At 67.8% G+C, this 93,796-nt stretch carries 92 protein-coding genes and 1 pseudogene; 35 read left to right on the top strand and 58 right to left on the bottom strand.

What is annotated here, in order from left to right:
* The first annotated feature begins 210 nt into the window (after positions 1 to 210).
* Entirely contained in the window at positions 211 to 981 is a 771-nt protein-coding gene (locus AVKW3434_RS16165; RefSeq protein WP_284406670.1) for a DUF6402 family protein, read from the top strand.
* 37 nt (positions 982 to 1,018) lie between these two features.
* Positions 1,019 to 1,348, top strand: coding sequence for a hypothetical protein (locus tag AVKW3434_RS16170; protein WP_284406671.1), 330 nt, complete (start codon positions 1,019 to 1,021; stop codon positions 1,346 to 1,348).
* 151 nt (positions 1,349 to 1,499) lie between these two features.
* On the opposite strand, the gene AVKW3434_RS16175 is transcribed toward AVKW3434_RS16170, so the two are convergent.
* The 3 genes from AVKW3434_RS16175 to AVKW3434_RS16185 all read right to left on the bottom strand — a co-directional run bounded on the left by AVKW3434_RS16175 (position 1,500) and on the right by AVKW3434_RS16185 (position 3,623).
* Complete coding sequence (locus tag AVKW3434_RS16175) at positions 1,500 to 2,024, bottom strand: DUF2946 family protein (protein WP_284406672.1); 525 nt, start codon at positions 2,022 to 2,024, stop codon at positions 1,500 to 1,502.
* Entirely contained in the window at positions 2,017 to 3,093 is a 1,077-nt protein-coding gene (locus AVKW3434_RS16180) for a YheT family hydrolase (RefSeq protein WP_284406673.1), read from the bottom strand. The genes AVKW3434_RS16175 and AVKW3434_RS16180 overlap by 8 nt, the downstream gene beginning before the upstream one ends.
* 80 nt (positions 3,094 to 3,173) lie before the next feature.
* Positions 3,174 to 3,623: a YybH family protein gene (locus AVKW3434_RS16185; RefSeq protein WP_272565757.1), complete on the bottom strand. Its 450-nt coding sequence runs from the start codon at positions 3,621 to 3,623 to the stop codon at positions 3,174 to 3,176.
* A gap of 193 nt (positions 3,624 to 3,816) precedes the next feature.
* Here AVKW3434_RS16185 and AVKW3434_RS16190 point away from each other — a divergent pair, with 193 nt between their 5' ends.
* The 5 genes from AVKW3434_RS16190 to AVKW3434_RS16210 all read left to right on the top strand — a co-directional run bounded on the left by AVKW3434_RS16190 (position 3,817) and on the right by AVKW3434_RS16210 (position 9,961).
* Positions 3,817 to 4,416: a LemA family protein gene (locus AVKW3434_RS16190; RefSeq protein WP_272565758.1), complete on the top strand. Its 600-nt coding sequence runs from the start codon at positions 3,817 to 3,819 to the stop codon at positions 4,414 to 4,416.
* Positions 4,417 to 4,438: 22 nt separating this feature from the next.
* Positions 4,439 to 5,386 (top strand): TPM domain-containing protein, encoded by a 948-nt coding sequence (locus AVKW3434_RS16195; RefSeq protein ID WP_284406674.1) that lies wholly within the window; start codon positions 4,439 to 4,441, stop codon positions 5,384 to 5,386.
* 2 nt (positions 5,387 to 5,388) lie between these two features.
* Positions 5,389 to 5,970, top strand: a complete 582-nt coding sequence (locus tag AVKW3434_RS16200; RefSeq protein WP_284406675.1) for a TPM domain-containing protein — start codon at positions 5,389 to 5,391, stop codon at positions 5,968 to 5,970.
* A gap of 600 nt (positions 5,971 to 6,570) precedes the next feature.
* On the top strand, positions 6,571 to 8,175 hold the full coding sequence (locus AVKW3434_RS16205) for an NEL-type E3 ubiquitin ligase domain-containing protein (protein ID WP_284406676.1): 1,605 nt from the start codon (positions 6,571 to 6,573) through the stop codon (positions 8,173 to 8,175).
* A 355-nt stretch (positions 8,176 to 8,530) separates the two neighbouring features.
* Complete coding sequence (locus tag AVKW3434_RS16210) at positions 8,531 to 9,961, top strand: NEL-type E3 ubiquitin ligase domain-containing protein (protein WP_284406677.1); 1,431 nt, start codon at positions 8,531 to 8,533, stop codon at positions 9,959 to 9,961.
* A 28-nt stretch (positions 9,962 to 9,989) separates the two neighbouring features.
* On the opposite strand, the gene pdeM is transcribed toward AVKW3434_RS16210, so the two are convergent.
* The 13 genes and pseudogenes from pdeM to AVKW3434_RS16275 all read right to left on the bottom strand — a co-directional run bounded on the left by pdeM (position 9,990) and on the right by AVKW3434_RS16275 (position 24,765).
* Entirely contained in the window at positions 9,990 to 10,694 is a 705-nt protein-coding gene (gene pdeM / locus AVKW3434_RS16215; protein WP_284406678.1) for a ligase-associated DNA damage response endonuclease PdeM, read from the bottom strand.
* 14 nt (positions 10,695 to 10,708) lie between these two features.
* The gene (locus tag AVKW3434_RS16220) at positions 10,709 to 13,750 is read right to left on the bottom strand and encodes a ligase-associated DNA damage response DEXH box helicase (protein ID WP_502869104.1); all 3,042 of its coding nucleotides are present in this window, start codon (positions 13,748 to 13,750) and stop codon (positions 10,709 to 10,711) included.
* Between the two features lie 394 nt (positions 13,751 to 14,144).
* Positions 14,145 to 15,854: an ATP-dependent DNA ligase gene (locus AVKW3434_RS16225; RefSeq protein ID WP_284406680.1), complete on the bottom strand. Its 1,710-nt coding sequence runs from the start codon at positions 15,852 to 15,854 to the stop codon at positions 14,145 to 14,147.
* Positions 15,855 to 16,228: 374 nt separating this feature from the next.
* A pseudogene (locus AVKW3434_RS16230) lies at positions 16,229 to 17,272 on the bottom strand (ligase-associated DNA damage response exonuclease); the annotation flags it as partial.
* Positions 17,273 to 17,575: 303 nt separating this feature from the next.
* Positions 17,576 to 17,992 carry a F0F1 ATP synthase subunit epsilon gene (locus AVKW3434_RS16235; RefSeq protein ID WP_092745245.1) on the bottom strand — a complete coding sequence of 139 codons (417 nt, stop codon included), beginning with the start codon at positions 17,990 to 17,992 and terminating at the stop codon, positions 17,576 to 17,578.
* 121 nt (positions 17,993 to 18,113) lie between these two features.
* Positions 18,114 to 19,520 carry a F0F1 ATP synthase subunit beta gene (gene atpD, locus AVKW3434_RS16240; RefSeq protein ID WP_272565773.1) on the bottom strand — a complete coding sequence of 469 codons (1,407 nt, stop codon included), beginning with the start codon at positions 19,518 to 19,520 and terminating at the stop codon, positions 18,114 to 18,116.
* Between the two features lie 36 nt (positions 19,521 to 19,556).
* Positions 19,557 to 20,423 carry a F0F1 ATP synthase subunit gamma gene (gene atpG / locus AVKW3434_RS16245; RefSeq protein WP_272549600.1) on the bottom strand — a complete coding sequence of 289 codons (867 nt, stop codon included), beginning with the start codon at positions 20,421 to 20,423 and terminating at the stop codon, positions 19,557 to 19,559.
* Positions 20,424 to 20,441: 18 nt separating this feature from the next.
* The gene (atpA, locus tag AVKW3434_RS16250; RefSeq protein WP_272565775.1) at positions 20,442 to 21,995 is read right to left on the bottom strand and encodes a F0F1 ATP synthase subunit alpha; all 1,554 of its coding nucleotides are present in this window, start codon (positions 21,993 to 21,995) and stop codon (positions 20,442 to 20,444) included.
* Between the two features lie 43 nt (positions 21,996 to 22,038).
* Entirely contained in the window at positions 22,039 to 22,581 is a 543-nt protein-coding gene (locus AVKW3434_RS16255; protein ID WP_272565778.1) for a F0F1 ATP synthase subunit delta, read from the bottom strand.
* 11 nt (positions 22,582 to 22,592) lie between these two features.
* Positions 22,593 to 23,063, bottom strand: a complete 471-nt coding sequence (locus AVKW3434_RS16260; RefSeq protein ID WP_272565779.1) for a F0F1 ATP synthase subunit B — start codon at positions 23,061 to 23,063, stop codon at positions 22,593 to 22,595.
* Positions 23,064 to 23,097: 34 nt separating this feature from the next.
* Positions 23,098 to 23,346 carry a F0F1 ATP synthase subunit C gene (atpE, locus tag AVKW3434_RS16265; RefSeq protein ID WP_092745139.1) on the bottom strand — a complete coding sequence of 83 codons (249 nt, stop codon included), beginning with the start codon at positions 23,344 to 23,346 and terminating at the stop codon, positions 23,098 to 23,100.
* A 51-nt stretch (positions 23,347 to 23,397) separates the two neighbouring features.
* Positions 23,398 to 24,276, bottom strand: coding sequence for a F0F1 ATP synthase subunit A (gene atpB / locus AVKW3434_RS16270; RefSeq protein ID WP_092745138.1), 879 nt, complete (start codon positions 24,274 to 24,276; stop codon positions 23,398 to 23,400).
* Between the two features lie 21 nt (positions 24,277 to 24,297).
* Positions 24,298 to 24,765: an ATP synthase subunit I gene (locus tag AVKW3434_RS16275; RefSeq protein ID WP_272565781.1), complete on the bottom strand. Its 468-nt coding sequence runs from the start codon at positions 24,763 to 24,765 to the stop codon at positions 24,298 to 24,300.
* 236 nt (positions 24,766 to 25,001) lie between these two features.
* On the opposite strand from AVKW3434_RS16275, the gene AVKW3434_RS16280 reads away from it, so the two are divergent.
* From AVKW3434_RS16280 to lipA, 3 genes are read left to right on the top strand one after another with little or no spacing between them, the layout of a single operon-like run.
* Positions 25,002 to 25,316 (top strand): YbeD family protein, encoded by a 315-nt coding sequence (locus AVKW3434_RS16280; protein ID WP_272565783.1) that lies wholly within the window; start codon positions 25,002 to 25,004, stop codon positions 25,314 to 25,316.
* 6 nt (positions 25,317 to 25,322) lie between these two features.
* Positions 25,323 to 26,024, top strand: coding sequence for a lipoyl(octanoyl) transferase LipB (gene lipB / locus AVKW3434_RS16285; RefSeq protein WP_284406681.1), 702 nt, complete (start codon positions 25,323 to 25,325; stop codon positions 26,022 to 26,024).
* Between the two features lie 13 nt (positions 26,025 to 26,037).
* The gene (gene lipA, locus AVKW3434_RS16290; protein ID WP_284406682.1) at positions 26,038 to 27,018 is read left to right on the top strand and encodes a lipoyl synthase; all 981 of its coding nucleotides are present in this window, start codon (positions 26,038 to 26,040) and stop codon (positions 27,016 to 27,018) included.
* A 45-nt stretch (positions 27,019 to 27,063) separates the two neighbouring features.
* Here lipA and AVKW3434_RS16295 read toward each other — a convergent pair whose 3' ends face one another.
* Positions 27,064 to 28,389, bottom strand: a complete 1,326-nt coding sequence (locus AVKW3434_RS16295; protein WP_284406683.1) for a heavy metal sensor histidine kinase — start codon at positions 28,387 to 28,389, stop codon at positions 27,064 to 27,066.
* Positions 28,386 to 29,063, bottom strand: coding sequence for a heavy metal response regulator transcription factor (locus tag AVKW3434_RS16300; RefSeq protein WP_284406684.1), 678 nt, complete (start codon positions 29,061 to 29,063; stop codon positions 28,386 to 28,388). The genes AVKW3434_RS16295 and AVKW3434_RS16300 overlap by 4 nt, the downstream gene beginning before the upstream one ends.
* A 165-nt stretch (positions 29,064 to 29,228) precedes the next feature.
* Between AVKW3434_RS16300 and AVKW3434_RS16305 the strand changes: the two genes are divergently transcribed.
* From AVKW3434_RS16305 to AVKW3434_RS16325, 5 genes are all read left to right on the top strand, one after another.
* Positions 29,229 to 29,558, top strand: a complete 330-nt coding sequence (locus AVKW3434_RS16305; protein ID WP_284406685.1) for a DUF4148 domain-containing protein — start codon at positions 29,229 to 29,231, stop codon at positions 29,556 to 29,558.
* A gap of 114 nt (positions 29,559 to 29,672) precedes the next feature.
* The gene (czcI, locus tag AVKW3434_RS16310; RefSeq protein WP_284413292.1) at positions 29,673 to 30,038 is read left to right on the top strand and encodes a cation efflux protein, CzcI family; all 366 of its coding nucleotides are present in this window, start codon (positions 29,673 to 29,675) and stop codon (positions 30,036 to 30,038) included.
* Positions 30,039 to 30,143: 105 nt separating this feature from the next.
* Positions 30,144 to 31,445 (top strand): TolC family protein, encoded by a 1,302-nt coding sequence (locus tag AVKW3434_RS16315; protein ID WP_284406687.1) that lies wholly within the window; start codon positions 30,144 to 30,146, stop codon positions 31,443 to 31,445.
* 9 nt (positions 31,446 to 31,454) lie between these two features.
* On the top strand, positions 31,455 to 33,029 hold the full coding sequence (locus AVKW3434_RS16320) for an efflux RND transporter periplasmic adaptor subunit (protein ID WP_284406688.1): 1,575 nt from the start codon (positions 31,455 to 31,457) through the stop codon (positions 33,027 to 33,029).
* Between the two features lie 9 nt (positions 33,030 to 33,038).
* A complete protein-coding gene (locus AVKW3434_RS16325; RefSeq protein ID WP_284406689.1) occupies positions 33,039 to 36,212 on the top strand; it encodes a CusA/CzcA family heavy metal efflux RND transporter in 3,174 nt (1,057 codons plus the stop codon).
* A 41-nt stretch (positions 36,213 to 36,253) separates the two neighbouring features.
* Here AVKW3434_RS16325 and AVKW3434_RS16330 read toward each other — a convergent pair whose 3' ends face one another.
* From AVKW3434_RS16330 to kdpF, 7 genes are all read right to left on the bottom strand, one after another.
* Complete coding sequence (locus AVKW3434_RS16330; protein ID WP_284406690.1) at positions 36,254 to 37,405, bottom strand: pectate lyase family protein; 1,152 nt, start codon at positions 37,403 to 37,405, stop codon at positions 36,254 to 36,256.
* Between the two features lie 163 nt (positions 37,406 to 37,568).
* A complete protein-coding gene (gene kdpE, locus AVKW3434_RS16335; RefSeq protein WP_272565805.1) occupies positions 37,569 to 38,279 on the bottom strand; it encodes a two-component system response regulator KdpE in 711 nt (236 codons plus the stop codon).
* Positions 38,276 to 41,038, bottom strand: coding sequence for a DUF4118 domain-containing protein (locus AVKW3434_RS16340; protein WP_284406691.1), 2,763 nt, complete (start codon positions 41,036 to 41,038; stop codon positions 38,276 to 38,278). The genes kdpE and AVKW3434_RS16340 overlap by 4 nt, the downstream gene beginning before the upstream one ends.
* A gap of 68 nt (positions 41,039 to 41,106) precedes the next feature.
* On the bottom strand, positions 41,107 to 41,679 hold the full coding sequence (gene kdpC / locus AVKW3434_RS16345) for a potassium-transporting ATPase subunit KdpC (RefSeq protein WP_272565807.1): 573 nt from the start codon (positions 41,677 to 41,679) through the stop codon (positions 41,107 to 41,109).
* Positions 41,680 to 41,700: 21 nt separating this feature from the next.
* A complete protein-coding gene (gene kdpB, locus AVKW3434_RS16350; RefSeq protein WP_284406692.1) occupies positions 41,701 to 43,797 on the bottom strand; it encodes a potassium-transporting ATPase subunit KdpB in 2,097 nt (698 codons plus the stop codon).
* Between the two features lies 1 nt (position 43,798).
* Positions 43,799 to 45,613, bottom strand: coding sequence for a potassium-transporting ATPase subunit KdpA (kdpA, locus tag AVKW3434_RS16355; RefSeq protein WP_284406693.1), 1,815 nt, complete (start codon positions 45,611 to 45,613; stop codon positions 43,799 to 43,801).
* A gap of 1 nt (position 45,614) precedes the next feature.
* Positions 45,615 to 45,713: a K(+)-transporting ATPase subunit F gene (gene kdpF, locus AVKW3434_RS16360; protein ID WP_272565812.1), complete on the bottom strand. Its 99-nt coding sequence runs from the start codon at positions 45,711 to 45,713 to the stop codon at positions 45,615 to 45,617.
* Positions 45,714 to 46,025: 312 nt separating this feature from the next.
* Here kdpF and AVKW3434_RS16365 point away from each other — a divergent pair, with 312 nt between their 5' ends.
* Positions 46,026 to 46,835: a TorF family putative porin gene (locus AVKW3434_RS16365; RefSeq protein WP_284406694.1), complete on the top strand. Its 810-nt coding sequence runs from the start codon at positions 46,026 to 46,028 to the stop codon at positions 46,833 to 46,835.
* Between the two features lie 98 nt (positions 46,836 to 46,933).
* Here the strand turns inward: AVKW3434_RS16365 and ptsP are convergent, their stop codons facing one another.
* From ptsP to AVKW3434_RS16385, 4 genes are all read right to left on the bottom strand, one after another.
* Complete coding sequence (ptsP, locus tag AVKW3434_RS16370; protein ID WP_284406695.1) at positions 46,934 to 48,688, bottom strand: phosphoenolpyruvate--protein phosphotransferase; 1,755 nt, start codon at positions 48,686 to 48,688, stop codon at positions 46,934 to 46,936.
* 78 nt (positions 48,689 to 48,766) lie between these two features.
* Positions 48,767 to 49,036 (bottom strand): HPr family phosphocarrier protein, encoded by a 270-nt coding sequence (locus AVKW3434_RS16375; RefSeq protein WP_272549631.1) that lies wholly within the window; start codon positions 49,034 to 49,036, stop codon positions 48,767 to 48,769.
* The gene (locus tag AVKW3434_RS16380) at positions 49,005 to 49,460 is read right to left on the bottom strand and encodes a PTS sugar transporter subunit IIA (RefSeq protein ID WP_272565817.1); all 456 of its coding nucleotides are present in this window, start codon (positions 49,458 to 49,460) and stop codon (positions 49,005 to 49,007) included. The genes AVKW3434_RS16375 and AVKW3434_RS16380 overlap by 32 nt, the downstream gene beginning before the upstream one ends.
* 97 nt (positions 49,461 to 49,557) lie before the next feature.
* A complete protein-coding gene (locus tag AVKW3434_RS16385) occupies positions 49,558 to 50,103 on the bottom strand; it encodes a hypothetical protein (RefSeq protein WP_284406696.1) in 546 nt (181 codons plus the stop codon).
* A gap of 250 nt (positions 50,104 to 50,353) precedes the next feature.
* On the opposite strand from AVKW3434_RS16385, the gene AVKW3434_RS16390 reads away from it, so the two are divergent.
* Together AVKW3434_RS16390 and AVKW3434_RS16395 are read left to right on the top strand one after the other, a co-directional pair.
* Positions 50,354 to 50,857, top strand: a complete 504-nt coding sequence (locus AVKW3434_RS16390) for a TlpA disulfide reductase family protein (protein ID WP_272565820.1) — start codon at positions 50,354 to 50,356, stop codon at positions 50,855 to 50,857.
* Between the two features lie 102 nt (positions 50,858 to 50,959).
* Positions 50,960 to 51,451, top strand: coding sequence for a GNAT family N-acetyltransferase (locus tag AVKW3434_RS16395; RefSeq protein ID WP_284394511.1), 492 nt, complete (start codon positions 50,960 to 50,962; stop codon positions 51,449 to 51,451).
* Positions 51,452 to 51,660: 209 nt separating this feature from the next.
* Here the strand turns inward: AVKW3434_RS16395 and AVKW3434_RS16400 are convergent, their stop codons facing one another.
* From AVKW3434_RS16400 to AVKW3434_RS16500, 21 genes are all read right to left on the bottom strand, one after another.
* Positions 51,661 to 52,167 (bottom strand): peroxiredoxin, encoded by a 507-nt coding sequence (locus tag AVKW3434_RS16400; RefSeq protein ID WP_272565822.1) that lies wholly within the window; start codon positions 52,165 to 52,167, stop codon positions 51,661 to 51,663.
* 131 nt (positions 52,168 to 52,298) lie between these two features.
* Positions 52,299 to 52,568: a 30S ribosomal protein S17 gene (rpsQ, locus tag AVKW3434_RS16405; RefSeq protein WP_092745113.1), complete on the bottom strand. Its 270-nt coding sequence runs from the start codon at positions 52,566 to 52,568 to the stop codon at positions 52,299 to 52,301.
* Between the two features lie 9 nt (positions 52,569 to 52,577).
* The gene (gene rpmC / locus AVKW3434_RS16410; RefSeq protein WP_272549639.1) at positions 52,578 to 52,775 is read right to left on the bottom strand and encodes a 50S ribosomal protein L29; all 198 of its coding nucleotides are present in this window, start codon (positions 52,773 to 52,775) and stop codon (positions 52,578 to 52,580) included.
* 16 nt (positions 52,776 to 52,791) lie between these two features.
* The gene (gene rplP, locus AVKW3434_RS16415) at positions 52,792 to 53,208 is read right to left on the bottom strand and encodes a 50S ribosomal protein L16 (RefSeq protein WP_056662458.1); all 417 of its coding nucleotides are present in this window, start codon (positions 53,206 to 53,208) and stop codon (positions 52,792 to 52,794) included.
* 2 nt (positions 53,209 to 53,210) lie between these two features.
* Entirely contained in the window at positions 53,211 to 54,095 is an 885-nt protein-coding gene (gene rpsC / locus AVKW3434_RS16420) for a 30S ribosomal protein S3 (protein ID WP_272565825.1), read from the bottom strand.
* Between the two features lie 16 nt (positions 54,096 to 54,111).
* Positions 54,112 to 54,444, bottom strand: a complete 333-nt coding sequence (rplV, locus tag AVKW3434_RS16425) for a 50S ribosomal protein L22 (protein ID WP_005796970.1) — start codon at positions 54,442 to 54,444, stop codon at positions 54,112 to 54,114.
* Positions 54,445 to 54,453: 9 nt separating this feature from the next.
* Positions 54,454 to 54,732 (bottom strand): 30S ribosomal protein S19, encoded by a 279-nt coding sequence (gene rpsS, locus AVKW3434_RS16430; protein WP_272565826.1) that lies wholly within the window; start codon positions 54,730 to 54,732, stop codon positions 54,454 to 54,456.
* Between the two features lie 10 nt (positions 54,733 to 54,742).
* Positions 54,743 to 55,567, bottom strand: coding sequence for a 50S ribosomal protein L2 (gene rplB / locus AVKW3434_RS16435; RefSeq protein WP_092745109.1), 825 nt, complete (start codon positions 55,565 to 55,567; stop codon positions 54,743 to 54,745).
* Positions 55,568 to 55,569: 2 nt separating this feature from the next.
* Positions 55,570 to 55,884: a 50S ribosomal protein L23 gene (rplW, locus tag AVKW3434_RS16440; RefSeq protein ID WP_272549645.1), complete on the bottom strand. Its 315-nt coding sequence runs from the start codon at positions 55,882 to 55,884 to the stop codon at positions 55,570 to 55,572.
* On the bottom strand, positions 55,881 to 56,501 hold the full coding sequence (rplD, locus tag AVKW3434_RS16445) for a 50S ribosomal protein L4 (RefSeq protein ID WP_092745107.1): 621 nt from the start codon (positions 56,499 to 56,501) through the stop codon (positions 55,881 to 55,883). The genes rplW and rplD overlap by 4 nt, the downstream gene beginning before the upstream one ends.
* Positions 56,501 to 57,172, bottom strand: a complete 672-nt coding sequence (gene rplC, locus AVKW3434_RS16450; protein WP_272549647.1) for a 50S ribosomal protein L3 — start codon at positions 57,170 to 57,172, stop codon at positions 56,501 to 56,503. Before rplC ends, rplD begins: the two co-directional genes overlap by 1 nt.
* Before the next feature lie 218 nt (positions 57,173 to 57,390).
* Entirely contained in the window at positions 57,391 to 57,702 is a 312-nt protein-coding gene (gene rpsJ / locus AVKW3434_RS16455) for a 30S ribosomal protein S10 (protein ID WP_005796953.1), read from the bottom strand.
* Between the two features lie 24 nt (positions 57,703 to 57,726).
* Positions 57,727 to 58,917, bottom strand: coding sequence for an elongation factor Tu (gene tuf / locus AVKW3434_RS16460; protein WP_272549654.1), 1,191 nt, complete (start codon positions 58,915 to 58,917; stop codon positions 57,727 to 57,729).
* A 219-nt stretch (positions 58,918 to 59,136) separates the two neighbouring features.
* Positions 59,137 to 61,239, bottom strand: coding sequence for an elongation factor G (fusA, locus tag AVKW3434_RS16465; protein WP_272565827.1), 2,103 nt, complete (start codon positions 61,237 to 61,239; stop codon positions 59,137 to 59,139).
* A gap of 151 nt (positions 61,240 to 61,390) precedes the next feature.
* The gene (gene rpsG / locus AVKW3434_RS16470; protein ID WP_056668881.1) at positions 61,391 to 61,864 is read right to left on the bottom strand and encodes a 30S ribosomal protein S7; all 474 of its coding nucleotides are present in this window, start codon (positions 61,862 to 61,864) and stop codon (positions 61,391 to 61,393) included.
* 170 nt (positions 61,865 to 62,034) lie between these two features.
* A complete protein-coding gene (gene rpsL, locus AVKW3434_RS16475; protein WP_010104110.1) occupies positions 62,035 to 62,412 on the bottom strand; it encodes a 30S ribosomal protein S12 in 378 nt (125 codons plus the stop codon).
* 135 nt (positions 62,413 to 62,547) lie between these two features.
* On the bottom strand, positions 62,548 to 63,717 hold the full coding sequence (locus AVKW3434_RS16480; RefSeq protein ID WP_284406697.1) for a D-alanyl-D-alanine carboxypeptidase family protein: 1,170 nt from the start codon (positions 63,715 to 63,717) through the stop codon (positions 62,548 to 62,550).
* Positions 63,718 to 63,817: 100 nt separating this feature from the next.
* Positions 63,818 to 64,459: an alpha/beta hydrolase gene (locus AVKW3434_RS16485; RefSeq protein WP_284406698.1), complete on the bottom strand. Its 642-nt coding sequence runs from the start codon at positions 64,457 to 64,459 to the stop codon at positions 63,818 to 63,820.
* Between the two features lie 87 nt (positions 64,460 to 64,546).
* A complete protein-coding gene (locus AVKW3434_RS16490) occupies positions 64,547 to 64,906 on the bottom strand; it encodes a (2Fe-2S) ferredoxin domain-containing protein (protein WP_284406699.1) in 360 nt (119 codons plus the stop codon).
* Positions 64,907 to 64,915: 9 nt separating this feature from the next.
* On the bottom strand, positions 64,916 to 66,052 hold the full coding sequence (locus AVKW3434_RS16495) for a VanZ family protein (RefSeq protein ID WP_272565830.1): 1,137 nt from the start codon (positions 66,050 to 66,052) through the stop codon (positions 64,916 to 64,918).
* A 23-nt stretch (positions 66,053 to 66,075) separates the two neighbouring features.
* Entirely contained in the window at positions 66,076 to 66,504 is a 429-nt protein-coding gene (locus AVKW3434_RS16500; protein WP_272565831.1) for a CopD family protein, read from the bottom strand.
* Positions 66,505 to 66,630: 126 nt separating this feature from the next.
* On the opposite strand from AVKW3434_RS16500, the gene hemB reads away from it, so the two are divergent.
* The 10 genes from hemB to AVKW3434_RS16550 all read left to right on the top strand — a co-directional run bounded on the left by hemB (position 66,631) and on the right by AVKW3434_RS16550 (position 78,678).
* Positions 66,631 to 67,638, top strand: a complete 1,008-nt coding sequence (gene hemB, locus AVKW3434_RS16505; RefSeq protein WP_284394575.1) for a porphobilinogen synthase — start codon at positions 66,631 to 66,633, stop codon at positions 67,636 to 67,638.
* 69 nt (positions 67,639 to 67,707) lie between these two features.
* Positions 67,708 to 68,886 (top strand): magnesium transporter CorA family protein, encoded by a 1,179-nt coding sequence (locus tag AVKW3434_RS16510; RefSeq protein WP_284406700.1) that lies wholly within the window; start codon positions 67,708 to 67,710, stop codon positions 68,884 to 68,886.
* A 105-nt stretch (positions 68,887 to 68,991) separates the two neighbouring features.
* The gene (locus AVKW3434_RS16515; RefSeq protein WP_284394579.1) at positions 68,992 to 69,987 is read left to right on the top strand and encodes an ABC transporter ATP-binding protein; all 996 of its coding nucleotides are present in this window, start codon (positions 68,992 to 68,994) and stop codon (positions 69,985 to 69,987) included.
* Positions 69,984 to 70,820 carry an ABC transporter permease gene (locus tag AVKW3434_RS16520; RefSeq protein ID WP_284406701.1) on the top strand — a complete coding sequence of 279 codons (837 nt, stop codon included), beginning with the start codon at positions 69,984 to 69,986 and terminating at the stop codon, positions 70,818 to 70,820. The genes AVKW3434_RS16515 and AVKW3434_RS16520 overlap by 4 nt, the downstream gene beginning before the upstream one ends.
* Position 70,821: 1 nt before the next feature.
* Entirely contained in the window at positions 70,822 to 71,625 is an 804-nt protein-coding gene (locus AVKW3434_RS16525; RefSeq protein WP_284394583.1) for an ABC transporter permease, read from the top strand.
* A gap of 67 nt (positions 71,626 to 71,692) precedes the next feature.
* The gene (locus AVKW3434_RS16530; protein ID WP_284406702.1) at positions 71,693 to 72,223 is read left to right on the top strand and encodes a MarR family winged helix-turn-helix transcriptional regulator; all 531 of its coding nucleotides are present in this window, start codon (positions 71,693 to 71,695) and stop codon (positions 72,221 to 72,223) included.
* 13 nt (positions 72,224 to 72,236) lie between these two features.
* Positions 72,237 to 73,829, top strand: a complete 1,593-nt coding sequence (locus AVKW3434_RS16535; RefSeq protein WP_284406703.1) for an efflux transporter outer membrane subunit — start codon at positions 72,237 to 72,239, stop codon at positions 73,827 to 73,829.
* Between the two features lie 61 nt (positions 73,830 to 73,890).
* The gene (locus AVKW3434_RS16540; protein ID WP_284406704.1) at positions 73,891 to 75,192 is read left to right on the top strand and encodes an HlyD family secretion protein; all 1,302 of its coding nucleotides are present in this window, start codon (positions 73,891 to 73,893) and stop codon (positions 75,190 to 75,192) included.
* Between the two features lie 102 nt (positions 75,193 to 75,294).
* The gene (locus AVKW3434_RS16545) at positions 75,295 to 76,863 is read left to right on the top strand and encodes a DHA2 family efflux MFS transporter permease subunit (protein ID WP_284406705.1); all 1,569 of its coding nucleotides are present in this window, start codon (positions 75,295 to 75,297) and stop codon (positions 76,861 to 76,863) included.
* Positions 76,864 to 77,037: 174 nt separating this feature from the next.
* Positions 77,038 to 78,678, top strand: a complete 1,641-nt coding sequence (locus AVKW3434_RS16550) for a CehA/McbA family metallohydrolase domain-containing protein (protein WP_284406706.1) — start codon at positions 77,038 to 77,040, stop codon at positions 78,676 to 78,678.
* A 141-nt stretch (positions 78,679 to 78,819) separates the two neighbouring features.
* Here the strand turns inward: AVKW3434_RS16550 and AVKW3434_RS16555 are convergent, their stop codons facing one another.
* The 5 genes from AVKW3434_RS16555 to AVKW3434_RS16575 all read right to left on the bottom strand — a co-directional run bounded on the left by AVKW3434_RS16555 (position 78,820) and on the right by AVKW3434_RS16575 (position 82,806).
* Positions 78,820 to 79,497 carry a glycosyltransferase family 2 protein gene (locus AVKW3434_RS16555; protein ID WP_284406707.1) on the bottom strand — a complete coding sequence of 226 codons (678 nt, stop codon included), beginning with the start codon at positions 79,495 to 79,497 and terminating at the stop codon, positions 78,820 to 78,822.
* A complete protein-coding gene (locus tag AVKW3434_RS16560) occupies positions 79,494 to 80,138 on the bottom strand; it encodes an SAM-dependent methyltransferase (RefSeq protein WP_284406708.1) in 645 nt (214 codons plus the stop codon). Before AVKW3434_RS16560 ends, AVKW3434_RS16555 begins: the two co-directional genes overlap by 4 nt.
* Before the next feature lies 1 nt (position 80,139).
* Positions 80,140 to 80,898: a PIG-L deacetylase family protein gene (locus AVKW3434_RS16565; RefSeq protein WP_284406709.1), complete on the bottom strand. Its 759-nt coding sequence runs from the start codon at positions 80,896 to 80,898 to the stop codon at positions 80,140 to 80,142.
* Positions 80,886 to 81,887, bottom strand: coding sequence for an acyl-CoA dehydrogenase family protein (locus AVKW3434_RS16570; RefSeq protein WP_284406710.1), 1,002 nt, complete (start codon positions 81,885 to 81,887; stop codon positions 80,886 to 80,888). Before AVKW3434_RS16570 ends, AVKW3434_RS16565 begins: the two co-directional genes overlap by 13 nt.
* 229 nt (positions 81,888 to 82,116) lie before the next feature.
* A complete protein-coding gene (locus AVKW3434_RS16575; protein ID WP_272565844.1) occupies positions 82,117 to 82,806 on the bottom strand; it encodes a dienelactone hydrolase family protein in 690 nt (229 codons plus the stop codon).
* 157 nt (positions 82,807 to 82,963) lie between these two features.
* Between AVKW3434_RS16575 and AVKW3434_RS16580 the strand changes: the two genes are divergently transcribed.
* The 6 genes from AVKW3434_RS16580 to AVKW3434_RS16605 all read left to right on the top strand — a co-directional run bounded on the left by AVKW3434_RS16580 (position 82,964) and on the right by AVKW3434_RS16605 (position 88,421).
* A complete protein-coding gene (locus AVKW3434_RS16580; protein ID WP_284406711.1) occupies positions 82,964 to 83,710 on the top strand; it encodes an SDR family oxidoreductase in 747 nt (248 codons plus the stop codon).
* Complete coding sequence (locus AVKW3434_RS16585; RefSeq protein WP_272565846.1) at positions 83,710 to 84,345, top strand: MarC family protein; 636 nt, start codon at positions 83,710 to 83,712, stop codon at positions 84,343 to 84,345. The genes AVKW3434_RS16580 and AVKW3434_RS16585 overlap by 1 nt, the downstream gene beginning before the upstream one ends.
* Positions 84,346 to 84,354: 9 nt before the next feature.
* Positions 84,355 to 85,056 carry a response regulator gene (locus AVKW3434_RS16590; protein WP_284406712.1) on the top strand — a complete coding sequence of 234 codons (702 nt, stop codon included), beginning with the start codon at positions 84,355 to 84,357 and terminating at the stop codon, positions 85,054 to 85,056.
* 50 nt (positions 85,057 to 85,106) lie between these two features.
* Complete coding sequence (gene creC, locus AVKW3434_RS16595; RefSeq protein WP_284406713.1) at positions 85,107 to 86,570, top strand: two-component system sensor histidine kinase CreC; 1,464 nt, start codon at positions 85,107 to 85,109, stop codon at positions 86,568 to 86,570.
* Positions 86,571 to 86,694: 124 nt separating this feature from the next.
* A complete protein-coding gene (creD, locus tag AVKW3434_RS16600; protein WP_284406714.1) occupies positions 86,695 to 88,110 on the top strand; it encodes a cell envelope integrity protein CreD in 1,416 nt (471 codons plus the stop codon).
* On the top strand, positions 88,107 to 88,421 hold the full coding sequence (locus tag AVKW3434_RS16605) for a hypothetical protein (protein WP_284406715.1): 315 nt from the start codon (positions 88,107 to 88,109) through the stop codon (positions 88,419 to 88,421). Before creD ends, AVKW3434_RS16605 begins: the two co-directional genes overlap by 4 nt.
* Before the next feature lie 23 nt (positions 88,422 to 88,444).
* Here AVKW3434_RS16605 and AVKW3434_RS16610 read toward each other — a convergent pair whose 3' ends face one another.
* Positions 88,445 to 88,981, bottom strand: a complete 537-nt coding sequence (locus AVKW3434_RS16610; RefSeq protein WP_284406716.1) for a hemerythrin domain-containing protein — start codon at positions 88,979 to 88,981, stop codon at positions 88,445 to 88,447.
* Positions 88,982 to 89,130: 149 nt separating this feature from the next.
* Here AVKW3434_RS16610 and AVKW3434_RS16615 point away from each other — a divergent pair, with 149 nt between their 5' ends.
* Complete coding sequence (locus AVKW3434_RS16615; RefSeq protein ID WP_284406717.1) at positions 89,131 to 92,499, top strand: sensor domain-containing diguanylate cyclase; 3,369 nt, start codon at positions 89,131 to 89,133, stop codon at positions 92,497 to 92,499.
* 116 nt (positions 92,500 to 92,615) lie between these two features.
* On the opposite strand, the gene AVKW3434_RS16620 is transcribed toward AVKW3434_RS16615, so the two are convergent.
* Complete coding sequence (locus tag AVKW3434_RS16620) at positions 92,616 to 93,194, bottom strand: hypothetical protein (RefSeq protein ID WP_284406718.1); 579 nt, start codon at positions 93,192 to 93,194, stop codon at positions 92,616 to 92,618.
* A gap of 100 nt (positions 93,195 to 93,294) precedes the next feature.
* Entirely contained in the window at positions 93,295 to 93,513 is a 219-nt protein-coding gene (locus tag AVKW3434_RS16625; protein WP_272565861.1) for a CsbD family protein, read from the bottom strand.
* Between the last annotated feature and the right edge of the window lie 283 nt (positions 93,514 to 93,796).

The following is a 93,796-nucleotide window of genomic DNA, read 5'->3' on the forward strand; positions in this document are numbered from 1 at the left end:
TTTTTATGCATTAACCAAATGAGCCTGCATCCGGCAGGAATTCTCTACGAGGCGGACATTTCACCTCGGTTAAAACGATCGAAAATTCCCTTTCAAACTGAAATCATTGAAACATCAGTTCAATCAAAAGGCAAAAATCACTGCTTGACTTTTAAATCCAGTGAGAGCCATGTTATTATCAATTGAATCTTTCAATGACTTGATAATAATATGTCCAAGCTTGATATCACAAAGCTGCCCACAGTGATGCGATCAAACAATTGGGAGCGTGGGGCCCAATTGATGGAAAAGTGGTTTTCAGACCCATCAAACTCATCCCCCTCGAATGGTATAGCGTCTACAGACATCATTACCATGGATTGGGTTCTTGGCTTTTCCCGAGCGCGCCAAGTCTACGACACGCTGATCGCGGAACGCATTTGGCTGAATGAAGCTGCCCGCAGGGAGATTGTGAAGCTCCTCAAACGAAAGAACGCACTGGGCAGCGGCAAACAACGCTTTTTGCTACCCAGGATGCTGCAGTCCATGGAGAATGAAGCCATTCAATTCCGCGTGATTGGCGGAAACATGGACATGTTAGTAGGCCCCATGGACGACTTGAGGGCCGCATTGGGCAACTTCACGTTTCGCCTGGTGGTGGCCGGAACCGTAGAAGCTGAAATGACCGAGAAAAAAGTTGCCGCAGGCCCGGCACCGAAGGTTCCGACCGGCAATTATCTGGTGACCATCGAGGAGGTAGGCATCTATGTCAAGGACTCCTATGACTTCAATGATGCAGCGGGCGAGGACCAGGATCTTGGAAACTGGAACTTCGAATCCAATAGCGTCGGGCGAACCGGTTTGAATGGCGGCTTCAACGTCCGCAATTCTGATTTCAGGAAATGGCGCTCGGCCAATGGGAAAGGCGGTGATTTTCTGATCTATTCCGATATGCGGGTGCTCAAGCAGACCACGAACAATACGTTCTTGTTCAAGCCTTAGAACCATGGCCCATCCAAGCGCATCGCGCTCCAAATTCTTGGCCTTGCTCGTCGCCGTGGCGCTGGGGGTCTGTGGCTGGCTGTCGTTCACGCCCAGCGGACGCAAGCTGTGTTGTTCCAGCGTGTACAAAACCTTCCCCAGTCCGGACCAACGCTTTCAAGTAGCCGTGTTCCGGATCGGCTGGCCGTGGCGAATGTCGCCCGGCTCTTCCGCAGACGCCCCTGGCTTTGTGCAGCTCCAGACCCAGGACGGCACCGTCTTGCAAGAGCAGAACATCGAAGCCGTGCAACTGGTAGATCAGGTCCACTGGGAACCACGGAGCGTGGAGATCAAGCTGATCGCCGAATGGGCGCTTCCCGGGTCGTGACTAACTTTCACGGGCATCTTCGGTGAAGACGAGGTCAAATCCGAAATGAAGCGCCCGGCCGCTCAGGACAACGCCAGCGCATGAAGTTTTGAGAAAGTGCGTGGGCCGGCACTGCCCCACCGTGCAGAACCGCCCAGGGCGCGGGGGCAGCTCAGACCCGGAACACCGACGGCTGCAGCACGTAGCCATAGCGCACCGGCAGATCGGCTGCCTGCACTGGCTGCGGGTCCCACTGCCCGGCCTCGACCGCCTGCGCGGCGGTTTCCATGTCCAGCGTGTGCGCCAGCCCCAGCACGGTGCCGTCGAACAGGTACAGGCGCCCGGCCTCGTCCAGCAGGCATTCGCGGGCGGTGGCGGCGCGGCCGGTGTGGGCGACCAGGGTGAAATCCGGCTCGATGCGCCAGACCACCGGGGTGATCTCCAGTTCCACGTACACGCGCTGCGGGCCGTTCTGGAAGAACCAGCGCCCCTGGGCGTCGGCCTCGTAGTTGCGCTGGATGAAGTCGATGAGCTTGCCATGCGCCAGCAGCGAGCCTTTGGCCTGCGGGAACGGCCCCTGGGCCTGGGTGGCGTCGTCGCGCATATACCAGCGGCCTCGCGCGTCGAGCCCCAGCCAGCCGTAGCAGTCGGGAACGTTGGGCCACTTGGCGATGGCCTGTTTGACGATGTCATCCATGGCGCGATGGTATCGAGGGGGTTCCGCCGGCCGCGTAGTCCGGTGCCCCGTGGGCCGCCAGCCAGCCGGCCACCTCGGCCGGCATGGCGCGCACGTGGCCCGGCAGGCGCCCCTGGGCGAAGCCGACGTGCCCGCCGTGCGCGGGCTGCCACAGCGTGACGTGGGGCCCGGCCTGCCCCGCGCGCGGCAGGCTGGACGCCGGCACGAACGGATCGTTGCGCGCATTGACGGCCAGCGCCGGGATGCGGATGCGCGCCAGCAGCGGCTGGGCCGAGGCGCGGCGCCAGTAGTCGTCGGTGTCGCGAAAGCCGTGCAGCGGCGCAGTGAACACGTTGTCGAAGTCGTACAGGTCGCGCGCGGCCAGCAGGGCCTGCCGGTCGAACAGGCCCGGGTGCTGGCGCAGCTTGGCCAGCGCCTTGGGCACCATGGTGCGCAGGAACATGCGCATGTACACCTGCCGGTTGAAGCCCCGGCCGATGGCCGCCCCGCCCGCGGCCAAGTCGAGCGGCGAGCACACGGCCGCCACCGCATCGGCGCTGCGCGAGGCGCTGGCGCCGGCCTCGGCGGCCCAGCGCAGCAACGCATTGCCGCCGAGCGACACGCCCACCGCCAGCAGCGGCGCGCGCGGGCCGGGCGTGCCGTCGGCCCCGAGGGCGCCGTCGGCCTGCCGCTGCGCCAGCCGTGCCAGGAGCCAGGCGATCTCCTCGTGGTCGCCCGAGTGGTAGGCGCGCGGGGCCAGGTTGAGCTCGCCGCTGCAGCCCCGGAAATGCGGTACGGCGTAGGCCCAGCCAAGCTCGCGCGCTACATCGGCGAAGGCCTCGGCATAGTGGCTGCGCGACGAGCCCTCCAACCCGTGGAACAGCACCAGCAGCGGCTGGCCAGGATCGGCCTGCGTCCCGGCCCCTGCGGCCGGCTCCAGGAAGTCCACGTCCACGAAATCGCCGTCCGGCGCCGTCCAGCGCTCGCGCCGATAGGCCGGTGGCGCGGCCAGCACCCGGCGCGAGGCCAGCGCCGGCCAGATGGTCTGCAGGTGGCCGCCGGGCAGCCAGCGAGGCGCTACATATTTCATAGCAACATGCCCTAGTACTTATTGTGCTGGAGGGCTAAAAGGCTTGAAGCCCGTGGGCCGACAACATGGCGGGCAGCGCCTCAATGCAGCACCGGCGGCGGGTGGCCCGGCGCCTGGGCTTCGTGCACGGTGCCCGGGCTGGCGTGGTGGGCCACCAGGCGCCAGCCCTGCGGGGTCTTGTGGTAGACGTTGGTGGACTGCACGATGGCCTCGCGCACCCCGCCGTCCAGCACCACCTCGACGTGCTCGACCACGCTGTGCACCGCGCTGGCCATGGCCTGCACCCGGTGCACCTGGGCCGGCCGGGCGCGCAGGGTGCCGTGCTCGAACATGGCGCTGAAGGCGGCGCGGATGGCCGCGGCGCCCAGAAGGCGCGGGCCGCCGGGGTTGACGCAGACGATGTCGTCCTCCTCGGCCCAGCACGCCATCAGGCGTTCCAGGTTGCCCGTCTGCAGGGCTTCGTAGAAGGCGGCTTCGGTCTCGTCGGCGGAGCCGCCCAGGGTGGCGGCGCGGTAGGGGGATCGGGTCATGGCGCTTCGGTGGGCTGTCATGCGGTGGCGCTATTGTCGGGGCTGGCGGGCCGCAACGCCCGGCCCGCGGCCGCCGGACCGGCCGGGCGGTCGGCCCGGCGGACTACGCGGTGCCCGATCGGGCTGGGGCAGAATGCGCGGGCGCTGCCAGCCTTTCGGCACTGTCGCCTGCACCCGGCCCAGCGCACGCGCCATGAAACGTCTTCTTGCCACCCTGGCCGCCGTCCTGGCCCTTTCGGGCTGCGGCTACAACGACTTCCAGCGCCTGGACGAGCAGTCCAAGGCCGCCTGGAGCGAGGTGCTCAACCAGTACCAGCGCCGCGCCGACCTGGTGCCCAACATCGTCGCCACCGTCAAGGGCGAGGCCGCCTTCGAGCAGGACACGCTGACCAAGGTGGTCGAGGCCCGCGCCAAGGCCACCTCCATCCAGGTGACGCCCGAGACGCTGAACAACCCCGAGGCGTTCAACAAATTCCAGGCCGCGCAGGGCGAGCTGTCCGGCGCCCTCTCGCGCCTGATGGTGGTGGCCGAGCGCTACCCGCAGCTGCAGGCCAACCAGGCGTTCCGCGACCTGCGCGTGACGCTGGAGGGCACCGAAAACCGCATCACCGTGGCGCGCAACCGCTACATCCAGACGGTGCAGGAGTACAACGTGCTCGCGCGCAGCTTCCCCACCAACGTCACGGCCAAGGTGTTCAGCTACGACCCGAAGCCCAGCTTCACCGTGCAGAACGAGGCGCAGATCTCCACCCCGCCGGCGGTGGACTTCTCCAAGCCGGCGTCCAAGCCCTGACACCACCACCGGAGTGCCCGACATGGCCCTGGCGCACGTCCGCCTCGCGCTGACAGCTCTCTTTTTGATGGCCATCGGCTGTTTCGGCACGCCAGCGCAGGCGCAGCGCGCCGTGCCGGCACTGAGCGCGCGCGTGATCGACCAGACCGGCACGCTCAGCGCGGCCGACCGGCAGGCGCTGGACACGCGCCTGGCCGCCATCGAAAAATCCCACGGCTCGCAGGTCGTGGTGCTGATGGTGCCCACCACCGCGCCCGAGGAACTGGCCGCGTTCGCCAACCGGGTCGGCAACGCCTGGAAGATCGGCCGCAAGGACGTGGGCGACGGCGTGCTGGTGCTGGTGGCCAAGGACGACCGCAAGATGCGCATCGAGGTGGCCAAGGCGCTGGAAGGGGCCATCCCCGACATCGCCGCCGCGCGCATCATCGACGGCGCCATGAAGCCGCGCTTTCGCGAGGGCGACTACGCGGGCGGCCTGTCCGCCGCGGTGAACCAGATCGGCGCGCGCATCGCCGGCGAATCGCTGCCCCTTCCCAGTGACACCAGCGAACGCGCGGCCCGGTCCGCGCCGGGCGTGGACTGGACCGACCTCGCCATCTTCCTGTTCTTCGGCGTGATGGTGGGCGGCCCGGTGGCGCGTGGCATTTTCGGCAACCGCCTGGGCGGCCTGCTGTTGGGCGGCGGCGTGGGCGGGCTGGCGTTTCTGTTCACTACCAGCGTGCTGCTGGCCGGCGGCGCCGGACTGATCGCGCTGCTCTACACCTGGCTTTTCAGCGGCACCGGCCTGTCCCTGGGCGGGCGGCGCGGCGGCGGCTTCGGGCCGGCCGGAGGCGGCGGGATCGGCACGTCCACCGGGGGCTTCGGCGGCTGGAGCGGTGGCAGTGGCGGCAGCAGCAGCAGCGATGGCGGCGGCTTCAGTTCGGGCGGCGGCGGCGACTTTGGCGGCGGCGGCGCCTCGGGAGACTGGTGACCATGGCAAAGACCTCGCTGGCCCCCGCGGGCACCCCTTCGGCCCTGTCGCGCATCGCGCGGCTCGTTCGGCACCGCTGGGTGGAAGGCCGCCTGCATCAGGCGCTGCCGCCCGACGTGCTGGAGCGCATCACGCGCCGCGTGGCCGCCAGCGAGCGCCGCCACACCGGGCAGATCCGCATCTGCGCCGAAGGCGGCCTGCCCACCAGCTACCTATGGCGCGGCGCCAGCGCCCGCGAGCGGGCCGTCACGCTGTTCGGCAAGCTGCGCGTGTGGGACACCGAGCACAACAACGGCGTGCTCATCTACCTGCTGGTGGCCGAGCAGGCCATCGAGATCGTGGCCGACCGGGGCCTGGCCCGCGCCGTGCCGCCCGAGACCTGGCGCACCCTGGTCGCTCACATGGGCGAGGCCTTTCGCGCCGAGCGTTACGAGGACGGTTTGACGCAGGCGCTGGCGGAGGTGTCCGCCCTGCTGGCCGAGCACTTCCCCACAGGAATGGGCGAAGAGGGGGCGGTGGCGAGCGGGCGCAACGAACTGCCCGATGCGCCGGTGCTGGCGGGCGATGCGCTGCTGAAAGAATAGCCCCGGCCCTTGGCGCGCAAGCGTGCCCTGCGAGGCTTGGCTCAAGGCTTCGCAAAACCGGGCATCCCTGCGCGCGGAACATGGAACGTTTTCGCTGACGCACAGACGATCGCCGGTACCGCCAGCGCATGAGCGCGGCAGGAAAGGCGCCCCAAATGGACCCCCTTCGGCCTCCGAGCCGCACCCGACTGCGCGAGCACCGCCCAGAGATGGCCAGCCACATCGGTACGCCTCGGCGGAGCCAAGCTTCGTCAAAGCCGCAATTGCCTGCTTCCGGGCTGGCGGCACCGGACATTCATGGCGCGCTTTACCGTCTGCCGTTCGGCCTCGGGCACCGGTCCATCGTCTGCCCGCTAAACCCGCAGCGCGGCAGCCACCCATTCACAGCCCCCAACTGGAAAATCACCCATGTCAGGCATTGAACGCATTGGTACCGTGAGGCCGCGTGAGCAAAGTGTTGGGTCACCGTCCGTCGCAGACCGCCAGGTCCGCGCACGCAGAACCAGTCCAGCGCACCCTGCCGGCCCTTTGGCTGCGCGCAATCCATTGTCGGGAAACGCCGCCGAAGCCGCTGCCTACCTTCGAGCGCCGCGTGCCCACTTGCCTCTGCCAGACCTGAACACCGCACTGCCCCAACCGCCGAACCTGCCGGATCTGAACACCGCACTGCCCCAACCGCCGAACCTGCCGGATCTGAACGCCGCGCTGCCCCAACCGCCGGACCTGCCGGACCTGAACGCCGCGCTGCCCCAACCGCCGGACCTGCCGGACCTGAACGCCGCACTGCCCGCATCGTCAGAGGAGTACGCTGCACAGCCTCATCCACTCGATTTGAACAACACGCCACCGCCATCACCAGACGCGTGGTCAGAGACCTCGGACTCGGAAGAAGAAAGCTGGCAAAGCGAGAACGAAGCGGCGCCGGACCCGCTCACGCTTCCGTTTGCGAACCATGCCGCATTGGGGGTTCACGGAACGCCCCATTCGTCCCAGGTCTTTGCGTTGCTGGACCAGTTGAATGCCCAGCCGGAGTTGGCGCCCCAGGTGCTGCGCGTATCAGCCGACCTGCTCGTGGAACTCGGCGCCCTGCCGGAACTGCGCGACGGGTTGGAAGCGCGGGCCCGGGACAGCACCTTGCACCCCGTCACGACCGAGGCCATCCGGCAGTTGATGGGCATCCTGATCGACTTTGAAAACGAAGATGTCGAGTCGGAGGACGAAGGGGAGGAGAACGAGCAAGACGAACTCGCCCGGGACCTGAAGCGCCAAACGAGGCCTCTCGGCTGGGAAGCCGCCCAATGGCTGGGCCCGGACCATCCCGAAGCCGCTGCATTGAGCGCTTTCGATGACGAGCCACAGGCGCCCGCTTTTGCCCGCCTGCTCGCCCGACTGCGCGATGCCGGCCGCGAGGGCCCGGAGGGCGGCTCCTCGACGGTAGCAGCGCAACGGGGCGAGCAGGTCGCGGCCGTCATCCATGCGATAGCAGGCGATCCCGATCTGCGCGCGCAGGTCTATCTGATAGCGCAAACGGCTTTGGGCAGTTGCCAGGACAACGTGCTCGAAGGTTTTTCCAAAGCGCTGTTGGCGGTGCGCAACCACCAGATGGTGGCGGACATCCGCAGCGGCCGGGTGGACGCCACGCAGTTCCAGCGCTGGGCAAGGCAGCAGTTCCGGCTGGCTTTGCTGGAAAGCGAGGTCACCCGGTTCATTCATCAGGAACTGCAGCGCCCGGACCTTGGCCCCTGGCCCAAGCGACAACTCACGCGGGAGCCGCTGGAAACGCTGATGCACGCCAAGCAGGCGCTGCGGGACCGACTGGATCTGCCGGAGGGCACCGTCACCGGCGTACAGGCCTTGCAATTGAGCGTGCTTCGCCAAAACAACGTGGCCGATCTGGCCCGCGCCGTGGAGCAACAGGCGAGCGATCCTACCGCTTATGGCGAATTTCGCTTTAACCACCCGACATGGCGTGAAGGAATGAAAGCGCTGCACCCGCGCGAATTCGGCCAGCTCACCACGGCACGCGACGACGATCCGTTCTTCGATGAAGACCTGCCGCAGGGCCTGGAAGCGGAGGTCGAGTACGCCATCCGCAGCCGGGCGGTCGAGGCGAAATGGCTGCACGAGGAAAATCTGCTGCTGAGGCATTTGGGGAAAATCGGGGCGCCTGACCCGTCCATGAAACCCGAACCGGACATGGCGTAAGCCGCATTGGGCCGGTGTTGCTCCGGCTTCGCAAAACGATGCACCCGTGCGCACGGGGCAGGACGCCACCGCGTTCCCGCACGAACATCGCCGGTACCGCCCGCGCTCGAATGCGGCGGGAAAGGCGACCATGGACCCCCTACGACATTCCGGCCGCATCCGGCCACGAGAACACAGCCCCGAGGCCAGCGGCGCAGCGCCCACCCGGCCCGTTCGCGCCCGAACGACCGGCCCAGGTGCAGATGCAGCCCTGCCCCTGTCGCCACGCCGCACTTCCGCCAGCGCGCCGACGGCAGAACCCTCCTTGCCGCCACGCTCGGCCATGCCGCTGCGCCCGCCGCTGCCCGCCACCGCCGTGGCCAGCCCGCGCGGGGAGGTGCCGTCATCCCCTGGATCGCCACAGTCCGATGATGGCGCGCTGGACCTCGAAACGCCCGAGCACCTGCAGCACGCTTTGGGCGAACTGGGTATCCATGGCCCGCTGGCCTCTTCGCAGCTCTTCGATCTGGTGGCGCTGACCGTGCAGCGCCCTGATCTGGAAAAACATATCCAGCAAATGGCGGCGGCCCTTTCGACACTCCAGGGCGTTCGGGCCGAAATCAAAACGGGGCTGGAAGCGTTATGGCAACAGCACCGCCACAGCCACCCCGCCGCGGCGCGCGTGATCGAACTCGTCATGAACCCGGTGGGCACGTTCGTGACCACCGCCCCCTCACTGGAGGAGGGCGATGACGCATCGGACCTCGAAGCCTACCTCGAGACCCAGCGCGACGAAGAACTCGACGAGGGCGATGTCGAAGGCGACCTCGAACGCCTGAAAGCGCCACTGGGTCACCAGATCCGGACATGGATGAGCAGCGGCATGGCGCAGGCCGCCACCGCAGACCCCCATGCCTTCGACGACGAGCCCCAGGCACCTGCCTTCGCCCGGGTGCTGGAGCGCCTGCACGACGAGGCTTACCCGGGTTTTTCGCCTGCGGCACAACAGCAACTGGCCAGCCAGGTGCGCACGACCATCCTGGCGATCGCGCGCGATCCCGATCTGCGCAGCGAGGTGTACCTGATCTCGCAGACCGCCCTCGGCGATTGCAGGGACAACCTGCTCGATGGCTTTTCCAAGGTGATGCTGGCCGTGCGCAACCGGCAGATGGTGCTGGACGTGCGAGCGGGCAAGATCAACGAAGCGCAGTTGAACGGCCTGATGGGCCAGCAGTTCCGGCTGTCGCTGCTGGAGACCGCCACGAACCGGTTGATACACCAGATGAAGCAGCGCACCGATTTACCGCCATGGAAAACGAAATGGCTGCAGGCAGATCCGCTGGAAACCCTGGCGCATGCCAAGGCGGCGCTGAAAAGGCCCCTTCAACTGCCGCAGGACACGGCGCAGGACCTCACCAACCTCGACTTCAGCGCACTGAACCCGGACGACATCGCAGCCCTGCATTCCGAGGTCCTGGCGCAAGCGTCCGATCCGCAGGTCTATCCAGCATTTCTGATGCACCACGAGACATGGCGTGTCGGCATGCAGGAACTGCACAAAGCGACGTTCGAGCCATTGAAGGACGCCCGGGACAACCATCCGTTCCTTCAATTGCCCTGGCCGGACGATCATGAAAGCCCCGCCGCTTTCGAATACTCGCGACAGGCCCGTGAGATCTACAGCGAGTGGGAGGCCTCGGTGAATACGCACCTTCAGGCCTTGGCGGCTCAGGCGGGCGGAGCGATGCCGCCGAACCATCCGAGACCGCCCGAGGTCGGGCCGTCGCGCAGAACCGGCCCCGGATAACCGCCAGGACTTTCACCCACGGGCCAGGTCACTCCGGCGTGGCCCCCATGCCCGGCACCGCCCACACCCGCCCGCCGCCGGCGGCGAAAAAGCGGCGCTCCGGGCCGGAGGTCATCGTCTGGCCGCCGGTGAACTCGCCGAACGCCGGCAGCACGGTGAGTTGCGGCTCCACCGCGAAGCACGGCAGGCGCAGGGCGTCGCGCCCCCGCCCCCGCAGCACCACGGCGGGATGGACGTGGCCGGCGAGCACGTGCAGCGTGCCGTGCGCCTGCGGGTAATGGCAGCACGCGAACGGCCCGATCGGCCAGGGCTCGTCCACGATGGCGAACCCCAGGCCGGCCGGCGGATCGCCGGCGTGGCTGTCGTGGTTGCCGCGCACCAGCACCACCTCCAGCGCCGCATGCGCGGCGCGCCATGCCGACAGGGCGGCCAGCACGGCAGGCGACTGCGCTTCGGCCGCATGCAGGAAGTCGCCCAGCACCACCAGCCGCTGCGCGCCTTGCCGGGCGATCGGGGCCGACAGCCGATCGAGGTTGTCGCGCGTGGTACCCGAGGGCACGGGCAGCCCGCGCGCGCGGAAGGTGTCGGACTTGCCCAGGTGCACGTCGGCCACGAACAGCGTGCGGCCGGCCGGCCACCACAGGGAGCGGTCGGGCAGCAGGTGGACTTCGGTGCCGGCCAGGTGGCAGATGGCGGCGCCCTCGGCCGCGGGATGGGTGTCCGTTGCGCTCATGCCTTGATGGTTCTTCACAGCCGGGGCAAGGGCCGCGAGGGCTTGCGCTCGCGGCGCCGCTTCGCGCCGCCGCCCGGTGCGGATTCGTCGGCCGCGGTCAGCGAGAAGTCGAGCGTGCGGCGCACCTCGGCCGCCGCGGACTGCAGGGGATCGTGCGGCACCACCGGGGCCTCGTCGACGGCCGGCGGTTCGCTGGCCGCGGCCTTCGGAAGCCGCCGCGCGCGCAGCGGCGGGTCGGGCGGCACCACGTCCTGCATGCGCGGCGCGGCCTCGGCCGCCGGGCCGCGGGCGTCGGCGGCACTGTCCAGTTGCGCGAGCATGCGCGCGATGCGGTCGGCCAGGTGCTCGTTGGTGAGCTTTTCGCGAAAGCGCTCCACCATGAGCGGAAAGGCGAACGGGCTCGGCCGCAGCAGCGCCCGCACCACGCGCTGCTGGCCCTGCATGCGGCGCAATGCGGCCAGCAGTTGGGCCACGTCCAGCTCCTGGCTCAGCACCTCTTCGTCGGCCTGGCGCAGCAGCATGTTGGTGGTGTCGTATTTGCGAAAGACCTCGAAGAACAGTTGCGACGACGCCTGCAGCTGGCGGGCGCTGCGGCGCTCGCCGGGGTGGCTCTGGAAGATCAGCCCCGACACGCGCGCGATCTCGCGAAAGCGCCGCCGCGCCATCTCGGTGGCGTTCAGGCTGGCCAGCACTTCGTGCAGCAGGGCCTGGCGCTCGGGGTCGCCGTGCGGCGCCTCGGGCAGGGGGTGGCCCGCGGCATCGTCGGCTTCGGCCCGGGCGGCATTGGCCGTGTTGCGGATGGCCAGGGCTTCGCTGGCGGGCACGCGCAGGTCGGAAGCGACCGCGCCGGGGGCCGGGTCCGTCGTGGGCGCGGCGAGGGCACCGGGCGCGGGGCGGGCCTGCGTGCTGAGCAGCTCGGGCAGCAGGGCCGCCCAGTCGCGCTCGGTGGCGCTGAGCAGCTCCAGGCCGTAGTCGTTGACCGCGATCGAGAAGGTGCCCGCCTCGCCCTGCGCCGCGCGCCAGGCGAACAGGCTGGCCAGGCCGGTGTGTGCATGCCGCCCAGCGAAAGGGTAGAGAAACAGGTGCCAGCCTTCGCGCGTGCGCAGGGTTTCGGCCAGCAGCGTGCCGGGCGTGGGCAGGGCCGACCAGCGCTGCTGCACCTCCAGCAGCGGGCGCACGCTTTTCAGCTCGGGCGAGCGGTAGTCGCCGTCCGCCGCCAATGCGAGCTGGCGCACCACGAAATCGGCCAGCACGGTGGACAGCGGCATGCGCGATCCCGCCCAGCGCGGCACGGTGGGGCGGCCGCGCGCGGCGCGGCGCACGTAGGCGGTCATGTCCTCGATGCGGACCATCTCCAGCACCTGGCCCGCGAACACGAAGCAATCGCCGGCCGACAGGCGCGACAGAAAGCTCTCTTCCATGGTGCCCAGGCGCGCGCCGTGCAGCACCTGCACCACCATGCTGGCATCGCTCACGATGGTGCCGATGTTGGCGCGGTGGCGCCGCGCCAGGCGCGCATCGGGCATGCGCCACACGCCGCCCTCGTCAGGCACCACGCGCTGGTAGTCCGGGTACACGGCCAGCGACGGCCCGCCCCGGTGCACGAAGTCCAGGCACCACTGCCACACGGCGCGCGGCAGGTCGGCATAGGCGGCCGTGCGGCGCACCTCGGCATAGAGCGCCTCGGGCTCGAAGCCGCCGCCCAGGGCGACGGTGACCAGGTGCTGCACCAGCACGTCCACGGGGCGGCGCGGGCTGGCGCGCATCTCCACCTGGCCCGCCTGCACCGCGGCGCGGGCGGCGGCGGCCTCGACCAGCTCCAGGCTGTGGGTGGGCACCAGCGTGATGCGCGACGGCCGCCCGGGCGCGTGGCCCGATCGCCCCGCGCGCTGCAGCAGCCGCGCGATGCCCTTGGCCGAGCCGATCTGCAGCACGCGCTCCACAGGCAAAAAGTCCACGCCCAGGTCCAGGCTGGAGGTGCACACCACCGCCCGCAGCCGCCCGGCCTTGAGCCCGGCCTCGACCCATTCGCGCACGCCGCGGTCCAGCGAGCCATGGTGGATGGCCAGCTCGCCCGCCCAGTCGGGCCGCGCATCGAGAATGGCCTTGTACCAGACCTCGGCCTGCGAGCGCACGTTAACGAAGACCAGCGTGGTGCGCGTGCCGGCCAGCTCGCGCACCACGGCGGGCAGCATCGACAGGCCCAGGTGGCCGGCCCACGAAAAGCGCTCGGGGTGGTCGGGCAGCAGCGTGTCCACCACCAGGCGCTTGTCCACCCGGCCCTGCACCAGCACGCCCTCTGTGGAGCCGCCGCCCTGCCGACCGGGCGCCTGGCCCAGCAGCGTGTGCATGGCTTCCTCCAGGTTGCCGAGCGTGGCCGACATGCCCCACACGCGCAGCGCCGGGTTCCAGCCCTGCAGCCGGGCGATGGCCAGCTGCACCTGCACCCCGCGCTTGTTGCCCAGCAGTTCGTGCCATTCGTCGGCCACCACCAGTTGCACGGACGACAGTACCTCGCGCGCATCGCCCCGCGCCAGCAGCAGCGACAGGCTCTCGGGGGTGGTCACCAGCACCGTGGGCAGGCGCCGCGACTGCGCGCTGCGCTCGCCGCTGGCGGTATCGCCCGTGCGCGCGCCGGCCGTCCAGCGCGCCACGCCGCCGTGCACCGGCGCCAGCGCATCGAGCGGCGCCTGCAGCGCCTTGAGCGTGTCGGCCGCCAGCGCCCGCATGGGCGTGAGCCACAGGACGGTGAGCGGTGCGGCGGTGCTCTGGCGTCCCCGCGAAGGGATTGCTACATTTTTTATAGCATCATGCCCTAGTACTCTTTGTGCCGGAGCCCGATTCGACTCAGATCCTTCCGGATCACCGGCCAGCGCCTGAAGGGCCCCCAGCCACACCGCATAGGTCTTGCCCGCCCCGGTCGTCGCGTGCAGCAGCCCCGAGCGGCCCTCCGCCATGGCCTTCCACACCTGCTTCTGGAACGGGAACGGCTTCCAGTCCCGCTGCGCGAACCAGTCGGCCACCGCGCGCTGGACCGTGGACCGGGTCACTGCCAGCCCCCCTGCCGTGGCGACCGGCTCCGCAACGACGTTCGCGCCTCGCCGGCCCGTACCCAGCGGCGTGACAAAGGAAGCGGCATGGCTTGCGCCCCCCGCTCCGCTTGCGCTGCGCTGCGCAGCGGCTGGCGCACGAACGGCCGCACCGGACGGAACGACGACCACCCGCCCGGCCGCGCCGCCGCGGAGCGAGCAGGCACGGCCCCCGCTCGCCGCGCGCACCGCAGGCAGCCCGCCGAAAAGCGCAGGCAAGCCGGGTGCGCCGCCTTGGCCCGTAGCGTTTTCTTGGGATGCGTCACCGCAGGGTGCGCCGGCCGCCGGCCCACCGCCCGGCCCAGGAACGCCGCGCGCTCACGGCCATCGTCAATGCGCGGCATGGACGGGCCTCCGGCGATCACGCATCCGACCTCGGCAACAACGCCGCCAGGGTGTCCACCGAATCCGCTTCATCCACGGGCTTGTCCTCGCGCCAGCGCAGCATGCGCGGAAAGCGCACGGCGATCCCGCTCTTGTGGCGGCTGCTGCGGGCGATGCCCTCGAACCCCAGTTCGAACACCAGCGTGGGCCGCACGCTGCGCACCGGGCCGAAGGTCTCGACGGTGGTCTTGCGGATGACCGCATCCACCCGCGCCATCTCCGCATCGGTCAGGCCGGAATAGGCCTTGGCGAACGGCACCAGCGCGCGCCCCTCCGTGCCTGGCGGGCCGTCCCACACCGCGAAGGTGTAGTCGCTGTAGAGGCTGGCGCGCCGGCCGTGGCCGCGCTGGGCGTAGATCAGCACCGCATCGATGCTCAAGGGGTCGATCTTCCACTTCCACCACGTGCCCACGTCCTTGGTACGGCCCACGCCGTACTCGGCATCGCGGGCCTTGAGCATCATGCCCTCCACACCCAGCGAACGGGCCTGCTCGCGCTGGACCGCCAGATCCTGCCAGCTGTCGCCCTGCAGCACCGGGCTGGCCACCAACGCCGGGTGCGCCACGCGCGCCAGAAGCGCATCGAGCCGCGCCCGCCGTTCGTGCTGGGGCCGCTGGCGCAGGTCCTGGCCGCCCTCCTCCAGCAGGTCGTAGGCGAGCAGCACCACGGGCAGCTCGCGCAGCAGCTTCGGTGTGAGGGTCTTGCGGCCGATGCGCTTTTGCAAGTCGGCAAACGGGCGCACGTGGGCCGCGGCATCGCCCTCGGCGGCGCGCCAGACGACGATCTCGCCATCGAGCACCGTGCCGTCGGGCAGCGCTTCCCCGAGCCCCTGCAGCTCGGGGAAGCGGTCGCTCACCAGCTCCTCGCCGCGCGACCAGACCCAGGTGCCGGCGCCGTCGCTGGCGCCCTCGGCGCGGGTGCTGCGCCGCACGATCTGGGCGCGGATGCCGTCCCACTTCCACTCCACGATCCATTGCGCGGGCGGGCCGAGCACCGTGTCGAACTGGGACACCGGCAGTTGCAGCGGGTGCGCCAGGAAGAAGGGATAGGGATGGCCCCGGGCTTCGCCCTGCGCCGCGTCATCGCCGCCTTCGCCCTCGGCTGCGACCAGGCGCAGGTAGTCGCCCTCACCCGGACGCGCCCCGATGTGCGTGTAGCCCATGAGCCGCTGCGCGACACGCTTGGCATCCACGCCGCTCACCGCCGCCAGTGCCTGCGTGACCTGCAGGCGCGACACGCCCACGCGGAACGCCCCCGTGATGAGCTTGAAATACACCAGCCGCTCTTCGGGCGCGAGGCCTGCCCACTGGGCCCGCAGCGTGGTCTCCAGCGCCTCGGGCGGCATGCCGCGCAGGGGCAGCAGGTGGTGCTCCATCCACTCGGCCAGCCCCAGCGCCTGCACGGCGGTGGGCGAGGGCAGCAGCAGCGAGATGGTCTCGGCCAGGTCGCCCACGGCCTCGTAGCTCTCGTCGAACAGCCATTCGGGCAACCGGGCCGCATCGCGCGCCAGGGTGCGCAGCAGCTTGATCGGCACCAGCTGCCTTGGCTTGCCGCCGGCCAGGAAATACACCGCCCACGCCGCATCCGCCGGCGCCGCGGCGCGCAGGTAGGCTTGCAGCGCGGCCTGCTTGGCCAGGCTGGAGGTGCTGGCGTCGAGCGCGCGATAGAGCGCGGCGAAGTCCTTCATGGCGCAGACGAAGGGGGTCGGCGGGGTGGAGCGGAGGACAGGGAGGATGACTCGGCCTCGGAAGGGACCGAGCCCCCGGAGGCCGGCTCCGTGAGGCGGCCTTGATCGGGATCGGTGGCAGCGGCGGCGTGTGTCGATCGGCCCTTGGGGCGGGGCCTGGGAGCACCGGGTGCTCCGCCCAGCGCTGCGGCCTGGGCGGCTGCGGCCACATCGCCCGGGCCTTCGCCGGCCTGCGCAGTGGGGGCGCTGGCATCGGACGGTGGCGGGGCAGACGGCGCACCGTCGATCACCGGGGATGCGTCTCCACCGGGCTGGGCGATCGCGGGCGTGGCCGCCTGCGCGGCACGGGCCGCGTCCACGGCCTCATCGCCCTGCGCAGGTACCGGCACGGCCGATGCCGGAGCGGCCTCCTGGTCATCCTCATCGCCGTATTCCGTGTGGAACGACTGCGCATCCAGCCCCTGTTCGCACAGCCAGCGCACCAGCACCGCCACGCTGCCATGGGTCACGAAAACGCGTTCGGCCCCGGTGGCCCCGATCGCCCGCTGCAGGCCGGGCCAGTCCGCGTGGTCCGACATCACGAACCCGCGGTCCACGCCCCGGCGGCGGCGCGTGCCGCGCAGCTGCATCCAGCCGCTGGCGAATGCATCGGCATGGCGGGCGAAGCGGCGCATCCAGGGCGTGCCCTGGGCGGACGGCGGGGCCAGGACCAGCGCGGTCTTGAGCATTTGCGCATCCACCCCCGGGTCGGTCACGCGAAAGGTGGGCGGCAGATCCACGCCGGCCGCGCGGTACACCGCATTGAGCGGCTCCACGGCCCCATGCACCACGATCGGACCGATGCTGCGGTCCACGCCGTGCAGGATGCGCTGCGCCTTGCCGAAGGCATAGCACAGCAGCACCGAAGGCCGGCCCTGCGCGGCATTGGCGCGCCACCAGGCATCGATGTCGGCGAACAGCACCGGCTGCGTGGGCCAGCGGTAGATGGGCAGGCCGAAAGTGGATTCGGTGATGAAGGTGTCGCAGCGCACCGGCTCGAACGGGGTGCAGGTGCCGTCGGCCTCGGTCTTGTAGTCGCCCGATGCGACCCACACCCGCCCGCCGTGCTCCAGCCGCACCTGGGCGGACCCCAGCACATGGCCGGCGGGGTGCAGCGACAGGCGCACGCCGTGGTGTTCGATGGCTTCGCCATAAGACAGCGTCTGCAAGGCGATATCGGCACCCAGCCGGGCCCGCAGGACGCCCTCGCTGTCGGTATGGGCGAGGTAATGGGCGTGGCCCATGCGCGCATGGTCAGAATGGCCGTGCGTGATGACCGCCCGATCCACCGGCCGCCAGGGGTCGATGTAGAAATCGCCCGCGGTGCAGTACAGGCCTTCGGGGCGAGCGACGATCAGATCGACGTCACCGCGCGCCATGTCCGGTGTCTTTCGCGAAAGGGGAGAAGCGCCTACGGGCGACCTGTCTGACCCCGTCGCCCAATGCGCCGTGCGTAGAAGGAAGTGCTGTGTGCGCTTGCATGCCGAATGCTATCGCCCACCCCTCTTTCGCCCGGGTGCGGAACGCCGCATGCCCGTGTCAGCCGGCGCCTACCGTGCTCGTGACGCCATGGCCGCTCGCCCCGAGCCCGCCTGCATGGCCCTCGCCTCATTCATCGCGGCCATGAAAAAAGCCGCCCGAGGGCGGCTTTGTCGTGGACGGCAGGCAGGCCGTTCGTTCGGTCAGCGCTTTTGGCGGAACTTGCGCAGCGCAGCGATCTGCGCGGCCATCACGGCCAGTTCCGATTGCGCCTTGGCCAGGTCGAGTTCGCTCTTGGCGTTCTTGACGGCTTCTTCGGCCGCGGCCTTGGCCTGGTTGGCCTTCTCGTCATCCAGGTCCTTGCCGCGCACCGCGGTATCGGACAGCACCGTCACGCGGTGGGGCTGCACTTCCAGAATGCCACCGGCCACGAAGACGAACTCTTCGCCGCCATCGGCCATCTCGATGCGCACCGAGCCGGGCTTGATGCGCGTGATCAGCGGGGTGTGGCGGGGGTAGATGCCCAGTTCACCGGCTTCGCCGGGCAGAGCGACGAACCGCGCTTCGCCGGAGAAGATGGACTCTTCGGCGCTGACGACATCGACGTGAATGGTGTTCATGGGGTTCCTTCCAAAAGTCGGGAAAGCTGGAAATCGGCAGTCTGCTCGGTCGGCGCTCCGCAGGTGCCTGGAAGCACCCGCATGGCACGCTCACCCGTGGCAGGCCGCCGACCGCGCCGCCTTACGCGACCTTCTTGGCCTTTTCGAAGGCTTCGTCGATCGTGCCGACCATGTAGAACGCCTGCTCGGGCAGGTGATCGCACTCGCCGGCCACGATCATCTTGAAACCACGGATGGTTTCGGACAGCGGTACGTACTTGCCTGGCGAGCCCGTGAACACTTCGGCCACGTGGAACGGCTGCGACAGGAAACGCTGAATCTTCCGGGCGCGGGCCACGGCCAGCTTGTCCTCGGGAGCCAGTTCGTCCATGCCCAGAATGGCGATGATGTCGCGCAGTTCCTTGTAGCGCTGCAGCGTGCCTTGCACACCGCGGGCCACCGCATAGTGCTCTTCGCCCACGACTTGCGGGTCGAGCTGGCGGCTGGTGGAGTCCAGCGGGTCCACGGCAGGGTAGATCCCCAGGGAAGCGATGTCACGCGACAGCACCACGGTGGAGTCCAAGTGGGCGAACGTCGTGGCGGGCGATGGGTCGGTCAAGTCATCCGCTGGCACGTACACGGCCTGGATGGAGGTGATCGAGCCCACCTTGGTGGACGTGATGCGCTCTTGCAGGCGGCCCATTTCTTCTGCCAGCGTGGGCTGGTAGCCCACGGCGGAAGGCATGCGGCCCAGCAGTGCGGACACTTCGGTACCGGCCAGCGTGTAGCGGTAGATGTTGTCCACGAAGAACAGCACGTCGCGGCCTTCGTCGCGGAACGACTCGGCGATCGTCAGACCGGTCAGCGCAACGCGCAGGCGGTTGCCTGGGGGCTCGTTCATCTGGCCGTAGACCATGGCCACCTTGGACTCTTCGAGCTTCTCGAGATTCACCACGCCGGAATCGGCCATCTCGTGATAGAAGTCGTTCCCTTCACGGGTCCGCTCGCCCACCCCTGCGAACACCGACAGACCGCTGTGGGCCTTGGCGATGTTGTTGATGAGTTCCATCATGTTCACGGTCTTGCCCACGCCGGCGCCGCCGAACAGACCCACCTTGCCGCCCTTGGCGAACGGGCACACCAGGTCGATCACCTTGATGCCGGTTTCCAGCAGTTCCTGCGAAGGCGACAGTTCGTCGTACGCAGGGGCCTTGCGGTGGATGGACGCCGTGAGGTCCTGGCTGACCGGACCGCGCTCGTCGATGGGCGCGCCCAGCACGTCCATGATGCGGCCCAGGGTCGCCTTGCCCACGGGCACGGTGATGGGGTTACCGGTGTTGGTCACCACGATGCCGCGGCGCAGGCCGTCGGACGAGCCCAGGGCGATGGTGCGCACAATGCCGTCGCCCAGCTGCTGCTGCACTTCCAGCGTCAGGGTGGAACCGTCGAGCTTCAGGGCGTCGTAAATCTTGGGCATTTGGTCGCGCGGGAACTCCACGTCCACCACGGCGCCGATACATTGAACAATCTTGCCTTGCACTTGAGCCATTTTTTGCTCCAAATAAATGTGGGTTGAGCTGTCTGTTTACACAGCAGCAGCGCCGGACACGATTTCCGAAAGCTCTTTCGTGATCGCTGCCTGGCGCGTTTTGTTGTAGACCAGCTTCAACTCGCCGATGACGCTGCCTGCGTTGTCGGTGGCAGCCTTCATAGCCACCATGCGCGCGGACTGCTCGGAGGCCATGTTTTCTGCCACGGCCTGGTAGATCAGGGATTCGACATAGCGCAGCAGCAGCTCGTCGATGACGCTCTGCGCATCGGGCTCATAGATGTAGTCCCAGCCGTGCTCCGTCTTCTCCGCTTCCATCTGCGAGGAAGACAGGGGGAGCAGACGCTCCACCACCGACTCCTGCCGCATGGTGTTGATGAACTTGGTGTACCCCAGGTACACCGCGTTGATCTTGCCTTCGGCATAAGCGTCGAGCAGCACCTTCACGGGGCCGATCAGCTTGTCCAGATGCGGGGTGTCGCCCAGACCGGTGACATGCGAAACCACCTTGGCACCGACGCGGTTCAGGAAACCCAGGCCCTTGTTGCCAATGGCCACGGCCTCGGTGGACACGCCAGCAGACTGCAACTCGCGCAGCTTGGTGGTCACGGCACGCAACACGTTGGTGTTCATGCCGCCACACAGGCCCTTGTCGGTCGTCACCACGATGACACCGGCCACCTTGGCATCGTTTTCCTTCATGAAAGGATGAACGTACTCCGGATTGGCCTTGCCGAGGTTGGCGGCGATGTTGCGGATCTTCTCGCTGTAAGGACGGGCCGAGCGCATCCGCTCTTGCGCCTTGCGCATCTTGGACGCGGCCACCATTTCCATGGCCTTGGTGATCTTCTTGGTGTTTTCCACCGATTTGATCTTGCCGCGTATTTCCTTGCCTGCTGCCATGATGATTCCTCGTTCGGTTTAGGCGAACGACTTCTTGAACGCGCCGATGGCGGCGGTCAATTCGGCTTCAGCGTCCTTGTCCATGGCCTTCGCCTGTTCCAGCTTGGCCAGCAGAGGGCCGTGGCTGGACTTCAGGAACTGGTGCAGGCCGTGTTCGAACTCGAGCACCTTCTTGACTTCGATGTCGTCCATGAAGCCCTTGTTCACTGCGAACAGCGTCGCACCCATCAACGAGATGGGCAGCGGGCTGTACTGGGCTTGCTTGAGCAGTTCGGTCACGCGGGCACCGCGGTCCAGCTGCTTGCGGGTGGCTTCGTCCAGGTCGGAAGCGAACTGCGCGAATGCAGCCAGTTCCCGGTACTGGGCCAGGTCGGTACGGATACCGCCGGACAGGCTCTTGATGATCTTGGTCTGGGCAGCACCACCTACGCGCGACACCGAGATACCGGCGTTGATGGCGGGGCGGATACCGGCGTTGAACAGGCTGGTTTCCAGGAAGATCTGGCCGTCCGTGATCGAGATCACGTTGGTCGGAACGAAGGCGGACACGTCGCCGGCCTGCGTTTCGATGATCGGCAGCGCGGTCAGCGAACCGGTCTTGCCCTTGACTTCACCCTTGGTGAAGGCTTCGACGTAGTCGGCGTTCACGCGGGCGGCACGCTCCAGCAGGCGGCTGTGGAGATAGAACACGTCGCCGGGGTAGGCTTCGCGGCCTGGCGGGCGGCGCAGCAGCAGCGAAACCTGGCGGTAGGCCACGGCCTGCTTGGACAGGTCGTCATAGACGATCAGCGCGTCTTCGCCGCGGTCGCGGAAGTACTCGCCCATCGTGCAGCCGGAGTAGGCCGACACGTATTGCATGGCTGCGGACTCGGAAGCCGAAGCGGCCACCACGATCGTGTATTCCATCGCGCCGGCTTGCTCCAGCGAGCGCACGACGTTCTTGATGGACGATGCCTTCTGGCCGATGGCGACGTAGATACACGTCACGCCCTGGCCCTTCTGGGCAATGATGGCGTCGATGGCGACGGCCGTCTTGCCGGTCTGGCGGTCACCGATGATCAGCTCGCGCTGACCACGGCCCACGGGCACCATGGAGTCGATGGACTTCAGGCCGGTCTGCAGGGGCTGGTCCACCGATTTACGGGCGATCACGCCCGGAGCGACCTTTTCGATCACGTCGGTGAGCTTGGCGTTGATGGGACCCTTGCCGTCGATCGGCTGGCCCAGCGCGTTCACCACGCGGCCCACGAGTTCGGGGCCCACGGGCACTTCCAGAATGCGGCCCGTGCACTTGACGGTGTCGCCTTCGGAGATGTGCTCGTACTCGCCCAGAATCACGGCGCCGACGGAGTCGCGCTCGAGGTTCAGTGCCAGGCCGTAGGAGGGGGCACCGTCCTTGTTGGCGGGGAACTCCAGCATTTCGCCCTGCATCACGTCGGACAGGCCGTGCACGCGCACGATACCGTCGGACACGGACACCACGGTGCCCTGATTGCGGATATCACTGCTGGCTGCCAGACCTTCGATGCGGCTCTTGATCAGTTCAGAAATTTCTGCGGGATTGAGTTGCATGACTCTTTCCTTCTTTCTTTGGTTAGCCGAGACCTCAAGCCGCTTACGCAGTGAGGGCCGCTTTCATTTGTTCCAGACGGGCTTTGACGGAGGTGTCGAGCACCTCGTCTCCCACGACTACGCGAACGCCGCCGATCAGGGATTCGTCCACCTGTACCGAGACATTCAGCTTGCGGCCGAAGCGCTTTTCGAGCACCGCGTCCAGGCCGGCCAACGCGGCGGCGTCCAGCGCAAAAGCGCTGAACACCACGGCATCGGAAGAGCCGTTGCGCCGATTCACCAGCGCGCGGAACTGGGCCGCCACCTCGGGAAGCGCGTCCACACGGCCGTTCTCGATGATGACGCGCAGGAAGTTGCGGGCTGCCTCGGGCAGCGCGCCACGAACCACGCCCGTGATGACGTCGAACACCTGTTCGGAGGTCACCTTGGGGTTGTCCGCCAGCTGGCGCAGTTGGGGATTGGCGGCAATCGCCGCCACTTCTTCCACCCAGGCCACGGTGCCGTTCAGGTCGGCACCCGGCTGGGACGTGCTGGCCTTGAACAGGGCTTCCGCGTAAGGGCGGGCAATGGTGGCGAGTTCTGCCATGTGCGCGCTCCTTACAGCTCGGTCTTCAGGCGGTTCAGCAGGTCGGCGTGGACGCCAGCATTGACTTCCTTGCGGAGAATCTGCTCGGCGCCCTTGACGGCCAGCGCAGCGACCTGCTCGCGCAGGGCTTCACGGGCCTGGATCGACTGCTGCTCGGCATCGGCACGGGCAGCGGCTACGATCTTGTTGCCTTCCTCGGTCGCACGGGCCTTGGCCTCGTCGATGATGGCCTGAGCGCGGCGCTCGGCGTCCGCAATACGCGATGCCGTTTCGTTGCGCGTCTGGGCCAGTTCCTTCTCGACGCGCTGGTTCACAGCGGTCAATTCGGATTTGGCACGGTCGGCGGCAGCGAGGCCATCGGCGATTTTCTGGGCTCGCTCGTCCAGTGCCTTCGCGATCGGGGGCCACACGAACTTCATCGTGAACAGCACCAGGATCAGAAAGACGATGGCCTGAACGAACAGGGTCGCGTTGATACTCACGGCAACACCTTTCTAGTTGGGCGTTGAACGGAGCTTAGGCCAGGACGAAGGGGTTGGCGAAAGCGAACAGCAGAGCGATGGCCACGCCGATCAGGAAGGCGGCGTCGATCAGACCGGCCAAGATGAACATCTTGGTTTGCAGTTCGTTGATCAGCTCAGGCTGGCGAGCGGACGCTTCGAGGTACTTGCCACCCATCAGTGCGATGCCGATCGAAGCGCCGATAGCGCCGAGACCCACGATCAGACCACAAGCCAGAGCGACGAGACCGAGAACGTTTTCCATGATGACTCCTAGGATGAAAAGAAAGGAAGGTTGAAAAAGAAAGGGAAAGGATCAGTGAGCTTCATGCGCCTGGCCGAGATAGATCAGCGCAAGCATCATGAAAATGAAGGCCTGCAGGGTGATCACCAGGATGTGGAAGATCGCCCAGATCGAGCCTGCAATGATGTGCCCCAGAGGGAGCAACACACCGGAAAGCGACATGGCAGCAGCACCGCCCATCAGGGCAATCAGCATGAACACCAACTCACCAGCGTACATGTTGCCGAACAGCCGCATGCCATGCGACACGGTCTTGGCAATGTATTCAATGATCTGCATGAGCAGATTGACCACGCCCAGAATCAGGGCGAAGACGGGATTCTTGCTGGTGCCGAACGGTGCGGTGACCAGTTCATGCGCCCAGCCGCCCAGGCCCTTGATCTTCACGCTGTAGTACAGGCAAAGCACCAGCACGGCAAACGACAGACCGAGGGTGGTGGACAGATCGGCAGTGGGCACCACACGCAGGTAGGCATGGTGCGGATCATGGCCGGCGGCACCGTAGATCTGGGCCCAGATTGCGGGCAGCAGATCGACCGGCAACATGTCCATGGCATTCATCAGGAAGATCCAGACGAACACGGTCAGCGCCAGGGGAGCGATGAACTTGCGGCTTTCAGCGTTGTGGATGTTGGCCTTGGCCTGGTTGTCCACCATCTCGACCAGGATCTCCACCGCAGCCTGGAAACGGCCCGGCACGCCGGAGGTGGCCGTGCGGGCGGCACGCCAGAAGACAAAAAGTGCGATGAAACCGAGAACCAAACCCACGATCACGGAATCGAAGTTCACCACGGAGAAATCGACAATGGACTTCTGCTTGATGTTCTGGAGATGCTGCAAGTGGTGAACGATGTATTCACTGGCAGTCGGTGCATGCGCTTCTGCGGCCATCGGACAACTCTTCTATCAATATCAATCGGTTTTTCGGACACCGGGCCGCACCATGAGGGCGATCCAGTACGTTTTCATCGTCACTACCATGCCGGCCAGCAAGGCCAGCCAACTCAGCCCCGGAACCAGCCGGGGCGCCGCCGCCAGCATGGCAACGGTCATTGCAATCTTGACCAACTCCCAACCGAACAGGCCTGCCATCGCACCTCCCGCGGAAGTTTGATGCCGGGCCATGCCCCGCGCGAACAAGGCCGCAGGAATCACCACCGCCAGTGCGCCATACCCCGTGGACCAAGCCACAGAGGGCCTGCCGGAAACCAGCCATGCCACCAGGGCAGCCAGTGCTCCGACGAATGCCTGCCCCCAGACGATTCGCCACACGGAGATCCGCGGATGCCGGAGGCGCCACTGCGCAGCCTCTTCGGCTGACAGGGGCTTGAAGTCGGAATCTTCAGCCTCAGTTTCGTGGTCGGGAGCGTTTGTTTTCATTGAGGAATGACGCCCACTTTACAGACCGAAACTTTCACAAAGCCCCTGATTATAAGTAAAAACCACTTTCATCCGGCAATGACCTCTCAGGCCGGTATGAAAGTGTGCGCACGCGCGCTCCGTTGTGGTGACCGGCCAACGTGAACCGCCCTATCGCGATGCGGACTTCGGCCGAAAGATTGCCGCCCCGAACCCGTTCAAAATGGCGCAAAGCACGCCGTTTATAGACCATCGCCATGACACAGCCCCCTTCCACGCTCCCATCAGACGCCCCGTCCGCGACCGATCCCCGCAAGGATTCGCTCATCGAGTACCCCTCGTCGTTCCCCATCAAGGTCATGGGGCAGAAAGTGGATGGATTCGTCCACGCGGTGACGGAGCTGGCGCACCGCTTCGACCCGACCTTCGACGCGTCGACCATCGAACTGCGCGACAGCCGCGCTGGCAACTACCTGGGCGTCACGATCACGATCACGGCCACCAGCCGCGAGCAGCTTGACGACCTGTACCGGGCGCTGTCCTCGCACCCGATGGTCAAGGTGGTGCTCTAAGCCGCCATGGAGATTCGCCACCTGGGCCTCGTGGACTATCGGGAGACGCTGCAGGGCATGCAGGCGTTCACGCAGGAGCGTACGTCCCAGACTCCCGATGCGCTGTGGATCTGCCAGCACCCGCCGCTCTACACGCAAGGGCTGGCCGGCAAGGCCGACCATGTGCTGGCCCCTGGCGACATTCCCATCGTCGCCACCAACCGGGGCGGGCAGGTGACTTTCCATGGCCCGGGGCAGGTCGTGGCCTACCCGTTGCTGGATCTGCAGCGCGCCGGCTATTTCGTCAAGGAATACGTCTACCGCATCGAAGAATCGGTGATCCGGACGCTGGCCCATTTCGGCGTTACCGGCCACCGTGTGGGCGGGGCACCGGGCATCTACGTGCGCCTGGACGACCCGGGAGGCCATGCCCGGCTGCCGCAGCGGCCGCGCAAGGCCGAGGGCCTGCCAGCCACGCAAGCCCATGGAGCCCCTGACTTCAACGGGCTGGGCAAGATCGCCGCACTGGGCATCAAGGTGTCGCGCCATTGCACCTACCACGGCGTGGCACTCAACGTGGACATGGACCTGGAACCCTTCTCGCGCATCAACCCTTGTGGCTACGCAGGGTTGCAAACGGTGGACCTTTCTACAATCGGGGTCCACACCACCTGGGAAGAAGCCGCCGAAGTGCTGAGCCAGCAGCTCGCCATTCGCCTGGCCCCCTGACCACTACCCTGCCATGAGCACTCCTGAAGTCGTGCGCGAAGCGCAAACCACCGCTGCCTACAACCCGCTGGCCAAGCAGAAGGCAGCCGCCAAGCTGTCACGCATTCCGATCAAGGTCGAGCAAGGCGAAGTGCTCAAGAAGCCCGAGTGGATCCGGGTGAAGGCGGGCAGTCCCACCACGCGCTTCTACGAGATCAAGGACATCCTGCGCGAGAACAAGCTGCACACGGTGTGCGAGGAAGCCAGTTGCCCCAACATCGGCGAATGCTTCGGCAAGGGAACGGCCACGTTCATGATCATGGGCGACAAGTGCACGCGCCGCTGCCCGTTCTGCGACGTGGGGCATGGCCGCCCCGACCCGCTGGACAAGGACGAGCCACTGAACCTGGCCAAGACCATCGCGCAGCTGCGGCTGAAGTACGTGGTGATCACCAGCGTGGACCGCGATGATCTGCGCGATGGCGGCAGCGGGCACTTCGTGGAGTGCATCCAGCACATCCGCACCCTCTCTCCCTCCACCCAGATCGAGATCCTCGTGCCAGACTTCCGAGGGCGGGATGACCGCGCGCTGGAAATCCTCAAGGCCGCGCCGCCCGACGTGATGAACCACAATCTGGAGACGGCGCCACGCCTGTACAAGGAAGCCCGGCCCGGCAGCGACTACCAGTTCAGCCTGAACCTGCTCAAGAAATTCAAGGCATTGCATCCTGGCGTGCCGACCAAGAGCGGCATCATGGTGGGCCTGGGCGAGACGGACGAGGAGATCCTTCAGGTCATGTCCGACATGCGTGCGCATGACATCGACATGCTGACCATCGGCCAGTACCTCTCGCCCTCCAACAGCCATCTGCCGGTGCGCCGATACGTGCACCCGGACACGTTCAAGATGTTCGAGGAAAAAGCCTACGAAATGGGCTTCAGCCACGCGGCGGTGGGTGCGATGGTTCGCTCCAGCTACCACGCAGACCAGCAGGCGCACGCGGCCGGCGTGTAACACCCGGATCGGAGGAACGGAAGGCCTCCGGTTGAAGCCCGCAGCTCAGGACGTCGCGGGCGATGCGTTGACGGTGAAGCCGATGCGCGTGACCTGCGCCGTGCTGCTGGCAAAGGTTTTTCCCCCATGCATTCGCGCGATGGCGTCCACGATGGCCAAGCCGAGGCCGTGGTGCTGGTCCGAACCATCGCGGGCCGATGTCGCCCGGTAAAAGCGCTCGAACAGCCTGTCGAGCGCCTCCGGTGCGATGCGGGGGCCCTCATTTTCAACGGTGATCTCGGCGCCGTCGCCCCACGGGCGGATGGCCACGACGATGGTGGAGTCCTTCGCTGCATAGCGGATGGCATTGCCCAACAGGTTGGACAGGGCCCGGCGCACTAGCGGCACGTCCACCGCTGCGGTGGCATCCCCCACGACCGTGCCCCGTAATCCAGCCTCCTCCATCAAGGCTTCATGGAACTCCAGCACGGCGCAGGCCTGCTCTGCAAGGCGGGTCGGCTGCCGTGAGCGCAAGGACTCTCCGCGATCGGCCCGCGACAGAAACAACATGTCGGCCACGATGCCTGAGAGCCGCCGGATCTCTTCCAGGTTCGACACCAGCAGCAACTGCATGTCCTGGGCGGAGCGAGGGCGGGCCAGCTCGACCTCCGCCGAGGCAATGAGGTTCGCCAGGGGCGTGCGCAACTCGTGGGCCACATCGGCATTGAACGCCTTGGACTGCGAATAGGCCTGTTCGACCCGGGCCATGAGCGCATTGAATTGCACGATCCAGGGACGAAGCTCCTGGGCGAATTCAAGAGGATCAATGGGCACACTGGCAGCGTCCGGCGTGATGCGGGCGGTTCGCTCCGCCAACTTGCGCAGCGGCCGAAGGCCATGGCGCACGAGCAGCGCCCCCGTCAGCGAGACCAGCAGCGTGCCCAGCACCACGGCCAAGGCCAACGTCCCGCCCAGCCGGCGCAGAAGGCGCGCGTCCTGCGTGGTGTCGATGCCGATGCGCACGTTGAAGGAGGAGCCGCTGTCGTGCGGTGCCACCCGGTGATCGGCCCAGACCCATTCGCCCGAAGTGGCCGGGGTAGAACTGAACAACTGCGCGCCATCGCGGCCGATGGACACGCTCACGTTGCCATGGGAGGAAAAGTAATCTTCCAGCTTGTGCTGCAAGGACAGCGCGCCGCCCCCTTGGCTGCGCTCGTTCAGCAGATGGGATACCAGTCGCGCCTGCTGGTCCAGCTCTTCCTGCGCCTTCTGTCGAAAATTCCACGCTGTGACGACATAGACGGAGACGCAGAGCACGCTGAGGCCAATCAGCGTCTGCAGGGCCAGCCAGAGGGACAACCGACGCTGTATCGATGACGGGAAAGGACTCATGGCGGTCCCCGATCCTCCAAGACGTAACCCATTCCGCGCACCGTGTGCAAGAGCCGTCGCGCAAACGGATCGTCCAGCTTGCTGCGCAGGCGTCGCACGGCCACCTCCACCACATTGGTTTCGCTGTCGAAGTGCATGTCCCACACTTGTTCGGCGAGCGTCGTTCGAGAGAGCACGCGCCCCTGGCGGCGCATCAGCAAGGCGAGCAAGGCGAACTCCTTGGCGGTCAGGTCGATCCGCACGCCTTCACGGTGGCATTTGCGTGCAACCAGATCAAGCTCCAGGTCGGCCAGTTTCAAGACGGTGTGCTCCTGCAGCGGCCCCCTGCGCTGCAGGGCCTGCACCCGCGCCAGCAGTTCGGAGAACGCGAAGGGCTTGACCAGATAGTCGTCAGCGCCCTGCTGCAAACCTCTGACGCGATCCTCGACCTGATCGCGGGCCGTGACCATCAATACGGGCACGTCCTTGCCCTGCCGAATGGCGGCCAGCACGCCGAAACCATCCACCCCGGGCAGCATCACGTCGAGCAGGATGACCGAGTAATCGCCCTGCGTGGCGAGGTACCGACCCTGGATGCCGTCCCTGGCAATATCGACTACGTAGCCGTTTTCTTCCAAGCCTTTTTTGACGTAATCGCCCAGCTTGGGCTCGTCTTCGATGACCAGTATGCGCATCGGGCCATCGTATCGCCCGGGGACCGATTGAAAGATGACGAATTCGTCATCTTGCCGTCGGTGAATCGGCCGACTGGGTTTTTACAGTGACTTCACGCCGGCACAACGTTCGGCTGCATCCCGGTCCGGCGGTTCGGGCCGGATGCCCAACCCAGGAGATTGACCATGACCCGTTCCCCCGCCGTTTTTCTGTTCGCCGCCATGTCGGCTGCATGGGTGCCCTTGAGCGCTTCGGCGGCCAGCACCTTGCACAGCGCGCCCACCGAAGCCGGCTACACCGTGCATCCGCAGCATGCCGCCCAGGCAAAGTCGCGGGCGCAGGTCCTGTCGGAGCTGGCCACTGCCCGCACCGACGGCACCCTGGTGGCCATGCAGTGGGGCCTGGAGGTGCCTCGCAAGGAGGCCAATGCCCCGAGCGCGCTGACACGCGAGCAAGTGCGCCTGGAGGCCGAGCGCGCCGCCAAGGGCAACCTGCTGCGCTATGGCGACCATTGAGCCCGCCTCCGCACCCATGCCAATGCCAATGCAGGGCGCCTGACCACCCGGAGGCTTCGGGCAATGCCCAGCCCCGTGTCAGGCCCTTGCGGCCCACCGATATACTGCCGCCCGATGCGCCGCTGGCTGATGATTCTTTTGCTTTTCGCGATGCCGTTCCAGCTGAGCTGGGCGGCCGCCGCAGGCTATTGCCAGCACGAAAGCAATGCCAGCGCCTCGCATTTCGGGCACCACGAACACCACCACGTCGCGGCCACCAGTGCGTCGGCACAAGACACCGATACGCCCTCGGACCCCTTGCCGGGAGGTCCGGACAATGATTGCCTGACCTGCCACACCTGCACGGTGCAGCCCCTGGCCCATACCGCCAACGTAGCGGCCACGACCGGGCCCGCCGCCCGGCCCCCGTCCTTCACCGAGTCCTATCGCTCCCACGTGGGAGGCATTCCCACGCGCCCTGCCTGGCCCGCGCTCGCCTGATTCGGCGAGAGACACGGCACGGCCTTCCCTCTTTGATCACAGCCCTTCGCTGAGAACTCTCGCCGAATTCATCCGCCCGTTGTTGTTGCAACCCAGGAGAATTCGATGCACAGGCATTTCGTGTCGCTGGCCGCCATGGCTTTCGCGGCATTTCCGGTCTTTTCGCACAGCCAGACCACCCCGCTTCCTCCCCCGTCCACGGTGCAGCCACGCACCGTGGAATTGTCCGAGCCCTTGAGCCTTGCCACCGCGGTGACACTGGCATGGCAGAACAATCCCGACCTGTCCGCCGTGGCGCGTGCGCGCGACGCGGCGGATGCTGCCATCCGTCAGGCGGGCGCACGGCCCAATCCCGTGCTGGAGACCACAGTGGAGGACCTGCGGCAGGAGCGCCGCACGACGACCGTGCAGATCAGCCAGCCGATCGAGCTGGGCGGCAAGCGAGCCGCCCGCATCACAGCCGCCGAGCGGGCGCGGGACCAGGCCGCCGCCGCGGCCCTGGCGCGCAGATCGGAGCTTCGCGCGGGCGTGATCACCGCCTTCTTCGAAGTCCTGGCCGCGCAGGAGCGCGTCCGCATGGCCCAGGACTCGGTCACGCTGGCACAGCGGGCGGTGCATGCCGCGGCCAACCGGGTGGCGGCCGGCAAGGTCTCGCCCCTGGAGGAAACGAAGGCCAAGGTGGCCGAGTCCGGTGTGCAGGTGGAGCGTTTGCAGGCCGAGGGCGCCCTGCGAACCGCAAGGCAGCAATTGGCCGCGCTGTGGGGCAATCCGAAGCCCGCCTTCGCCCATGCCGTGGGACAGCTCGATGCCTTGCCCACCCCACCGTCCAGCCTGGAGATCGAGCAGCGGATGCATGGTGCACCCGCGTTGGTTCAGGCACGGCTGGAAGTCGATCGGCGCAGCGCGCTAACGGCCCTGGAGCAGGCCAAGCGGGTGCCTGACATCGCAGTGACGCTGGGCAGCAAGCGAAGCCCCGACGTGGGCGGAAACCAGTGGGTGGTGGGCGTGTCCATTCCCCTGCCCATTTTCGACACCAACCAGGGCAACCTGGCCGAAGCGTTGAGCCGCGAGGAGCAGGCGCGCGACGAACTGCTGTCCACCGAACTGCGCACGGCCTCCGAAGCGGCAGCGGCATTGGAGACCCTCCACGCATCGCGTCTCGAGGCCGAAACACTGCAGCGCGACGCCCTTCCCGGCGCAGAGAGCGCCTACCAGGCCGCGACCAAAGGGTTCGAATTGGGCAAGTTCAGTTTTCTGGAAGCCCTTGATGCACAGCGCACGCTGCTGCAGGTGCGCACGCAAACGCTGCGCGCCCTGGCCGCCGCGCATCGCGCCGCCAGCGAACTGGACCGCTTGCTGGGGCATGCCGGCGACGACCTGCCCTCCCCCATTCACTTCGCCCGCTGAAAGTCCTCCATGAACAAACGACTGAACCCATCGACCGGCAAAGCCGGCAAGCGCCAATGGTGGGTGGTGGCCGCCATTCTGGTGGTCACGCTGATCGCCGGCGCCCTGATCCTGCGGGGCAGCCCCGCCTCCTCCCAGGGTGGCCACGCCGAAGCAGATGGCCATGCGCCCCACGCGGAGGAAGCGTCCCATGGCTCCCCCGGTGAGAAAAGCGCCAGCCGGGACACCCATGCAGAGGAGGAAGCGGCCAAGGGCCCGCATGGCGGCCAGCGATTCACTGAAGACGGCTTCAGCCTCGAGGCGAAAGTGCCGGAAGACGGCGGCACCCCGCATCTCGCAGTCTGGCTTTCCGAGCAAGGCAAGCCGGTGAAAGCGGATGCCGCCCAGTTGTCCGCCACGCTGACGCGACCGGGAGGAGAGCGGGAAACGCTGTCGTTCACCGCCGATGGCGAGGGATTGAAGAGCGTGCAGGCCATCGAGGAGCCGCATGTGTTCGAGATCGTCCTCTCCATCCAGAAGGATGGCCGTGCACACACCTTCACGCTGCAGCAGGCAGAAGGAAAAATTCCCCTGACAGAAGCGCAGGCCAAGGCCGCCGGCATTGCGATCGACACCGCGGGCCCCGCGCGCATCCGTGCCACGCTGCAGTTGCCGGGCGAAATCAAATTCAACGAGGATCGCACCGCCCACGTGGTGCCGCGGCTGGCGGGCGTGGTGGAAAGCGTCTCGGCCCAGCTCGGCCAACAGGTCCGCAAGGGGCAGGTACTGGCCGTGCTGTCGAGCCCGGCGCTGTCAGAGCAGCGCAGCGAGCTGCAGACCGCACAGCGCCGGGCCGAACTGGCCCGGACCACGTACGAGCGCGAGAAGAAGCTGTGGGAGGAAAAAATCGCGCCGGAGCAGGACTACCTGCAGGCGCAGCAGTCCCTGCGCGAAGCGCAGATCGCGGTCGCCAATGCACAGCAGAAGCTCTCTGCCATCGGTGCCACGCCTGCCGCATCGGCCCTGGGCCGCTATGAACTGCGCGCACCTTTCGACGGCATGGTGGTCGAAAAGCACCTGTCGCTGGGCGAGTCCGTGAAGGAGGACGCGAATGTCTTCACCCTCTCCGACCTGTCCACCGTGTGGGCCGAAATCAGCGTGGCCGCGCAACACTTGCCGTTGGTGCGCGTGGGCGAACGGGTGACCGTGCGCTCCACCGCGTTCGATGCGAAGGCGGAGGGCGAGGTCTCCTATGTCGGCGCCCTGATCGGCGCGCAGACGCGCATGGCCACGGCCCGCGTGGCGGTGGCGAATCCGCAGAAGGTCTGGCGGCCCGGACTGTTCGTGGAGGTCGAACTGGTGTCGTCCGAAGCGACACCGCCGGTCACCGTGCGGACCGATGCGGTGCAGACCGTCGATGACAAAACCGTGGTCTTCGTCCGGGCCGAGGGCGGCTTCATTGCCCAGGCGGTTCAACTGGGTCGCACGGATGGCCAGCGGGTCGAGGTCGTCAAAGGGTTGGCAGCCGGCACGGCCTATGCCGCGGCAGGCAGCTTCGTCGTGAAATCCCAGCAGGGCAAGAGCTCGGCGTCGCACTCGCACTGAAGGTGGCCCATGTTTGAACGTGTCATTCAGTTTTCCATCGCGCAGCGCTGGCTCGTGATGCTGGCCGTGCTCGGCATGGCGGCCCTGGGCCTCTACAGTTACCAGAAGCTGCCCATCGATGCCGTGCCGGACATCACCAACGTCCAGGTGCAGATCAACACCGCGGCGCCCGGCTACTCTCCCCTGGAAGTGGAGCAGCGCGTGAGTTTTCCCGTGGAGACCGTCATGGCGGGGCTGCCCGGGCTGCAGCAGACCCGCTCGCTGTCACGCTACGGGCTGTCGCAGGTGACCGTGATCTTCCAGGACGGCACCGACATCTACTTCGCGCGGCAACTCGTGAACGAGCGCATCCAGTCGGCCCGCGGCCAGATGCCGGAGGGCGTTCACCCGGTCATCGGACCCATATCGACAGGCCTGGGGGAAATCTACCTTTGGACGGTGGAGGCCCAGGACGGAGCCCGCAAGCCGGATGGGCAACCCTACACCTCCACGGACCTGCGCGAGATCCAGGACTGGATCATCAAGCCGCAGCTGCGCAACGTGCCCGGCGTGACCGAGATCAACTCGATTGGCGGGTATGCCAAGGAGTACCAGATCGCCCCCAGCCCCGACAAGCTGCTGGCGCATGGCCTCACGATGGGGGACCTGGTCACGGCGCTCGAACGCAACAACGCGAACGTGGGAGCCGGGTACATCGAGCGCCGCGGAGAGCAATACCTGATCCGCGCTCCCGGGCAGGTGCAGTCGATGGACGACCTGCGCAACGTCATCCTCGGCAACGCGGGCGGCGTGCCGCTGCGCGTCAGGGATGTGGCCGAGGTCGGGCTGGGCAAAGAACTGCGTACCGGCGCCGCCACCGACAACGGCCGAGAGGTCGTTCTGGGCACGGTGTTCATGCTCATCGGCGAGAACAGCCGCACGGTCTCCCAGGCCGTGGACCGCAAGATGAAGGAGATCAACCGGACCCTGCCCGCCGGCGTGCATGCGGTGACGGTGTACGACCGCACGGCGCTCGTGGACAAGGCCATCGCCACCGTGAAGAAGAACCTCTTCGAGGGCGCGGTGCTGGTGATCGTGATCCTGTTCCTCTTCCTGGGGAACATCCGCGCGGCGTTGATCACGGCCATGGTCATACCGCTGTCGATGCTGTTCACCTTCACCGGCATGGTGAACCAGAAGGTCAGTGCCAACCTGATGAGCCTGGGTGCGCTGGACTTCGGCATCATCATCGACGGCGCGGTGGTGATCGTTGAGAACTGTGTGCGGCGCCTGGCCCACGCACAGCAGCACAAGGGCCGGCCGCTGACGCGGGCGGAGCGTTTTCACGAAGTATTCGCGGCGTCGCAGGAAGCGCGGCGGCCGCTGCTGTTCGGCCAGCTCATCATCATGATCGTGTACCTGCCGATCTTCGCGCTCACCGGGGTGGAGGGAAAGCTGTTCCATCCGATGGCGTTCACGGTGGTCATCGCGCTGGTCGGTGCGATGGTGCTGTCGGTCACCTTCATTCCTGCCGCCGTCGCGCTGTTCATCGGCAAGACGGTGGGCGAGAAGGAAAACCGGCTCATGGGCTGGGCCCGCCGCGCCTACGCGCCGCTGCTGGACCGCGCCATGGGCGCCAAGCCCGTGGTCATCGCACTGGCACTCGCGGCCGTGCTGCTGTCCGGCCTGCTGGCGACGCGCCTGGGCACCGAGTTCGCACCAAGCCTGGGCGAGGGCGATTTCGCCATGCAGGCGTTGCGCATTCCCGGCACCAGCCTGTCGCAGTCGGTGGCGATGCAGCAGCAGCTGGAGAGCACGCTGAAGGCGAAGTTTCCCGAGATCGAGCGGGTTTTTGCCCGCACCGGAACGGCCGAGATCGCATCGGACCCGATGCCGCCCAACATCTCGGACGCCTACATCATGCTCAAGCCGCAGGACACTTGGCCTGCACCGGCCCGGTCGCGCGAACAGCTCCTTGCGGCCATCCAGGCCGAGGTGGAGCAACTGCCGGGCAACAACTACGAGTTCTCACAGCCCATCCAGTTGCGGTTCAATGAACTCATCTCCGGCGTGCGCAGCGATGTGGCGGTGAAGATCTTCGGCGACGACATGGCCGTGCTCGACCAGACCGCCCAGAAGGTCGCCGAAGTGCTCAACCGAATCGATGGGGCCACCGAGGTCAAGGTGGAGCAGACGAGCGGCCTGCCGGTGCTGACGGTGAACATCGACCGCGCCAAGACCGCCCGCTACGGACTGAATGTGGGCGATGTCCAGGAGGCCGTGTCGATTGCCGTGGGCGGGCGCGAGGCCGGCACCCTTTTCGAAGGCGACCGGCGCTTCGGAATCCTCGTGCGGCTGCCGGAGCACATCCGGACCGACCTGGAGGCCATCCAGCGGCTGCCGGTCGCACTGCCTCGCGGCGGCGACGCCGCGGACGCCCGCGCCCGCTTCATCCCGCTGAGCGAAGTGGCCACGCTGCAGTTGGCACCGGGTCCCAACCAGGTCAGCCGGGAGGACGGAAAACGCCGCATCGTCGTGAGCGCCAACGTGCGGGGCCGGGACCTGGGCTCCTTCGTGGCCGAGGCGGAACAGGCCATGCAGGCCGTCCAGATCCCGGCGGGCTACTGGACCGCCTGGGGCGGCCAGTATGAAAATCTGCAGTCGGCCACCCAGCGCCTGCAGGTGGTCGTGCCGGTCGCGTTGCTGCTGGTCTTCACCCTGCTGTTCGCCATGTTCGGCAATGTGAAGGACGGGCTGGTCGTGTTCACCGGCATCCCGTTCGCCCTCACCGGCGGCATCGTGGCGCTGTGGCTGCGCGACATCCCGATCTCGATCTCGGCCGCGGTCGGATTCATCGCGCTGTCGGGCGTCGCCGTGCTGAACGGGCTGGTGATGATCTCCTTCATCCGCGGCCTGCGCGAGAGCGGCATGCCGCTGGACGCCGCCATCCGGGAGGGAGCGCTCACCCGATTGCGGCCCGTGCTCATGACGGCGCTGGTGGCCTCGCTGGGCTTCGTGCCCATGGCCATTGCCACCGGCACCGGAGCAGAGGTGCAGCGGCCGCTGGCGACGGTGGTCATCGGCGGCATCCTGTCCTCGACCGCGCTCACATTGCTGGTGCTGCCGCTGCTGTACCGGATCGTGCACCGGCGCGGCGAAGAAGAGGATGCCCAAGCCGCCGCCCACTTGCCGCCTACGGCCTGAGCACGCCCGCCTGCCGGCCTCTGCGGGCCGGCGGGCTTCGCTCAGTTCACCGTCAGCTTGCCGGGGCCTGCGTTGGACAGCACTTTCGCCTTGACGCTCGAGGCGGGGTCCAGGGTGTATCCGCCCGCATAAGGAATCGTCCAGCCCGCTGCAGCAAAGCCGCATTGGGCTGCGAGACCGAGCGCAACGCCGTTGAGCAGCGACCCGGTATCGCGGATGGTGCCCGTCCTGGAAGCCGCACCGGGGTTCTTCACCACATCGGCGCAGGTGGCCGCGCCGGGCACCTCGAACACGTTGTTTTCCGAGAGGATCTGCGCCTTGTAGCCCACGCCCAGGCTGTAGTTGTGCTTGTAGGGTGCGTCCGATTTGCTGCCGGTGTAGTAGTTGTTGTACACGTGGACCCTGCCGTAGCGCACGCGGGGCGCGCGCTCCACGACCTGGCTGTAGAGGTTGTGGTGGAAGGTCACCGTGAGATGGCCCTCCTCGTCGGTGCTGCTGTCCGAGGCACCCACCAGGTGGGTTTTGTCGTGCCGGTCGAACACGTTGTTGGACACCGTCACGTAGTCGCTCGCGTGGATCACGTCCAGCGCACCGTCGTGGCATTGCTGAGGCTGGCCCTTTTCGATGGGAGCCTGATCGTCGGTGACGGGCGCGTCGGTGAACCGGTTGTGGTCCACCCAGATGCGTTGCGAACTGTAGATCGTGACCGCATCGAAGTCGGAGTTCCACCGCCCCTCGCTGCTGCTCCAGACCGGCGACAGATCGCAGGGAGCGACGATGGTCAGATTGCGCAGGATGACGTTGGAAACCCGCTTCATCAGGATCGAGGCGTTGACGATCCGGGCATCGCTTCCGGCCCCGATCAACGTGGTGTTGCTCGGAATCGTGATGAGGTTGCGCGCAGCCTGATCGGCCCGGCTGGTGAAAGGACCTCCGTTGTCCGCGGCGGCCATGTCGATGGTGCCGTACACCACGATGATTTTCGGTTGGGCACCGCCCGCGCTGAGCGCGGCATTCAACTGGGATGGCGAACTGACCTTGCTCAGGTACTTCGCCGTGGCGCCCGCGCCGCCCGTGGTGCCGCCGCCCTGGCTGGCCCAGCCGTCGGGCGGTGCCGTGTCGGTGGTGTTGTCGGCATGCGCCGCGCCGGACAGCGCGGCGATCAAGAGTGCAGCGAGAGAGCGTTGAATCACGATGGAGTCCTTTGGATCGGAAGAACAGAGCGCCACGAACCCCGGCCCCTCTGGCGCGGGGACGGCCATTCACCCCGTGACTTTGGCAACGCGCAGCCCTGTCTTCGTCGCACCCACCCGAAGCACCTGCCGGACAGGCGAACTCGGCCCGTGGATGCGGGGCTCACACGGCGAGCCGATACCCCACACCGGTCTCGGTCAGCAGATGGCGCGGCTGGGCCGGGTCGGCCTCCAATTTCTGGCGCAGGTGGCCCATGTAGATGCGCAGGTAGTGGTTCTGGTCCGAACGCATGGGGCCCCACACCTCGCGCAGCAGCTGCCGCTGCGTGATCACGCGGCCCGCATTGGCCACCAGCACGGACAGCATGCGGTACTCGGTGGGCGTGAGGTGCACCTCGGCATGGCCGCGCCGCACCACCCGAGCGTTCCGGTCCACCTCGATGTCGCCGAAGCGGAACACGGGCTCCTCGGCCACCGGGGTGAGCCCGTTGCCGCTGGCGGCGCGCGGGCGGCGCAGGTTGGCGCGCACACGCGCCAGCAGCTCGCCGGTGCCGAACGGCTTGGTGAGGTAGTCGTCGGCGCCCGCATCCAGGGCCGCGATCTTGTCGGCCTCGTCGGTGCGGGCCGACAGCACGATGATGGGCACCGCCGACCAGCTGCGCACGTCGCGGATCAGCCCCACGCCATCGCCATCGGGCAGCCCCAGATCGAGCACCAGCAGGTCCGGCTGCCGCGTGCCGGCGGCCGACAGCCCCTCGCGCAGCGTGGCCGCCTCATGCACCTGCCAACCCTCGGCTTCGAGTGCACTGCGCACGAAGCGGCGGATCTGCGGCTCGTCCTCGATCACGATCACCGTTCGCAAGGCCAGGGTCATGGCATTTCCGGCGCACCGGGCTCCAAGGGTTCGTCCAGGGGAAGCGGGGGCTCGTCGCGCCGCGGCAGGGTCACGGTGAACTCCGCCCCGCCGCGCTCGGCGCTGGCGGCGGAGATGTCGCCGCCGTGCGCCTGCACCACCGCCTTGCAGATGGCCAGCCCCAGGCCCACGCCGGGCGTGGCCGACTCCGACTGGCCACGCGTGAATTTCTCGAACAGCGTGTGCTCCTGCCCTCGCAGCGCCACCGGCAGGCCCGGCCCATGGTCGCGCACGGCCAGCCGCAGCGTGGTGGGCGTGGTGCTGGCGGACACCTCGATGGGCGGGGCGCCGTATTTGGCGGCGTTTTCCAGCAGGTTGACCAGCACCCGCTCGATGAGCACGGCATCGAATTCCACCAGCGGAAGGTCCGCCGGCAGGTGCGTGACCACCGGCAAGCGCCCCAGCGCAGGGCGTGCCGCCCGGATCGCGGTGCCCACCACCTCCTCGACCGACTGCCAGTCGCGCCGCAGGTTCACGCTGCCGCCGGCAATGCCGCTCTCCAGCCGTGCCATGTCGAGCAGGTTGCTCACCAGCGCATGCAACTGATGGGCCTGCGCCACGATGGCGCGGCCGGCCTCGGCCTGGCCTTCGGCCGACTGCGCGGGCAGCGATTCCGCCAGCGCGATCAGCGCCGTGAGCGGGGTGCGCACATCGTGCGAAATGGCGCCCAGCAGGGCATTGCGCAGGCGCTCCGATTCCATGTCCACCACCGCGCGCTGCGCCACGTCCACGTAGTGCACCCGCTCCAGAGCGATGGCGATCTGCCGGGCCAGCGTATCGAGCTGCTGCGCCTGCTCGGGAATCAGCAGCCAGCGCGGCTGCGCAGGCTCCAGCGCCAGCACCCCCCGCACGCGCATGGGCGCCTTGAGCGGCACATAGCGCCAGGTCTGTGCGGCCAGCGTGGCCGTGGCCAGGCCGGCGCTCTGGCCCTGGCGCAGCGTCCAGTCGGCCACGTTCGCGTCGAATCCGGGCGGCAGCCCCTCGGGCATGGCCAGGCGGTCGCTCTCGTCCAGCGCGAGCACCGCCGCGCGCCCGCCGAAATGCTTTTGCACCGCGGCAGCACCGATGGCGGTGATCTGCTCCACCTGCAGCGCGGCGGACAGTTCGCGCGTGAGGTCGAACAACGACTGCGCGCGCCGCTCGCGACTCGCCGACACGCCCGCCGCGAAGCGCAGCCCCGCGGTGAGCTGCCCCACCAGCAGCCCCACCATGAGCATGACCCCGAAGGTGACGAGGTACTGCACGTCGCTCACCGCGAACGACATGCGCGGCGATACGAAGAAGAAATCGAACGCCAGCACGTTGACCAGCGCCGCGAGGGCCGCCGGCGCCCGGCCGAATCGCATGGCCACGCCCACCACCCCGAGCAGGTACAGCATGACGATGTTGGCCAGCTCGAACACCCCGGACAGCAGGTGGGTGAGCAAGGTGACGGCCACGCTCACGGCCAGCGACCACACGAAGCCCGGCCAGCGGGCCGGCTGGCGCTCTTCGCTGTCGAGCGCTTCGGTGCCGGCCCGCCCCCAGTCCGCCTGCGCCAGGCGCCGCGAACTGCCGGCGCGCCCGGCCTCCACGATGTCGAGGGCCGGGGCCGCAGCGGCCAGGACCTGCGCCACGGGCCGTGCGGGCCACCAGCGCCGCCAGCCGGCGGCCTGGGCCGGGCGACCGACCACGAGCGTGGCGCAGTTGAGCCGGTGCGCATGCTCCGCCAGCACCGGAGCGACCTCGCCACCGGTCAGCACCGCGGTTTCCGCACCAAGGCCCTCCGCCAGCTGGAGCACGGCCAGCACGCGGTCCCGGCGCCGGGCATCGAGCCGCTGCAGCCGCGGCGTTTCCACATAGGCGGCGTGCCAGCGCACATTGAGCTGGCCGGCCAGCCGCGCCGCGGTGCGCACCGTCTGGGCGGCATCCTCGCCGGGCCCCACGCAGGCCAGCAAGGCGCCGGAGGTGTTCCAGGCCGGTGGCACGCGGTCGCCGCCCGCGCCGGACTGCTCCACGCGCCAGCCGCGCACGTCGTCCTCGACATGCTCGGCCGTGCGCCGCAGCGCGATCTCGCGCAGCGCGATCAGGTTGCCCTTGCGAAAGAAGTTCTGCGCCGCCCGCTCGGCCTGCTGCGGCAGGTAGACCTTGCCGGCGGCCAGGCGCGCGGCCAGTTCGTCAGGTGTGGCATCGACCAGCACCACCTCGTCGGCCTCGTCCAGCACCGTGTCGGGCACGGTTTCGTGCACGCGCACGCCGGTGATGGCTCCGACGGTGCCGTTCAGGCTTTCCAGGTGCTGAACGTTGAGCGCGGTCCACACCTCGATTCCGGCGGCGAGCAGCTCCTGCACGTCCTGCCACCGCTTGGCATGCCGGGACCCGGGCGCATTGGAGTGCGCCAGTTCGTCCACGAGCAGCACGGCCGGCTGGCGCACCAGCGCACCGTCGAGGTCGAACTCGGTGCGCTGGCGGCCCCGGTAGTCCAGGCTGCGCAGCGGCAGTACGGGCAGGCCCTCGACCAGCGCGGCGGTCTCGCTGCGGCCATGGGTCTCGATCACCCCGATGAGCACGTCACGCCCCGCCTTGCGCTCGCGCTGCGCCGCGCTCAGCATCGACCAGGTCTTGCCCACGCCCGCGTTGGCACCGAAGTAGATGCGCAGCTTGCCGCGCTGGGTGCGCTCTTCCTCCGCGCGCATCTGGGCGATGAGCGCATCGGGGTCCGGGCGGGCGATGTCAGGCATGGGCGAAGGAACGTGCGGGCCCTATTGTGGCGGGCGTTGCGCCGGAATCGGCGCTAGTGCCATGGAGCTCACCGCTCGGCATCGAGCGCGAGATTCAGGGCGAGCACGTTCACGCCCGGATCGCCGAGGAGCCCCAGGAACGGGGCATCGGTGTGCGCGTCGATCAGGGCCTGCACGCGCTCCACCGGCCAGCCCCGCGCCTTGGCCACGCGGCTGGCCTGATAGCGCGCGGCAGCGGGGCTGATGTGCGGGTCGAGCCCGCTGGCGGAAGCCGTGACCAGGTCCACCGGCACGGGCGCGGCATTGCCGGGATCGGCCTCGCGCAGCGCCTGGACGCGCGCGGTGACGGCTTCCGTGAGGGCGGGGTTCAGAGGCCCCAGGTTGGAGCCGCCCGACGCGCTGGCGTTGTAGGGCATGGGCGCGGTGGCCGAGGGGCGGCCCCAGAAGTGCTTCGGGTCGGTGAAGTTCTGCCCGATCAGGGACGAGCCCACGGCCTGCCCGCCGCGCAACACCAGGCTGCCCGCGGCCTGCTGCGGAAACGCGGCCTGCGCCACCCCCGTGACGATGAGCGGATAGACAACGCCCGTGATCACGCTCAGCAGCACGAAAAGGGTCAGCGCGGGACGGAGGATTTTGGTCATGTCGATGCTTCCTTGCACAGTTCAAACGAGGCCCACGGCCACCAGCACCCAGTCGATGAGCTTGATGCCGATGAACGGCACCACCAGCCCGCCCAGGCCATAGATCGCCAGGTTGCGGCGCAGCAGCGCGGCGGCGCCCACCGGGCGATAGCGCACGCCCTTGAGCGCCAGCGGGATCAGGAACACGATCACCAGCGCATTGAACACCACCGCCGACAAAATGGCCGAGGAGGGGCTCGCCAGCCGCATCACGTTGAGCGCGGCCAGCTGCGGGTAGGTGGACACGAAGATCGCCGGGATGATGGCGAAATACTTGGCCACGTCGTTGGCGATGGAGAACGTGGTGAGCGAGCCGCGCGTCATCAGCAGCGCCTTGCCGGTCTCCACCACCTCCAGCAGCTTGGTGGGGTTGGAGTCCAGGTCCACCATGTTGCCGGCCTCCTTGGCGGCCTGCGTACCACTGCCCATGGCCACGGCCACGTCGGCCTGCGCCAGTGCCGGTGCATCGTTGGTGCCGTCGCCGGTCATGGCCACCAGGCGGCCCTCGGCCTGGTACTGGCGGATCAGCGCGAGCTTGTCCTCGGGCGTGGCCTCGGCCAGGAAGTCGTCCACCCCGGCCTCAGCGGCGATGGCGGCGGCGGTCAGCTTGTTGTCGCCCGTGATCATCACCGTCTTGATGCCCATGCGCCGCAGCTCGGCGAAGCGCTCCTTGATGCCGGTCTTGACGATGTCCTTGAGCTCGACGATGCCCAGCACCTGGGCGCCCTCGGCCACCGCCAGGGGCGTGCTGCCGCGCCGCGCCACGTCGTCGGCCGCGCGCACCACCTCGGCCGGCACGCTGCCGCCCAGCGCCTGGATGTGGCGCACCATGGCCTGCACCGCGCCCTTGCGCAACGCCACCTCGGGCGCACCGGCCGTGGCCGGCAGGTCCACGCCGCTCATGCGCGTCTGCGCCGTGAAAGGCACCAGGCGCACGCCAGGCGCAGCGGCTTCTTCCGGCAGGCCGCCGCGGCGCGCCAGCTCGACGATGCTGCGGCCCTCGGGCGTCTCATCGGCCAGGGACGCGAGCATGGCGGCGCGCGCAAGGCGCTCCTTGGCCACGCCGGGCGCCGGCAGGAACGCGCTCGCCTGGCGGTTGCCGTGCGTGATGGTGCCGGTCTTGTCCAGCAGCAGCACATCCACGTCGCCCGCGGCCTCCACCGCGCGTCCGGAGGTGGCGATCACGTTGGCCTGCATCATGCGGCTCATGCCCGCCACGCCCACGGCCGACAGCAGACCGCCGATGGTGGTGGGAATCAGGCACACGAGCAGCGCCACCAGCGCGGTGAGCGACACGACCGTGCCCGCCCCCGATGCCCCCACGCTGAAGATCGAGAACGGCAGCAGTGTCACGGTGACCACGAGGAACACGATGGTGAGCGCCACCAGCAGGATGGTCAGCGCCACCTCGTTGGGCGTCTTCTGGCGCTTGGCAGCCTCGACCATGCCGATCATGCGGTCCAGGAACGATTCGCCCGGGTTCACCGTCACGCGCACCACCAGCCAGTCCGACAGCACCCGGGTGCCGCCCGTGACGGCCGAGAAGTCCCCGCCCGATTCACGCACCACCGGCGCGGATTCGCCGGTGATGGCGCTCTCGTCCACCGATGCGACGCCTTCGATCACTTCGCCGTCCAGCGGAATCACGTCGCCCGCATCCACCTGCACCACGTCGCCGCGGCGCAGGTTGGTGGCCTGCTCGGGCAGGAAGGTCGCGCCATGGCGCGGCTCGGCGAGCTTCTTGGCCCAGGTGTCCTTGCGCAGGCCGCGCAGCGATGCGGCCTGCGCCTTGCTGCGGCCCTCCGCCAGCGCCTCCGCGAAGTTGGCGAACAGCACGGTGAACCACAGCCAGACGGCGATCGCCAGCACGAAGGCCGGGCGCATGCCCGTGTCCTGGGGCACCGTGAGTGCATGCAGCCAGAGCAGCGTGGTGAACAGGCTGCCGATGAACACGATGAACATCACCGGATTGCGCCACTGCACGCGGGGATCGAGCTTGGCGAACGATTGCCACAGCGCGGGCTTGACGAGCGCCGCATCGAACAGCGAAAGAGAAAGGGATGTCTTGGGGGTTGTCATGTCAGGGCCTCACTGGGGTCCACAGCATCAGGTGTTCCACGACGGGGCCCAGCGCCAGGGACGGAACGTAATTGAGAAGGCCCACCAGCAGCACGGTGGCGATCAGCAGGGCCACGAACAGCGGCCCGTGCGTGGGCAGTGTGCCGGCGGTGGCGGGCAGCCGCTTCTTGGCGGCGAGCGAGCCCGCGATGGCCAGCACCGGCACGATCACGCCGAAGCGCCCGAACCACATGGCCAGCCCCAGCAGCACGTTGTAGAACGGCGTGTTGGCCGACAGGCCTGCGAAGGCGCTGCCGTTGTTGTTGCCCGCCGAGGTGAGGGCATAGAGGATTTCGGAGAAACCATGCGCACCCGGATTGGCGATGCCCGCCTTGCCGGACTCTGCAATCACCGCCACCGCCGCACCCACCAGCACCAGGATCGGGGTGACCAGGATGGCTACCGAGGTGAGCTTCATCTCGCGCACTTCGATCTTCTTGCCCAGGTACTCCGGCGTCCGGCCGATCATCAGCCCCGCCATGAACACCGCGAGGATGGCAAACACCAGCATGCCGTACAGGCCCGTGCCCACGCCGCCGAAGACCACCTCGCCCAGCTGCATCAGCACCATCGGCACCAGCCCACCCAGCGGGGTGAACGAGTCGTGCATCGCGTTCACCGCGCCGCACGAGGCGGCCGTCGTCACGGCGGCGAAGAGTGCCGATGCGGTGATGCCGAAGCGCACCTCCTTGCCCTCCATGTTGCCGCCGGACTGCAGCGCCGTCGCCGCCTGGTCCACCCCCAGCGCGGCGATGCGCGGGTTGCCGGCCTGCTCGGCGGGAATGACCACGGCCACCGCCACGGCGAACATCACCGTCATGGCCGCCAGGATCGCCAGGCCCTGGCGCGGATCGCCCACCACCCGGCCGAACGTGAAGCACAACGCGGCGGGGATCAGGAAGATCGCCAGCATCTGCACGAAGTTGGTCAGCGGCGTGGGGTTCTCGTACGGATGGGCCGAGTTGGCATTGAAGAAGCCCCCGCCATTGGTGCCCAGCATCTTGATGGCCTCCTGCGACGCCACCGGCCCCATGGCCAGCGTTTGCGTGGCGGTGCTCGCGCTCTCCGTCACCGGGTTGCCGGCCGCGTCTTTCACGGGCTGCCCGTCAGCCGTCAGCTTCGGGTTCTGGTAGGCCGTGGCCTCCAGCGTGGCGACGTCCCGGGACGGCGAGAAGTTCTGGATCACGCCCTGCCCCACCAGAAACACGGCGATCACCAGAGACACCGGCACCAGCACCCAGGTGTTGATGCGCACCATGTCGGCCCAGAAGTTGCCCACCAGCCCCTGGCCGTCCGTGCGGCGCGCGGCAAAGCCCCGGGCCAGCGCGAACGCGACGGCGATGCCCGTGGCCGCCGACAGGAAGTTCTGCACCGACAGCCCCAGCATCTGCGTCAGATAGCCCATGGTGCCCTCGCCCGCATAGCCCTGCCAGTTGGTGTTGGAGACGAAGCTCACCGCGGTGTTGAAAGCCGAGTCGGGCGACACAGCGGCCATGCCCTGCGGGTTGAGCGGCAGCCCGGCCTGCAGGCGCTGCAGGCCGTACACGACCACGGCACCGATGGCATTGAACGCCAGCAAGGCCAGCGCATAGTGGCGCCAGTGCATGCTCTCTTCGGGCCGCACGCCGGCCACGCGGTACAGCGGCGACTCGGCGCGGTGCATCCACTGCGGCAGCCGACCATCGCAGACTGCGGCCAGCCATCGGCCCAGGGGCCAGGCCAGCACGAGGAGCACGAGAAGGAACAGGGCCAACAGGCCCCAGGCGGACGCGTCCATGTCAGAACTCCTCGGCGCAGATGAGCGCGAACACCAGGTACGCGAACAGGACGACGGCCACGATGGCGCCGAAGCCGTAGAGCACGTCGAGCGCGATCACCGCGATGCTCCCTTGGGGCCGTCGAACCGGCCCAGCAGCACCACGGCCTCCGCCATGGCCACCCACAGCGCCACCAGCGCTGCAATCCACACGATGTCCATCTCTCACTCCTGCATCAAAACGATGGAATCGATTCTCGGAAGGCGCCCGTAAAAAGGGTGCACAGACTGGGGCACGGGGCGTAAACGCGCCGTAAAAATGCGTGGCGGCGGGGTGCCGTTACCGATTCTTGATGGGCGGTGCCATGCTTTTGACACCGTTTTTACGGGTGCCTGCCTACGCTTTGCGCTTTTCCAACGACCGCGTGAAGCCATGACCCCTTTCCCCGTTTTCAGAGCCCTTCCCCTGGCCGCCGCCCTGTGCGCGGCCCTGCCGCTGCTGGCCCACGCCCAGTTCACGGGCAACCTTGCCCTCACCTCGAACTACAAGTTCCGCGGGCAGGACCAGGACATGCTCCGTTCGAACCAGTTCGCCAAGACCGGCGCCTTCAAGCCGGCGGTGCAGGGCGGAGTCGACTACGCCTTCGGTGACAGTGGCTGGTACGTGGGCAACTGGAACGCCAGCGTGAACTGGCTGCGCGGCAACCACCTGGAGAGCGACCTCTACGGCGGCTACAAATGGAAGGCCGGTGCCACCGATCTCGACGTGGGCGCCCTCGCCTACCTCTACCCCGGCAACCGCAGCGGCAACACCACCGAGCTGTATGCCAGCGCCACCCATGCCGACGAGGCCCTGGGCACGTTCACGCTCAAGTACTCGCACACGGTGTCGGACGACTATTTCGGCTATGCGGGCGCCCGGGCGGGCTCGGGCCTGTCGGGGCGCAACACGGGCTATGTGAACCTGGCGTACAGCCACGCACTGGGCCCGCAGCTCAGCTTGAAGGCCGCCATCGGCTATACGCGAATGGCCGGAGACATCCGCCGCCTGGGATGGCCCAGCTACGTCGATTACCAGGTCGGTGCGGCCTACGACTTCGGCGGCGGGCTCTCGCTCACCGGGGCATTGCAGGGGGCCAACCGGCAGGCCGCCTATGCGGCCGCAACCGGCCCGGCAGCGGATGCCGCGCGCTACTCGCCCAACAAAGGGCGCCTCATCGTCACGCTGGCCCAGGTTTTCTGACGGGAGCGCCGCCGGCAAGGCTGGCGCAGCGGCATCCGGTCAAACAGGCCCGATGCCGGGAGATTCACTGCCTCTTTAGCTATTAAATTTATAGCAAATTATTCGGCCAGCAGCGCGGCCGGGTCGTCCGAGGCGAGCACGCCCTGCGCCCACGGCCCGAGCTTGCGAGTGTCGGCGCGCAGCACCTCCTGCTTGACCGCGAGGATCTGCGCCGGGTGCATGGAAAAGCTGCGCAGGCCCAGGCCCAGCAGCAGCCGCGTCATGGAGACGTCGCCTGCCGTCTCGCCGCACACGCACACGCTCTTGCCCTGCCGCTCGCCCTCGGCAATCACCTGGGCCACCAGTTGCAGCACGGCGGGGTGCAGGGGGTCGTAGAGGTGGGCCACGGCCTCGTCGGCGCGGTCGATGGCCAGGGTGTACTGGATCAGGTCGTTGGTGCCGATCGACAGGAAGTCGAAATACTTCAGGAAGCTGCGCACCATGAGCGCGGCGGCCGGCACCTCGATCATCGCCCCCAGTTGCACCGGCCCATGCGCCACGCCGCGCGCATTCAGCTCGGCGCGGGCCATCTCCACCTGGGCGAGGGTCTGCTGGATCTCGCTCACGTGCGCGAGCATCGGGAACAGCAGGTTCACCGGGCCATGCACGGCCGCGCGCAGCACGGCGCGCAGCTGCGTTCGGAACATGGCCGGATCGGCCAGGCTCCAGCGGATGGCGCGCAGGCCGAGCGCGGGGTTCAGGTAGCTGTCCTTGTAACCTTTGTCGAGCGGCTTGTCGGCCCCCACGTCGATGGTGCGCAGCGTGACGGGCATGCCGTTCATGCCCTGTACCGCCTCGCGGTAGGCCTGGTACTGCTCTTCCTCGCCCGGCAGGTTGCCGTTGCGCCCCATGAACATGAATTCGCTGCGGAACAGGCCCACGCCCGCAGCGCCGCCGCGCAGCGCAGCGGCCGCGTCGGCAGGCTGCTCGATGTTGGCCAGCAGCTCGATCTTCTGCCCATCCAGCGTGACCGCTGGCGTATGGCGCAGGCGCGACAGGCGCTCGCGCTCCAACGTGGTCTGGCGCTGGCGGAACCCGTATTCGGCCAGGATGATGGGCGACGGGTCCACGATCATCACGCCGGCATCGCCGTCGATGATGACCCAGTCGTCCTGCCGCACCAGCTGGCTGGCGGCGCGCGCGCCCACCACCGCGGGGATGTCCATGCTGCGCGCCACGATGGCCGTGTGCGAGGTCTTGCCGCCCACGTCCGTCACGAAACCGGCGAACACGCTCTTCTTGAACTGCAGCATGTCGGCCGGCGACAGGTCGTGGGCCACCAGCACGAGGGGCACGTCCACCGTGTCGTCCAGCAGCAGGTCCTGCTGGTTGCTGCGGCGCGGGCTGCTGGGCGGCGGCGCCACCGGGCTGGCCACGCCTTTCATGTGGCGCAGGACGCGCTCCACCACCTGCTCCAGGTCGGCCTTGCGCTCGCGCAGGTACTCGTCCTCCATCTCGTCGAACTGGCGCGCGATGACCTCCAGTTGGGTGGTCAGCGCCCATTCGGCGTTGTAGAGGCGGTCGGTGATCCAATGCTTGACGCCGCTCACCAGCGCCTCGTCCTGCAGCAGCATCATGTGCACGTCGAGCAGCGCCGCCAACTCGGGGGGCGCATCGTGCGGCATCTCGGCCTGCAGGCGCTGCAGCTCCTCCACCACGGCGTTGCGGCCGTTGCGCACGCGCACGATCTCCGCGCCGACCTGGTCCGCGTCGATGAAATAGTGCGCCACGTCCACGCGGCTCGACGCGACCAGCACGGCGCGCCCGATGGCGATGCCGCGGGCGACCGCCAGACCGTGGACGGCGAACGTCATGGCGCTGGAGCTCCTGGCCTGCCCGCGGCGCGCGCAGGCTGGCAGGCGGCGCGGCAGGCGATCAGCTCGGGCCGCACATCACTCCCCTTCGCCGAACTTGCCGTCGATCAGGGCCCGAAGCGCATCCATGGCTTCTTGCTCCTGCGCGCCATTGGTCTCCAATTCGACCGTCGAGCCCAGCCCGGCGGCCAGCATCATGACGCCCATGATGCTCTTGGCATTGATGCGCCGCTCGCCCTTGGCCAGCCAGACATCGCACGGAAAACTGCCTGCCAGCTTCGTGAGCTTGGCGGACGCCCGGGCATGCAGGCCCAGCTTATTGCTGATGGTGATGGTCGTCTTGATCATGGTGGGAACGTCGTATCTGGTTCTGCGGGGCCGAGATCGCCACCTGCATCACGCCCTGGGTGCCGCCGACCACCGCGCGAGAAACGAGCGCCTCCAGCGGTTCGTGCCGGTAGCTCACGGTGCGCAGCAGCATGGGCAGATTCACGCCGGTGACCAGCCGCGAATGCTCGCCATCCACCAGGCGCTGTGCAACGTTGCACGGCGTGGCGCCGAACACGTCGGTCAGCACCAGCGTGGGCGAATCGCCTTCGTGCGAGGCCAGCAGGATGCGTGCGGTGGCCAGGGTCTCTTCGGGCGGCGTGTGGGGATGCACGTCGAACGCGAGCACCTCCTCGCCACAGTCGGGAAACACATGGAGAGCGCACTCGCGCAGCGCATGGGCCAGCGGGGAGTGGGCGATGATGAGGATGCGCGTGCTGCTCATGGGGCGATGGAGTGAACCGCATTATGGCGCCGCGTGCAGCCCTCGATGGGCATTCGCAGCCCGCGCGCAAGGCCTGAGGAAGGAGAGGCGACCCCGATCATGGCAGCGCCAGTCCGGCAAAGAACGTGTCCGCGACCGCCATGCGCGGGGCGGCCGTATAGACCACCGCGTGGTACAGACGCGCCTGCCGCCCTTCCATGCGGGCAAACCAGACGGCTTGCGCGGTCACCGCACCGCCGTCGCTGCCCCGCCCCTGGGCTTGCAGCCGCACCGACTGCGGCAGGGCCAAGGCACCGGCCGGCACGAAGGCAACAGCACCCGCTTCGGCATCCCCTGCCGCCGGCGCCTGCATGCGTGCCAGCACCGCCGCCCGCCACTGCGCGAGGACAGCGCCCGCCTGCGAGGGGTCTTCGACCACCATGTGCGAAACGGCAAACGTCGCGCCATCGGCCTCGCAGCCCACCATGGCCAGATCCGCGGGCCGCCCACCCAGATCCACCGGCCGTGTGGCGTGATCCGGCTTGCAAGGCAGCAGCACCGTGATACCGGCGCTTTCCAGTGGCACGCTGCGCCAGTTCAGCGCGGGGCTGCAGCCGACAAGGCACAGGGTCAGTGCGGTGGCGATAGCGATGGGGCGATGCATCCGTGCATTATCCGGAGAGCCGCCATGGGCCGGTCGTGGCTTGTCCGTGCCTTTGGCATCCGAGCGCTCGGCCGCCCCGCCTGCCGTTGGCGGGGCGCTGGTCCCTCCAAGTTAACCCGGGACTTCGGCTTCGCAGGATCAGCGAACTTTCGAAGGGCCTTGCGCTCCATCACCCCGAAGATCCGGGCCGTCCGGCAAAATGTCGACAGACAACTGCACGCACCGTGCAGGCACAGGTGGAAAGAGCGCAATGGGCATCAAGCATTGGTTGGGCGCCGCGGCAGTGGCGGCATTCGCAGGCATCGGCGCCTTCGTGTTCCTGGGCGCCGGCACGTCCCAGGCACCGCAATCGACCTTCGTGCTGCTGGACGGCTCCAAGAAGACCACCGCCGATCTGCATGGCCAGGTCACCCTGGTCAACTTCTGGGCCACCAGCTGCGTCACCTGCGTGGCCGAGATGCCCGAGGTCGTGGCGACCTACCAGAAATACCGGGCACAGGGATTCGACACCTTGGCCGTCGCCATGAGCTACGACCCACCGAGCTATGTGGTGAATTTTGCCGAAACCCGCCAACTGCCGTTCAAGGTCGCCATCGACAACACCGGCGCGGTGGCCCAGGCCTGGGGCGACGTCAAGCTCACCCCGTCCACCTTCATCGTCAACAAGCGCGGCGAGATCGTCAAGACCTATGTGGGGGCTCCCGACTTCCCCGAACTCCATCGGCTCATCGAGCGCCTGCTGGCAGAGACCTGATCCCCGCTCCACGGCTACCGCCCCATCCGCGACCAGCCGTCGATTGAATCGGTCAGGCAGAGCCCGCTACACTGACAGTTCCTTCGTTCCTAGCAACCGCCTGTGGACCAGCCTTCCGTGGCCCTGCTGACGCCGACCCTTCCTGCCGAGATGGACGCTGTGCGCGACATCTTCCGGGAATATGCCGACAGCTTGGGCATCGACCTGTATTTTCAGAACTTCGAGGCCGAACTGGCCACCCTGCCGGCGGACTATGCACCGCCGCGCGGCCAAATCCTGCTGGCGGAAGTGGACGGTGCCATCGCGGGCTGCTGTGCGCTGCGCCCCATGGACAACGCCGATTACCCCAACGCCAGCGAAATGAAGCGCCTGTATGTGCGCAAGGCATTCCGTGGTTTCGGTCTCGGCCGGCAACTGGCAGAGGCCATTCTCGATGCGGCGCGGCAAGCGGGATATGCCTGCGTGCTGCTCGATACGCTTGATGGCATGGAATCGGCTCGTGCGCTGTATGCCGACCTGGGCTTCGAAGAAATTCCGCCCTACTATCACAACCCCATCGCAGGGTCGCACTACCTCAAGGCGGATATCGATTAAGGCACAGCGAGCGCGCGAAGGGGCGGAGCATCCCGGCGCCTTCGCCGCCATGGCCAGCGTGGTGCTTGGCACAACGGTCCGTATCGACCCCGGGGACCGTCCTGCCATCACCAGCGCCATGCGATGAGGTCACCGAACAAACCGCATCGCGCTGGACACGAAACGGGCAATTTCCTCTCCTATCCCCGAGCCAGCGGCACCTTTTGCGTTCAGCCCTTGGCCTGTGCCAGCAGCGTCGCCGCGTCGCTCACTTCGAACTTGCCGGGCGCTTCGATGTTCAGCGATGCCACCTTGCCATCTTTCACCAGCATCGAATACCGATTGCTGCGCAGGCCCAGTCCCTTGCCGTTCAGATCCAGCGTCAGGCCTGTGGCCTTGGCAAAAGCGGCATCGCCGTCGGCCAGCATGCGCACCTTGCCCTGGGTCTTCTGATCGCGCGCCCAGGCGCCCATCACAAACGCGTCATTCACGCTCAGGCACCAGATCTCGTCCACACCCGCGGCCTTGAAGGCCTCGGCCTGCTCCACATACCCGGGAACATGCTTGGCGGAACAGGTTGGCGTGAAGGCACCTGGCACGGCAAACAGCGCGATGGTCTTGCCGGTGGTGGCCTGGTCCACTGCGACAGGGTTGGGACCGAGGCTGCAACCGTCGCCTTCGACTTCAGAATATTCCATCAAGGTGATGGCAGGCAGGGTTTCACCGACTTTGATCATGCTGGGCTCCTAGGGTGTGGAATGAGGGACCTGCAGAACGCGGGCCCCAAAAAACAAAACGACCCAGCATTGTGGGTCGTTTTGAGCGGCTTTGCAGCCAACAAGCCCGTAGGCTTGTAAGGATCTGCCAATCAGACCAGTGCGGCCTTCTGGACCAGACGGGTGGCAACCCAGTTCTTGGTCTTGGAGATCGGACGGCTTTCCGTGATCTCGATGGTGTCACCCAACTTGTACTCGCCCTTTTCGTCATGGGCGTGGTACTTGCTGGATTTCGCCACGATCTTGCCGTAGAGCTCGTGCTTCACACGGCGCTCGACCAGCACGGTCACGGTCTTCGTACGCTTGTCGCTGACCACCTTGCCAATCAAGGTGCGCTTGAGGGATTTTTTAGCTTCCGTCATGTGGGCTCCTTACTTGGCGGCTTGCTTTTCAGCAAGAATGGTCTTGGCACGAGCGATATCCCGACGGGTGATACGCAGCGTATTGGTGTTTGCCAGTTGTTGCGTGGCCTTCTGCATGCGCAGACCGAAGTGGGCCTTTTGCAAGGACTTGATTTCGGTTTCGATGCCAGCGACGTCTTTTTGGCGCAGTTCAGCAGCTTTCGTCATTTCGATTCTCCTGAATTTAAGCGCCAATTTGACGGGCCACGAACGTGGTGCGCAGCGGCAGCTTGGCAGCAGCCAGGCGGAACGCTTCACGGGCCAGTTCTTCGGGCACACCGACGATCTCGAACACCACCTTGCCGGGCTGAATTTCAGCCACGTAATATTCGGGGTTACCCTTACCGTTACCCATCCGAACTTCGGCGGGCTTGGTGGAGATCGGCTTGTCGGGGAACACGCGGATCCAGATACGGCCGCCACGTTTCACGTGACGGGAGATCGCACGGCGTGCGGCCTCGATCTGGCGGGCCGTCAGACGGCCACGGTCCGTGCACTTCAGGCCGAAGTCGCCGAAGGCCACCGAATTGCCACGGGTGGCAACGCCGGTGTTACGGCCCTTCTGCTCTTTGCGGTACTTGCGGCGAGCGGGTTGCAGCATCTTTATTCTCCTTTGCCGTCCGCTGCTGTAGCGGGCGCGTCAACCTTGCGAACGCGCTTAACGGCGGTGTTATCGGCGCCACCGGCACCGGCGGGCTTGTCGCTACCGTCTGCAGGTGCCGCATTGGCACCGGCTGGACGGCGTGGACCACCACGGCCTGCACCCGGACGATCGCCACCTGGGCGGCCATCGCGACGCGGGCCACGGGGACGACGCTCTTCTTCTGGACGCGGTGTTTCCACTGCCGGCAGATCGTTGCGGCCCAGCGTATCGCCCTTGTAGACCCAGACCTTGACGCCGATGACGCCGTAGGTGGTCTTGGCTTCGGACGTGCCGTAGTCGATGTCGGCGCGCAGGGTGTGAAGCGGCACGCGACCTTCGCGGTACCACTCGCAACGGGCGATTTCAATCCCGTTCAGACGGCCGGACGACATGATCTTGATGCCCTGGGCACCCAGACGCATGGCGTTTTGCATGGCGCGCTTCATGGCGCGGCGGAACATGATCCGCTTTTCCAGCTGTTGCGTGATGCTGTCGGCGATCAGCTTGGCATCGATTTCGGGCTTGCGCACTTCTTCGATGTTCACTGCGACCGGCACGCCCAGACGCGTAGCGAGTTCCTTCTTCAGGTTCTCGATGTCTTCGCCCTTCTTGCCGATCACCACGCCCGGACGTGCCGAGTAGATGGTGATGCGGGCATTCTTGGCGGGGCGCTCGATCAGGATGCGCGAGACGGCAGCGTTCTTCAGCTTGGCCTTCAGGTATTCGCGCACCTTGATGTCTTCGGCAAGCATGCCGGCGAAGTCACGGTTGCTCGCGTACCAACGGCTGGCCCAGTTGCGGCTGACCGCCAGGCGGAAGCCGGTAGGATGGATTTTCTGTCCCATAGTCTTCCTCGGGCCTTCAGTTGCCAACCGTCACGTACACATGGCACGTGGGCTTGCTGATGCGATTGCCGCGGCCTTTGGCGCGCGCGGTGAAACGCTTGAGCGTGGTGCCTTGTTCGACGTAGATGGTCTTGACCTTCAGTTCGTCGATGTCGGCGCCGTCGTTGTGCTCAGCGTTGGCGATGGCGGACTCCAGCACCTTCTTGACGATTCCTGCAGCTTTTTTCTGCGTGAACGTCAGGATGTTCAGAGCCTGGTCGACCTTCTTGCCGCGGATCAGATCAGCGACCAGACGGCCCTTGTCGACCGACAGACGGACGCCCCGGAGGACTGCACGTGTTTCAGACATGGTCGTTCCTTACTTCTTCTGGACTTTCTTGTCCGCGGGGTGACCCTTGAAGGTGCGCGTCAGGGCGAATTCGCCCAGCTTGTGGCCCACCATCTGGTCGGTGACATACACCGGTACGTGCTGCTTGCCGTTGTGCACGGCAATGGTCAGACCGATGAAATCGGGCAGAACCATGGAGCGACGCGACCAGGTCTTGACTGGTTTCTTGTCCTTGGTCGCAATGGCCTTTTCGACCTTTGCCATCAAGTGGTGGTCAACAAACGGACCCTTTTTGAGAGAGCGAGTCATTTGTTATCCCTTACTTCTTGCGACGCGACACAATCATCACTTGTGTGCGCTTGTTGTTGCGGGTGCGATAACCCTTGGTCAGATTGCCCCAAGGATCGACTGCATGGCGGCCTTCGCCGGTGCGGCCTTCGCCACCACCGTGAGGGTGATCCACCGGGTTCATGGCCACGCCACGAACCGTTGGGCGAATACCCATCCAACGCTTCACACCGGCCTTGCCGAGTTGGCGCAGGCTGTGCTCTTCGTTGGCGACTTCGCCGATGGTTGCACGGCACTCGATGTGGATCTTGCGCACTTCGCCAGAGCGCATGCGCACCTGGGCGTACGTGCCTTCACGGGCCAGCAGCGTTGCGGAAGCACCTGCCGAGCGTGCGATCTGTGCACCGGCACCGGGCTTGAGCTCGATGCAGTGGATGGTCGAACCCACGGGGATGTTGCGAATCGGCAGCGTGTTGCCTGCGCGGATCGGGGCTTCGGAGCCGCTCAGGAGCGTGCTGCCGACTTCCAGACCACGGGGGGCAATGATGTAACGGCGCTCGCCGTCGGCATAGCACACCAGAGCGATGTGGGCCGTACGGTTCGGATCGTATTCAATGCGCTCGACCTTTGCGGGGATGCCATCCTTGTTGCGGACGAAATCCACCACACGGTAGTGGTGCTTGTGACCGCCGCCCTTGTGGCGGGTCGTGATGTGACCGTTGTTGTTGCGACCGGCCTTCTGGAACTGAGGCTCCAGCAGCGGCGCATACGCTTCACCCTTGTACAGGTGGTCACGGGTAACCTTCACCACGGCACGTTGGCCGGGCGAAGTGGGTTTCATTTTGATGACGGCCATGATTACGCGGCCTCCCCGGACAGGTTCAGCTCTTGACCTGGTTGCAGCGTGACATAAGCCTTGCGCACGTTGTCGCGACGGCCCATGGTCTTGCCAAAACGCTTGGCCTTGCCTTTGGTGTTCACCACAGAAACGCCCTTGACCTCGACCTTGAACATCAATTCCACAGCGGCCTTGATTTCTGGCTTGGTTGCGTTCTGCAGCACCTTGAACGTCACAGCATTGGACTTCTCGGCAACCATGGTGGCCTTTTCGGACACGATGGGAGCGACCAGCACTTGCATCAGACGACCTTCGTCAAACTTGGGCGTGCTCATGCGAACATCTCCTTGAGTTTGTCGATCGCGCCCTTGGTGACGAGCACTTTCTTGTAGTGCACCAGCGACACGGGGTCTGCGTAACGGGGTTCGACGATGAACACGTTCTTCAGATTGCGCGAAGCGAGGTACAGGTTTTCGTCCACTTCGTCGGCGATCACCATCACCGACTGCAGGTTCATCGCCTTGAACTTGTCGGCGAGCACCTTGGTCTTGGGGCTTTCCAGCGTCAGCGAGTCCACCACGGCCAGGCGGCCTTCACGGGCCAGCTGCGAAAAGATCGCAGCCATGCCGGCGCGGTACATCTTCTTGTTGATCTTCTGCGTGAAGTTTTCTTCAGGCAGATTCGGGAAGATGCGACCGCCCCCACGCCACAGAGGCGAGGAGGTCATACCGGCGCGAGCGCGGCCAGTGCCTTTTTGCTTGAAGGGCTTCTTGGTGGAGTGCTTGACCTGTTCGCGGTCTTTTTGAGCACGCGTGCCCTGGCGGGCATTGGCCTGGTAAGCCACCACGATCTGGTGAACCAGATCTTCGTTGTATTCGCGACCGAACACGGTTTCGGGCGCATCGAACTTCGATGCGGCCTGGCCTTGGTCATTCAGGAGTTCGAGCTGCATTAGTTCGCTCCCTTGGAAGCTTTGGCCTTGACTGCCGGACGCACCGTCACGAACCCACCCTTGGAGCCCGGAATGGCGCCCTTGATCAAGAGCAGTTGACGCGCTTCGTCGATGCGGATGACATCGAGGTTTTGCGTGGTCTTGGTGACATCGCCCAGGTGGCCGGTCATGCGCTTACCGGGGAACACACGACCGGGGTCTTGTGCCATACCGATGGAGCCAGGCACATTGTGCGAACGGCTGTTACCGTGCGATGCGCGCTGCGAGGCCATGTTGTGGCGCTTGATCGTTCCAGCGTAGCCCTTGCCGATCGACGTGCCTTGCACGTCCACCTTCTGGCCCACGGTGAACAGCGTCACGGGGACGGTGGAACCGACGGCGTACTGGGCGGCGACGTCAGCGGTCACGCGGAATTCGCGGATCACTTCACCGGCTTCGACGCCGGCCTTCGCCAGATGGCCCGCTGCGGGCTTGGTCACGCGCGATGCCTTGCGCGAACCAAACGTGACCTGCAAGGCCACGTAGCCATCGTTCTCTTGGGTTTTAACCTGGGTCACGCGGTTGTTGGACACATCCACCACCGTGACGGGCACTGCGTCCCCGTCATCGGTGAACAGACGCATCATGCCCACCTTGCGGCCCAGCAACCCTTGGGAGTTGCTTTGACTCATTGATTTTCTCCAAAACTTTCACCGCCTCGACTTCAATTGGCCAAAGCGTTTGCACAACGTTTGCACCGCCGTGCGCGAAAGAAGGTTAATAAAACTCCGCCGCCGTCACGCAAAGCGCAAAAAAGGCGAAGCCGCAAAGTATAACGCGGACTGCTTTTGCAAGCAAGTCCGCGTTATGTGTTGGTGCGCAGCAACCGCCGCGCCCCGGAGCCGGCAGATTACTGCAGCTTGATTTCGACGTCCACGCCAGCCGGCAGGTCGAGCTTCATCAGCGCGTCCACCGTCTTGTCCGTCGGATCGACGATGTCCATCAGGCGCTGGTGCGTGCGGATTTCGAGCTGGTCGCGGCTGGTTTTGTTGACGTGCGGCGAACGCAGGATGTCGAAACGCTTCATGCGCGTCGGCAGGGGCACGGGGCCCTTGACGATGGCGCCGGTGCGCTTGGCGGTATCAACGATCTCGGCAGCGGACTGGTCGATCAGCTTGTAATCAAACGCCTTCAGGCGGATGCGGATTTTTTGCTTGGACATGGCAAGTTCCTTTGTGCCTGAGGCTTAAGCAATGATCTTGGCCACGACGCCGGCGCCGACGGTACGGCCGCCTTCACGGATGGCGAAGCGCAGGCCTTCTTCCATGGCGATGGGGTTGATCAGCTTGACGGTGATCGACACGTTGTCGCCGGGCATGACCATTTCCTTGTCGGCTGGCAGCTCGATGGCGCCAGTCACGTCGGTCGTGCGGAAGTAGAACTGAGGACGGTAGTTGTTGAAGAAAGGCGTGTGACGGCCACCTTCGTCCTTGGACAGCACGTACACCTCGGCGGTGAAGTGCGTGTGCGGCTTGATGGAGTTGGGCTTGCACAGCACTTGGCCGCGTTCCACGTCTTCGCGCTTGGTACCGCGCAGCAGCAGGCCGACGTTGTCGCCAGCCTGGCCTTGGTCCAGCAGCTTGCGGAACATTTCCACGCCGGTGCAGGTGGTCTTTTGCGTGTCGCGGATACCGACGATTTCGATTTCTTCGCCGACCTTGATGATGCCGCGCTCGATACGGCCCGTCACCACGGTGCCACGACCGGAGATCGAGAACACGTCTTCCACGGGCATCAGGAATGCGCCGTCCACAGCGCGCTCGGGCGTGGGGATGTACGAGTCCAGGGCTTCGGCCAGCTTCATGATGGCTTCTTCACCCAGGGCGCCCTTGTCGCCTTCCAGGGCGAGCTTGGCGGAACCGCGGATGATGGGGGTGTCGTCGCCTGGGAAGTTGTACTTGTCCAGGAGTTCGCGCACTTCCATTTCGACGAGTTCGAGCAGCTCTTCGTCATCGACCATGTCGCACTTGTTCAGGAACACGATGATGTAAGGCACGCCCACTTGGCGGGCCAGCAGGATGTGCTCGCGGGTCTGGGGCATGGGGCCGTCAGCGGCCGAGCACACCAGGATGGCGCCGTCCATCTGGGCAGCGCCGGTGATCATGTTCTTCACATAGTCGGCGTGACCGGGGCAGTCCACGTGGGCGTAGTGGCGGTTGGCCGTTTCGTATTCCACGTGAGCGGTGTTGATCGTGATGCCGCGGGCCTTTTCTTCGGGCGCTGCGTCGATCTGGTCGTATGCCTTGGCTTCGCCGCCGAACTTGGAGGATAGCACCGTGGCGATGGCCGCCGTCAGCGTCGTCTTGCCATGGTCCACGTGACCGATGGTGCCCACGTTCACGTGGGGCTTGGTACGTTCGAACTTACCTTTTGCCATTTTGAATCTCCAAAGAGCAATGCCTGTGTCAGGGTTTAACGTCTGCACCCGATTGCTGAGTCGTCCCGCACAGGGCAACAGGACGGCACCGGGTCGCAGATTGCAAGGATCTTGCTGCTATTTTTTTCATAGCTGCCAGCGCCTACTCGATAGTCGCTGGCAACCAATTCCATCAAACCAACCGAAAGGGGCCGCCGAAGCCGCCCCTCCCTTTGCCAATTACTTGGCGCGTGCAGCCATGATGGCTTCCGACACGTTGCGAGGGGCTTCGCTGTAGTGCTTGAATTCCATCGAGTAGGTGGCACGGCCTTGCGTTGCGGAGCGCAGCGAGGTCGAGTAGCCGAACATTTCCGACAGGGGCACTTCCGCCTTGATGGCCTTGCCGCCGCCGACCATGTCGTCCATGCCCTGCACCATGCCACGGCGGGACGACAAGTCGCCCATCACCGTACCAGCGTAGTCTTCCGGCGTTTCGACTTCCACGGCCATCATGGGCTCGAGAATCACGGGGTTGGCCTTGCGGCAACCTTCCTTGAAACCGAAGATGGCGGCCATCTTGAACGCGAGTTCGTTCGAGTCCACATCGTGGTACGAACCGAAGTGCAGCGTGACCTTGACGTCCACCACCGGGTAGCCGGCCAGCACACCTTGCGTGACGGCTTCGTTGATGCCCTTTTCCACCGCGGGGATGAATTCGCGAGGAACCACACCGCCCTTGATGGCGTCGACGAACTCGATGCCCTTGCCGGCTTCGTTCGGCTCGATCTTGAGCACGACGTGGCCGTACTGACCCTTACCACCGGACTGGCGAACGAACTTGCCTTCGGCCTCTTCCACCGTCTTGCGGATGGTTTCGCGGTAGGCCACCTGGGGCTTGCCAACGTTGGCTTCCACGCCGAATTCGCGCTTCATGCGGTCCACGATGATTTCCAGGTGGAGCTCGCCCATGCCGCCGATGATGGTCTGGCCGGATTCTTCGTCGGTGCTGACGCGGAACGAAGGATCTTCGGCAGCCAGACGGCCCAGCGCGATACCCATCTTTTCCTGGTCGGCCTTCGACTTGGGCTCCACGGCCTGACGGATCACGGGCTCAGGGAACACCATGCGCTCCAGCGTCACGATGGCAGAGGGATCGCACAGGGTTTCACCGGTCGTCACGTCTTTCAGGCCCACGCAGGCGGCGATGTCGCCAGCGCGGATTTCATCGACTTCTTCGCGGTTGTTGGCGTGCATCTGCACGATACGGCCAATGCGTTCCTTCTTGCCGCGCACGGGGTTGTACACCGTGTCGCCCTTGGACAGAACGCCGGAATACACGCGCACGAACGTCAGCTGACCCACGAACGGGTCGGTCATCAGCTTGAACGCCAGGGCAGAGAACTTTTCCGAGTCGTCGGCCTTGCGGCTCGTCGGCTGCTCGTCGTCGTCGGTGCCGCCCACGGGAGGAATGTCCACCGGCGAAGGCATCAGTTCGATCACGGCGTCCAGCATGCGCTGCACACCCTTGTTCTTGAAGGCCGTGCCGCACAGCATGGGCTGGATTTCGCAGGCGATGGCGCGCGTGCGCAGGCCGAGGGTGATTTCCTCTTCGGAAAGATCACCTTCTTCCAGGTATTTGTTCATCAGGTCTTCGGAGGCTTCAGCAGCCGCCTCGACCATCTTCTCGCGCCATTCCTTGGCCGTTTCCAGCAGGTCGGCGGGGATCTCTTCGAAGGTGAACTTCATGCCTTGCGAGGCTTCGTCCCAGATGATGGCCTTCATCTTGCGCAGGTCGACCACGCCCGTGAAGTTTTCTTCGGCACCGATCGGGATCACGATCGGCACGGGGTTGGCCTTCAGGCGCAGCTTCATCTGCTCAACGACCTTGAAGAAGTTGGCACCGGTACGGTCCATCTTGTTCACGAACGCGAGGCGGGGCACCTTGTACTTGTTCGCTTGGCGCCACACGGTTTCCGACTGTGGCTGCACGCCGCCCACGGCGCAATACACCATGCAGGCGCCGTCCAGCACGCGCATGGAACGCTCCACCTCGATCGTGAAGTCCACGTGGCCGGGGGTGTCGATGATGTTGATGCGGTGCTCGGGGAACGAACGGTCCATGCCGCTCCAGAAGCAGGTGGTGGCAGCCGACGTGATCGTGATGCCGCGCTCTTGCTCCTGCTCCATCCAGTCCATGGTGGCTGCGCCGTCATGCACTTCACCGATCTTGTGGTTCACACCGGTGTAGAAAAGAATCCGCTCGGTCGTCGTGGTCTTGCCAGCGTCGATGTGGGCCGAGATACCGATATTGCGGTAGCGCTCGATGGGGGTCTTGCGAGCCATGGTAAATCCTTGGTTGAACGTTGTGTTCGTTGTGATGGGCCACCCGCTTTTGCGACGCAGCACCACAATTTGCCGGCGACCTGAATCAAGATAAGGCCGCAGGCAGAAAATGCCAGCGGCCTTACGTTTGCACCGGAGAAAGCCTAGAGGCTTAGAAGCGGAAGTGGCTGAATGCCTTGTTGGCTTCGGCCATGCGGTGCACTTCGTCACGGCGCTTCATCGCGCCGCCACGGCCTTCCGTGGCTTCCAGCAGTTCGTTGGCCAGGCGTTGCGCCATCGACTTTTCGCCACGCTTGCGGGCGGCTTCCTTGATCCAGCGCATCGACAGTGCCAGACGGCGCACGGGGCGCACTTCCACAGGCACCTGGTAGTTGGCACCGCCCACGCGGCGGGACTTCACTTCGACCATGGGCTTCACGTTGTTGATGGCAACGGTGAACGCCTCCAGAGGGTCCTTGTCAGGGTGCTTCTTCTCGATCAGTTCCAGAGCGCCGTAAATGATGCGCTCTGCCACTGCCTTTTTGCCGCCTTCCATGATCACGTTCATGAATTTGGACAGCTCTACATTGCCGAACTTGGGATCCGGCAGGATTTCACGTTTGGGGACTTCGCGACGACGTGGCATTTTTTCACCTCATGTTTGCTTCAGTTGGCATCTTTTCAGACACCGCGAGAGCCATTCAGGACTCCCACTTACTCGACCCACGCAAGACAGTTGCGCTTGGGGTCACTACGCTGGATCACCGCGCCACGCGGGAAACAGCACCGGATATCTTTTGCAAAAAAGCGCAGGGCTTACTTGGCCTTGGGCTTCTTGGCACCGTACTTGGAACGCGCTTGCTTGCGGTCTTTCACGCCTTGCAAGTCGAGCGAGCCACGCACGATGTGGTAACGCACACCGGGCAAGTCCTTCACACGACCGCCGCGAACCAGCACGACGCTGTGTTCCTGCAGGTTGTGGCCTTCGCCGCCGATGTAGGAAATGACTTCGAAACCGTTGGTCAGGCGAACCTTGGCGACCTTCCGCAGCGCGGAGTTAGGCTTCTTTGGCGTCGTGGTGTACACACGGGTGCACACGCCGCGGCGCTGAGGAGAGTTTTCCATCGCGGGGCTCTTCGACTTGATCTTTTCGACCTCGCGACCCTGACGGACCAGTTGATTGATGGTTGGCATGAATACGTCCCTAAACGTGAAATGCTTCGTGAAAAACGAAAACGTGAATCCCTTCGGAAATTCCGAAAAGCCTTCTAATGTAGCAGGTTGGCGCTGATGGAGCAATCGCGGGGCGGCCAGCCGGCCGCCGCCGTGTCACTTGATCCACAGGCGGATGGCATCCCAGGCGCGGCCGAAGATGCCGGCCTGCTCCACCGTCTCCAGCGCCACCAGCGGCACTTCGGCGATGGGCTGCTCACCCAGCGACACCTTCAGGGTGCCGATCGACTGACCCTTGGTGAACGGTGCCACCAGCGGGTCGGTGCGCACGATCTGCGTCGTGACCTTGCCGGCGCTGCCCGACGGCACGGTGACGACGATGGCATCCGGGCGGCCGATCTGGATGGTGTTCTGCTTGCCCTTCCAGACAGCCGGCGTGGCAGCGGGCTGGCCGGCGTCGAACAGCTTGACGGCGTCGAAGGCCGTGTAGCCCCAGTTCAGGAGCTTCTGACTCTCGTTCGCCCGGGCGTTCTCGCTGGAGGCGCCCAGCACGATGGACAGCAGACGGCGCTGGCCGACGTTCGGAAAGTCGCGCTTGGACGTGGCCACCAGGCAGTAGCCGGCAGCGGCGGTGTGGCCGGTCTTGAGGCCGTCCACCGTGGGATCGCGGAACAGCAGCGAATTGCGGTTGGTGCCGTTGGAGGGCGGCGTGCCCGGGTACGCGTAGTGCTTGGTCGCGTAGTAGTGCATGTACTCGGGGAATTCCTGCATCAGGCGGGTGGCCAGCACGCCCAGGTCGCGCGCGGTGGTCGTGTGGCCCGGCTCGGTCAGGCCTTCGGGGTTCTTGTAGGCCGTGTTCTTCATGCCCAGGGCCTTGGCCTGGTCGTTCATGAGCTTGACGAAGTTCTCGGCCGTGCCGCCCACGCCTTCGGCCAGGGCCATGGTGGCGTCGTTGCCCGACTGCACGATCATCCCCTTGATGAGGTCTTCCACCGGCACCTGCATCTTGGGATCGATGAACATGCGCGAGCCGGGCATCTTCCAGGCCAGCACGCTCACGGGCAGCTTCTGCTCCAGCGTGATCTTCTTGGCGCGCAGCGCGTCGAAGACCAGGTAGCCCGTCATGAGCTTGGTGAGCGAGGCCTGCTCGACCGGCGCGTCGATGTCCTTGGCGGCGAGCACCTGGCCGGCGGTCACGTCGAGCAGCAGGTAGTTGCGCGCGGCGATCTCGGGGGGCTGGGGGGCTTGGCCCTGCGCCCAGAGGGCGGCAGGCGCCAGCACGGCGGCAAGAACGAAGGAACGCAGCGTGGAGAAGAAGGGCTTCATGGAAACAGGCATTCGGGGCAAGGAAACAAACCAAACGGTCAAAAACGGCGGCGGGGATGGCGCGCCGTGCGGTGCCCGGTAGGGAGCGTCTGGAGGGCGGTCAGTTCCCCGCCAGCAGGTGGCGGGACACCAGGTTTTTCAGGAGCGGCAATTGTCCGTGAAAGAAATGACCGCCGCCGGGCACGACTGTGACGGGGAGTATCTGCGGCCGCGCCCAGTCCATGACGGCCGACAGCGGTACGGTGTCGTCCTGCTCGCCGTGCACGACCAGCGTGCGCTCATGCGCCTCGGCCGGCACGGGCGCCACGGTGAAGCGGCTGGCGGCGGTGCCGACCAGCACCACCCGCTCGATGCTGCGCTCGCCCCACAGGCGCTCCAGCGCATGGCTGGTGACGAAGGCGCCGAACGAGAAGCCCGCCAGGGCCAGCGGCCCCTCGGGCGCCGCCTGGCGCACCACTTCCAGGAAGTCTTCCAGCTCGCCCTGGCCCGCGTCGTGCGTGCCGGCGCTGGCGCCCACACCCCGGAAATTGAAGCGCACCGCGGTCCAGCCGCTGTGCACGAAGGCGCGCGCCAGGGTCTGCACCACCTTGTTGTCCATAGTGCCGCCGAACAGCGGGTGCGGGTGGGCGATCACCGCCACGCCGCGCGAGGGCGCGCCGTCCGGCGCCTGGGCCGCATCGCGTGCCGCTTCGATGGCTCCGGCAGCGCCGGCGAGGGTCAGGCGTTCAGTCTGTGCATTCACTGGATTTGCTATCAAATAAATAGCTGTCAGGACAATAAAATCTAGGGCAGACAGCCAAAAACACTGAAAAACCGATCGGCGCGCGAATCAGCGCCCGAGTTCCGGCGGCGTGAGCAGGCGCTCGACGACCTGACCGTTCTTCAGGTGCGATTCCACGATTTCGTCGATGTCGCTGCCATCCACAAAGGTGTACCAGGTGCCTTCCGGATACACGACGGCGACGGGGCCGCCCGCGCAGCGGTCCAGGCAGCCGGCCTTGTTCACCCGCACCTTGCCGGGGCCGGACAGGCCGGCCGCCTTGACCTGGGACTTGCAGCGGTCGAACGCGGCCTGGGCACCGTGGTGGGCGCAACTGTCCTCGCCGTTGGTGCGGTCGTTCAGGCAAAAGAAGATGTGGCGGGCGTAGTAGCCAGGCTGCGCGGCTGGCGGCGTGGGGGTGTCGGTCATCCGGGCATTTTAGGAGCCGATGCGAACAGGGGTATCCGCGTGGCCCTCGGCCGGGTCCCGGTCGCGCCGGGCCACGCGCTGCACCACATAAACCAGGGTGGCGTAGGGCCAGAGCCAGCCCAGCCATTGGCCCAGGCCGTAGAAGCGGATGAAGCGGCCCTGCTCCCAGGCCTGCAGGGTGTCGGCGAAATAGGCGCTGGTGGGCGCCTGGTTGAGGATGTTCAGATGCAGCATCAGCAGCAATAGCAGCACGGCGGCGCTGGCCCGGCGGGGCAGGCCGGCCAGCATCAGCGCGACGGCCATGCCGGCCCACACGCCCACGCGGGCCGGGGTGCCGAGCCACTCCCAGGCATGGGCCGGGCCGTAGCTGAGCGCGGAGGACAGCGCGGTCACCGACACGCCCGCTACCACCGTGGCCAGCGAGAAAGCCACACGGCGGCCGATGTGGCGGATCACGCAGTAGCCCAGCAGGCAGGGCACGAGCAGGCCCAGCATCACGGCCAGCAGTTCGGCACTGGGCGACAGGGCTTCCAGCGGCGTTTCGCGCAGCGGCAGCCAGTCCAGGAACGGGGTGTCGGCCAGCAGGTCTTCCAGCGCGATCTCGAGCCGCTCCCACATCTGGCCCAGCCCGAACGGCACGGCGGCGGGAAACAGCAGCGCCACCGGCCACAGCGCGAGCAAGGCCAGCGCCCCGCTGGCGTCGGCGACGAACCACCGCGCCCGCAGCCGGCTCCAGCGGGCCAGCGCGCCCAGCCGCTCCAGCAGCGCCGCCAGCAGCGCACCGCCCAGTGTGCCGAGCGCGTTCAGCATCAGGTCCATGTTGGAGGGCACGCGCCGCGGCAGGTAGATCTGCAGGAACTCCATCAGCATCGAGAGCAGCGCGCCCGCCAGCGCGGCCACGGGCACCGCAGAGCGCGGCCAGCCGGTGCGCAGCAGGGCCAGCGCCAGCAGAAAGCCGAACGGCGCATAGCCCGCGATGTTGATGTTGACGTCGAACCACGTCCAGTACGGCGGGGGGATGCGGGCGGTAAGGAACACCCACGGCGAGATGCCCTGCTCGCGCCAGCCGTCGAAGGGGAACAGGCTGGCGAAGACCACGAGGGCCGCGTAGATCAGCGCCAGGGGCCAGGCGGAGGTCTTGTGCACGGCGGGAGCGCGCGGCCGGCGCGTTAGAAGGGTTTGACGACGACCAGCACCACCGCGGCCACCAGCAGCAGCACCGGCACTTCGTTGAACCAGCGGAACCAGCGGTGGCTGCGCCGGCTCTGGCCGCTGGCCAGCTTGCGCAGCAGCACGCCGCAGGCATGGTGATAGCCCACGGCGAGCACCACGACCAAGAGCTTGGCGTGCATCCAGCCGTTGCCCGGCCCGCGGCCGATGCCGTACCCCAGGTAGAGCCACAGCCCCAGAGCGATGGCCGGCACGGCCAGGAAGGTGGTGAAGCGCAGCAGCTTGCGCGCCATGAGCAGGAGCCGGTCGCGCTCGGCGGCCGAGCCCGGTGCCACCATGGCCAGGTTGACGAAGATCCGAGGCAGGTAGAACAGGCCGGCGAACCAGCTGGCCACGAAGACGATGTGAAAGGCTTTGACCCAGAGCATGGGGGCAGTGTACGTGCCGTGTCGGGCCGTCCGGCGGAGTCCGACGCGCAAAAACCACGGCTGCCGGCGTCACGTCGAAGGGCCGGGCGGAGACCGCCCCGCGGCAATGTGGCGCACAATTTCGGGATGCATCTGTCCAGCCCCACCCCCTTCCCCCAGAACCGTCCGCGCCGCCTGCGCCGCGATGCCTTCACCCGCAACCTCGTGCGCGAGCATGCCGTCACGCCGCACGATCTGATCTACCCCGTGTTCGTGCACGAAGGCCAGGGCCGCAGCGAGGCCATCGCGTCGATGCCGGGCGTGGAGCGCCTGAGCCTGGACCTCCTGCTGCCGGTGGCCGAGGATTGCGTGAAACTGGGCATTCCGGTGCTGGCGCTGTTTCCGGCCATCGACCCCGCGCTCAAGGCGCCGGACGGCAAGGAGGCGCTCAACCCCGAGGGCCTGATTCCCCGCGTGGTGCGGGCGCTCAAGAAGGAATTCCCCGCGCTGGGCGTGATGACCGACGTGGCGCTGGACCCCTACACCAGCCACGGCCAGGACGGCGTGCTCGATGCCACCGGCTACATCATCAACGACGAAACGGTGGAGATCCTCACCGGCCAGGCGCTCACGCATGCCGAGGCGGGCGTGGACATCGTGGCGCCCAGCGACATGATGGACGGGCGCATCGGTGCGATCCGCGAGGCGCTCGAAGTGCAGGGCCACATCCACACGCGCATCATGGCCTACAGCGCCAAGTACGCGAGCGCCTTCTACGGCCCGTTCCGCGATGCCGTGGGCACGCGCGGCGCCCTGGGCAAGGCCGACAAGAACGTGTACCAGATGGACCCGGGCAACACCGACGAGGCGCTGCGCGAGGTGGCCCTCGATATCGCCGAAGGCGCCGACATGGTGATGGTCAAGCCCGGCATGCCGTACCTGGACGTGGTGCGCCGCGTGAAGGACGAGTTCCGCGTGCCCACCTTCGCCTACCAGGTGAGCGGCGAGTACGCCATGCTCAAGGCCGCGGCCGCCAACGGCTGGCTCGACCACGACGCGGTGATGATGGAAAGCCTGCTGGCCTTCAAGCGCGCCGGCGCCGACGGCGTGCTGACGTATTTCGCCCGTGACGCGGCGCGGCTGCTGCAAAAGTAAGCGACCGCCCCCCGGCCGCCTGCCCGCAGGGCCGGCGCCGGCGTCTTCCCCGCCCCGCCCCAGGCCCCCATGCGCATCTTTCACATCCACCAGGGCAACGCCACCGAACTGGCCGCCCTGCCCTCCCAGCCCCCGGCCGCCGGCTTTTACTGGATCTCGTGCACCCGCGCGGCTTTCGGCGAGCAGCTGGGCCTGCTGCAGGCCGCGCTGCAGGCCACCACCGGCCTGCAGCTGGTGGACCTGCACGTGTCCGACCTGCTGAACGCGCAGCTGCCATCGCACTACGACTACACCTCGCAGTACGACCTGCTGGTGTTCCGCCGCCTAGCGGCCGCCGGCCCGGGCGCAGCACCGGCCAGCGCAGCTGGCGCGGCAACCGCGGCAAGCCCGCAGACCGCGCCTCCCGCGGCGCCAGGCCGCATGACGGGCCCGCCGGTGCTGCGCCGCATCGACACCAGCCCCGTCGGGTTCGCCGTGTTCGATCAGGTGCTGCTGTCGGTGCACCCGGCCGACTGCGCGGTGCGCGATGCCTATGCGGCGCGGCTGCTGGCCGCCGCGCGGGGGGAGGCCCGGGGCGATGCGCCGCGCGACCACCGGCCGCCCGGTTCCTCGCCCGTGGCGCGCCTGCCGACCTCGCCCGCCGATCTGATGATGCGCGTGGTCAACCTGATCGTGGACGGCTACCTGGACCTGCGCCGCGAGCTGAGCCGGCAGCTCGACCACTGGCAGGCCGAGCTGCTCAAGCCCCGCGCGCGCTTTGCCAACTGGAGCGCGCTGCTGGAGGCCCGGCTGGCGCTGCACCAGCTGGACGAAATCTGCGAGGACCAGAACACCGCCGTGCAGGACTGGATCGATGCGGTGGAGACCTGGCCCGAGCCTGAAACCCCGGCGCTGCAGCGCGAGCTGGACCTGCTCAAGGTGCGCAGCCGCGACGTGCTGGAACACATCGAGCGCGTGGTACACCACGTGCGCCGGCTGGAGCAGAGCACCGAGACAGCGGTGCAGATGCATTTCAGCGTGCAGAGCAACCGCACCAACGACATCATGCGCACGCTCACGGCGCTCACCGCCGTGTTCCTGCCGCTCAACCTCATCGCGGGCATCTTCGGCATGAACTTCGAGTTCATTCCGCTGGTGCACAAGCAGGACGGCTTCTGGTGGGCGATGGGCTCGATGACGGTGATCGCGGTGGCGCTGATCGCGCTGTTCTGGCGCAAGCGCTACCTGGCCCGCACGGGCCACCACTGAGGGGGCACGGGGCGCCGGGCCCTGCGCGCCGATAGAATCGGCGCCCCTTCGCACATCCCTCCCGCCCCGTCCTTGCGGCCCGCCCGCAGCGGCGCCCCCGTTCCCATGGCCCACATCCTCGTCGATCAGCTCGTCAAGACCTACCGCATCGCCGAGCGCGCGCCGGGCCTGGGCGGCGCGCTGCGCGGGCTGCTGCACCGGCGCACGCGCACGGTGGCGGCGCTGTCGGGGGTGTCGTTCACGCTGGAGCGCGGCGAGCTGCTGGGCTTCATCGGGCCGAACGGCGCGGGCAAATCGACCACCATCAAGATCCTGTCCGGCATCCTGCGGCCCGACGGCGGCCGCGTGGAGATCGACGGCCGTCACCCCAGCGACGACCGCGAGCGCCACGTCGCCCGCATCGGCGTGGTGTTCGGCCAGCGCACCCAGCTGTGGTGGGACCTGCCGGTGGGCGAGGGGTTCGATCTGCTGCGTGACATCTACCGCGTGGACGAGCGGCGCTACCGCCGCGCGCGCGACGAGCTGGTCGCGCTGCTGTCGCTGGAGGGCGTGCTGGCCCAGCCCGTGCGCCAGCTCTCGCTGGGCCAGCGCATGCGCGCCGAGATCGCGGCGGCGCTGCTGCACGAGCCCGACATCCTGTTCCTGGACGAGCCGACCATCGGCCTGGATGCGCCGTCCAAACTCGCGGTGCGGGACTTCGTGCGCCGCGCCAACCGCGAGCGCGGCACCACGGTGCTGCTCACCACCCACGACATGCACGACATCGAGGCGCTGGCCGAGCGCGTGATCGTGATCGGCCATGGCCGCGTTCTGGCCGACAGCCCGGTCGAGGCCCTGCGCGCCCAGGTGATGGCCGAGCGGCGCCTGGTGGTCGATTTCGGGCACGACGCGCCCGTGCTGGCGCCGCAGCCCGGCGTGTCGGTCCATGCGCGCGAGGGCCGCTCGCTGGTGCTGGGGTTCGATCCGGCCGTCACCACGGCGCCCGCGCTCATCGCGCAACTGGTGGCCGCGCACGCCGTGCAGGACATCCGCCTGGAGGGCCTGGCGATCGAGGAGGTCATCGCCCGCTTCTACGCGCTGCACGGCGCGGCCGAGGCATGAGGCCGCCGCTGGCGCTGCGGCCCTACACCGCCGCGTTCGTCTCGCGCTTTCTGCAGATGCTGCAGTACCGCACGGCGGCGCTCGCCGGCTTCGGCACGCAGTGCTGGTGGGGCGGCATCAAGGTGATGGTGCTGGCCGCGTTCTACGGCGGGGCGGGCGCCTCGGGCGTGTCCATGCCGCTGCAGCAGGCCATCACCTACACCTGGCTGGCCCAGGGGCTGCTGGCGCTGCTGCCGTGGTCGGGCGACCCGGAGGTGGCGCAGGCCGTGCGCACGGGTGCGGTGGCGTACGACCGGCTGCGGCCGGTGGACGCCTACGGCCTGTGGTTCGCGCGCAGCGCCGGCTGGATCGCCGCGCGGGTGCTGCCGCGCGTGGCGCTGATGGCGACCTTCGCCGCGGGGGTGCTGCCGCTGCTGGGCTGGCGCGAATGGGCCTGGCAGCCGCCGGCCAGCGCGGCTGCGGGGCTGGCGTTCGTGCTCTCGGCCGGCCTGGCGGTGCTGCTGTCCACCGCGCTGGTGATGCTGCTGAACGTGGCGGCCACGGCGGCGCTCAACGAGCGCGGCATCAACGCGCTGGCCGTGCCGGCCGTGGTGGTGCTGTCGGGCAACCTGCTGCCGCTGCCCCTGCTGCCCGATGCGTGGCAGTGGGCGCTGATCGCGCAGCCGCTGGCGGGGCTGCTGGACATTCCGTCACGCATCCATTCCGGGCACTGGGCCGGCTGGCAGGCCGTGGGGGGGCTGGCCCTGCAGGCCTTCTGGATCGCCGTGCTGGTGGCGCTGGGCCGCCTGGCGATGCGGCGCACGCTGCGCCACCTCGAAATCCAGGGCGGCTGAGATGGGATCGTTCGCGCTCTTCATCCGCCTGGCCGGCGCCTCGCTGCATGCGCAGGCGCGCTACCCCGCGTCCGCCATGCTGATGACCCTGGGGCAGTTTCTCGCCACGGGCATCGAGGTGGTCGCGGTGTGGGCGCTGTTCCATCGCTTCGGCAGCGTGCAGGGCTGGAGTCTGGGCGAGGTGGCACTGTTCTACGGCCTGGTGAACTGCATGTTCGCGGTGGCGGACGCGCTGGGGCGCGGCTTCGACGTGCTGGGCACCGAGTTCCTGCGCACGGGCGCGTTCGACCGGCTGCTGCTGCGCCCGCGGCCGCTCGCGCTGCAGCTCATGGGCCACGACCTGCGCCTGAGCCGGCTGGGGCGGCTGCTGCAGGGGCTGATGGTGGTGGCGTTCGCCACCGCGCAGGCGCCGATCGACTGGACGCCGGCCACCCTCGCGCTGGCGGCATGGGCGGTGGCCGGGGGCGTGGCCCTCTTCCTGGGCATCCTGGTGCTGCAGGGCACGCTGGCGTTCTGGACCGTGGAGAGCCTGGAGATCGCCAACGTGCTCACCTACGGCGGCGTGCAGGCGGCGCAGTACCCGCTGGCGCTTTATGCGCAGTGGTTCCGCCGCCTGCTGACCTTCGCCGTGCCGCTGGCCTGCGTGGCGTATTACCCGGGCCTGGCGATCCTGTCGCACCCCGATCCGCTGGGCGCGCCCGCCTGGGTCGGCTGGGTGTCGCCCGCCGCCGGCTTCGCCTTCCTGGCCGCTGCCTTCGGGGCCTGGCGCCTGGGCCTGCGGCACTACGCCTCCACCGGCAGCTGACCCCTTCGAACCCGACCCGGCAAATAGAGACTTGACATTGTTTGTCTAGTCAATTATTGTTCAGGCCATGATCGACGCACAAAACCCCGATGCCAGCCGCCTGCCGCCCGCCCCAATCACCGTGGCGGGCATTCCGTTTCTGGTGGAAGAAAGCATCGGCTACCAGATGCGCCGCATCGTGTGCATCGTCGCCAGCGAGATCGAGCGCCGCATGGAGCCCCTGGGCCTGACCGATGCGCAATGGAAGCCGCTGCTGCGCCTGTACCTGAACCACGAGAACACGGTCGCGGGCCTGGCGCGGCTGTGCCAGCTCGACGCCGGCGGCATGACCCGCCTGCTCGACCGGCTGGAGGCCAAGGGCCTGTGCTCCCGCACGCGCTCGGTGGAAGACCGCCGGGTCGTGCACATCGAACTCACGCCCGAAGGGCATGCGGCGGCCGCGCAGATTCCCGACATCCTGGGCAACGTGCAGCAGGTGTGCGCCCAGGGTTTCCAGCCGGCCGAGTACCACCAGTTGCAGGATTTCCTCAAGCGCATCCACGGCAACCTGCAGACGCTGGGGGCGGCGGCCGACACCGCTGCGCCCCGCCCATCCTGAGAGTCAGTCCACCATGAACGCCACTTTTCCCTCCACGCCCGCCGCAGCCGATGCGGCCTCGGCCCGCGACGCCGCGGCGCCCGACACCCCCAGCCCGCTGCGCGGCGCGCTGCAGTATTTCGCCACGCTGGCCATCGCGCTGGCGGCCCTGCCGGGCCTCACGGCCTGCGCCGACATGTCCGGCATCGCGCCCCATGCGCAGATGCGCGACGCCGCCTCGCTCGGCCTCGCGGCGCCGGCCGCCGGTGCTGGCGCGGTGGCGCAGAAGTCCTTCGCCGAAGCCACGCTGCCCACGGACTGGTGGCTGGGCTTCGGCGACGGCCAGCTCGATGCGCTCATCGACCGCGCCCTGGCCACCAACCCCAACCTGAAGCTCACCGAGGCGCGCATCGCCCGCGCCCAGGCCTTCATCGAGACCGCCCGCGCGGCCGACGGCCCGCAGCTCAACGGCAGCCTGGACGTGAACCGGCAGCTCTACAGCGCCAACGGTCCCTACCCGCCGCCGCTGGCCGGCAGCGTGCTCAACAGCGGCACCGCGCGCCTGTCGGGCAGCTGGGAGATCGACTTCTTCGGCAAGAACCGCGCCGCGCTCGAATCCGCCCTGGGCAGCGCCAACGCCGCGCAGGCCGATGCCCAGGCCGCGCGCCTGCTGCTGGCCAGCAACGTGGCGCGCAGCTACTTCCAGCTGGCGCGCCTGAAGGCCCAGCTGGGCGTGGCCGAACGCACGCTGGCCCAGCGCAACGAAACGCTGCGCCTGGTGCGCGACCGCGTGGATGCGGGCCTGGACACCCAGCTGGAGCGGCGCCAGAGCGAAGGCGGCCTGCCCGAGGCGCGCCAGCAGATCGAGGCGATCCAGGAGCAGATCGCCCTCACCCGCAATGCCCTGGGCGCGCTGGTGGGTCAGCCAAATGCGGCGAACGCCCTAGATTTTCCTGCCCTGGATGCTATTCATTCGATAGCAATCCCCGGCACGCTGCCGGCCGACCTGCTGGGCCGGCGGCCCGACGTGGCCGCCGCGCGCTGGCGCGTGGAGGCCGCCACCCAGGACGTGGCCGTGGCCAAGGCGCAGTTCTATCCGAACGTGAACCTGACCGCTTTCCTGGGCCTGTCGTCCATCGGGTTGGACCGCTTCGCCGAGGCCGGCAGCAAGGAGTGGGGCATCGGCCCGGCGATCCGCCTGCCGATCTTCGACTCGGGCCGCCTGCGCGCCAACCTGCGCGGCAAGGCCGCCGACGTGGATGCGGCGGTCGAGAGCTACAACGCCGCGCTGCTGGATGCCGTGCATGACGCGGCCGACCAGCTCGCCTCGGCCCGCTCCATCGACCGCCAGCAGGCCGAGCAGCGCCACGCGCAAGAGGCCGCCGAGGCCGCCTACGACATCGCCCGCCAGCGCTACCAGGCGGGCCTGGGCAACTACCTGAACGTGCTCACCGCCGAAACGGCCGTGCTGCTGCAGCGCCGCCAGGCCGTGGACCTGGAGGCCCGCCGCCTGGACACCCAGGTCGCGCTGATCCGCGCCCTGGGCGGTGGCTACGCCGCCACCACGCCCGGCGCCGCGGGTGCCGTGGCCACGGCGGCCCCTGCCGCCGCCACCGCGGCGCACTGAGCCGCCCGCCACCCCCTTTTTACCGAACCGAACACCTTCCCGACCGCGAGGAGCCCTTTCCATGAACGCACCGCAAACCCCCGCCACCGCGCCCGCAGACCCCGGCGCCGCCAAGGCCCGCCGCCGCAAGGCCCTGATCTCGCTTGCCGCCGTCGTGGTGGTGGCGGGCGGCGCCTGGGGCGTCTACGACTGGCTGGTGGCCAGCCACTACGAAGACACCGACAACGCCTACGTGCAGGGCAACGTCATCCAGATCACGCCGCAGACGGGCGGCACCGTGATGTCCATCCTGGCCGACGACACCGACTTCGTGAAGGCCGGCGCCGCGCTGGTCAAGCTCGACCCTGCGGATGCCAGCGTGGCGCTGGAGCAGGCCGAGGCGGGCCTGGCCCAGGCGGTGCGCCAGGCGCGCACGCTCTATGCCAACAACGGCTCGCTCAACGCGCAGATCAGCCTGCGCCAGGCGGACGTGGCCAAGGCCCGTTCCGACATCGCCCGCGCCACCGACGACCTGCGCCGCCGCCAGGCCCTGTCGGGCAATGGCGCCGTGTCCAAGGAAGAGTTGAACCACGCGCAGAGCCAGCTCGATGCGGCCCGCACGGCGCTGGCCGCGGCCGAGGCCGGCGTGGTGTCGGCGCGCGAGCAACTCGCCAGCAACCAGTCGCTCACCCAGGGCATCTCGGTGGACCAGAACCCCAACGTGCTGGCCGCCGCCGGCAAGGTGCGCGAGGCCTACCTGGCCGCCCGCCGCACCGACCTGCCCGCCCCCGTGGACGGCTACGTGGCGCGCCGCACCGTGCAGCTGGGCCAGCGCGTGGCCGCCGGCACGCCGCTCATGACCGTGGTGCCGCTCAACCAGGTGTGGGTGGATGCGAACTTCAAGGAAAACCAGCTGCGCAACCTGCGCCTGGGCCAGCCCGCCAAGCTCACGGCCGACCTGTACGGCAAGAAGGTGGAGTACACCGGCACCATCGCCGGCATGGGCGTGGGCACGGGCTCGGCCTTCGCGCTGCTGCCCGCGCAGAACGCCACCGGCAACTGGATCAAGGTGGTGCAGCGCGTGCCGGTGCGCATCGCGATCGATGCCGAGCAATTGCGCACCCACCCGCTGCGCGTGGGGCTGTCCATGGACGTGAAGGTGGACACGCAGGACCGCAGCGGCCACCTGCTGGCCGACGCGCCGCGCACCCAGGCCGTGGCGCAGACCGCGGTGTACGACGACCTGGACAAGGGCGCCGGCGCCGACGTGGCCCGCATCATCGCGGCCAACGCCGGCCCGGGCTACAAGCCCACGCTGGCCGCCGCGCCGGCCAAGGGTGCGTCGCAGGTCGCCATGGCACCGGCCACGACCGCGTCGCACTGACCCTGCGAACCGCCTCGGCGGCGCCTCGCCCCTCCAAGACAGACCCGCTGCGCACCGCCGCAGCGGGCCAGCCGTAGAACCACTCCCACAACACGCTGACCCATGTCTTCCCCCAACACCCCTGCGCCCCAGGCGCCGCCACCCCTCGAAGGCAGCGCGCGCATGTGGGGCACGCTGGCCCTCTCGGCCGCGACGTTCATGAACGTGCTGGACACGTCCATCGCCAACGTGTCCCTGCCCGCCATCGCGGGCGACCTGGGCGTGAGCCCCACGCAAGGCACCTGGGTCATCACCAGCTTCGCGGTGGCCAATGCCATCGCGGTGCCGCTGACGGGCTGGCTGTCGCAGCGCTTCGGGCAGGTGCGCCTGTTCGTGGCCAGCGTGACGCTGTTCGTCCTCGCCTCGCTGCTGTGCGGCATCGCACCCAACATGGCCACGCTGATCGCCTTCCGCGCGCTGCAGGGCTTCGTGGCCGGGCCGATGATTCCGCTGTCGCAGTCGCTGCTGCTGTCCAGCTACCCCAAGGCGCTGGCCGGGCTGGCGATGGCGATGTGGTCGATGACCACGCTCGTCGCGCCGGTGATGGGGCCGCTCCTGGGCGGCTGGATCACCGACAACATGAGCTGGCCGTGGATCTTCTATATCAACGTGCCGGTGGGCATCATGGCCGTGCTGGTCACCTGGAGCATCTTCCACAAGCGCGAATCCGAGCGGCGGGCGCTGCCCATCGACTCCATCGGCCTGGCGCTGCTGGTGATCTGGGTCGCGGCCATGCAGGTGATGCTGGACATCGGCAAGGAGCACGACTGGTTCGCCTCGCCCTGGGTGGTGGCGTGCGGCGTGGTGGCGGTGGTGGGTTTTGCCGCCTTCATGATCTGGGAGCGCGGGGAGCCGCACCCGGTGGTGGACCTCACGCTGTTCCGCATCCGCAACTTCTGGGCCGGCGCGCTGGCTACATCGGTGGGCTACGGTTTGTTCTTCGGCAACGTGGTGCTGCTGCCGCTGTGGCTGCAGCAGTACATGGGCTACACCGCCACGCAGGCCGGCGAGGTGCTGGCGCCGGTGGGGCTGCTGGCGCTGGTGCTCTCGCCCGTGGTGGGCAAGAACATCGCCAAGGTGGACCCGCGGCGCTTCGCCACCTTCGCGTTCCTGGTGTTCGCGCTGGTGCTGTGGATGCGCTCGCGGTTCAACACCCAGGCCGACCTGACCACCATCATGGTGCCCACGATCATCCAGGGCATCGCCATGGCGTTCTTCTTCATTCCGCTGGTGACGATCACGCTGTCGGAGATCGCACCCGCACGCATTCCGTCGGCCTCGGGGCTGTCGAACTTCATGCGCATCACGGCCGGGGCCATCGGCACCTCGGTCTCGACCACGCTGTGGGAGCGGCGCGCCACGCTGCACCACGCGCAGCTCACCGAAGGGCTGCAGCAGGGCGGCGTGGCCGTCACGCAGACGCTGCAGGGGCTGCAGGCGGGCGGCCTCACGCCCGAGCAGGCGCTGGCGCAGGTGGAGCGCATGGTGAACCAGCAGGCCTTCATGCTGGCCGCCAACGACATCTTCTATGCGTCGGCCGTGCTGTTCCTGCTGCTGATTCCGCTGGTCTGGCTGGCCCACCCGGTGCGACCCAGCGCCGGCAGCGCGGACGCCGCGGCCGGCGCGCACTGAGGCCGGGGCCGGGGCGACTGTTGCGCCACGGCCTCACTCCGGGGCATTCTCGCGGGCAAAAAGCCGCCTGCGCAGGCGATGTCATCACGGGTTCATCCGGGATTTCTACAAACGCGGGGCTGCCACCGGCATGCGCCGGCCGGCGGCCCCTGCGTCAAAAAATCCAGATAACCCATGACCCGCCCCTCTGCCCCTGCCCCCAAAACCTTCCGCCGTGCGCGGATGCCCCTGGCCATCGCCCTGGTTCTTCCCTCCCTCCTGCTGGCGGGCTGCGGCGACTCCGGCGACGGCACGCCCGCCGCCGAACAGGGCCGCTGGACCACCGGCGACCTGCACACCCACACGGTGCAATCGGACGATTCGCGCACGACGCAGACGCTCGACTTCCTGCTCGGCAAGGCCTTCACCACCTACCGCCTGGACTGGATGGCGGTGACCAACCACCTGCGCTCGTCCAAGTACGACAACGCGGCCAACCTGCTGCCCGCTCCCAAGGCCTTCGCCTATGGCATGGAGGCCTATGAGATCCCGCGCATCCAGGCGCTGCAGGGCTCCGGCAACTACGCCGGCAAGCTGATCTTCTCGGGGTTCGAGTGGGACATGCCCACGCACGACCACATCGGCGTGGGCCTCTTCGAGGGGGCCAGCGGCAGCCTGAAGCCCTCCACCAGCGGGGCCAAGGAGTTCCAGTACCTGTTCACCACGGGCGCCGAGTCGCTCTTCGACGCGGCGGACGTGGCCCGCTGGAAGGCCCAGTACCCGCAGCGCTTCAACCAGACGGCCGACGACGCGCTCAAGGCCATCGCCTGGCTGAAGGCGAAGTACCCCGACACCAGCTACGCCCTGATCAACCACCCCTCGCGCAACCCGGGCAAGTATTCGATCGCCGATCTGCGCCAGATGAACGATCTGGCGCCCAGGATCGTGTTCGCCATCGAAGGCATGGTGGGCAACCAGCTCGAACCCGACCGCGGCGGCTACACCTCGGCCTACATCGACGCCAACCAACCCAACCGCACCTACGGCGGCACCGACGCCATCGTGGCGAAACTGGGCGGCGTGTGGGACGCGCTGCTGGGCGAGGGCCGCCGCATCTGGAACATCGCCGACTCCGACTCGCACTTCGAGATCGACTCGAACAACAACAGCAGCGGCTACTACCCTGGCGAATACGCCAAGAACCACGTCTGGCAGGCCAGCAAGGCGGAGGGGGGTATCGGCGGCCTGATCGACAGCCTGCGCGCGGGCCGCAGCTTCGGCGTTTTCGGCGACCTCATCAACGCGCTGGACTTCAACGTGTACGCCCTGAGCGGCAAGGGCACCATGGGCCAGGAGATCAAGGCCTCGGCCGGCGAGAGCGTGACGGTGCGCATCCGCTTCAAGAGCCCGCCGGTCAACAACTACCAGCGCCCGGTGGCCAGCGGCAACCTGGGCAACATGACGCCCAAGGTGGACCACATCGATCTCATCGCGGGCGACGTGGGCGAGCGCGCGCAGCCCGGATCGGCCGCCTACCAGCAGGCCACCAACCCGACCACCCGCGTGCTGCGCCGGTTCACGGCCGCCGACTGGACGCAGGACGGCGAGGGCTACTACACCATGGAGATTCCGCTCACCATCGCCAGGAACCAGTATTTGCGCCTGCGCGGCACGAACCTGGGCGAGAACGTGGCTGGCCTCACCGCGAACGGCGAGCCGCTGGCGGACCAGGCGGTGACCACCTCCGACCCGGCCCAGCGCCACGACCAGATCAACGACCGCAACTACGGCAACCTCTGGTTCTATTCCAACCCGATCTTCGTGTCGGTGCGCTGAAGGCCGGGCGCGGCGGGGCGCCTGGCGCCTCTGGACGGCCGGGGCAGTTTGCTACTTATTTAATAGCACAATGCCCTAGAAACATATGCGCTGAAGCCCTTTTTGGCTCGATTACCGCGCGGGCGCTGGCGGCGGCCCGCTTCACGTCAGGGCGGCGCCGGCCGGCACCCCGCCCCCCGTGTGCCAGCGCGCCTGCAGCCACGCGGCGAACCCTTCCGGCGCGCGGGCGATGCAGCGTGCGCTGGTGATCACCCGCGGGTCGCGCACCCACGCCACCGTCGCCTGCTGGGCGAGCAGGGCCTCGACCAGCCGCACGTCCTCGTGCGCCACGAGCGGCGCGAAACCGCCCGCGCGCCGGTAGGCCGCGGACGAGACGCCGAGGTTGGCGCCGTGGATGTGCCGGTGGCCGTTGCGGTCCTGGTAGTGCGATGCGAAGGCCTGCGCCACGTGCAGGGGGTGCTCGTGCCAGTCCTCCACGCCGATCGTGCCGCACACGGCATCGCTCGCGCAGGCCAGCTGCGCCGTGATCCACTGCGGCGGCACGCGGCTGTCGGCATCGGTGCAGCACAGCCAGCGGGCGCCGAACCCGACCAGGTGGTCCATGCCCACCGCCCGCGCCGCGCCGACGCAGCGCGCGCCGATCTCCACCACGTCGCAGCCCCACGTGCGCGCCAGGGCTGCCGTGGCGTCCCGGCAGGCATCGGCCACGACCACGATGCGCACGGGTTCCTGCACCTGCGCGGCCGCCGCGCACACCGAATCCAGGCAGGCGCCGATGAGGGCGGCTTCATCGTGCGCCGGAATGCACACGCCGATCATGGGGCGCCCTCCGCCGCACGGGCCAGCCGCTCCTGCGCGCCGCCCGCTTCCGCCACCGAGGTGCCGCTCCCGTTCTGCCACACGTCGATGCGCATGTCTTCGTCGCACCAGCCGCCCACGTGGTCGAGCGCCAGGGTGTCCCGCGCCTGCGCGTGGACGCCGTCGCCATGGGCCGGCGCATCGGCCACCGGCGCGCGCCAGTGGCACATCGCCAGGTGGCCGCCGCGCTGCAGATGCCCGGGCACCTGCGCGAGGAAATGGGCGAAGTCGGCCGGCGGCAGGTAATAGGCCAGTTCCGCCACCACGATGAGGTCGCTGGGAGCCTCGGGCCAGTGCTGCGGAAAGCGCCAGTGCCGCAGCGCCACATGGCCGGCGCCGCTCAGCGTGGCGGCGGCGCGCTCCAGCGCCGCCGCGCTGGCATCGGATGCGATGAGCCGGTCGCAGCGCGCGGCCAGCGCCACCGTATTGCCACCCACCGAGCAGCCGGGCTCGAAGCCCTGGGCGTACCTGGGACGGGGGAGCGCGGCCAGCAGCAGATCGCGTTTGCGGCGCTCGTACCAGCGCGTGTGCACGCCCCACGGGTCGGCGCTGCGCGCGTGCAGTTGATCGAAGTGCGCGGTATCGGCCAGGGGCGCGCCCATGTCAGGCCATCGCCCACTCGAAGCGGCCGCTCCAGGCCTGCAGCGCCGAAGGCGGCAGCACCGGCGCCACGCCGCCGTCCGGCTGGATCTGGCTCTGGAAGGCGCGCACGGCGCGGGCCTTGGCCTGCACCAGGTCATCGGCCACGGCGATGCGCCGCAGCGTGCGATGGCGCAGCCGCGCGTGGGCCGCGTGTTCGGGCACCAGGGCCCAGACGGGGTATTCGATGCAGCAGGCCCCCACCGTGCGGGCCGCCGCCAGGGCGGCGCGGGCGCAGGCCTCGTGGTCGGGGTGGCCGTCGTGGCGCCACGGCACGAAGACCGTGTCGCCCGGCGCCAGTTGCAGGTGCGCCGCAAGCGCAAGCTCCTCGGCCGCCAGGCCGCCATCGGGCAGGCCCAGGCGCACCACGGTCGCCGCGATGCCCAGTTGCGCCAGGGCGTCGGCCGACTCCTGCGGCCGGACGTGCCGCAGGCGCTCGGCGGGCCAGGCGTGCGAGCCGGGGTGGCTCGCCTCCCCATCGGTGACCGCGTAGACCAGCACCTCGTGGCCACGGCGCGCCAGTTGCGCCACCGTGCCGCCGAGCACCAGCACCTCGTCGTCGGGGTGCGGCGCGACGACCACCACGCGGCTGAAGGGCGCCACCAGCGATTCGGGGGTGGCCGGCAGCAGCCGCGGCTGCGGCGCTGCCGGCACCGGCGTGCGCGCGGGCACAGCCCGCAGGCGCCGGGCGGCGGGCTTGTGGGATGCGATCACAGCGTCCATGCGTTGTCTCCAGGAAGGGTTTCGTTCGCCTGGGCCGCCAGGCGGCCGAGCACCGCCAGGTCCCATTCGGCATGGCTTTGTCGCAGGAAGACCGCAAGATCCGCCACGCGCTGGGCGTGGTCAGCGTCGCGGCACAAAGGGCCCGCCCCCAGGGCGCGCCCCACGTGGTCGAGCGTGGTGGACGCGGCCGCTTCCACGGTGCCGCGCACCTGCAGGGCCTCGCGGCGGCCGAACGGCGGGCCGCCCGCCCGGTGCGCATCGATGGTGGCGGCGGCATGGCGCAGTGCCAGGGCGGACGCGGACAGCGCGCAATCCACCGCGCCCAGGTGGGCGGCCAGCAGGTCGTCCGCCGCCGCGCCGCGCTGCTGCACCCGCTCGCGCAGGCGCTGTGCCACGGCGGCAGCGGCACCGTGCCAGCAGGCGGCGATGCCGGCCGCACCGTGCCAGAAGCCCGGCCGGTCCAGGTAGGCACCGGGCGCCCCCACGGGCCATGCCGGTACCGTGTCGAACAGCACGTCGACGCTGGCGGTATCGGCCATGCCCACGGCGTCCCAGCCCTCGCGGGTGACGGTGACCCGGGGGTGGTGCATGGACACGGCAATGAGTTGAACCTGCCCGTCCGCATCGCGGGCCGTGGCCAGGGCGGCACTGACGCCCGAGGCGCCCGAGCACCAGCACTTGCGGCCGGAGACCACCAGCCCGCCGTCGGGGCCCGCGGCCAGCTGCAGTTCGGCGCCGGCCGGCCCGCCCGCCGCCCACACGCCCCACAGGCCCTGCGACGGATCGACCGCACGGACCAGCGCGGCGGCGGCGCCATCGCCCAGGATCTCCCGCGCGATGCCGACCGCGTCCAGATGGGATTCGAACAGCTTGCCGATGGCGGCGTCCTCGCCGGTCACCTTGGCGAGCCAGCGAAAACGATCGGCGGTGGTGGCACGGGCCTGCGGGTCGGCATCGAACGCCTGGACCCGGTCCAGTGCGTGGCGCACGGGGGTGCCCAGAGGGAAATCGGTGGGGGGAAGGAGATCGCGGCGCATCCTTCCGACGCTAGGGGGAGGCCCTCGGCGGCCGTGTCAGCCTCGGCCCCCTGCCGCTGTGGGACGACGGTCGGCGGCCCCCTGCCGTTGTGGGGCGCCGGTCGGCGGACCGCTGCTGTTGTAGGACGCGGGTCGGCCGCCTCCGGGCCCGCGGCCGGTCAGGCGGCCCCGTGGGCTCCGCTCAGCCCACGTGCTTGGCGAAGAACGCCAGCGTGCGTTCGCGCGCCAGGGTGGCCGAGGCCTCGTCGTAGGAGCCGCGCTGGTCGCAGTTGAAGCCGTGGTCGGCGTCGTACACATGCACCTCCACTTCCGGGTGGGCCCGGCCGAAGGCCTGCACGCTGTCGAGCGCGATGAAGTGGTCGCGGTCGCCGAAGTGCGCCAGCACCGGAACCTTCGGGGTGCGCGCGCTTTCCTCGGTGGTGGTCATGCCGCCGCCGTAGTAGCAGACGGCGGCCGACAGGCCCTGCAGCTCGCACGCCGCGCGCCAGGTGAGCAGGCCGCCCCAGCAGAACCCCACGATGCCCACCTTGCCGCCGCCGGCCTGCGCCGCGTGGTCAATGGCGGCCTGGATGTCGGGCAGCACGCCCGCGCCGGGAAGCGCCTCGACGCGCGACTTGAGCGCGATGCCGTCCTGCATGTCCTGCGCGCTGTAGCCCAGCTCGACCCCGGGCTGCACCCGGGCGAAGGTGGCGGGCGCCACGGCCAGGTAGCCGCGCGCGGCCAGCCGGTCGGCCACGGCGCGGATGTGCGAGTTCACGCCGAAGATCTCCTGCAGCACGACCACGGCGCCGCGCGCCTGGCCCTCGGGCTGCGCGACCCAGGCGGGCACCTTGAAACCGTCAGCCGATGCGATGTCCACGAAATTGCCCATGATGATGCGACTCCTTTGCCGGAAGGGATGGGTGAGAGAGGGTGGTTGAAAGAAAGCGGAACGGTGAAAAGACGCGCCGGCCCGGTGGTGGCCCGGGCCGGCGGATGCTGTAATGCGGGACCTTTCGCCAACGGTGCATTCTTGCAGGAGACGGCAATTGAACAAAGTGGTACTTGTGACCGGTGGTAGCCGGGGCATCGGCGCAGCGACCGCCCGGCTGGCCGCGCGCCAGGGCTGGGCGGTGGCGGTGAACTACGCCCGCGATGCGCAGGCGGCCGATGCCGTGGTGCAGGCCATCCGCGAGGCGGGCGGCCAGGCCATCGCCGTGCAGGCCGACGTGGCGAAGGAAGGCGAGGTCGTCGCCCTGTTCGAGGCGGTCGATGCCCGCTTCGGCGCGCTCGGCGCCCTGGTGAACAACGCGGGCGTGGTCGACGTGCCCGCGCGCGTGGACCAGATGAGCGCCGAGCGCCTGCGCCGCATGTTCGACATCAACGTGGTGGGCAGCTTTCTCTGCGCCCGCGAGGCCGTGCGGCGCATGAGCACGAAGCACGGCGGCGCGGGCGGCAGCATCGTCAACGTGTCCAGCGCCGCGGCGCGCCTGGGCGCGGCCGGGCAGTACGTGGACTACGCCGCCTCCAAGGGCGCCATCGACGTGCTCACGCTCGGCCTGGCCCGCGAGGTGGCGGCCGAGGGCATCCGCGTGAATGCGGTGCGGCCCGGCCTCATCGACACCGACATCCACGCCAGCGGCGGCCTGCCCGACCGCGTGCGCGACCTGGCGCACCAGGTGCCCATGGGCCGGGGCGGCACGGCCGAGGAGGTGGCCGAGGCCATCGTCTGGCTGATGTCGGAGGCGGCCAGCTACACCACCCTGTCACTGCTCGACGTCTCCGGAGGCCGCTGATGGACCTGAAACCGCTCATCACGCTGCTGGCCATCGTGAACCCGCTGGCCATCGTGCCGTTCTTCATCCACTACACCGACGGGTTTTCGCAGCGCCAGCGCCGGCGCACCATCCAGGTGGCGGCCTTCAGCGCGTTCTGCGTGATCGCGGCCTGCGCGCTGCTCGGGCTGCAGATCCTGGAGTTCTTCAACATCTCGCTGCAGAGCTTCCAGGTGGGCGGCGGCATGCTGCTGCTCATCAGCGCGATGAACATGCTCAACGCCCAGCCGGCCGAGGCCAAGCCCCACACCCACGAGCTGGAGGAAGGCGCCGAGAAGGCCGCCCAGGGCGACAGCATCGCCGTGGTGCCGCTCACCATTCCGCTGCTCACCGGCCCGGCCAGCATGTCCACCGTGGTGATCTATGCCGACCGGGCGCAGACCTTCTGGCAGCACCTGGCGCTGGTGGGCTACGGCGTGGTCATCGCCGGCGCCACGGCGCTGTGCTTCGCGCTGGCCGACCCCATCGCGCGCGTGCTGGGCAAGACCGGCATCAACGTGATGACGCGGCTCATGGGCCTGATTCTCGCGGCGCTGGCGGTGGAGGTGATGGCCGAAGGGCTGGGCAAGCTGTTCCCCGTGCTGGTCGCGCGCTGAAGGCACGGCATGGCCACCACCCACGCCCGGTTGCTGCTGCTGGAGGACGACCCCGCCATCGCGCGCACGGTGGCCTATGCGCTCGAACGCGAGGGGCTGTCCATCGTGCACAGCCTGCTGCTGCGGGACGCGCGCGAACAGCTGCGCGCCCGGCCCTTCGACCTGCTGGTGCTGGACGTGGGCCTGCCCGACGGCAACGGCCTCGATCTGCTGCGCGACCTGCGCCGCGACCCGTCGCACCAGGCCACGCCGGTGCTGATGCTGAGCGCCCACGGCGAAGAACTCGACCGCGTGCTGGGCCTGGAGCTGGGCGCCGACGACTACCTGCCCAAGCCCTTCAGCCCGCGCGAGCTGGCGGCCCGCGTGAAGGCCCTGCTGCGCCGCGCGGCGGCCCCTGCACCGCTGGCCGCGGCATCGGCGCCGCCCAGTCCGTTCCACGACGATGCCGCCGGCCAGCGGGTGAGCCTGCACGGCCGGCCGCTGCCGCTCACGCGGCGCGAATACCGCCTGCTGGCCTGCCTGCTGCGCGGCGCCGGCCGCATCCAGTCGCGCGAGGCCCTGCTCGCCGGCGCCTGGGGCGACGACAGCGAAAGCACCGACCGCACGGTGGACACCCACATCAAGACGCTGCGCGCCAAGCTGCGCGAAGCGGACCCGGCGCGTGAATACATCAGCACGCACCGGGGCATGGGCTACTGCCTGGAGCCATGAGCGCCCGCTGGCACCGCTCCGTGCAGCCCCCGATGGCGGGGGCCTGATCCATGCGCCTGGGCATCCGGCTGCTGTTCGCCTTCTTCCTGATCAACGGCATCGCGGCCTTCTTCGTGCTGCGCGTGTTCACCGCCGAGATCAAGCCCAGCGTGCGCGAGGTGATGGAAGACATGATGGTGGACACCGCCAACATCCTGGCCGAGCTGGCGAGCGACGACCTGGCCGCCGGCCGCCTGGGCGCCACGGCGCCCGGCACGCCCGAGAGCCGCTTCGCGCAGCACGTGCGCCAGTACGCGAGCCGCCCGGTCGATGCCGCGATCTGGGGGCTGACCAAGCAGACACTCGACTTCCGCATCTACGTGACCGACGCCGCCGGGCGCGTGGTGTTCGATTCCGAGCGCAGCGCCGTGGGTGAGGACTATTCGGGCTGGCGCGACGTGGCGCGCACGCTGCGGGGCGAGTACGGTGCCCGCGCCACGCGCGAGGTGCAGGGCGACGACACCAGCGGCGTGATGTACGTGGCCGCCCCCATCCTGGTGGACGGGCCGTCCGGCCGCACCATCGGCGGCGTGCTCACCGTGGCCAAGCCCACGCGCTCGGTGCAGCGCTTCATCGACCGGGCCGAGCGCAAGGTGCTGCGCGGCGGCCTGCTGCTGCTGGCCCTGTCGGCGCTGGTGGGCGTGGCCGTCACCGTGTGGACCGTGTGGCACGTGCGCCGCCTGCGCGATTACGCCCTGAGCGTGCAGGGCCCGGCCGACGGGGGCCTGAACCCCACGCAGCCCCTGGCCGTGCCGCGGGTGCCGGGCGAGCTGGGCGACCTGGCCCGCGCCATGGACCGCATGCGCGTGCGGCTGGAAGGGCACGACTACATCGAAGGCTACGTGCGCGCCCTCACGCATGAACTCAAAAGCCCCGTGGCCGCCATCCGCGGCGCGGGCGAACTGCTGCAGGAGGACCTGCCCCCGGCCGACCGCGCCCAGTTCGCCACGCAGGTGGTCGAGCAAAGCGAGCGCCTGCAGCGCCTGGTGGACCGGCTGCTGGCGCTGAGCCAGCTCGAGCAGCGCCAGCGGGCCGAGGGCGCGGCCGCCGTCTCGCTGCAGGACTGCGCGGCCCTGGCGGTGCGCCAGGCCCAGGCCCGCGCCAGCCAGCGCACCATCGACCTGGTGCTCACGGGCGACGGCGCCGGCGGCCCGTGGGAGGCCGAACTGGTCACGCTGGCGATCACCAACCTGATCGACAACGCCATCGACTTCGCGCCCGCCGGCAGCGCGGTGCGCGTGGAGTTGCAGGGCCCGGTGGTGGCCGTGCAGGACGCGGGCCCCGGCGTGCCGGACTATGCGCTGCCGCGGCTGGGCGAGCGCTTTTTCACCACCGCGCGGCCGGGCGGAGAGCGCAGCGGCTCGGGGCTGGGCCTGGCCATCGTGCGCCGGATCATGGCGCTGCACGGGGGAACGATGGCGGTGCGCAACACCCAGCCCGGGCTGCGGGTCGAACTCGCCTTTCCGGCCGCCTGACAGCGGCACCCCGGCCACCGGGCCGGCCGCGCGCCGGCGCACTTCACCGTGCACTCACAAACTTCATTTCCGCCTCACGCCCGATCACCACACTGCCCTCCACATCCACTGGCGGAGAGCCTCCTTGAAACACCCCCTGTTCACCAAACTGGCCGCGCTCGCGGCCATCACCCTGCTCCTGCTGTTCGGCCTGGGCCTCATCGAAGACGTGGTGCGCGACCGCCAACGCTACCGCACCCTCACCGCCGATGGCGTGGCGCGCAGCCTGGCGGGCTCGCAAACCCTGCTGGGGCCGCTGATCCACAGCGCCTGCGTGGAAAGCTGGGATGCCGTGACCGGCACCGGCAGCGAGCGCACCACGGTCGAGAAACGGCGCGAGTTCGTGCTCACCGCCATGCCTGATACCCTGCAATTGCGCGCCGGCACCGCGATGCAGGAGCGCTCGCGCGGTGTGCACAAGGTCAACACCTACACCCTGAAGGCGCATGTCGCCGCCGAGTGGTCATCGCTTGCGAGCCTGCGGCCGGACACCACCGTGCAGGGCTCGCGCATGCAGTGCGGCGCGCCCCTGCTGATGATGGCGGTGGGCGATGCGCGGGGCATCCGCGCGGCCCATCTCACCGTCGGCGGCCAGGCGCTGGCCCTGAAACCCGGCACTTTCCACCCCGCCTACCCCCGCGGCCTGCATGCCCCGCTGCCCGAAGCGCTGGTGCAGCGGCCAGGCGGCGACACCGGTCCGTTCAAGGCCGAGATGGACCTGGAACTCGTGGGCACCGAGAGCGTGGCCATCGTGCCGCTGGGCAGCCAGACCCAGGTGCAGATGGACGGCAGCTGGCCCCACCCCTCGTTCGCCGGCCGCTTCCTGCCATCGGAGCGCACCGTGGAGGACAAAGGCTTTTCCGCGCTGTGGCGCCTGTCTTCGCTGGCCAGCACGGCCCAGCAGGACGTGGCCGCCGGCCGCCCCGCGTGCGAGGCGGCCCCCACCGCGGACCGCGCCTACGACGCCGCGCCCGCCGACGGCCGCGGCTGCGCCGACAGCTTCACCGTGGCCTTCGTGGACCCGGTCAATCCCTATTCCCTGAGCGACCGCGCCACCAAGTACGGCGTGCTGTTCATCGCGCTCACCTTCGTGGCGGTGGGCCTGTTCGAGCTGATGAAGCGGCTGCGGGTGCACCCGGTGCAGTACCTGCTGGTCGGCAGTGCGCTGTGCAGCTTCTTCCTGCTGCTGGTGAGCCTGTCGGAGCACCTGCCCTTCGGCGTTTCGTATGCCATTGCGGCCAGCGCGTGCGTGCTGCTGCTGGCCTACTACGCCAGCCACATGCTGGGCAGCCTGTGGCTCGGCCTGCCGTTCGGGGCCGGCATCGCGCTGCTCTACGGCCTGCTCTACCTGCTGCTGCAGCTGGAGCAGACCGCGCTGGCCGTGGGTGCCATCGCGCTGTTCCTGGTGCTGGCCGCCGTGATGGTGCTCACGCGACGGGTGAACTGGTACGGCCTGACCGCGCAACGCCCGGTTTCCACCCCTCGTCCGGAGGCCGCATGAGCGCGCCGTCGCCCTGGCCGTCCCACCGGGCCAGCCCCTGGAATACGCACCTGGCCGCGCCAGCGCAGCCGGAGCGCGGCGAGCAGGGCCTGTCGATGGCGCAGGCGCAGCGCCTGCAGCGCTACCACGACCGCCTGCTGTGCGCCCTGGCGGCGCGGGACCGCGAAGCCTTGCGCCAGGCCAAGCAGGGCATCCTGAAGGCCGCCTACTGGCCAGGGGCTGCGGATGCCGCGTCCCCGGCCTGGCGCCGCGCCATGCGCACGCTTTCCTGGCAGATGGCGGCCTTGCTGCTGCCCCGCGGGCGCCATTAGCCCGCGGCGAGGGCCGCCGGGCTTCAGGCCGCGACCGCTTCGCGCGCCGGGCGGGGCGCTGCGGCCGTCTCTGTCTGCGGGACCCCATCGTCGCCCGAGCAAGCGCCGCCGCAGCCGTGAATGGCCTGCGCCGGCAGGGCGCCCGGCGCATGCACGGTGCCGGTCGCGGGATCGAAGCCCACGCGGCGCAGGTGCAGGGCGAGCGCCGCGTCCATGGTCTGCGTGTGTTGCGGAAACCACAGGGCCAGCTCCGATGCCATGCGGCGCAGTACGGCCGGCTCGCCTGCTTCGGCCTGCGCCGTGCCCTCTCGCAGCACCTGCAGCACGACCTTGTGCTGCAGGCTGTGGCAGTTGCCCGAGGCGAAGCGGGTGGCGGCCATCCAGTCGTCCTCGCGGGCGAAGTGATCGGCGGTGTGCGACACCAGCGCGTGCCAGGCGCCCAGCAGCTGCGCGTCCGGCGCGGCCTCCACGGCGGCCAGCAGTTCCACGAACTCCTGGTGGGTTTCGTCCATGAGGGGAAGGTCGAGGGCGAGGCCCTCGGACCATTGCAGTGCAGCCATTTCCAGTCCTTGCATCCAGTGGAAGGCCAGCTTAAGAGGCACCGCGGCACCGGGCTTTGATGCAGGTCAGGGCGCCGGCGATCGCGCACCGGGCCACCGCCTGCGGCGCAGGCCTGCCGGAATGGGGCCGGACATCTGATAATTATTCGATGACTCAGCCGTCCACCCCGGGTAGTGCCGCCGCCGCGATGCCGTTGAACGAAGGCGATCGCGTCGCCGCGCTCCAGATGCTCGGGGTGCTGGACTCGGCGCCGGAGCCGGTCTTCGACGACCTGGTGTGGCTGGCCAGCCAGTGCTGCGATGTGCCCATCGCGCTCATCTCGCTGATCGACGAAACGCGCCAGTGGTTCAAGGCCAGCTGCGGCCTGGGCACATCGCAGACGCCGCGCGAGATCGCGTTCTGCAGCCATGCGCTGGCGTCCACGCAGATCCTGGAGGTCCCCGACGCGCTGGAGGACCCGCGTTTTTCCAGCAACCCGATGGTGCTCGACGAGCCGCGCATCCGCTTTTATGCAGGCGCGCCGCTGGTGGGCAGCGCCGGGCATGTCTACGGCACCCTGTGCGTGATCGACCGGGTGCCGCGGCGCCTGTCCGGAACGCAGCGGGAGGCGCTGCAACGCCTGTCCAGGCAGGTGGTCAGCCAGCTGGAGGCCCGCCAGGGCCGCCGGGAGGCCCAGATCCAGGCGGGCACGCTGGGCCGCCTGCTGGAGGCCATGCCCGATGCGGTCGTCTCCTGCGGCCCCGATGGATTGCTGGGCGAGTTCAATCACGTGGCCCGGGCCTGGCACGGCACCGACCCCCGGTCCCTGCCGCCGAGCGAATGGGCCGAGCATTTCGATCTGTTCGAGTCCTCGGGCACGCGACTGCTGGCGACCGTGGACATCCCCCTGCTGGCCGCCTGGCGGGGCGAGACCGTTCGCGGGTTCGAGCTGGTCATCAAGGCGAAGGGACAGGCCCCCCGGTCGGTGCTGTGCAACGCCTCACCGCTGTTCTATGCGGACGGCACCAAGATGGGTGCCGTGTGCCTGATGCATGACGTGACGGCGCTGCGCGCCGCCACCCGGGCCGCCACGATTGCGGCCCAGCGCTTTTCGGGAGCCTTCAGCGCGGCCACCCATGGGATGGTCCTGGTCGCCCCCACGGGCCACTGGATCGAGGTGAACGACGCGATCTGCGACATGCTGGGCTACTCGCGGGACGAATTGCTGCACATGGATTTCCGGCGGCTCACCCACCCCGACGACCTCACGTCGCACCGCGACCACATCGACCGGCTGATCCGCAGGGAAACGCAGAACTACCAGTTGGGCAAACGCTACCTGCGCAAGGACGGCGAGACGGTATGGGCCCATCTGGCGGTCTCGCTGGTTCGGGACGAATTCGACCAGCCCCTGCATTTCGTGGCCCAGATCCAGGACGTCACGGAGCAGCGGTCCATGGAAGAGCGCCTGCGCGACAGCGAGCGCCGCATGCGCAGCATCCTGGAAAACACGGAGGATGCCTTCATCGTGGCCGATGAGGACGGCCACATTCTGGAGTGGAACCGCGCCGCCCAGGCGACGTTCGGCTGGCGCCGGGCCGAGGTGCTGGGGCGGCCGATGGCCGAGGCCATCCTGGCCCCGGCGATGCGAACGCGCAGCCTGGCGGCGCTCATGGGCAACGAGGACACGCGGGCCCGCAGGCAACTCCTTCCGGGATGGCACCGCGACCAGCACGAATTCCCCATGGAGATCACCCTCAGCCAGGTGCAGCTGGAATCGTCCCGCATCGTGACGGCGTTCATGCACGACATCAGCGAGCGCGTCGCGGCCGACCAGCAGCTGCGCCGGCGCGAAGCCCAGCTGCAGCTGATGGCCGACAGCGTGCCCGCACTCATCGCGCACGTGGACGCGGACCTGCGCTACCAGTTCGCCAACAAGGCCTATGGCCAATGGTTCGGCAAGGACCCCGCGCAGATCGTGGGTCGCTCCATGGATGAAGTCCTGGGGCCGGCGCACTTCGCCAAAGCCTGGCCCTACATCGACCGCGTGCTGAAAGGCGAACGGGTGCAGTTCGAGGCAGAGGTCACCAACGCCGCCGGCGAAACCCGGGTCATGTTCGCCAGCTACATCCCCGATGTCCAGCCGGAGGGGCTGGACCCGGCATCGGTGCCCGCAGTCGGGTTTCACCTCACGGTGACGGACATCACCATCCACAAGGATTACGCCAACAGGCTCGCGATCAGCTCCGCGCGGCTGGAGCGGGCCCTCGAAGGGGCCGAACTGGGGCTGTGGGAACTGAACATCGAGGCCATGACGCTGCAGGTGGACGCCCGCGGATCGGCCATGCTGGGCTTCGGCCCCACCGAGGTGACCAAGACGGTGCCCGAATGGACCGCTGCGCTGCATCCGCTCGACCAGGAGCCGAACGTGGCCGCCTTCCGCCGGCACCTCGGCGGGCTGACGGAAAGCTACGAAAACGAATTCAGGGTGCAAGGCCCGCAGGGGCCATGGATCTGGCTGTTCTCCCGGGGCAAGGTCATCCGGCGCAGTGCCACGGGCGCACCCTCCACGGTCATCGGCACCTTCATGGACATCACCCAGCGCAAGCTCGACGAAGAGGCGCTGACGCGCGCGGCGCTGCTGCTGCGGCAATCGGGGGCCATGGCACGCGTGGGAGGCTGGACGCTGAATCCGGCCACGGGCGAGGCGGCGTGGACGGACGAGGTCTACCGCATCCATGACCTGGAGCCGCAAACCGCGCCGGACCTGTCACAGGCGCTGAACTACTACACCGAGGCCTCGCGCCCCCTCATCGGCGCGGCCGTGCAGCGGTGCATGGACGACGGCACGCCGTGGGACCTGGAGCTGGAACTGATCTCGCACAAGGGGCGCCATCTCTGGGTGCGCGCCCAGGGCGAGCCGACCTACCAGGACGGCCGGATCGTCCAGCTGAGCGGGGCCTTCCAGGACATCACGGAGCGAAAGCACTCGGAGCTGCAACTGCAGCGCCTGAACGCCACGCTGGCGGAACTGTCCTATACGGATGCCCTCACGGGGCTGGGCAACCGCCGCCTGTTCGACGAGGCATTGAGCGCCGAGTGGGGCCGAACGCGCCGGCAAGACGCATCCGTGGCCCTGCTGATGATCGATATCGACCACTTCAAGCACTACAACGACATGCACGGGCACCAGGCCGGCGACGAATGCCTGCGCCAGGTCGGCGCCGTGCTGCAAGGGGCGTTGTTCCGGGCCCATGAAAAGCCGATGCGTTACGGAGGCGAAGAGTTCGTGGTGCTCCTGCCGGGCACCACGGGCGACGAGGCGCAGGTCGTGGCCCAGCGGGTGCTGCAGGCGCTCGACCATGCCGCCCTCCCCCATGGCGCTTCGCCCCTGGGCCCGCACGTCACCCTGAGCATCGGCGTGGCGGCCCTGCAGCCCACGGCGGAAGTGACAGAAAAGCAATTGGTGCGCGACGCGGACCAGGCGCTCTACCAGGCCAAGGCCGCCGGACGGGCGCGTTTCATGCGGTGGCGCTGAGCGCACGGCCCTTCGCTGCGGCCGCCGCAACGCAAAAAAAGGCTTCGCACTGCGAAGCCTTTTTGCTTTTGGCACCCCATTCGTTCATCCGAACGCGGGGGGAGCCCAAACCTTTTTTACTGGTTGTAGACGCGCTTCAGATCGGCAACGCACTTGTCCTTGACGTCACCGGTCGCGGCATCGCAACGCTCCTTGGCGGCCTTGTATTCGGCTTCGCGCTTTTCTTCAGCGGCGTCCTTCTTCACTTCAGCGACCTTGGCGTCCTTCTTGGCCATGTTGTCCGAAGGCTTGGCCTGGGCGCGTGCCACCTTGGCGTCTTCCTTGGCCTTCACGTGGGCGGCCTTGGCATCCTTCACGCAGACGTCCTTGGCATTGCCTTGCTGGTCGTCGCACTTTTCCTTGGCGACGTCGTAGGCGGCGTCAGCGCGGGCTTCGTTCACCTTGTAGGTGGCCTTGTCGCTGGGCTTGTACTGGGCTTCCAGTTCGGCCTTGGCGACCTTCTCGGCGCCCTTGGCTTCCTTCATGCAGACGTCCTTGGCGTTGGCCGTCATGCTGTCGCACTTCTGCTTGTTGGTCTTGTAGTCGGCAGAGATGCGGTCCTTGGCGGCGCTGTGCTCTTCCTTGGTCATGGCCATGCCGCTGGTGGCGAGAAGGCCGGCGGCCACGATGGCCAGAAGATTGCGTGCGTGTTTCATATTTTTCTCCTCAATGTCTGTAAGGGGGTGCGGATGTCGATTTGCCTTGTGGCAGAACGGCGAACACCGCTGGTTTTAAAAAGTGGGAAAGGCCCGGGATTTACTTGTCGAAACGGAATTCGGGGTGGCGGTCTTGCCAGGACTTCAGTTCCTTCTCGGCGGCATCCTTGGCCAGACCCTGGCGCTCTTGCAGCTTGCCCAGGAACTGGTCGCGCTTGCCGGCTGCCACGTCAAGATCGTCGTCCGTCAGCTTGCCCCATTGCTCCTTGATCTTGCCGGTGAATTGCTTCCAGTTTCCCTTGACGGTGTCTTCATTCATGGCACAAGTCCTCTTGGTTATTCGCTTCAGCCCTCCACTCCGAGACGGTTTGGAACCCTGGCTGGATGCGATGGACGAACTGTAAAAGTGCCCCCTCGGGACAGGCGTAGTCATCCGGGGGCAGCACGCGTCAGCCCAGGCCTACGGTTGACAAGGTGACCCGTCCTGGAATAGGTTGACACCTATGCGGGACTGAACCCTAGCCGTAATTGGCTTGCAAGAGACGCCCGGTGCACCGCATCGGGCGTTTTGTATTCTAGGGACAGGTGGGGCCGCTGCTCGT

It is taken from the genome of Acidovorax sp. SUPP3434, from assembly GCF_030159015.1.
Taxonomy (GTDB): Bacteria; Pseudomonadota; Gammaproteobacteria; order Burkholderiales; family Burkholderiaceae_C; genus Paracidovorax.

Bases quoted from the DNA above. Each gene is read 5' to 3' on its own strand.
- AVKW3434_RS16165 (WP_284406670.1), top strand. From the start codon at position 211: ATGTCCAAGCTTGATATCACAAAGCTGCCCACAGTGATGCGATCAAAC.
- AVKW3434_RS16175 (WP_284406672.1), bottom strand. From the start codon at position 2,024: ATGGATGACATCGTCAAACAGGCCATCGCCAAGTGGCCCAACGTTCCC.
- AVKW3434_RS16180 (WP_284406673.1), bottom strand. From the start codon at position 3,093: ATGAAATATGTAGCGCCTCGCTGGCTGCCCGGCGGCCACCTGCAGACC.
- AVKW3434_RS16185 (WP_272565757.1), bottom strand. From the start codon at position 3,623: ATGACCCGATCCCCCTACCGCGCCGCCACCCTGGGCGGCTCCGCCGAC.
- AVKW3434_RS16190 (WP_272565758.1), top strand. From the start codon at position 3,817: ATGAAACGTCTTCTTGCCACCCTGGCCGCCGTCCTGGCCCTTTCGGGC.
- AVKW3434_RS16195 (WP_284406674.1), top strand. From the start codon at position 4,439: ATGGCCCTGGCGCACGTCCGCCTCGCGCTGACAGCTCTCTTTTTGATG.
- AVKW3434_RS16200 (WP_284406675.1), top strand. From the start codon at position 5,389: ATGGCAAAGACCTCGCTGGCCCCCGCGGGCACCCCTTCGGCCCTGTCG.
- pdeM (WP_284406678.1), bottom strand. From the start codon at position 10,694: ATGAGCGCAACGGACACCCATCCCGCGGCCGAGGGCGCCGCCATCTGC.
- AVKW3434_RS16225 (WP_284406680.1), bottom strand. From the start codon at position 15,854: ATGAAGGACTTCGCCGCGCTCTATCGCGCGCTCGACGCCAGCACCTCC.
- AVKW3434_RS16235 (WP_092745245.1), bottom strand. From the start codon at position 17,992: ATGAACACCATTCACGTCGATGTCGTCAGCGCCGAAGAGTCCATCTTC.
- atpD (WP_272565773.1), bottom strand. From the start codon at position 19,520: ATGGCTCAAGTGCAAGGCAAGATTGTTCAATGTATCGGCGCCGTGGTG.
- atpG (WP_272549600.1), bottom strand. From the start codon at position 20,423: ATGGCAGCAGGCAAGGAAATACGCGGCAAGATCAAATCGGTGGAAAAC.
- atpA (WP_272565775.1), bottom strand. From the start codon at position 21,995: ATGCAACTCAATCCCGCAGAAATTTCTGAACTGATCAAGAGCCGCATC.
- AVKW3434_RS16255 (WP_272565778.1), bottom strand. From the start codon at position 22,581: ATGGCAGAACTCGCCACCATTGCCCGCCCTTACGCGGAAGCCCTGTTC.
- atpE (WP_092745139.1), bottom strand. From the start codon at position 23,346: ATGGAAAACGTTCTCGGTCTCGTCGCTCTGGCTTGTGGTCTGATCGTG.
- atpB (WP_092745138.1), bottom strand. From the start codon at position 24,276: ATGGCCGCAGAAGCGCATGCACCGACTGCCAGTGAATACATCGTTCAC.
- AVKW3434_RS16275 (WP_272565781.1), bottom strand. From the start codon at position 24,765: ATGAAAACAAACGCTCCCGACCACGAAACTGAGGCTGAAGATTCCGAC.
- AVKW3434_RS16280 (WP_272565783.1), top strand. From the start codon at position 25,002: ATGACACAGCCCCCTTCCACGCTCCCATCAGACGCCCCGTCCGCGACC.
- lipB (WP_284406681.1), top strand. From the start codon at position 25,323: ATGGAGATTCGCCACCTGGGCCTCGTGGACTATCGGGAGACGCTGCAG.
- lipA (WP_284406682.1), top strand. From the start codon at position 26,038: ATGAGCACTCCTGAAGTCGTGCGCGAAGCGCAAACCACCGCTGCCTAC.
- AVKW3434_RS16295 (WP_284406683.1), bottom strand. From the start codon at position 28,389: ATGAGTCCTTTCCCGTCATCGATACAGCGTCGGTTGTCCCTCTGGCTG.
- AVKW3434_RS16300 (WP_284406684.1), bottom strand. From the start codon at position 29,063: ATGCGCATACTGGTCATCGAAGACGAGCCCAAGCTGGGCGATTACGTC.
- AVKW3434_RS16305 (WP_284406685.1), top strand. From the start codon at position 29,229: ATGACCCGTTCCCCCGCCGTTTTTCTGTTCGCCGCCATGTCGGCTGCA.
- czcI (WP_284413292.1), top strand. From the start codon at position 29,673: ATGCGCCGCTGGCTGATGATTCTTTTGCTTTTCGCGATGCCGTTCCAG.
- AVKW3434_RS16315 (WP_284406687.1), top strand. From the start codon at position 30,144: ATGCACAGGCATTTCGTGTCGCTGGCCGCCATGGCTTTCGCGGCATTT.
- AVKW3434_RS16320 (WP_284406688.1), top strand. From the start codon at position 31,455: ATGAACAAACGACTGAACCCATCGACCGGCAAAGCCGGCAAGCGCCAA.
- AVKW3434_RS16325 (WP_284406689.1), top strand. From the start codon at position 33,039: ATGTTTGAACGTGTCATTCAGTTTTCCATCGCGCAGCGCTGGCTCGTG.
- kdpE (WP_272565805.1), bottom strand. From the start codon at position 38,279: ATGACCCTGGCCTTGCGAACGGTGATCGTGATCGAGGACGAGCCGCAG.
- AVKW3434_RS16340 (WP_284406691.1), bottom strand. From the start codon at position 41,038: ATGCCTGACATCGCCCGCCCGGACCCCGATGCGCTCATCGCCCAGATG.
- kdpC (WP_272565807.1), bottom strand. From the start codon at position 41,679: ATGACCAAAATCCTCCGTCCCGCGCTGACCCTTTTCGTGCTGCTGAGC.
- kdpB (WP_284406692.1), bottom strand. From the start codon at position 43,797: ATGACAACCCCCAAGACATCCCTTTCTCTTTCGCTGTTCGATGCGGCG.
- kdpA (WP_284406693.1), bottom strand. From the start codon at position 45,613: ATGGACGCGTCCGCCTGGGGCCTGTTGGCCCTGTTCCTTCTCGTGCTC.
- AVKW3434_RS16365 (WP_284406694.1), top strand. From the start codon at position 46,026: ATGACCCCTTTCCCCGTTTTCAGAGCCCTTCCCCTGGCCGCCGCCCTG.
- ptsP (WP_284406695.1), bottom strand. From the start codon at position 48,688: ATGACGTTCGCCGTCCACGGTCTGGCGGTCGCCCGCGGCATCGCCATC.
- AVKW3434_RS16375 (WP_272549631.1), bottom strand. From the start codon at position 49,036: ATGATCAAGACGACCATCACCATCAGCAATAAGCTGGGCCTGCATGCC.
- AVKW3434_RS16380 (WP_272565817.1), bottom strand. From the start codon at position 49,460: ATGAGCAGCACGCGCATCCTCATCATCGCCCACTCCCCGCTGGCCCAT.
- AVKW3434_RS16385 (WP_284406696.1), bottom strand. From the start codon at position 50,103: ATGCATCGCCCCATCGCTATCGCCACCGCACTGACCCTGTGCCTTGTC.
- AVKW3434_RS16390 (WP_272565820.1), top strand. From the start codon at position 50,354: ATGGGCATCAAGCATTGGTTGGGCGCCGCGGCAGTGGCGGCATTCGCA.
- AVKW3434_RS16400 (WP_272565822.1), bottom strand. From the start codon at position 52,167: ATGATCAAAGTCGGTGAAACCCTGCCTGCCATCACCTTGATGGAATAT.
- rpsQ (WP_092745113.1), bottom strand. From the start codon at position 52,568: ATGACGGAAGCTAAAAAATCCCTCAAGCGCACCTTGATTGGCAAGGTG.
- rpmC (WP_272549639.1), bottom strand. From the start codon at position 52,775: ATGACGAAAGCTGCTGAACTGCGCCAAAAAGACGTCGCTGGCATCGAA.
- rplP (WP_056662458.1), bottom strand. From the start codon at position 53,208: ATGCTGCAACCCGCTCGCCGCAAGTACCGCAAAGAGCAGAAGGGCCGT.
- rpsC (WP_272565825.1), bottom strand. From the start codon at position 54,095: ATGGGACAGAAAATCCATCCTACCGGCTTCCGCCTGGCGGTCAGCCGC.
- rplV (WP_005796970.1), bottom strand. From the start codon at position 54,444: ATGTCTGAAACACGTGCAGTCCTCCGGGGCGTCCGTCTGTCGGTCGAC.
- rpsS (WP_272565826.1), bottom strand. From the start codon at position 54,732: ATGACTCGCTCTCTCAAAAAGGGTCCGTTTGTTGACCACCACTTGATG.
- rplB (WP_092745109.1), bottom strand. From the start codon at position 55,567: ATGGCCGTCATCAAAATGAAACCCACTTCGCCCGGCCAACGTGCCGTG.
- rplW (WP_272549645.1), bottom strand. From the start codon at position 55,884: ATGAGCACGCCCAAGTTTGACGAAGGTCGTCTGATGCAAGTGCTGGTC.
- rplD (WP_092745107.1), bottom strand. From the start codon at position 56,501: ATGCAGCTCGAACTCCTGAATGACCAAGGCCAGGCCGCATCGAAGTTC.
- rplC (WP_272549647.1), bottom strand. From the start codon at position 57,172: ATGAGTCAAAGCAACTCCCAAGGGTTGCTGGGCCGCAAGGTGGGCATG.
- rpsJ (WP_005796953.1), bottom strand. From the start codon at position 57,702: ATGTCCAAGCAAAAAATCCGCATCCGCCTGAAGGCGTTTGATTACAAG.
- tuf (WP_272549654.1), bottom strand. From the start codon at position 58,917: ATGGCAAAAGGTAAGTTCGAACGTACCAAGCCCCACGTGAACGTGGGC.
- fusA (WP_272565827.1), bottom strand. From the start codon at position 61,239: ATGGCTCGCAAGACCCCCATCGAGCGCTACCGCAATATCGGTATCTCG.
- rpsG (WP_056668881.1), bottom strand. From the start codon at position 61,864: ATGCCACGTCGTCGCGAAGTCCCCAAACGTGAAATCCTGCCGGATCCC.
- rpsL (WP_010104110.1), bottom strand. From the start codon at position 62,412: ATGCCAACCATCAATCAACTGGTCCGTCAGGGTCGCGAGGTCGAAAAG.
- AVKW3434_RS16480 (WP_284406697.1), bottom strand. From the start codon at position 63,717: ATGAAGCCCTTCTTCTCCACGCTGCGTTCCTTCGTTCTTGCCGCCGTG.
- AVKW3434_RS16490 (WP_284406699.1), bottom strand. From the start codon at position 64,906: ATGACCGACACCCCCACGCCGCCAGCCGCGCAGCCTGGCTACTACGCC.
- AVKW3434_RS16500 (WP_272565831.1), bottom strand. From the start codon at position 66,504: ATGCTCTGGGTCAAAGCCTTTCACATCGTCTTCGTGGCCAGCTGGTTC.
- hemB (WP_284394575.1), top strand. From the start codon at position 66,631: ATGCATCTGTCCAGCCCCACCCCCTTCCCCCAGAACCGTCCGCGCCGC.
- AVKW3434_RS16510 (WP_284406700.1), top strand. From the start codon at position 67,708: ATGCGCATCTTTCACATCCACCAGGGCAACGCCACCGAACTGGCCGCC.
- AVKW3434_RS16515 (WP_284394579.1), top strand. From the start codon at position 68,992: ATGGCCCACATCCTCGTCGATCAGCTCGTCAAGACCTACCGCATCGCC.
- AVKW3434_RS16520 (WP_284406701.1), top strand. From the start codon at position 69,984: ATGAGGCCGCCGCTGGCGCTGCGGCCCTACACCGCCGCGTTCGTCTCG.
- AVKW3434_RS16525 (WP_284394583.1), top strand. From the start codon at position 70,822: ATGGGATCGTTCGCGCTCTTCATCCGCCTGGCCGGCGCCTCGCTGCAT.
- AVKW3434_RS16530 (WP_284406702.1), top strand. From the start codon at position 71,693: ATGATCGACGCACAAAACCCCGATGCCAGCCGCCTGCCGCCCGCCCCA.
- AVKW3434_RS16535 (WP_284406703.1), top strand. From the start codon at position 72,237: ATGAACGCCACTTTTCCCTCCACGCCCGCCGCAGCCGATGCGGCCTCG.
- AVKW3434_RS16540 (WP_284406704.1), top strand. From the start codon at position 73,891: ATGAACGCACCGCAAACCCCCGCCACCGCGCCCGCAGACCCCGGCGCC.
- AVKW3434_RS16545 (WP_284406705.1), top strand. From the start codon at position 75,295: ATGTCTTCCCCCAACACCCCTGCGCCCCAGGCGCCGCCACCCCTCGAA.
- AVKW3434_RS16550 (WP_284406706.1), top strand. From the start codon at position 77,038: ATGACCCGCCCCTCTGCCCCTGCCCCCAAAACCTTCCGCCGTGCGCGG.
- AVKW3434_RS16555 (WP_284406707.1), bottom strand. From the start codon at position 79,497: ATGATCGGCGTGTGCATTCCGGCGCACGATGAAGCCGCCCTCATCGGC.
- AVKW3434_RS16560 (WP_284406708.1), bottom strand. From the start codon at position 80,138: ATGGGCGCGCCCCTGGCCGATACCGCGCACTTCGATCAACTGCACGCG.
- AVKW3434_RS16565 (WP_284406709.1), bottom strand. From the start codon at position 80,898: ATGGACGCTGTGATCGCATCCCACAAGCCCGCCGCCCGGCGCCTGCGG.
- AVKW3434_RS16575 (WP_272565844.1), bottom strand. From the start codon at position 82,806: ATGGGCAATTTCGTGGACATCGCATCGGCTGACGGTTTCAAGGTGCCC.
- AVKW3434_RS16585 (WP_272565846.1), top strand. From the start codon at position 83,710: ATGGACCTGAAACCGCTCATCACGCTGCTGGCCATCGTGAACCCGCTG.
- AVKW3434_RS16590 (WP_284406712.1), top strand. From the start codon at position 84,355: ATGGCCACCACCCACGCCCGGTTGCTGCTGCTGGAGGACGACCCCGCC.
- creC (WP_284406713.1), top strand. From the start codon at position 85,107: ATGCGCCTGGGCATCCGGCTGCTGTTCGCCTTCTTCCTGATCAACGGC.
- AVKW3434_RS16605 (WP_284406715.1), top strand. From the start codon at position 88,107: ATGAGCGCGCCGTCGCCCTGGCCGTCCCACCGGGCCAGCCCCTGGAAT.
- AVKW3434_RS16610 (WP_284406716.1), bottom strand. From the start codon at position 88,981: ATGGCTGCACTGCAATGGTCCGAGGGCCTCGCCCTCGACCTTCCCCTC.
- AVKW3434_RS16615 (WP_284406717.1), top strand. From the start codon at position 89,131: ATGACTCAGCCGTCCACCCCGGGTAGTGCCGCCGCCGCGATGCCGTTG.
- AVKW3434_RS16620 (WP_284406718.1), bottom strand. From the start codon at position 93,194: ATGAAACACGCACGCAATCTTCTGGCCATCGTGGCCGCCGGCCTTCTC.
- AVKW3434_RS16625 (WP_272565861.1), bottom strand. From the start codon at position 93,513: ATGAATGAAGACACCGTCAAGGGAAACTGGAAGCAATTCACCGGCAAG.